Annotated in this window: 105 protein-coding genes, 1 tRNA gene and 2 pseudogenes (1 of these 108 only partly in view); 65 read left to right on the top strand and 43 right to left on the bottom strand. The window is 67.5% G+C overall.

Annotated features, from left to right (window positions below; all coding sequences use genetic code 11):
• The 4 genes from WDLP6_RS25980 to WDLP6_RS25965 form a co-directional block, all read left to right on the top strand.
• Window positions 1-266, top strand: partial view of an alpha/beta fold hydrolase gene (locus tag WDLP6_RS25980; protein ID WP_162594682.1) — the 3' end only. It extends 526 nt beyond the left edge of the window; only the last 266 of its 792 coding nucleotides appear in the window; the start codon falls outside the window, past its left edge; it ends in the stop codon at window positions 264-266.
• On the top strand, window positions 263-1057 hold the full coding sequence (locus WDLP6_RS25975; RefSeq protein ID WP_162594681.1) for an ABC transporter ATP-binding protein: 795 nt from the start codon (window positions 263-265) through the stop codon (window positions 1055-1057). The genes WDLP6_RS25980 and WDLP6_RS25975 overlap by 4 nt, the downstream gene beginning before the upstream one ends.
• Before the next feature lie 15 nt (window positions 1058-1072).
• Window positions 1073-1960, top strand: a complete 888-nt coding sequence (locus WDLP6_RS25970) for an ABC transporter permease (RefSeq protein WP_162594680.1) — start codon at window positions 1073-1075, stop codon at window positions 1958-1960.
• Between the two features lie 85 nt (window positions 1961-2045).
• Window positions 2046-3143, top strand: a complete 1098-nt coding sequence (locus WDLP6_RS25965) for an ABC transporter substrate-binding protein (protein ID WP_162594679.1) — start codon at window positions 2046-2048, stop codon at window positions 3141-3143.
• Here the strand turns inward: WDLP6_RS25965 and WDLP6_RS25960 are convergent.
• Window positions 3133-3451 (bottom strand): annotated as a pseudogene (locus WDLP6_RS25960) (VOC family protein). The gene WDLP6_RS25965 and the pseudogene WDLP6_RS25960 sit on opposite strands and share 11 nt — an antisense overlap.
• A gap of 541 nt (window positions 3452-3992) precedes the next feature.
• On the opposite strand from WDLP6_RS25960, the gene WDLP6_RS25955 reads away from it, so the two are divergent.
• Genes WDLP6_RS25955 through WDLP6_RS25945 form a run of 3 tightly spaced genes read left to right on the top strand, consistent with a single transcriptional unit; the run spans window position 3993 to window position 5581 of the window.
• Entirely contained in the window at window positions 3993-4595 is a 603-nt protein-coding gene (locus WDLP6_RS25955; RefSeq protein ID WP_162594678.1) for a DUF1326 domain-containing protein, read from the top strand.
• A gap of 10 nt (window positions 4596-4605) precedes the next feature.
• Window positions 4606-5424 carry a DUF2182 domain-containing protein gene (locus WDLP6_RS25950; RefSeq protein ID WP_162594677.1) on the top strand — a complete coding sequence of 273 codons (819 nt, stop codon included), beginning with the start codon at window positions 4606-4608 and terminating at the stop codon, window positions 5422-5424.
• On the top strand, window positions 5417-5581 hold the full coding sequence (locus tag WDLP6_RS25945) for a hypothetical protein (protein ID WP_197910256.1): 165 nt from the start codon (window positions 5417-5419) through the stop codon (window positions 5579-5581). The genes WDLP6_RS25950 and WDLP6_RS25945 overlap by 8 nt, the downstream gene beginning before the upstream one ends.
• Before the next feature lie 47 nt (window positions 5582-5628).
• Here WDLP6_RS25945 and WDLP6_RS25940 read toward each other — a convergent pair whose 3' ends face one another.
• Window positions 5629-5829, bottom strand: a complete 201-nt coding sequence (locus WDLP6_RS25940) for a hypothetical protein (protein ID WP_162590692.1) — start codon at window positions 5827-5829, stop codon at window positions 5629-5631.
• A 188-nt stretch (window positions 5830-6017) separates the two neighbouring features.
• On the opposite strand from WDLP6_RS25940, the gene WDLP6_RS25935 reads away from it, so the two are divergent.
• Both WDLP6_RS25935 and WDLP6_RS25930 read left to right on the top strand, forming a co-directional pair.
• On the top strand, window positions 6018-6503 hold the full coding sequence (locus WDLP6_RS25935) for a DinB family protein (protein WP_162594676.1): 486 nt from the start codon (window positions 6018-6020) through the stop codon (window positions 6501-6503).
• Window positions 6504-6540: 37 nt separating this feature from the next.
• On the top strand, window positions 6541-6948 hold the full coding sequence (locus WDLP6_RS25930; protein WP_162594675.1) for a hypothetical protein: 408 nt from the start codon (window positions 6541-6543) through the stop codon (window positions 6946-6948).
• A 235-nt stretch (window positions 6949-7183) separates the two neighbouring features.
• On the opposite strand, the gene WDLP6_RS25925 is transcribed toward WDLP6_RS25930, so the two are convergent.
• Window positions 7184-7807, bottom strand: coding sequence for a TetR/AcrR family transcriptional regulator (locus WDLP6_RS25925; protein WP_162594674.1), 624 nt, complete (start codon window positions 7805-7807; stop codon window positions 7184-7186).
• A 143-nt stretch (window positions 7808-7950) separates the two neighbouring features.
• On the opposite strand from WDLP6_RS25925, the gene WDLP6_RS25920 reads away from it, so the two are divergent.
• Window positions 7951-9063: an NADH:flavin oxidoreductase/NADH oxidase gene (locus tag WDLP6_RS25920; RefSeq protein WP_162594673.1), complete on the top strand. Its 1113-nt coding sequence runs from the start codon at window positions 7951-7953 to the stop codon at window positions 9061-9063.
• A gap of 42 nt (window positions 9064-9105) precedes the next feature.
• On the opposite strand, the gene atpE is transcribed toward WDLP6_RS25920, so the two are convergent.
• Window positions 9106-9351, bottom strand: a complete 246-nt coding sequence (atpE, locus tag WDLP6_RS25915) for a F0F1 ATP synthase subunit C (protein ID WP_162594672.1) — start codon at window positions 9349-9351, stop codon at window positions 9106-9108.
• 155 nt (window positions 9352-9506) lie between these two features.
• Between atpE and WDLP6_RS25910 the strand changes: the two genes are divergently transcribed.
• The 3 genes from WDLP6_RS25910 to WDLP6_RS25900 all read left to right on the top strand — a co-directional run bounded on the left by WDLP6_RS25910 (window position 9507) and on the right by WDLP6_RS25900 (window position 12308).
• Window positions 9507-10124: a TetR/AcrR family transcriptional regulator gene (locus tag WDLP6_RS25910; protein ID WP_162594671.1), complete on the top strand. Its 618-nt coding sequence runs from the start codon at window positions 9507-9509 to the stop codon at window positions 10122-10124.
• Window positions 10125-10299: 175 nt separating this feature from the next.
• The gene (locus WDLP6_RS25905; protein WP_162594670.1) at window positions 10300-11046 is read left to right on the top strand and encodes an SDR family NAD(P)-dependent oxidoreductase; all 747 of its coding nucleotides are present in this window, start codon (window positions 10300-10302) and stop codon (window positions 11044-11046) included.
• Between the two features lie 23 nt (window positions 11047-11069).
• Complete coding sequence (locus WDLP6_RS25900) at window positions 11070-12308, top strand: MFS transporter (RefSeq protein ID WP_162594669.1); 1239 nt, start codon at window positions 11070-11072, stop codon at window positions 12306-12308.
• A gap of 19 nt (window positions 12309-12327) precedes the next feature.
• On the opposite strand, the gene WDLP6_RS25895 is transcribed toward WDLP6_RS25900, so the two are convergent.
• The 3 genes from WDLP6_RS25895 to WDLP6_RS25885 are packed head-to-tail and all read right to left on the bottom strand — an operon-like array spanning window position 12328 to window position 16339.
• Complete coding sequence (locus tag WDLP6_RS25895) at window positions 12328-14652, bottom strand: hybrid sensor histidine kinase/response regulator (RefSeq protein ID WP_162594668.1); 2325 nt, start codon at window positions 14650-14652, stop codon at window positions 12328-12330.
• Window positions 14649-15623, bottom strand: a complete 975-nt coding sequence (locus WDLP6_RS25890) for an ABC transporter substrate-binding protein (protein WP_162594667.1) — start codon at window positions 15621-15623, stop codon at window positions 14649-14651. Before WDLP6_RS25890 ends, WDLP6_RS25895 begins: the two co-directional genes overlap by 4 nt.
• Window positions 15624-15628: 5 nt before the next feature.
• A complete protein-coding gene (locus WDLP6_RS25885; protein ID WP_162594666.1) occupies window positions 15629-16339 on the bottom strand; it encodes a response regulator in 711 nt (236 codons plus the stop codon).
• Window positions 16340-16528: 189 nt separating this feature from the next.
• Between WDLP6_RS25885 and WDLP6_RS25880 the strand changes: the two genes are divergently transcribed.
• The 4 genes from WDLP6_RS25880 to WDLP6_RS25865 are packed head-to-tail and all read left to right on the top strand — an operon-like array spanning window position 16529 to window position 19791.
• Window positions 16529-17977 carry an FAD-binding oxidoreductase gene (locus tag WDLP6_RS25880; protein WP_162594665.1) on the top strand — a complete coding sequence of 483 codons (1449 nt, stop codon included), beginning with the start codon at window positions 16529-16531 and terminating at the stop codon, window positions 17975-17977.
• A complete protein-coding gene (locus WDLP6_RS25875; protein ID WP_162594664.1) occupies window positions 17974-19320 on the top strand; it encodes a tetratricopeptide repeat protein in 1347 nt (448 codons plus the stop codon). The genes WDLP6_RS25880 and WDLP6_RS25875 overlap by 4 nt, the downstream gene beginning before the upstream one ends.
• Window position 19321: 1 nt before the next feature.
• Window positions 19322-19543 carry a hypothetical protein gene (locus tag WDLP6_RS25870; RefSeq protein ID WP_162569991.1) on the top strand — a complete coding sequence of 74 codons (222 nt, stop codon included), beginning with the start codon at window positions 19322-19324 and terminating at the stop codon, window positions 19541-19543.
• 14 nt (window positions 19544-19557) lie between these two features.
• The gene (locus tag WDLP6_RS25865) at window positions 19558-19791 is read left to right on the top strand and encodes a hypothetical protein (protein WP_162594663.1); all 234 of its coding nucleotides are present in this window, start codon (window positions 19558-19560) and stop codon (window positions 19789-19791) included.
• Here the strand turns inward: WDLP6_RS25865 and uvrA are convergent.
• Window positions 19764-22787 carry an excinuclease ABC subunit UvrA gene (gene uvrA / locus WDLP6_RS25860; protein ID WP_162594662.1) on the bottom strand — a complete coding sequence of 1008 codons (3024 nt, stop codon included), beginning with the start codon at window positions 22785-22787 and terminating at the stop codon, window positions 19764-19766. The two genes, WDLP6_RS25865 and uvrA, sit on opposite strands and share 28 nt — an antisense overlap.
• Before the next feature lie 465 nt (window positions 22788-23252).
• Here uvrA and WDLP6_RS25855 point away from each other — a divergent pair, with 465 nt between their 5' ends.
• Entirely contained in the window at window positions 23253-24107 is an 855-nt protein-coding gene (locus WDLP6_RS25855; RefSeq protein ID WP_232077325.1) for a DNA methyltransferase, read from the top strand.
• On the opposite strand, the gene WDLP6_RS25850 is transcribed toward WDLP6_RS25855, so the two are convergent.
• On the bottom strand, window positions 24095-24697 hold the full coding sequence (locus tag WDLP6_RS25850) for a hypothetical protein (protein ID WP_162594660.1): 603 nt from the start codon (window positions 24695-24697) through the stop codon (window positions 24095-24097). The genes WDLP6_RS25855 and WDLP6_RS25850 overlap by 13 nt on opposite strands.
• Window positions 24651-26069, bottom strand: coding sequence for a chloride channel protein (locus WDLP6_RS25845; protein ID WP_162594659.1), 1419 nt, complete (start codon window positions 26067-26069; stop codon window positions 24651-24653). The genes WDLP6_RS25850 and WDLP6_RS25845 overlap by 47 nt, the downstream gene beginning before the upstream one ends.
• 86 nt (window positions 26070-26155) lie before the next feature.
• Here WDLP6_RS25845 and ssb point away from each other — a divergent pair, with 86 nt between their 5' ends.
• The gene (ssb, locus tag WDLP6_RS25840; protein WP_162594658.1) at window positions 26156-26677 is read left to right on the top strand and encodes a single-stranded DNA-binding protein; all 522 of its coding nucleotides are present in this window, start codon (window positions 26156-26158) and stop codon (window positions 26675-26677) included.
• A 7-nt stretch (window positions 26678-26684) separates the two neighbouring features.
• Here ssb and WDLP6_RS25835 read toward each other — a convergent pair whose 3' ends face one another.
• The 3 genes from WDLP6_RS25835 to WDLP6_RS25825 form a co-directional block, all read right to left on the bottom strand.
• Complete coding sequence (locus tag WDLP6_RS25835) at window positions 26685-28007, bottom strand: NTP/NDP exchange transporter (protein WP_162594657.1); 1323 nt, start codon at window positions 28005-28007, stop codon at window positions 26685-26687.
• The gene (locus tag WDLP6_RS25830) at window positions 28004-28750 is read right to left on the bottom strand and encodes an NADPH-dependent F420 reductase (RefSeq protein ID WP_197910202.1); all 747 of its coding nucleotides are present in this window, start codon (window positions 28748-28750) and stop codon (window positions 28004-28006) included. The genes WDLP6_RS25835 and WDLP6_RS25830 overlap by 4 nt, the downstream gene beginning before the upstream one ends.
• A gap of 162 nt (window positions 28751-28912) precedes the next feature.
• The gene (locus tag WDLP6_RS25825; RefSeq protein ID WP_162594655.1) at window positions 28913-29683 is read right to left on the bottom strand and encodes a GntR family transcriptional regulator; all 771 of its coding nucleotides are present in this window, start codon (window positions 29681-29683) and stop codon (window positions 28913-28915) included.
• Between the two features lie 122 nt (window positions 29684-29805).
• Here WDLP6_RS25825 and WDLP6_RS25820 point away from each other — a divergent pair, with 122 nt between their 5' ends.
• The 7 genes from WDLP6_RS25820 (at window position 29806) to WDLP6_RS25790 (ending at window position 36229) form a co-directional block, all read left to right on the top strand.
• A complete protein-coding gene (locus WDLP6_RS25820; protein ID WP_162594654.1) occupies window positions 29806-30087 on the top strand; it encodes a flagellar biosynthesis protein FlgA in 282 nt (93 codons plus the stop codon).
• A 45-nt stretch (window positions 30088-30132) separates the two neighbouring features.
• Window positions 30133-31308 carry a UxaA family hydrolase gene (locus tag WDLP6_RS25815; protein WP_162594653.1) on the top strand — a complete coding sequence of 392 codons (1176 nt, stop codon included), beginning with the start codon at window positions 30133-30135 and terminating at the stop codon, window positions 31306-31308.
• A 10-nt stretch (window positions 31309-31318) separates the two neighbouring features.
• A complete protein-coding gene (locus tag WDLP6_RS25810) occupies window positions 31319-32248 on the top strand; it encodes a hydroxyacid dehydrogenase (protein WP_162594652.1) in 930 nt (309 codons plus the stop codon).
• Entirely contained in the window at window positions 32245-33252 is a 1008-nt protein-coding gene (locus WDLP6_RS25805) for an Ldh family oxidoreductase (RefSeq protein WP_162594651.1), read from the top strand. Before WDLP6_RS25810 ends, WDLP6_RS25805 begins: the two co-directional genes overlap by 4 nt.
• A 34-nt stretch (window positions 33253-33286) precedes the next feature.
• The gene (locus tag WDLP6_RS25800; RefSeq protein WP_162595260.1) at window positions 33287-34270 is read left to right on the top strand and encodes a Bug family tripartite tricarboxylate transporter substrate binding protein; all 984 of its coding nucleotides are present in this window, start codon (window positions 33287-33289) and stop codon (window positions 34268-34270) included.
• Between the two features lie 134 nt (window positions 34271-34404).
• Window positions 34405-35205 carry a DUF1266 domain-containing protein gene (locus tag WDLP6_RS25795; protein WP_162594650.1) on the top strand — a complete coding sequence of 267 codons (801 nt, stop codon included), beginning with the start codon at window positions 34405-34407 and terminating at the stop codon, window positions 35203-35205.
• A gap of 43 nt (window positions 35206-35248) precedes the next feature.
• Window positions 35249-36229 (top strand): LLM class flavin-dependent oxidoreductase, encoded by a 981-nt coding sequence (locus WDLP6_RS25790; protein ID WP_162594649.1) that lies wholly within the window; start codon window positions 35249-35251, stop codon window positions 36227-36229.
• A 13-nt stretch (window positions 36230-36242) separates the two neighbouring features.
• Here the strand turns inward: WDLP6_RS25790 and WDLP6_RS25785 are convergent, their stop codons facing one another.
• The gene (locus WDLP6_RS25785; RefSeq protein ID WP_162594648.1) at window positions 36243-37880 is read right to left on the bottom strand and encodes a WS/DGAT/MGAT family O-acyltransferase; all 1638 of its coding nucleotides are present in this window, start codon (window positions 37878-37880) and stop codon (window positions 36243-36245) included.
• Window positions 37877-39616: a long-chain-fatty-acid--CoA ligase gene (locus tag WDLP6_RS25780; RefSeq protein ID WP_162594647.1), complete on the bottom strand. Its 1740-nt coding sequence runs from the start codon at window positions 39614-39616 to the stop codon at window positions 37877-37879. Before WDLP6_RS25780 ends, WDLP6_RS25785 begins: the two co-directional genes overlap by 4 nt.
• Window positions 39617-39738: 122 nt before the next feature.
• On the opposite strand from WDLP6_RS25780, the gene mnmA reads away from it, so the two are divergent.
• Complete coding sequence (mnmA, locus tag WDLP6_RS25775; protein WP_162594646.1) at window positions 39739-40863, top strand: tRNA 2-thiouridine(34) synthase MnmA; 1125 nt, start codon at window positions 39739-39741, stop codon at window positions 40861-40863.
• Here mnmA and WDLP6_RS25770 read toward each other — a convergent pair.
• From WDLP6_RS25770 to WDLP6_RS25760, 3 genes are all read right to left on the bottom strand, one after another.
• Window positions 40860-41342: an NUDIX hydrolase gene (locus WDLP6_RS25770; protein ID WP_162569972.1), complete on the bottom strand. Its 483-nt coding sequence runs from the start codon at window positions 41340-41342 to the stop codon at window positions 40860-40862. The two genes, mnmA and WDLP6_RS25770, sit on opposite strands and share 4 nt — an antisense overlap.
• Before the next feature lie 16 nt (window positions 41343-41358).
• The gene (locus WDLP6_RS25765; protein WP_232077323.1) at window positions 41359-41793 is read right to left on the bottom strand and encodes a DUF4019 domain-containing protein; all 435 of its coding nucleotides are present in this window, start codon (window positions 41791-41793) and stop codon (window positions 41359-41361) included.
• A gap of 86 nt (window positions 41794-41879) precedes the next feature.
• On the bottom strand, window positions 41880-42608 hold the full coding sequence (locus WDLP6_RS25760) for a response regulator transcription factor (protein ID WP_162595259.1): 729 nt from the start codon (window positions 42606-42608) through the stop codon (window positions 41880-41882).
• Between the two features lie 201 nt (window positions 42609-42809).
• On the opposite strand from WDLP6_RS25760, the gene WDLP6_RS25755 reads away from it, so the two are divergent.
• From WDLP6_RS25755 to WDLP6_RS25710, 10 genes are all read left to right on the top strand, one after another.
• Window positions 42810-43940: a Re/Si-specific NAD(P)(+) transhydrogenase subunit alpha gene (locus WDLP6_RS25755; RefSeq protein WP_162594644.1), complete on the top strand. Its 1131-nt coding sequence runs from the start codon at window positions 42810-42812 to the stop codon at window positions 43938-43940.
• A 13-nt stretch (window positions 43941-43953) separates the two neighbouring features.
• Window positions 43954-44280, top strand: a complete 327-nt coding sequence (locus tag WDLP6_RS25750; RefSeq protein WP_162594643.1) for an NAD(P) transhydrogenase subunit alpha — start codon at window positions 43954-43956, stop codon at window positions 44278-44280.
• Complete coding sequence (locus WDLP6_RS25745; RefSeq protein ID WP_162594642.1) at window positions 44277-45764, top strand: NAD(P)(+) transhydrogenase (Re/Si-specific) subunit beta; 1488 nt, start codon at window positions 44277-44279, stop codon at window positions 45762-45764. Before WDLP6_RS25750 ends, WDLP6_RS25745 begins: the two co-directional genes overlap by 4 nt.
• Window positions 45764-47446, top strand: coding sequence for a long-chain-fatty-acid--CoA ligase (locus tag WDLP6_RS25740; protein ID WP_162594641.1), 1683 nt, complete (start codon window positions 45764-45766; stop codon window positions 47444-47446). Before WDLP6_RS25745 ends, WDLP6_RS25740 begins: the two co-directional genes overlap by 1 nt.
• A gap of 53 nt (window positions 47447-47499) precedes the next feature.
• On the top strand, window positions 47500-48510 hold the full coding sequence (locus tag WDLP6_RS25735) for an ABC transporter permease subunit (RefSeq protein WP_162569966.1): 1011 nt from the start codon (window positions 47500-47502) through the stop codon (window positions 48508-48510).
• A complete protein-coding gene (locus WDLP6_RS25730) occupies window positions 48507-49415 on the top strand; it encodes an ABC transporter permease subunit (protein ID WP_162569965.1) in 909 nt (302 codons plus the stop codon). The genes WDLP6_RS25735 and WDLP6_RS25730 overlap by 4 nt, the downstream gene beginning before the upstream one ends.
• The gene (locus tag WDLP6_RS25725) at window positions 49412-50422 is read left to right on the top strand and encodes an ABC transporter ATP-binding protein (protein WP_162569964.1); all 1011 of its coding nucleotides are present in this window, start codon (window positions 49412-49414) and stop codon (window positions 50420-50422) included. The genes WDLP6_RS25730 and WDLP6_RS25725 overlap by 4 nt, the downstream gene beginning before the upstream one ends.
• On the top strand, window positions 50419-51456 hold the full coding sequence (locus WDLP6_RS25720; RefSeq protein ID WP_162594640.1) for a dipeptide ABC transporter ATP-binding protein: 1038 nt from the start codon (window positions 50419-50421) through the stop codon (window positions 51454-51456). Before WDLP6_RS25725 ends, WDLP6_RS25720 begins: the two co-directional genes overlap by 4 nt.
• 14 nt (window positions 51457-51470) lie before the next feature.
• Window positions 51471-53096, top strand: coding sequence for an ABC transporter substrate-binding protein (locus WDLP6_RS25715; RefSeq protein WP_162594639.1), 1626 nt, complete (start codon window positions 51471-51473; stop codon window positions 53094-53096).
• A 137-nt stretch (window positions 53097-53233) separates the two neighbouring features.
• Window positions 53234-53998: a 5'-methylthioadenosine/adenosylhomocysteine nucleosidase gene (locus WDLP6_RS25710; protein ID WP_162594638.1), complete on the top strand. Its 765-nt coding sequence runs from the start codon at window positions 53234-53236 to the stop codon at window positions 53996-53998.
• Between the two features lie 97 nt (window positions 53999-54095).
• Here WDLP6_RS25710 and WDLP6_RS25705 read toward each other — a convergent pair whose 3' ends face one another.
• Together WDLP6_RS25705 and WDLP6_RS25700 are read right to left on the bottom strand one after the other, a co-directional pair.
• Window positions 54096-55634, bottom strand: a complete 1539-nt coding sequence (locus tag WDLP6_RS25705; RefSeq protein WP_162595258.1) for an acetolactate synthase large subunit — start codon at window positions 55632-55634, stop codon at window positions 54096-54098.
• 158 nt (window positions 55635-55792) lie between these two features.
• Window positions 55793-56908 (bottom strand): porin, encoded by a 1116-nt coding sequence (locus WDLP6_RS25700; RefSeq protein ID WP_162594637.1) that lies wholly within the window; start codon window positions 56906-56908, stop codon window positions 55793-55795.
• 378 nt (window positions 56909-57286) lie between these two features.
• Between WDLP6_RS25700 and WDLP6_RS25695 the strand changes: the two genes are divergently transcribed.
• The 5 genes from WDLP6_RS25695 (at window position 57287) to WDLP6_RS25675 (ending at window position 61967) form a co-directional block, all read left to right on the top strand.
• Entirely contained in the window at window positions 57287-58150 is an 864-nt protein-coding gene (locus tag WDLP6_RS25695) for a fumarylacetoacetate hydrolase family protein (RefSeq protein WP_162594636.1), read from the top strand.
• Window positions 58151-59341 (top strand): Rieske 2Fe-2S domain-containing protein, encoded by a 1191-nt coding sequence (locus WDLP6_RS25690; protein WP_232077319.1) that lies wholly within the window; start codon window positions 58151-58153, stop codon window positions 59339-59341. It abuts the gene before it with no gap.
• Between the two features lie 161 nt (window positions 59342-59502).
• Complete coding sequence (locus tag WDLP6_RS25685) at window positions 59503-60447, top strand: Bug family tripartite tricarboxylate transporter substrate binding protein (protein WP_232077316.1); 945 nt, start codon at window positions 59503-59505, stop codon at window positions 60445-60447.
• A gap of 57 nt (window positions 60448-60504) precedes the next feature.
• Window positions 60505-61002, top strand: a complete 498-nt coding sequence (locus tag WDLP6_RS25680) for a bacteriohemerythrin (protein ID WP_232077315.1) — start codon at window positions 60505-60507, stop codon at window positions 61000-61002.
• Window positions 61003-61268: 266 nt separating this feature from the next.
• Window positions 61269-61967 (top strand): Crp/Fnr family transcriptional regulator, encoded by a 699-nt coding sequence (locus tag WDLP6_RS25675; protein WP_162594633.1) that lies wholly within the window; start codon window positions 61269-61271, stop codon window positions 61965-61967.
• A gap of 118 nt (window positions 61968-62085) precedes the next feature.
• Here the strand turns inward: WDLP6_RS25675 and WDLP6_RS25670 are convergent, their stop codons facing one another.
• Together WDLP6_RS25670 and corA are read right to left on the bottom strand one after the other, a co-directional pair.
• The gene (locus WDLP6_RS25670; RefSeq protein WP_162594632.1) at window positions 62086-63057 is read right to left on the bottom strand and encodes a PDR/VanB family oxidoreductase; all 972 of its coding nucleotides are present in this window, start codon (window positions 63055-63057) and stop codon (window positions 62086-62088) included.
• A gap of 207 nt (window positions 63058-63264) precedes the next feature.
• Window positions 63265-64251, bottom strand: a complete 987-nt coding sequence (gene corA / locus WDLP6_RS25665; RefSeq protein WP_162569954.1) for a magnesium/cobalt transporter CorA — start codon at window positions 64249-64251, stop codon at window positions 63265-63267.
• A gap of 180 nt (window positions 64252-64431) precedes the next feature.
• Between corA and WDLP6_RS25660 the strand changes: the two genes are divergently transcribed.
• The 4 genes from WDLP6_RS25660 to hprK all read left to right on the top strand — a co-directional run bounded on the left by WDLP6_RS25660 (window position 64432) and on the right by hprK (window position 68643).
• Entirely contained in the window at window positions 64432-66540 is a 2109-nt protein-coding gene (locus WDLP6_RS25660; protein WP_162594631.1) for an ATP-dependent helicase, read from the top strand.
• A 223-nt stretch (window positions 66541-66763) separates the two neighbouring features.
• Window positions 66764-67093 carry a ribosome hibernation-promoting factor, HPF/YfiA family gene (gene hpf, locus WDLP6_RS25655; protein ID WP_162569952.1) on the top strand — a complete coding sequence of 110 codons (330 nt, stop codon included), beginning with the start codon at window positions 66764-66766 and terminating at the stop codon, window positions 67091-67093.
• A gap of 94 nt (window positions 67094-67187) precedes the next feature.
• Window positions 67188-67655, top strand: a complete 468-nt coding sequence (locus tag WDLP6_RS25650) for a PTS sugar transporter subunit IIA (RefSeq protein WP_162569951.1) — start codon at window positions 67188-67190, stop codon at window positions 67653-67655.
• Between the two features lie 28 nt (window positions 67656-67683).
• Window positions 67684-68643 (top strand): HPr(Ser) kinase/phosphatase, encoded by a 960-nt coding sequence (gene hprK, locus WDLP6_RS25645; protein ID WP_162569950.1) that lies wholly within the window; start codon window positions 67684-67686, stop codon window positions 68641-68643.
• Here the strand turns inward: hprK and fur are convergent.
• Window positions 68640-69059, bottom strand: coding sequence for a ferric iron uptake transcriptional regulator (fur, locus tag WDLP6_RS25640; RefSeq protein ID WP_162569949.1), 420 nt, complete (start codon window positions 69057-69059; stop codon window positions 68640-68642). The two genes, hprK and fur, sit on opposite strands and share 4 nt — an antisense overlap.
• Before the next feature lie 85 nt (window positions 69060-69144).
• Here fur and WDLP6_RS25635 point away from each other — a divergent pair, with 85 nt between their 5' ends.
• From WDLP6_RS25635 to WDLP6_RS25615, 5 genes are all read left to right on the top strand, one after another.
• A complete protein-coding gene (locus WDLP6_RS25635; protein WP_162594630.1) occupies window positions 69145-69699 on the top strand; it encodes an outer membrane protein assembly factor BamE in 555 nt (184 codons plus the stop codon).
• Between the two features lie 96 nt (window positions 69700-69795).
• Window positions 69796-70596 (top strand): 4-hydroxy-tetrahydrodipicolinate reductase, encoded by an 801-nt coding sequence (dapB, locus tag WDLP6_RS25630; RefSeq protein ID WP_443083465.1) that lies wholly within the window; start codon window positions 69796-69798, stop codon window positions 70594-70596.
• Window position 70597: 1 nt separating this feature from the next.
• Window positions 70598-71293 carry a MotA/TolQ/ExbB proton channel family protein gene (locus WDLP6_RS25625; protein ID WP_162594628.1) on the top strand — a complete coding sequence of 232 codons (696 nt, stop codon included), beginning with the start codon at window positions 70598-70600 and terminating at the stop codon, window positions 71291-71293.
• A 23-nt stretch (window positions 71294-71316) separates the two neighbouring features.
• On the top strand, window positions 71317-71763 hold the full coding sequence (locus tag WDLP6_RS25620) for an ExbD/TolR family protein (protein ID WP_162569945.1): 447 nt from the start codon (window positions 71317-71319) through the stop codon (window positions 71761-71763).
• A gap of 172 nt (window positions 71764-71935) precedes the next feature.
• Entirely contained in the window at window positions 71936-72853 is a 918-nt protein-coding gene (locus WDLP6_RS25615) for a LysR family transcriptional regulator (RefSeq protein WP_162594627.1), read from the top strand.
• 22 nt (window positions 72854-72875) lie between these two features.
• Here WDLP6_RS25615 and WDLP6_RS25610 read toward each other — a convergent pair whose 3' ends face one another.
• The gene (locus WDLP6_RS25610) at window positions 72876-73985 is read right to left on the bottom strand and encodes a transglutaminase-like domain-containing protein (RefSeq protein WP_162594626.1); all 1110 of its coding nucleotides are present in this window, start codon (window positions 73983-73985) and stop codon (window positions 72876-72878) included.
• A gap of 147 nt (window positions 73986-74132) precedes the next feature.
• On the opposite strand from WDLP6_RS25610, the gene WDLP6_RS25605 reads away from it, so the two are divergent.
• Together WDLP6_RS25605 and WDLP6_RS25600 are read left to right on the top strand one after the other, a co-directional pair.
• Complete coding sequence (locus tag WDLP6_RS25605) at window positions 74133-74912, top strand: SDR family NAD(P)-dependent oxidoreductase (protein ID WP_162594625.1); 780 nt, start codon at window positions 74133-74135, stop codon at window positions 74910-74912.
• A gap of 7 nt (window positions 74913-74919) precedes the next feature.
• Window positions 74920-75705, top strand: a complete 786-nt coding sequence (locus WDLP6_RS25600) for an SDR family NAD(P)-dependent oxidoreductase (RefSeq protein ID WP_162594624.1) — start codon at window positions 74920-74922, stop codon at window positions 75703-75705.
• A 23-nt stretch (window positions 75706-75728) separates the two neighbouring features.
• On the opposite strand, the gene WDLP6_RS25595 is transcribed toward WDLP6_RS25600, so the two are convergent.
• From WDLP6_RS25595 to glgX, 12 genes and pseudogenes are all read right to left on the bottom strand, one after another.
• A complete protein-coding gene (locus WDLP6_RS25595) occupies window positions 75729-76706 on the bottom strand; it encodes a Bug family tripartite tricarboxylate transporter substrate binding protein (protein WP_162569940.1) in 978 nt (325 codons plus the stop codon).
• Between the two features lie 30 nt (window positions 76707-76736).
• Window positions 76737-78119 (bottom strand): annotated as a pseudogene (locus tag WDLP6_RS25590) (hypothetical protein); the annotation flags it as partial.
• A gap of 12 nt (window positions 78120-78131) precedes the next feature.
• Entirely contained in the window at window positions 78132-78449 is a 318-nt protein-coding gene (locus WDLP6_RS25585; protein ID WP_162569938.1) for a UGSC family (seleno)protein, read from the bottom strand.
• Between the two features lie 98 nt (window positions 78450-78547).
• Complete coding sequence (locus WDLP6_RS25580) at window positions 78548-79528, bottom strand: Bug family tripartite tricarboxylate transporter substrate binding protein (protein WP_162594622.1); 981 nt, start codon at window positions 79526-79528, stop codon at window positions 78548-78550.
• Between the two features lie 99 nt (window positions 79529-79627).
• On the bottom strand, window positions 79628-80533 hold the full coding sequence (locus WDLP6_RS25575; protein ID WP_162594621.1) for an NAD(P)/FAD-dependent oxidoreductase: 906 nt from the start codon (window positions 80531-80533) through the stop codon (window positions 79628-79630).
• Window positions 80530-82296, bottom strand: coding sequence for a selenocysteine-specific translation elongation factor (selB, locus tag WDLP6_RS25570; RefSeq protein ID WP_162594620.1), 1767 nt, complete (start codon window positions 82294-82296; stop codon window positions 80530-80532). The genes WDLP6_RS25575 and selB overlap by 4 nt, the downstream gene beginning before the upstream one ends.
• A complete protein-coding gene (gene selA / locus WDLP6_RS25565; RefSeq protein ID WP_162594619.1) occupies window positions 82293-83717 on the bottom strand; it encodes an L-seryl-tRNA(Sec) selenium transferase in 1425 nt (474 codons plus the stop codon). The genes selB and selA overlap by 4 nt, the downstream gene beginning before the upstream one ends.
• A gap of 46 nt (window positions 83718-83763) precedes the next feature.
• Window positions 83764-83855 (bottom strand) — tRNA-Sec (locus tag WDLP6_RS25560).
• Window positions 83856-83980: 125 nt separating this feature from the next.
• Window positions 83981-86461: a glycogen/starch/alpha-glucan phosphorylase gene (locus tag WDLP6_RS25555; protein WP_162595256.1), complete on the bottom strand. Its 2481-nt coding sequence runs from the start codon at window positions 86459-86461 to the stop codon at window positions 83981-83983.
• Between the two features lie 32 nt (window positions 86462-86493).
• Complete coding sequence (glgA, locus tag WDLP6_RS25550; RefSeq protein ID WP_162594618.1) at window positions 86494-87957, bottom strand: glycogen synthase GlgA; 1464 nt, start codon at window positions 87955-87957, stop codon at window positions 86494-86496.
• Between the two features lie 4 nt (window positions 87958-87961).
• Entirely contained in the window at window positions 87962-89257 is a 1296-nt protein-coding gene (gene glgC, locus WDLP6_RS25545) for a glucose-1-phosphate adenylyltransferase (RefSeq protein WP_232077313.1), read from the bottom strand.
• 68 nt (window positions 89258-89325) lie between these two features.
• The gene (gene glgX / locus WDLP6_RS25540) at window positions 89326-91362 is read right to left on the bottom strand and encodes a glycogen debranching protein GlgX (RefSeq protein ID WP_162594616.1); all 2037 of its coding nucleotides are present in this window, start codon (window positions 91360-91362) and stop codon (window positions 89326-89328) included.
• Between the two features lie 141 nt (window positions 91363-91503).
• Between glgX and leuS the strand changes: the two genes are divergently transcribed.
• The 8 genes from leuS (at window position 91504) to gshB (ending at window position 102829) form a co-directional block, all read left to right on the top strand.
• Window positions 91504-94158: a leucine--tRNA ligase gene (leuS, locus tag WDLP6_RS25535; RefSeq protein WP_162594615.1), complete on the top strand. Its 2655-nt coding sequence runs from the start codon at window positions 91504-91506 to the stop codon at window positions 94156-94158.
• 5 nt (window positions 94159-94163) lie between these two features.
• Window positions 94164-94673 carry an LPS-assembly lipoprotein LptE gene (locus tag WDLP6_RS25530; protein WP_162594614.1) on the top strand — a complete coding sequence of 170 codons (510 nt, stop codon included), beginning with the start codon at window positions 94164-94166 and terminating at the stop codon, window positions 94671-94673.
• Complete coding sequence (gene holA / locus WDLP6_RS25525; protein WP_162594613.1) at window positions 94673-95734, top strand: DNA polymerase III subunit delta; 1062 nt, start codon at window positions 94673-94675, stop codon at window positions 95732-95734. Before WDLP6_RS25530 ends, holA begins: the two co-directional genes overlap by 1 nt.
• A gap of 91 nt (window positions 95735-95825) precedes the next feature.
• Window positions 95826-97118 (top strand): glutamate-5-semialdehyde dehydrogenase, encoded by a 1293-nt coding sequence (locus WDLP6_RS25520; protein ID WP_162594612.1) that lies wholly within the window; start codon window positions 95826-95828, stop codon window positions 97116-97118.
• A 137-nt stretch (window positions 97119-97255) separates the two neighbouring features.
• Window positions 97256-98551 carry a glutamate--cysteine ligase gene (gshA, locus tag WDLP6_RS25515; RefSeq protein WP_162594611.1) on the top strand — a complete coding sequence of 432 codons (1296 nt, stop codon included), beginning with the start codon at window positions 97256-97258 and terminating at the stop codon, window positions 98549-98551.
• A 156-nt stretch (window positions 98552-98707) separates the two neighbouring features.
• The gene (locus WDLP6_RS25510) at window positions 98708-100576 is read left to right on the top strand and encodes a potassium transporter Kup (protein WP_162569925.1); all 1869 of its coding nucleotides are present in this window, start codon (window positions 98708-98710) and stop codon (window positions 100574-100576) included.
• 31 nt (window positions 100577-100607) lie between these two features.
• Window positions 100608-101876 (top strand): benzoate/H(+) symporter BenE family transporter, encoded by a 1269-nt coding sequence (locus WDLP6_RS25505; protein ID WP_162569924.1) that lies wholly within the window; start codon window positions 100608-100610, stop codon window positions 101874-101876.
• Window positions 101876-102829 (top strand): glutathione synthase, encoded by a 954-nt coding sequence (gene gshB / locus WDLP6_RS25500; protein WP_174259904.1) that lies wholly within the window; start codon window positions 101876-101878, stop codon window positions 102827-102829. The genes WDLP6_RS25505 and gshB overlap by 1 nt, the downstream gene beginning before the upstream one ends.
• 4 nt (window positions 102830-102833) lie before the next feature.
• Here the strand turns inward: gshB and WDLP6_RS25495 are convergent, their stop codons facing one another.
• Together WDLP6_RS25495 and WDLP6_RS25490 are read right to left on the bottom strand one after the other, a co-directional pair.
• Window positions 102834-103598 (bottom strand): class II glutamine amidotransferase, encoded by a 765-nt coding sequence (locus tag WDLP6_RS25495; protein WP_162594610.1) that lies wholly within the window; start codon window positions 103596-103598, stop codon window positions 102834-102836.
• A gap of 114 nt (window positions 103599-103712) precedes the next feature.
• The gene (locus WDLP6_RS25490; RefSeq protein ID WP_162594609.1) at window positions 103713-105182 is read right to left on the bottom strand and encodes an MFS transporter; all 1470 of its coding nucleotides are present in this window, start codon (window positions 105180-105182) and stop codon (window positions 103713-103715) included.
• Between the two features lie 88 nt (window positions 105183-105270).
• On the opposite strand from WDLP6_RS25490, the gene WDLP6_RS25485 reads away from it, so the two are divergent.
• The gene (locus tag WDLP6_RS25485; RefSeq protein ID WP_162594608.1) at window positions 105271-106548 is read left to right on the top strand and encodes a zinc-binding metallopeptidase family protein; all 1278 of its coding nucleotides are present in this window, start codon (window positions 105271-105273) and stop codon (window positions 106546-106548) included.
• Here the strand turns inward: WDLP6_RS25485 and WDLP6_RS25480 are convergent.
• The 3 genes from WDLP6_RS25480 to WDLP6_RS25470 form a co-directional block, all read right to left on the bottom strand.
• Window positions 106539-106760, bottom strand: a complete 222-nt coding sequence (locus WDLP6_RS25480; protein WP_162594607.1) for a cysteine-rich CWC family protein — start codon at window positions 106758-106760, stop codon at window positions 106539-106541. The two genes, WDLP6_RS25485 and WDLP6_RS25480, sit on opposite strands and share 10 nt — an antisense overlap.
• Window positions 106761-108020 carry a 6-phosphofructokinase gene (locus tag WDLP6_RS25475; RefSeq protein WP_162594606.1) on the bottom strand — a complete coding sequence of 420 codons (1260 nt, stop codon included), beginning with the start codon at window positions 108018-108020 and terminating at the stop codon, window positions 106761-106763. It lies immediately after the preceding gene.
• A gap of 62 nt (window positions 108021-108082) precedes the next feature.
• The gene (locus WDLP6_RS25470) at window positions 108083-108322 is read right to left on the bottom strand and encodes a DUF2917 domain-containing protein (protein WP_162594605.1); all 240 of its coding nucleotides are present in this window, start codon (window positions 108320-108322) and stop codon (window positions 108083-108085) included.
• An 82-nt stretch (window positions 108323-108404) separates the two neighbouring features.
• Between WDLP6_RS25470 and WDLP6_RS25465 the strand changes: the two genes are divergently transcribed.
• Window positions 108405-109328, top strand: a complete 924-nt coding sequence (locus WDLP6_RS25465) for a LysR substrate-binding domain-containing protein (RefSeq protein ID WP_162594604.1) — start codon at window positions 108405-108407, stop codon at window positions 109326-109328.
• Between the two features lie 12 nt (window positions 109329-109340).
• On the opposite strand, the gene WDLP6_RS25460 is transcribed toward WDLP6_RS25465, so the two are convergent.
• Window positions 109341-109919 carry a fasciclin domain-containing protein gene (locus tag WDLP6_RS25460; RefSeq protein WP_174259903.1) on the bottom strand — a complete coding sequence of 193 codons (579 nt, stop codon included), beginning with the start codon at window positions 109917-109919 and terminating at the stop codon, window positions 109341-109343.
• Window positions 109920-110163: 244 nt separating this feature from the next.
• On the opposite strand from WDLP6_RS25460, the gene WDLP6_RS25455 reads away from it, so the two are divergent.
• Window positions 110164-110862: a ProQ/FINO family protein gene (locus WDLP6_RS25455; RefSeq protein ID WP_162594603.1), complete on the top strand. Its 699-nt coding sequence runs from the start codon at window positions 110164-110166 to the stop codon at window positions 110860-110862.
• Here the strand turns inward: WDLP6_RS25455 and WDLP6_RS35400 are convergent, their stop codons facing one another.
• Complete coding sequence (locus tag WDLP6_RS35400; protein ID WP_269475589.1) at window positions 110863-110988, bottom strand: hypothetical protein; 126 nt, start codon at window positions 110986-110988, stop codon at window positions 110863-110865.
• 191 nt (window positions 110989-111179) lie between these two features.
• On the opposite strand from WDLP6_RS35400, the gene WDLP6_RS25450 reads away from it, so the two are divergent.
• Window positions 111180-111455: a hypothetical protein gene (locus WDLP6_RS25450; protein ID WP_162594602.1), complete on the top strand. Its 276-nt coding sequence runs from the start codon at window positions 111180-111182 to the stop codon at window positions 111453-111455.
• Window positions 111456-111939: the final 484 nt, after the last annotated feature.

Raw genomic sequence — 111939 nt, 5'->3', positions numbered from 1 at the left:
AGTCGGCGCGCTCCCTCCGCCGCGCGGCGACCGTGGCGACCACGCTCGACAAGGGCGTGGCCGACATCGTCGCACCGACGCTGGTGCTGGCCGGCGAGCTGGACCGCTTGGTGCCGCCGACCGTGACGCTGGCGATGGCAGGACGCATCCGCGGCGCCGATGCGGTGCTGCTGCCGGCCACCGGGCATGTGACGGCGATGCAGTCACCCGAAGCGCTTGCCCATCACATGATTCGTTTCCTGAATCCCGCAGGAGTCAAGGCATGAACACGACATCCGCCACGGCAAGGCCCGACTACATCCGCATCGAGGGGCTGTCGAAGATCTTCGGCGGCGGCAGCGACGGCGTGCTCGCGCTCAAGGAGATCGACTGCACCATCCAGCAGGGCAGCTTCGTCACGATCGTCGGCCCCAGCGGTTGCGGCAAGAGCACGCTGCTGCGCATCCTGGCCGGGCTGCTCGACTACCAGATCGGCCACGTGATGCTCGACGGCCAGCCGATCCACGGCACGCGGCGCGACATCGGCGTCGTGTTCCAGAGTTCCATCCTGCTGCCCTGGCGCACCATCCTCGACAACGTGATGCTGCCGGCCGAAGTGCTCGGGCTGGAGCCGAAGAAGGCACGCGAACGCGCCATGCAACTGCTGCACATGGTTCGCCTCGACGGCTTCGAGCACAAGCTGCCGCGCCAGCTGAGCGGCGGCATGCAGCAGCGCGCCTCGATCGCGCGCGCGCTGCTGCACGACCCCAAGATCCTGCTGATGGACGAGCCCTTCGGCGCGCTCGATGCGATGACGCGCGAGCGCATGAACCTCGAGCTGCAGCGCATCTGGATGGAAAGCGGCAAGACCGTGGTGCTGATCACGCACTCCATCCCCGAGGCCGTGTTCCTCGGCGACCGCGTGTTCGTGATGTCGCCGCGCCCCGGCACGCTGGAGCGCGTGCTGCCCATCGACCTGCCGCGGCCGCGGACGATGGAAGCGATGTCGCATCCGGCCTTCGCGTCGGCGACCGCATCGATCCGCGAGCGCTTCTCGCATGCCGCTTCGTTCGACTGAAGAAAGGGCACCACCATGACCACCGCCATGATGAACTCCGGTTCCACCCCGCAGACCCACGATGCCGCTGCCAGGCCGGTGCAGGCGCCGCGCCCGCGACGCGCCAACCCGCTGGCATCGACGCGCGTGCAATCCATCCTGTTGTTGATCACGCTGCTCGGCGCGTGGGAAGCGGCGACGCGGCTGTTCAAGGCATCGAAGTACCTGATCCCGCCGGTCAGCGACATCGTCGTCGCGCTGTGGCGCGGTCTGGCCACCGGACCGATGGCCAAGGACGGCTTCTGGTACCACGGCGGCGTCACCCTCGGCGAGATCCTGCTGGGCTTCTTCATCGGCGGCGGCGTCGGCCTGGCGATCGGCATCGTGGTCTCGCAGATGCCGAAGCTGGAGACGCTGCTGGGCCCCTACGTGGCCGCGCTGCAGAGCGTGCCCAAGGTGGCGGTGGCGCCGATCATCGTGGTCTGGCTCGGCTTCGGCATCAGCTCCAAGGTGATGATCATCTGCCTGCTCACTTTCTTCCCCGTGCTGGTGACCAGCATCGCGGGCTTCAAGGCGGTGGACCCCGACCGCATCGATCTGCTGCGCTCGCTGTCCGCCACACGCTGGCAGATCTTTCGCAAGGCCAAGTTCCCGAGCGCCTTGCCCTACATCTTCGCGGGCCTGAACATGGCCGCCGCCTTCAGCGTGGTCGGCGCCGTGGTGGGCGAGTTCGTCGGTGCGCAGGCCGGGCTGGGCGTGCTGATCCTGCAGATGGAAGCGCAGGCCGACACCGCCGGCAGCTTCGCGGTGTGCGTCGTGCTGTCGGTGATCGGCATCCTGCTGACGGGCCTGTTGCGCCGCGTGCAGCGGCGGGTGCTGCACTGGATGCCGGCCGACAGCTCGCAGCCCGCCGTGAACGTTTGAATGCGCCCTTGTGCGGCGGGCGCTTCCAGCCGCGCGATGCTTGTTTCTTGCAATGTGCCGGCGCAGTGCCGGCGAGGAGTGGACCATGTGGACGCGACGCGATTTCGGCCTGGGCCTCGGTGCCCTCGGTCTCGCCGGCAGCTTGCCGGCACTGGCGCAGAAGCTGCGAGTCATGAGAGTGGCGAACACGGCCGCGGTCAATGATCCGCAGCAGTGCTTCGTGACCGCGGGCCAGGACCCGCGGCTCAACTTCTACAAGCCCCATGGCGTGGACGTCGAGTACGTCAACATGTCGAGCATGACGCAGGCGATGCAGATGCTGCGCGCCGGCCACGTCGATTTCGGCCCCGCGGTGCCCGGCATCCTGCTGCCGGCGATGGCCAAGGACCCGAGCCTCGACTTCGTGAGCGTCTACAAGTGGCTGCCGCGCAATGCCAACGTGATCGTGGTCAAGCCGGGCAGTCCGATCAAGACGGCGGCGGATCTGGCCGGAAAGCGCATCGGCGTGCGCAACCAGGGCGACGCCGGCATCGTGGTCACCAAGACCATGCTGGCCGAGCTGGGACTCAGCGACGACAAGTGCGAATACATCGCCATCGGCGACGGCGCGCCGGCCGGTGCGGCGATCGACAACGACCGCGTCGATGCATTGGTGGCCTTCGACACCGCGGCCGCGCGCATCGAGCTGGTGGGCACCCAGCTGCGCTATGTGCCGTTGACGCCGAAGTTCGCGCAGGTGGGATCGGGCTGGCTGTGCGTGACGCGCGACCTTCTCAAGAAGGAGCGCAAGGCGCTGGTGGCGCTGTTCCAGGGCATCGCCAAGTCCACCCTCTTCTCCTACAACAACCTCAACGCGGGCATCGACCTGCATTGGGCGGTGTATCCCGAAAGCAAGCCCAAGGGCCGCAGCGAGGACGATGCGCGCAAGGAACTCGCCTTCATCCTCAAGGACCGCAGGAACAGCTGGATGCGCCGCCCCGACGACCCCGATCAGCGCATCGGCGCGTCGTCGCTCTCCGAGTGGAAGACCAACATCGAGATGACCGCCGAAAGCAGCAAGGACCCCAAGCTCGCCGACCAACTGGGTGACCCGAACCGCCTCTTCACCAACGAGCTGATCGACGATATCAATGCCTTCGACAAGCAGGCCATCGTCGACATGGCGAAGTCGTTCAAGTCGTAGACCCCGTGCCGCCGCAGCGGCGCGGCTCGGTCATCTTCCAGCCGTTGCCCGACGGGTCGCGAAAGCCCGCGTCCACGGCGCCGTAGCGGTCCGTGGGTTCCTGCGTGAACTCCACGCCCGCGGCGCGCATGCGCTCGTACGCGGTGCGGCAGTGGTCCACGGTCAGCACCAGCGGCGGCATCGCGCCCTTGGCGATAGTCGCCGTTGCGCACATCGGTGTGGACGCGAAAGCCGAGCTTGTCGACGTAGAACGCGAGCGCCTCGCCCTGATCGAGGGTTGTCCCATACCTGCCCGTGCGCCACGACAGCGCCGAGCGCGACAACAGCCTGAAGGCAGGTGTTGGACAAGCCTCCGTGGAGGGAACCGGCGGAATGCGCTACCAAGGCCGGAGAAGGCTACGAAGCGATGGGATTCGGGCAACGTGAATCGAGACATCAGCACCATCGACGGCTACTCATGCCGCGTGATCACTACCGCGCCTCGTGCCATCACCGTGCGGGTCATCTTCTGCATGTCCGAGGCCAGCTCGGTGGCGGAAAACGACGGCAGGTCGCGCGTCCCGCGCTCGGTCTCGGCGGGTCGGACAGAGGCAGTGCACAGGCGGTCATTGCAAATCCTTGAATTCAATGGTTTGCCCATTTCTCGCCGCCTGCCGCCGCGCCCGTCCCCTCGGACGGCCAGGTCGAACGGTCCGTGCCGCCGGTTCGCAGCAGGCCCCGGGGGCCTCGGCCATCTGGCACATGGACGCGCCCCGCGCGGCGGCGTAGCATTTTTCTCCTTGCCGCCTCAGCCGCGGCGACAAGTTCCGAGTCAGTGAGGCTGGCCATTCAACGCACAAGGAGCTTGCTATGAGCTATCACCTGGAAGGTCGTCTGCTGGAGGTCTGCAACTGCAATGTCCTGTGTCCGTGCTGGATCGGAGAGGATCCGGACAACGGGACCTGCGACACCATCGTCGCCTGGCGCATCGACAAGGGCACGGTCGATGGCCTCGACGTCGGCGGCAACACCATCGCCGCCGTGGCCCATGTGCCCGGCAACATCCTGCAGGGCAACTGGACGGCCGCGATCTTCGTGGACGACAACGCCTCCAAGGAGCAGGAAGAGATGCTGCTCAAGGTCTACACCGGCCAGGCCGGCGGGCCGATCGCCGATCTCGCCAAGCTGATCGGCACCGTGGTGTCGGTGGAGCGCGCCAAGATCGACTTTCACGTGAACGAGGGCAGCGGCAAGCTGTCGATCGGCAGCGACTACTACGCCGAACTGGAGCCCTACCGCGGCGCGACCGGCGGCCAGACCGTGCTGTCCGACACCGTGTTCTCGACCGTGCCGGGCGCGCCGGTCTTCGTCGGCAAGGCGCCGACCTACCGCTCGAAGAACGCCGCCCTGGGCATCGACCTGGACATCAAGAACCACAACGCGCTGCAAAGCACCTTCGTGTTCGACGCTTGAGCGCCCCGCCATGCCCGCCGCCGCGCGTGCGGTACCGCTGGCCGGCCCCGCGCGCCACCGCCGAGTGTTTCTGCCGCTGCTGGCTGCGCTGGTCGTGCTGGCGTGGGTGGTGCTGTGGGCCTGGGCGCGCAGCCCCTGGGGACGCTACCTCGAGCACGGGGACTGGATGGCCTCAGGCCCGGCCGCCTTCCTGTGCCGCGCCCTGCCCGCCGGCGAATGGTGGCTGCCCGGATTGCTCTATGCCCTTGCCTGGGTACTGATGACCGCTGCCATGATGCTGCCCACCACCTTGCCCCTGTTCGACGTGTTCGACCGGATGACCGCGCGGCGCGCGGACCATCGCCGCCTGATGCTGCTGCTCGGTCTCGGCTACATGGCGGCGTGGGGCGCCTTCGGGCTGCTGGCCCATGGGCTGCACACGGCGCTGCTGTCCGTGCTCGCGAAATCACCCACGCTGGCCTGGCATGGCTGGCTGATCGGCGCGGCCGTCATCGCGCTGGCCGGCGCCTTCCAGTTCAGCCGGCTCAAGTACCGGTGCCTCGACAAATGCCGCACGCCTCTGGGCTTCGTGATCGCCCGCTGGCACGGCCCGGCGCCCGCGCGCCAGGCCTTCCTGCTGGGCGCGCACCATGGCCTGTATTGCGTGGGATGCTGCTGGGCGCTGATGCTGCTGATGTTCGCCTTCGGCACCGGCAGCCTGGGCTGGATGCTGGTGCTGGCCGCCGTGATGGCGATCGAGAAGAACATGCCCTGGGGCCGGCGCCTGAGCGCGCCGCTGGGCGTCGCGCTGCTGGGCTGGGCGCTGGTCGTGGTGGCGGCCCATGCCTGAGGTTCGCAACGCATCCGACAACCAGCCCGGAGGGCAGGTCATCCTGCTCACCGCTGCCGCCATGCTCGCCTTCGCGACCAACTCGCTGCTGTGCCGGCTGGCGCCGCAGCAGCGCGGTATCGACCCGGCAAGGGGGTGTGCGGGACTGCGGCGGTGAGACCGCGTCGAGTCGACTCTTCAAGATCCTCATGATCGTTGGCCAGGTCAGCCCATGTCCGACCACTCCACCTGCAACTGCTTCAATTGCGCTCGCACGCGCTCGATCAGTGGCGTTGCCCATCGCGAAGAGGGCCCGAGCCACAGCGTGGCGCGGTTCATCGCGACATCGAGCAGGCGTGTTTCCTCGAACTGTTCAATCGCGCCGATGATCGTCTTGCAGACCGAAATGCGAGCTGTGAGAGGCATGCTTGCGTGTCTCGTCAGGTGGCTCGCGCGCCATGCCGGTGTTCCGAATGCGAGTAGAAAATACGAGCGGTCGCTCGTATTATTTCTACACACAACGCACTTGAACGGGAGTAGCTATGAGCGTCGGGAAAATTTCATCGACAGGACAGATCCGTGGAGCGGGACCCCATCACGCAGGAGCACCTCTCGTGCTCCGTCAACCTTACGCACAGCTTGTTGCCATGAAGCGATGGGCCGACAGCGGCCTCTATGAAGCGGCGAACCGGAATTTCGGTCAACTGAGCCCGGAGGATGCTTCCATCATGTTTCGCATCCTGGACCATATCCACGTGGTCGACAGAATCTTCCAGCATCACCTGCAAGGACTGCCTCATGCGTTTCGCGCGGCGCGGTCTGAAGAGATGCCGGAACTTCAGACACTCGCGAATAGCACGCGGGAAGTCGACGACTGGTACGTCTCTTATGTGAGTAGCCTTGAAGAGAACGATTTTGAGCAGCCGATCGACTTCGTCTTCACCAGCGGAAAGCCCGCCCGCATGACGCGAGGTGAAATCATTCTGCATGTATGCCTGCACGGAAACTATCACCGAGGCAATGCCGGCGCCGTTCTTCAATTGAAAGGCATCACCCCGAGCCGGGATGGAATCACGGACTTTCTCGAAGCCTCGACCTGAATGCGATGCGCAGATTCATACGCAAAGACAATCAACCATGCCGTCCACACTTTCAATCATCGTCTTCTTCATGGGCATATCCGCCTATGTGGCTGTACGCACAGCGTTCAAGCTCAGGTTGCCGTCGAGTGAAAGGTCGATAAGCAATGCCACCATCGTGGATGAGTCGCTGGTGGTGTTCGTCGGCTTGTGCCAGGTCGGGATCCCGCTGGTGGTCGCCGCTTCGCCCGCTTTCAGCTCGGCGAACTACCACCTCCCGGCATTCTCGATCTGGCCCGGCACCGCTCTCATGGCAGCGGGCATATGGCTTTTCTGGCGTTCGCATGCGGACCTCGGGAAGAATGGGTCCGTGACCCTGGAATTGACGCAGGATCACCAGTTGATCGCTCAGGGCGTCTACAGAAAGATTACTGGGTGCGAAAGCCTCGAGAGGAAGCAAGTCTGATCACCGCGCAGCTTGATGATGTGATCTCGCAACAGGCCGGCACATCATGCATCTCGGTACCGACGACATCGAGAAAGTGCGCGAAGCCTATATCGCCCAAGGTCAGCCCATATCCGAAGTCTTGCACTGGCAACGGATGATCGATACGCCGGATGGAAAGCTGATCGTCTCTCCAGAGGAAGCCTGTGGCAGCGCAGTGATATTTGAAGCAGCGTGGTTCTTCCGGGGAGCACGACTATTGCAGATAACCGACCACGAGGCGCGCAGTCTCGTCGCCAAGCGTTCTCAACGCCTTATCCGAGAGCATTTCAGCGCGGTGCAGCACGGCAGTATGGGCCAGCGCTTCGATGGCCGTCACACACACAAAGGCCGCAAGTTCGAAGTCGGTCACGCGGAGTTCGGCACGGTGAGTCTTGAGATAGGTCACGAAAAAGGAATGGCTTTCACGATTGAAGCCTGCTGCATTCTCAAGGCGTCCCGTGCGCGGGATCTGCTCTGCAAGGACGCGATGCAGCTTGGGGTCGATGCGATGCGCCTCGATGGCCACGGCGACAAGCCTGCGCACCGCCTTCTCGACCGGCTGCGAGGCGACTTCCTCCATGGCGGCACGGACGATTCGCGCAATGTCCTGATTGTGGCGATCGATGACGGCCGCAACGAGTGCCTCTTTGCTGGGGTAGTACTGGTAGAGCGAGCCAATGCTCACGCCCGCTTCCGCGGCGATCCGATTGGTACTGGCCTTGTCGTAGCCCTCCTTGACCAAAATGCGACTTGTCGCTTCAACCAGCGCGTCGACCGTCGCGCGCGATCTCTCTTGAGAGGCGTGCTTCCTGGGTTTTGTCAGTGCCCTGCGTGTCATGTCGACGTTCCAAAAGGGAATGAGCAATGCGAGTTATCACTCGGATTTTATCGTGGAATCGGTGCTTACCGCCCCCATGCCCCTTCGCAAGCACACCCCACGAACCCTCGATATAAATCCTCCTTCCCCACCAAGCCCACTCCATGAGCGCCCTCTTCACCCCGCATCGCCTCGGCCCGCTGCCCCTCCGCAACCGCATCATGGTCTCCCCCATGTGCCAATACTCCGCCGAGGAGGGCAGCGCCACCGACTGGCACATGATCCATTTGGGCCAGCTCGCGCTCTCCGGCGCAGGCCTGCTGGTCATCGAAGCCACCGCCGTCGAAGCCATCGGCCGCATCACCCTCGGCGACCTCGGCCTCTATTCGGACGACAACGAAGCCGCGCTGGCCCGCGTGCTGGCAGCGATCCGCCGCCATTCGCACATCCCCGTCGCGCTCCAACTCGGCCACGCAGGCCGCAAGGCCTCCAGCCACACGCCCTGGGATGGCGGCCAGTGCCTCGCGCCCGATGAAGGTGCATGGCAGACGGTCGCGTCATCCGCGCTGCCGCATGCGCCGGGCGAGCCCGTACCGCTCGCGCTCGATGCGGCCGGCCTCGCGCGCATCAAGGCGGCCTTCGCGCGCGCAGCGCAGCGCGCGGTGGCGCTCGGTATCGACGCGATCGAACTGCATGGGGCGCACGGCTATCTGCTGCACGAGTTCCTGTCGCCGATCGCCAACCAGCGCGCCGATGCCTATGGCGGTTCGCTGGAGAACCGCATGCGCTTTCCGTTGGAAGTGTTCGACGCGGTGCGCGCGGTCGTGCCGGAGCGCATCCCGGTCGGCGTGCGCATCTCGGGCACCGACTGGGTCGAGGGTGGATGGGACATCGAGCAGACGGTGGCCTTCGGGCGCGCGCTGGCCGCGCGCGGCTGTGCTTTCATCGATGCGTCCTCGGGCGGCGTGTCGCCGCTGCAGAAGATTCCGCTCGGACCGGGCTACCAGGTGGCGCTGGCCGAGCGCATCAAGGCCGAGGTGGGGCTGCCGACCATCGCGGTCGGGCTCATCACCGAGCCGAAGCAGGCCGAGGCGATCGTGGCCGAAGGGCGCGCCGACATGGTGGCGCTCGGCCGCGCGATCCTGTTCGAGCCGCACTGGCCCTGGCGCGCGGCGGCCGAGCTCGGCGGGCAGGTCGAGGCGCCGCCCCAGTACTGGCGCTCGCAGCCGCGCGAGCTGAAGGCGCTGTTCGGCGATGCGCGCATCGGCATGCGCTGATCGTTCCATCGATGTGAGCTGACGTGACGCGCCTGCGGCTCGTCAGCCCTTGAAGGGGTTGGCCGTCGCGAACCACAGGCCGATGCCGGTCGCGATGATGAAGGCGCCGTCGGTCACGCCGGCGATCAGGAAGAACAGCGTCTGCAGCGTGTCCTTGAGCTCCGGCTGCCGCGCGGTGCCTTCGAGCAGCCGCGAACCGACGATGCCGATGCCGATGCAGGAACCCAAGGCGGCGATGCCGATCAGGAGGCCGACGGCGAGGGGGAGGATGTCGAAACCGTTCGTCATGAGGGTGCTTTTTCTGGTTGCCGCCGGAACCCCTGCGGTGCCGGCTTGGGTCCACTGTCGCCCAGAGGCCGCGCGGGGTCGATGACCTGTGGGGTCATGGTCTGATGGCGCCAGGCCCCGCTTGACAATCCAATACGGACGGCTATATTGATTTCATGCCCAAGCATTCCCACCGAGAAAAGATCCTCACGGAAGGCCTCAAGGTCGTCCATGCGCATGGCTTTGCCAATGCCAGCGTGCGCGACATCGTGCGGGCGGCCGGGGTGCCGCAGGGCTCGTTCACCAACCACTTCGAGTCGAAGGAGGCCTTCGGCCTCGAGGTGATCGAGCTCTACCGCTCCCGCAACGCCGAGACGATTCAGCAGACGCTGCGCAACGACGCCCTGCCGCCGCTGCAGCGCCTGCGCGCCTACATCGACGCCGCCAAGGACCGGCTGAACCGCGACCAGATGCGCAACGGCTGCCTGTACGGCAACTTCACCGCCGAGGCCTCCGACCACAGCGAGCGGATCCGGCAGCGCCTGCTCGAGGTGTTCGGCGAGGTGAGGTTGGCGCTCGCTTACTGTTTGCGCGCGGCTGTCAAGGCTGGTGAGCTTTCGCCCGGCCTCGACTGCGACGAGGTGGCGGCCTTCATCGTGTCGTCGATGCAGGGCGCCAACCTGCTCTCCAAGGCCGAGCGCAGCACGGTGCCGCTGGAGCGCTTCAAGGAAATCCTGTTCACGATGGTGCTGCGCCGCACCGGCTCGGCCGAGCCGTTGGCCGACTGCGGCTGATCCGGGAAGCCGACCGCCGCTGCCGGATCGTTCGACCGGCGCTGCCGGTCTTGCCCCCAGCCGAATCCGTTCCGTAAAAGTCTGTGATTCGAGCTTGACTTATTTAATACGGTCGTCCATATTAAGAGCCCAAACCGGCAGCCCAAGCCGCAACGATCCCGCGAAGGAAATCACCATGTCCGCTCCCGTCGTCCTCATCACCGGCGCTCTCACGGGCATCGGCCGTGCCACCGCACTGGCCTTTGCGCGCGAGGGCGCCCGCCTCGTCGTCTCGGGCCGCCGCGAGGGAGCCGGCGAGGCGCTCGCCGCCGAGTTGCGCGCGCTCGGCAACGAGGCCGAGTTCGTGCGCGTCGACGTGCGCTTGGAGGCTGAAGTCCAGCAGCTCGTCGACCGCACGGTGGCGCGCTTCGGCCGGCTCGACGTGGCGATCAACAACGCCGGCACCGAAGGCACTCCCGGCGCGCTGACGGCGCAATCCGCCGAGACCTATGCCGCCACCTTCGACACCAACGTGCTCGGCACGCTGCTGAGCCTCAAGCACGAGCTGCGTGTGATGCTGGCGCAGCAGAGCGGCAGCATCATCAACCTCTCGTCGACCATGGGCAGCCGTGGTGTCGCGGGCGCGTCGCTCTACGTCGCCAGCAAGCACGCGGTCGAGGGCCTGACCAAGTCCGCGGCGCTCGAAGGCGCGGCCGCGGGCGTGCGCGTGAATGCGGTCGCGCCCGGCCCGGTGGACACCGACATGCTGAACCGCTTCACCGGCAATGCCGACCGGTTGGCGAACCTGATCGCGGGCGTGCCCGCCAAGCGCGCCGGCAAGCCCGAGGAAATCGCGCAGACCATCGTTTTCCTCGCCTCCGACAAGGCAGGTTTCATCACCGGCCAGATCGTCGGCGTCAACGGCGGCAAGACGGCGCTGTGAGCGCCGACCAAGGAACCCAGACCATGACAACCCTCGCCACTGCCGGCGCCTCGTTCACCCTCGGCCGCCGGGCCAGCTTCTGGGTCTCGGCCGCCGTCGTCGGCCACACCCTCTGGACCAGCGCTGCGCCCGCGTGCACCTATCCGCTCTACGCCGCGCAATGGCATCTGACGCCGACGGTGATCACCTCGATCTTCGCCGTCTATCCGATCACGGTGGTGGCGGCGTTGCTGCTGTTCGGCAACCTGTCGGACCAGATCGGGCGCCGCGCGACGATGCTGCTCGGCCTCGCCGCTTCGCTGCTGGGCGTGTTGCTGTTCGCTGCCGCGCCGAGCGTGGCGTGGATCTTCGTCGGGCGCTTCTTCATGGGCGTCGGCGTCGGCCTGTCGACCAGTCCGGCCACCGCGGCGCTGGTGGAGTTCAGCGCGGCCGGTCAGTCGGAACGAGCCAATGCGGTCGCGACCATCGCGACCGCGGTCGGGCTCGCGGCCGCAACGCTGATCGGCGGCGGGCTGATCCAGTACGCGCCGTTCCCGACCCATCTGAATTTCTGGGTGCTCTTCGCGGTGCTTGCCGCGCTGTTCGGCGCCACCTGGTTCCTGCCGCGGCATGCCGCGACCGACGGTGCCGCGCGCTGGCGGCCGGGCGCCGTGAGCGTGCCCAAGAGCATCCGCTGGCCCTTCGCGATTTCCGCGGTCGCCGTGACGGGCGGCTATGCGTTGGGCGCGCTGTTCCTGTCGCTCGGTACGCAGGTCGCGCACGACCTCATCGGCTCCGCCAACGCGCTCGTCAACGGCGCGGCCATCGCGCTCTTCGCAACCGTCACCGGCGCGGTGACGCTTGCAGCGAAGCGCCTCTCGGCCAACACGAGCATCGTGCTCGGTGGGCTTTCATCCGCGGCCGGCATGGGGCTGCTCGCACTGTCGGCCAACGACCATTCGCTGCCGGTCTTCCTGGTCGGCCTCGCGTTCGGCGGCGCAGCCTACAGCCTGCAGTTCCGCGGCGGCCTGACGATGATCAATGCCAGTGCGTCGCCCGCCCACCGCGCCGGCACGCTGTCGGCGATCTTCCTGATCGGCTATTTGCTGATGGGCGCGATCGCCATGGCGCTCGGCATCTCGGCCACCGCGTGGGGGCTGCGCGCCGCGATCGACGTGGGCGCGCCCGGCATCGGGCTGATCGGCCTGCTGGGCGTGGTGCTCGTGGCCTGGAACGTCAGGCTGCCTGTGCGCGCGCCGGTCGCTGCACCGCGCTTGCGATAGCTGCAACGCGACGATTCGATCAACAATTCTCGACAGCCGCCACTTCGGCCACAACGCGACGCACGTCGCTCGGCAGGAAGGGCTTCTCGATCACCGGCCGGCCGCTGTCCTGGACGAAGTCGTTCAGTGCCGCGGACAAGGTGTCGCCGGTCACGAACACGACACGCTCGGCCTGCCGCGGCCAGCGGCGCTCGATCTCCCTGTACAGGCCGCGCCCATCGAGATCGGGCATGCGCATGTCGGTGAGGATCACGTCGTAGTGCTCGTGCGCCATGCGTTCCAGCGCGTCGTGCGCGGATTCGACGGCGACAACGCAGTGCTGCGCGCCGATCAGAATCTGGGCCAGCGTCTCGCGGATCTCCGTCTCGTCATCGACGATCAGGATCCTGCGCAATTTCGCTTTCGCGGTGGGTGAGGGCACAGCACCGATGCCGCTCGCGTGCGCAGGGCCGACGGGCAGCGCCATGGTGAACACGGCGCCGCCGCCCGGCGGACACTCGACCGTGAGTTCGCCCCCATGCGCCTCGACGATGCCGAGGCTGACGGCCAGTCCCACGCCGGTGCCGATGCCCGTGGGCTTGGTGGTGAAGTAAGGTTCGAACACGCGGACACGCAGCGGCTCCGGAATGCCGGGCCCGTTGTCCGAGACCGTGACGCAGACCCGCCCGGCCGCTCGATCGTGGCGCGTGCGCAGCAGGACGCGGCGCGGCCCGGGCTGGTTCTGCAAGGCCTGCTGCGCGTTGATGAGCAGGTTGAGCAGCACCTGGTGCAGCTGGTCGGCATCGGCGAGGATCGGCGGAAGGTCGTCGCACGGATCGAGCACCACCTCGACGCCGCTCGTGCGCATCGCATACGCGGCCATGTCCAGGGCCGCGCTCACCACGTCGTTCATCGCCACCGGCCCGCGTTCGGGCGGTTGCTGGCGGGCCATGCCGAGGAAGGTGCGCACGATGCGGGCGCATCGCTCCGCCGCGACGCGGATCTTGGTCGCCATCGCCCGCGCGCCGGCATCGCCCTGTTCCTCCAGCAGCACCGCGCGCGCCACCACCACCGCCAGCGGGTTGTTGAGCTCGTGCGCCACGCCGGCCAGCAGTGAACCGAGCGCGGCCAGCTTCTCGCGTTGATAGAGGGCTTCGCGCTGCCGTGCCAGCTCCTCCGCGGATCGCTTCTTCTCGGTGATGTCGGTGGAGATGGCGCACACCGCGTAGGCCGTGCCGCCGGCGTCGTGCAGCGGGAACTTGATCGAGATGTAGGTGTGCAGGCCGTCGTCGAGCGGCGCGGTCTCCTCGAACTCGATCGGGCCGTTCCGCTCCAGCACCGCCAGGTCGTTCGTTCGCAGGGCCTGGGCGCTGATCTCCGGCAGCACCTCGTCGACGGTGCGGCCGAGCACCTCGGCCTGCCGCAGATGGAACAGATGTTCCCATTGCCGATTGACGAACAGGAACCGACCCCGCGTGTCCTTGACCGAGACGACCGAGGTCGTGTTGTTGAGGATCTGCTGCAGCCGGGCTTCGCTGTTCTGCAGCGCCTGCTGCACGCGCGCCCTCGCGGCGATGTCGTGGTGCAATCGGGTCTGCGTGTCGGCGACTTTCTCTGCCATCGCATCGAAGGCGCGACTCAGCCGGCCCAGTTCGTCGTTGCCACGCAGGCGGCTGCGTGCCGACAGGTTGCCGGCGGCGAGCTGCTCTGCGGCATGCACCAGCCGCGCGGTGCGGCGGGTCAGCAGGAAGTGAAACACGAGCCACATGGTCAAGGCCAATGCGGTCACGCATCCTCCCCAATAGAGCGACTGCTGAATGACCTGCGCGCGCGCCTCGGCCCTGGGCCCCGCGAGGTCGGAGGCCAGGAACAGGCTGCCGCGTTGCGAAGGACGCAACTCCGCGCGCCCGGGGCTTCCCATCAGGATGCCGGCGTAGGCGAGCAGCTCGGTGCCGGTCGGGTCCTGCGTCACTCGCGCGCGATGCTCGCGGATGGCGCCCGCGGCCTGGCCGAAATCGAAGGCCGGCAGGACCTCCGCGACCGGCCTGCCGAGCCATGCTCTTCGCGTCGCGGCGACGACGATGTTGTGTTCGTTCGTCAGCACCGCGAAGACGATGTCATGGTTGTGCGCCAGCACCGCGATCTCGTGCTGCGCGGTGACCAGGTCGCCCTTGAGCGAGAGGTACTCCAGCGTGCTCTGCAGGCGCGACATCTCCTGCGTGATCCGCTCGCGGCTGCGATCCTCGGTGGCGCGCTCGGCCTGGGGGACGTGGTAGAGAAGAATGAAAGTGCTCAGTGCCGCGGCGAAGCCGAGCAGGATCAGCGGCACCGTGAACTTGAGCGAGGTCGACACGCGCAGCTTCACGGCGGCAGGCCTTCCAGCGGCGCGGGTGCCAGCACTTCCTCGATCTTCAAACCGACGGGCAGCAGCTTCGCCTGCAGCATCAGGTCCATGAGCCGGCGTCCGGCCGGTACCAGCTCCGGTGCCGCGCCGCCGATCATCTTCAGGTTCTCCTCGCGCGACGGGATGTGCAGGCCACGCAGGCCCGCGAGATACTGCTCGCCCGTGGTCTGCTGCCGGATGCCCATCCGCCGGGCCGCGTCGGCGGGCTCACGCTGCAGGTAGTCGATGGCCTTGAACCAGCCGACCAGCAGCGTCTGCACGGTCTTGGATTGCTTGTCGAGCACGCTCTGCCGCACCACCACCATGTCGACGATCTCGCCCGGGATCCGGGTGCTGTCGAAGAGCGTCGCGCCGCCGTTCTGAAGCAATTGGGCGCGGTACGGATCGAAGGTCACCGCGCCATCCACCTGCCCTTTCCCGAAGGCGCTGGGCTGCTCGTTCGATTCCATCTGCACGACCGTGATATCGCTCGCCTGCATGCCGTTGAGCGCCAGCGCCCGGCTCAGCACGAACGCGCCGAGCGCGCCGCTCTCCACCGCGACGCGCTTGCCCTGCAGGTCCTTCATCGTTTTCATGCCGGCGCGGCCCACGATCGCATCGGCACCGTTCGACACATCGACCACCAGAATCGCGCGCGGCATCATGCCTTCCACCGCGAGCCCGAACAGCTCGTCCAGGCTGATCACCATGCCGTCGATGGCCTGGTTGCGAAACGCGCGCAGGACTTCGCTGGCCGACGGGTACTCCAGCAGCTGGACCGTCTTGGGCGGCAGGTACCCGAGCTCTCGCGCCAGGTAGAGCGGTTCGCTGCCGATCCATACGTTGGTGCCGATGCGCAGCGCGGGTTCGGGCTCGCGCACGCAGCCCGCCAACATGAGCGCGATGCCTGCGAGTGCGCACGAAAGCAGTGTGCGGCGCAGCCAGGTCTTCATGGTGTTCACTCCCCGTTCGGCAGGAAGACATAGCCGGCGTTGCGCATCGTGCGGATGTACTTCGGATGCTCGGGATCCGGCTCGACCTTCTTGCGCAGACGCATGATGCGCAGGTCCACGCTGCGGTCGAACGGTGCCCATTCGCGCTGCCCGGTCGAATCCAGGATCCGTTCGCGCGAGAGCGGGCGGTTCGGATGTTCGGCCAGCGCCTTCAGCAGGTCGAACTCGAGCGGCGACATCGGCACTTCGGCCCCTTCCGGGTCCGTGAGGCGATGCGCTGCCAGATCGAGCACGCAGCGGCCGATCCGCACGCGCTCGGCGCCCAGCTCGGCGCGGCGTGACAGTGAAGTGCGGCGCAGCACGCTGCGGACGCGCGCGAGCAACTCGCGCGGATCGAAGGGCTTGGACACGTAATCGTCGGCGCCCATCTCCAGGCCCACGATGCGGTCCACCACCGTGTCGGCCGAGGTCAGCATCACGATCGCGACCTGCGCGTAGCGCTCGCGCAGATGGCGCGCCAGGCTCAGGCCGTCCTCGCCGGGCATGTGGATGTCCACCAGCGCCAGATCGATCAGATGCTCGGCCGCGAGCGATCGCGCGGCGTCGGCGCTGGCGGCACCGATGGCGTCATAGCCATGCGATACGAAGTACTCGACGATGACTTCGCGGATCTCCTGCTCGTCGTCCACGACCAGGATCTGGGCCTTCGGGTTCATGAACCCTCCTCTTCCTCGCTCACTCTCCCTGGTGACTTGAAAGGGTAGATCGATACGGGGCCGTCGTGCACGGCGCAGGCAGCGCGTGAAACAAACGAAACAAGAAAGGCGCGCCGCTGATGCAAGGCGAACGCACGTGCTTTTCAGAATCGATTCCGTCCCGAAACCACTTTCACCGAGGAGCACACCATGCAATCGCTGTCTTACCTTACGCTGGAAAAGAAGGCCCAGCAAGTCCCGCAATCCGTCGTCGACACCTTCGCGCTGAAGATCAGCGGCGGCCTGCTGCGCCGCGGCGACCTGGCCTACGACGAAGCGCGCCGGGTCTGGAACGCCACCGTCGACCGCCATCCCGCATTGATCGCGCGCTGCCTGAGCACCGGCGATGTCCAGGCCGGCGTGCGCTTCGCCGCGACCCATCGCATGCTCCTGAGCGTGCGCGGCGGGGGCCATCACATCGCCGGGAATGCGGTGGCGGAGGGTGGCCTGATGCTGGACCTGTCGGGCATGTCCGCCGTCAGCATCGACGCCGCGGCCCATACCGCGCGTGTCGGCCCGGGCGCCCTGCTGCGCGATGTCGATCGCGAAGCGCAGGCCCATGGTCTGGCCACGCCGCTGGGCATCAACTCGACCACCGGCGCGGCCGGCCTCACGCTCGGCGGCGGCTTCGGCTGGCTGAGCCGCCGCCACGGCATGACCATCGACAACCTGCTGAGCGCCACGGTGGTGACGGCCGATGGCGCCGAGCACGCGGTCTCGCCGAGCGCGCAGCCCGATCTGTTCTGGGCCTTGCGCGGCGGCGGCGGCAACTTCGGTGTCGTCACCTCGTTCGAGCTGCAACTGCATCCGGTCGGGCCCGAGGTCTACGCCGGTCTGGTGGTCTATCCGTTCGCACAGGCGCGGCAGGTGCTGCGCGCATGGCGCGACTTCAGCGCCGGCGCGCCCGAGGAACTGAGCGTGTGGACGGTGATGCGCAAGGCGCCGCCACTGCCCTTCATTCCGGCGTCGGCGCATGGCACCGAGGTCGTGATCTTCCCGCTGGTCTACAGCGGCGACATCGCGCAAGGCGAACGCGCCGCGGCGCCGGTGCTGCAGTTCGGCACGCCGCTGGCATCGCATCTCGGGCCGACACCGTATGCGGCTTTCCAGGGCGCTTTCGATCCGCTGCTCACGCCGGGCGGCCGCAACTACTGGAAGTCCAACAACTTCAGCGCACTGAGCGATGCGGCGCTCGACGTCATCATGGCCGCCGCGGCGCATCTGCCCGGACCCGAGTGCGAGGTCTTCGTGGCCCAACTGGGCGGTGCGATGTCGCGCGTCGATCCGGCGGCCACGGCCTTCGTCGGCCGCGACGTGCGCTTCATCATGAACGTGCACGGCCGCTGGTCCGATGCACGGGACGACGAGCGGGTGCGCGCCTGGGCGCGCCAGGCCTTCGAGGACGCCGCGCCGCACGCGACCGGCAGCGGCTACGTCAACTTCCTGACCGAGGACGAGGCCGAGCGCGTGGCCGCGAGCTACGGCAGCAACTACCCGCGCCTGCAGGCGCTCAAGCAGCGCTACGACCCGGGCAACCTGTTCCGCATGAACCTGAACATCGTGCCGGCGGGTGGCGCGCAGCGGGAGGTCGCGTCATGAGCGAACTCGATTCGCGTGGCCTCGCCATCACGGGCGCCACGCCGGCCGCACTGGCGTTGTACGAAAGCGCGCTGGCCGCGACGCTGGCCTGGCGCAGCGGCGCCAGCACGCCGCTCGAGCAGGCGATGGCGCAGGCGCCGGCGTTCGTGATGCCGCACATCCTGCAGGCCTACACGCTGTTGTGCAGCCGCGATCCGAAGCGTGTGCGCTCGGCACAGGCGGTGCTGGAGCACGCGGCCGTCCTTCCGGCCAACGAGCGCGAGGCCACCCACCTGGCGGCGATCGCCGGTGTGCTGGCGGACGACTACGACTTCGCGCGCGAGACGCTGGCGGAGCTGTTGCGCCAGCATCCGCACGATGCGTTGGCGCTGCATGCGGCGCATGCCTTCGACTACCTGACCGGCGACACCGAGCGCCTGAGCCGCCGCCTCGCGGAGGTGCTGCCGGCCTGGTCGGACGGCATGCCCGGCCACCACGCGGTGCTGTCGATGCACGCCTTCGGTCTCGTGGAGTGCGGAGACTGCGAAGGTGCCGAAAGCGTCGCCCGTGCGGCGCTGGCATCGAACCCGCTCGACGCGCGGGCGCACCACGTGATGGCGCATGTCTTCGAGATGACCGGCCGTGCCGCTGCGGGCGTGCGCTGGATGGACGCGCACCGGGCCTGCTGGTCCGAGGACAGCGTCGTCGCCACGCATTGCTGGTGGCACCTGGCGTTGTTCCTGATCGAGGTGGGCCGCGTCGACGATGCGCTGGCGATCTACGACCAGCGCGTGAGGCCCGGCCGGCCCGGCGGGGTCGCCGATCTCATCGATGCGTCCGCGCTGCTGTGGCGTCTGCAGCTTCGCGGCCACGACGTGGGTGTGCGCTGGGAAGAACTCGCGCAGGCCTGGTCGCCGCGCATCGACGATGCGTTCTGCAGCTTCACCGATCTGCACGCGATGCTGGCCTTCGTCGGCGCGGGTGACGAGGCCAGCGCACGGCGCATGGAGCGTTTCCTGGCGGTCCGCGAATCGTTGCCGACGCGTCACGGCAAGACCACGCGCCTGCTGGGCTTGCCGGCCTGCCGCGCGCTGATGGCCTTCGGCCGCGGCGACCACGCGCGCGCGATCAACCTGCTCGCCGGCCTGCCGGCCTGGGTCCATCGCCTGGGCGGCAGCCATGCGCAGCGCGACGTGCTGCACCTGACTTTGCTCCATGCCATCGAACAGGTTCGCCGTCCGATCCGGCTGCCCGGCCGCGTGGATTCGAACCCAAGACCCGGAGTGCGCCGCCTGCCCGCGATCCCTATCGTGATCGCATCGAAGCCCATCCATGTTGCGGCCCGGTCCGCGTCAGGAGAATGAAATGTCCTCTTCATTGAACCGTATCGCTCGCACCCTTCCATCGGCACTCGAATTCGAATGGCCTGCGCGCGCATGGCGTCGCCTCTCGGACGCGTGGGTTGCGCTGCATCGGCGTGCCCTTGCCCGGCGCGACCTGCGTTCGATCGATGAACGCACGCTGCGCGACATCGGCCTTTCGCATCGCGCTGCCGCCGAGTGGCCGCGCATCCGTGACGAGTGGTGAGGCAGGAGACGCTCATGACATCCATTCATCCGGAAGCGCCGCGGACCGATGCGGCCGAGCCGTCGCATCCCGACGCCCGCACCGAGCTGCGCGATGCGCTGGTGGCGATCGCGATCACCGTTGCCGGTGTGGCGAGCGCGGTGGCGATGGTCGTCATCCCGCAGCGCCTTCCTTCTCCGGAGCAGGCGCCGATCGTGTGCAAGAGCAGCGCCGGCGAGTCTCAGGCCGGCAGCAGCCGCTTCAGATAGCGCCCCGTGTGGCTCGCCTCGGTGGCCGCGATGGCTTCCGGCGTGCCGACGCCCACCACCGTGCCGCCGCCGGCGCCGCCTTCGGGGCCCATGTCGATGACCCAGTCGGCGGTCTTGATGACGTCGAGGTTGTGCTCGATCACCACGATGGTGTTGCCCGCATCGCGCAGCTGGTGCAGCACCTTCAGCAGCAGCTCGATGTCAGCGAAGTGCAGGCCGGTGGTCGGCTCGTCGAGGATGTAGAGCGTGCGGCCGGTGTCGCGCTTGCTGAGTTCCAGCGCGAGCTTGACGCGCTGCGCCTCGCCGCCCGACAGCGTGGTCGCGGCCTGGCCCAGCTTGATGTAGCTCAGGCCGACATCCAGCAGCGTGCGCAGCTTGCGCTCGATGGTCGGCACGGCCTTCAGGAAATCGTGCGCGGTCTCGACCGTCATGTCGAGGATCTGCGCGATGTTGCGGCCCTTGTACTGGACCTCCAGCGTCTCGCGGTTGTAGCGCTGGCCGTGGCACACCTCGCAGGGCACGTAGACGTCGGGCAGGAAATGCATCTCGACCTTCACCACGCCGTCGCCCTGGCAGGCCTCGCAGCGGCCGCCGGCCACGTTGAAGCTGAAGCGCCCCGGCCCGTAGCCGCGTTCACGCGCGGTGTGGGTCTCGGCCATCAGCTCGCGGATCGGCGTGAACAGGCCGGTGTAGGTGGCCGGGTTGCTGCGCGGCGTGCGGCCGATCGGCGACTGGTCGACGTTGATGACCTTGTCGAAATACTCGATGCCTTCGATCGCCTCGTGCGCGGCCGGCTCCTCGTGCGCGCGGTAGAGCGTGCGCGCGACCGCGCTGTAGAGCGTGTCGTTGACCAGCGTCGACTTGCCCGAGCCCGAGACGCCGGTCACGCAGGTCAGCAGGCCGACCGGGAACGCGACGTTGACGTCCTTGAGGTTGTTGCCGCTGGCACCGATGACGCGGATCTCCTGCAGGTCGGTCTGCGAGGCCAGGTGCGCGGCCTCGCGCGCGGCGCGCCGCTCGGCCGCGGGGCTCTGCGGAAAGCGCGAGGCCTTCTTGCCCTCGTTGAACGCGGGTTTCGCGACCACCGGCAGCCAGGGCGTGCGGCGCGCCGGCACCGCGATCTTCTTCGCGCCCGAGAGGTATTGGCCGGTCAGCGAATCGGGATGGGCTGCGACCTCGGCATAGCTGCCCTGCGCCATCACCTGGCCGCCGTGCACGCCGGCGCCCGGACCCATGTCGATCACGTGGTCGGCCGCATGGATCATGTCCTCGTCGTGCTCGACCACGATCACGCTGTTGCCGATGTCGCGCAGATGCCGCAGCGTGCCGATCAGCCGGTCGTTGTCGCGCTGGTGCAGCCCGATGCTCGGCTCGTCGAGCACGTACATCACGCCGGTGAGGCCGGAGCCGATCTGCGAAGCCAGCCGGATGCGCTGCGCTTCGCCGCCCGAGAGCGTCTCGGCGCTGCGGTCCAGGCTCAGGTAATTGAGGCCGACGTCGTTGAGGAACTTGAGCCGAAGGCCGATCTCGCGCACCACCTTGTCGGCGATCTCGGCCTTGGCGCCGCGCAGCTTGAGGCCCTGGAAATAGGCCAGGCTCTCGCGCAGCGTCACGCGGCTGATCTCGTAGATCGCCATGCGCTGCGGCTCGGGGCCGGACTCGTCGACCAGGAACACGTTGCGGGCTTCGGGCTTGAGGCGCGTGCCGTCGCAGTCGGGGCAGGGCTGCATGTTGCGAAAGCGCGAGAGATCTTCGCGCACCATCGCCGAATCGGTCTCGCGGTAACGCCGCGCCATGTTCGGGATGATCCCTTCGAAGGGATGCTTGCGGATCAGCTTCTTGCCGGCCTGCTGGCCGCTGTCCATCACGTAGCTGAACTTGATCTCTTCCGCCGCCGAGCCATGCAGCACGGTCTGCTGCGCCGAGGCGGGCAGTTCCTCGAAGGGCGTGTCGAGGTCGAACTTGTAGTGCTTGGCCAGGCTCTCCAGCATGCTGAAGTAATAGCCGTTGCGCCGGTCCCAGCCCTTGATCGCGCCGCTCGCGAGGCTCAGCGTCGGAAAGGCCACCACGCGCGTTGGATCGAAGAACTCGCGATGCCCGAGGCCGTCGCAGCTCGGGCAGGCGCCGACCGGCGAATTGAAGGAGAACAGCCGCGGCTCGAGCTCGGCGATCGCGTAGTGGCAGATCGGGCAGGCGAACTTGGCGTTGAAGAGATGCTCCTTCGTGCTGCCGTCCTCGTGCATCTCGAGCGCGATCGCGCGGCCCTCGGCCAGGCGCAGCGCGTTCTCGAAGCTCTCGGCCAGCCGCTGCTGCATGTCGGGACGCGCGCGCAGGCGGTCGATCACCACGTCGATGTCGTGCTTCTCGGTCTTCTTGAGCTTGGGCAGGTCGTTGTATTCGAAGGTCTCGCCGTCGACGCGGAAGCGCACATAGCCGGCGGCCTGCATCTCGGCGAAGAGCTCGAGGAACTCGCCTTTCTTCTCGCGCGCGACCGGCGCCAGGATCAAGAGGCGCGGCTCGTCGGACAGTGCGATCGTGGCATCGACCATCTGGCTCACCGTCTGCGCCTGCAGCGGCAGGTGGTGGATCGGGCAGTAGGGCGTGCCGGCGCGCGCATACAGGAGGCGCAGGTAGTCGTGGATCTCGGTCACCGTGCCCACGGTGGAGCGCGGGTTGTGGCTGGTCGCCTTCTGCTCGATGCTGATCGCGGGCGACAGACCCTCGATCACGTCGACGTCGGGCTTGTCCATCAACTGCAGGAACTGGCGCGCGTAGGCCGACAGGCTCTCGACGTAGCGGCGCTGGCCCTCGGCATAGAGCGTGTCGAAGGCCAGGCTCGACTTGCCCGAGCCCGACAGGCCGGTGATCACCACCAGCTTGTTGCGCGGAATGTCGAGGTCGACGTTCTTGAGGTTGTGCGTGCGTGCGCCGCGGATGCTGATGCGCTGCTGCGCGAGCACGGCGCCGAGGTAGGCATCGTCGGTGGGGGAATTCACGGGGCGGTCGATTCTGGGCAACCGAGCATGATAAGTCCCCGGGGATTTCAGGGCATGGCGAGGGTTGGGGGCCGTAGTGATTGTTCGTGCCCCTCGAAAGAGCGGCCTTGCACTTCTAGCTAGACGTCTGGACGTCTACAATCCACATTTCATCAAATGCATGGAGTTCCACAAGTGCGCAGACGACCGGGCGAAGTGAGGGATGCGATTGTCAGCGCATTGGAGGGCCGAAACGGCGGGGCAAGCGTTCAACAGATCACCCGGGACGTGAGCGCATTGATCGGGGAGGTCGCACCGTCCTCGATTCGCTCATACCTTCAGCTGAATACGCCGGCATTGTTTGCTCGCATGGAGCGGGCGCAGTATGCCCTTGCGGGGTTCAATGCCGCACCGCGTGACGCTGCGCCGTCTCCCCCGCCGACTTGCTTCCAATTCGGGGGCGCGACACTTCATCTGAACGACTGCATGACGTGGCTCGGCGTCCAGCCTCCCAACTCGGTTCACGCTGTGGTGACGGATCCCCCCTATGGGCTCCTGGAATACACGCCGACTGAACAAGCCAAGCTGAGGGAAGGCAGAGGCGGCGTCTGGCGGATTCCTCCGAGCTTTGACGGTTCCCAGCGCGCGCCCTTGCCTCGCTTCACCGTTCTGAAGCCATCGGAACTCCTGGAACTCGAGAGATTCTTCCTGGCCTGGGGCCGAGACTTGATGCGTGTGCTCGTTCCAGGCGCCAACGTCGTCGTCGCCAGCAATCCGTTGCTTTCTTATCTGGTGTCCGGGGCATTGAGCCGTTCAGGACTGGAGCGCCGTGGCGAAATCGTCCGTTTGGTGATGACCATGCGAGGCGGTGATCGGCCCAAGGCGGCGCATGTCGAATTCGATGGTGTGAGCGTCATGCCTCGGTCCATGTGGGAACCCTGGCTGATGTTTCGCAAGCCGCTGGACGGGCGAGTTCAGGACAACTTGCGCAAGTGGGGAACGGGCGGATTCCGCCGCATTTCTTCCGGCAGGCCATTTGGTGACGTGATCGAATCCGCACCTACGCGTGCCTCCGAGAGAAAGCATGCGCCCCACCCAAGCCTCAAGCCGCAAGCTTTTCTTCGAAAACTCGTCCGTGGGGTCTTGCCCCTGGGTCAGGGTGTCGTCCTGGATCCCTTTGCCGGCGCTGCATCGACCTTGGCTGCCGCCGAGGCCGTTGGCTATGAAAGTATCGGTATCGAACGGGATCCAAGCTACTTCAAGATCGCAACCGCAGCGCTACCGAAACTCGCTGCATTGACCATCGCGGAAGACAGCGAGCGACGCGGTCAGGCGCGATAGATCCATTTTTTTCGAAGATTGGCGATGCCTTCTGCGTGCAGTGTTGCAGTGCGCGTACCCAACTCGCCTCGAGCGTTCTTTCTGAAGTCCTCAATGCGCACTTCGCCGAGATAAATCTCAGTAAAGGCAAGTGGCGATCGATCGATCGCCGGTTCGGTCTTGTCGTCGACCGCATACACGAAGACGCACATCCATTGATTTCGTGCCCCATGTGTGTCGACCGCTCCACCACGTTTTCTTGTGGTCTTGATCTCGACGCCATGCTCTCCTGCCTTGGCCGCATTGCCAGCGTAGTGCCCACGCACCACGAGGTCCGGATGGCCGTTGAAGTATTCATTCACCGTCAGCGTGCGTGAGTGCTTGGCCAGACTTGCGGTCAGCATGTCGGACAAGAGTCCCGACATGATCGCCGGCCGCAGCATGTCGTCGAGTCGATCGAGACCTTTCGCAGCCAGATTGGAGTTCACGTCAAAGAAGAAGTCGTAGACGTCCTGCGTTGCCGACAGAAAATCCTGGATCCGCAATTGAAATGGAAGCGCCAGCTCATGGTTGAGCTTCGTTGGATCGAGGCGGTTGCGCGTGACCGGCATGAGCTGAGTCGTGTGAAGTTGACGCGCCGGATTCTGGCACGCTGATGGATTCTGTCGCGGGCTTTGAAATCGCATTCGCCACCAGGTACTGCGACAGCGTTTCGTACAGCGGCCGCCCGATCATGCGCGACACCAGGCTGGCCAGCATCGCGCAGGCCATCAGGCTCAGCACCATCGAATGGCCGTCGACCATTTCCATCACGATGATGAAGGCGGTCAGCGGCGCCTGCGTCACGGCGGCCAGGAAGCCGGCCATGCCGAGCGCGATCAGTGCCGGGCCGAGCGCGGGGCCGGCGAGCTGCGCGATGGCGTCGCCGATGCCCGCGCCGATCGACAGCGCCGGCGCGAACAGGCCGCCGGGCACGCCGCACCAGGCCGTGATCCAGGTGGCGATGAACTTGAGCAGCGTGTAGAGCGGCGTCAGCTCGTCATGGCCCGCGAGCATGCGCTTGACGGCTTCCGAGCCGGCGCCGAAGGTCACGCCGCCGGTGGCCAGGCCGATGATCGCGACCACGAGCCCGCCGGCCGCGGCGAAGCGGATCGGCCAGCGCGCGCGCCAGCGGTTCAGCCGCCCCGGCGCGCCGGTCAGCGAGGCGACGAAGAGCCGCGAGAAGATCCCGCCCGCGGCGCCGCTCGCCAGCGCCACCAGCAGCCCCGGCGCGAGCAGTTCCCAGCCGGTGCGCGGCACCTTGATCACGCCGAAATAGCTCACGTTGCCGAACACCGAGACGGCGACCAGGCCGGCCAGCACGATGGCCGTGATGATCAAGCCGCTGGCGCGCGACTCGAGCTGGCCCGCCAGTTCCTCGATCGCGAACAGCACGCCGGCCAGCGGCGCGTTGAAGGCCGCCGCGATGCCGGCCGCGCCGCCCGCCAGCAGCAGCGCGCGCGCATCGATCGTCGTGGCCGGCGAGAGCCAGCGGCGCGCGTGCTGCATCACGCCGGCCGCGACCTGCACCGCCGGCCCTTCGCGGCCGATCGAGAGTCCCGCCGCGAAGCCGGCCACCGCCAGGCCGATCTTGGCCACCGTGAGCCGCAGCGAGACCATCAGCCAGCGCCGCTCGGGCGGCATGGCCGGGTCCAGCGCCGCCTTGACCTGCGGGATGCCCGAGCCGCTGGCGCCCGGAAACCAGCGCCGCGTGGCCCAGGCGATGCCGGCCGTCACGGCCGGGGTCCAGACCAGCACGGCCCAGGGCCAGCGCTCGAAGCCCTGCTGGAAGCGATCGAAGACCCAGGTGGTCGACAGGCTGAGCGCGACCACGAACAGGCCCGCGGCCGCCGCGTAGGCCAGCACGATGGCGCGGTCGAGCCAGATGCGGCCGCTCGACAGTTCGGCACGGAGGTTCTCGAGGAAGTCGGGTTCGCGGTTCATGGTCACAGGGGCCAGATTCTCGCCGCTCGGCATGCGGCACAATCTTCGCTTTCCTCCTCTTCAACCATTCATCAGGGGCAGTGCACATGGCATCGGTCAACAAAGTCATCCTCGTCGGCAATCTCGGGCGCGACCCGGAAACACGCACCTTCCCCAGCGGCGACCAGGTCTGCAACGCGACCCTTGCCACCACCGACAAGTGGAAGGACAAGCAGAGCGGCGAAATGCGCGAGGCCACCGAGTGGCACCGCCTGGTGTTCAACGGCCGGCTGGCCGAGATCGCCGCGCAGTACCTGCGCAAGGGCTCGCAGGTCTACATCGAAGGCCAGATCCGTACGCGCAAGTACACCGACAAGGACGGCGTCGAGAAGTACGCGACCGACATCCGTGTCGACCAGATGCAGATGCTGGGCAGCCGGCAAGGGCAGGGCGGGCCGTCGGGCGGGGACGACGACGGTGGCTATTCGCAAGGCGGTGGTGGTGGGGGTGGCGGCGGCTATTCGCGCCCGCCCGCGGCAGCGCCCCGTGCGCCTGCAGCGGCGCCGCGCCAGGCGCCTGCGAAGTCGTCGTCGGGGTTCGACGACATGGATGACGATATTCCGTTCTGAGCCGTCCCTAGCTTTGATTGCGCGCCGGCAATGGCCCGTCGCGCTCGGCGTCGCCGGCCAACCGGGCCGCGCGCCGCTCCTGCACCCTTCCCAGCGCAGCCGACAGCACCAGCCATCCGGCCGCTACCGGCAGCGCGCACAGCGCGATCGCGCCGAGCTTCAACCCGAGCGCCTGCGCGCTGTCGAACACCCAGCCGTAGAGCGCATCCGATCCGCGATAGACGACGACGTCGATCAGGTTCTTCGCCTTGTATTTCTCTTCGCGGTCCACCACGGTGAAGAACACCTGCCGCGCCGGATTGGCCAGCGCGAAGTTCATCCAGCGCTGCGCCACCTGCACGACCACGACGACGGAAAGCACTGGCATCAGCGCCAGCGCCGCGAAGCCGGCCACATACACCGCCGGCAACGCGCCGGCCGCCGCGCCCGTGCCGAAGCGCTTGAGCAGCCGGCCGGTCGCGAAGACCTGCGTCGCCAGCGACAGCAGCCCGACCGCGAGGTCGATGCTCGCAAAGATGCGCGTCTGCGCGCCGGCACCATGGACCTCCGCGGCGACCACATGGGCCTGCGCGAAATACAGCGTGGTCGCGCCGAAGGACAACAGGCTGACCCATGCCGCGACACCGAGCAGATAGGGCGATCGCATCAGCTCGGGCAAGGCGGCGAACGCACTGCCGCCGACCTTGCGCGCGTCCGGCTGCAGCGCGCGATCCTCGGGCCGCGCCGTCGCGCTGCGCTCGAGCCGATGCACGCACAGCACCGCCAGTTCGAGGAACACGATGGCGACGATCAGCAGGTTGGCCGGACCGAGCGGCACCGACAGCGCGATCGTGATGACCGGTCCGAGCAGCGCACCCGCCGTGCCGCCCGCACCGATGAAGCCGAACAGGCGCTTGCCCTGCTCGCTGGTGAAGAGGTCCGCCATGAACGACCAGAACACCGCGACCGCAAAGAGGTTGAACACGCTGACCCAGACGAAGAACACGCGCGCCACGATGGCCGGCGCGATGCCGAAGATCAGCAGCAGCCAGAACACGGCGAGGTTCAGTGCGAAGAAGTGGTAGACCACCGGAATGAAGTGCGCGCGCGGCAGCCTCGCCACCAGCGCGCCGTAGAGCGGCTGCGCCACCAGCAGGGTCACGAAGGTTGCGGTGAACAGCCACGGCAGGTTCCTCACGCCGCCCGCGATGCCCATCTGGTCGCGCAGCGGCCGCAGCACGTAATAGCCGGCCAGCAGCGCGAAGAAATACGCGAAGGACCACAACGCCGCCGCGAGCTCCTGAGGGGTGGCCGGGACCGCCCCACGCAGCGCGCGATGCAGCAGGGTCATGAAGGCAGCGACAGCTTCTGCCTGAGTTCGGATGCGGTCACCGATTGGCCGTAGCCCGGGTTGCCGCGCTGGAAGCGGCGCGCATCCGCCAGCTTGCCGACGATCACCGGATCGAAGCCGGCATCGCGCACCAGCGCCGCCGCCGTCTGCACCGCGGCGGCATCGTCGCCGGCGATCGGGATCGCGAGCTTCGGATCGGGCCGGTTCGCCTCGCGCGCGAAGATCATGTAGGACATCGTGTTGAACGCGCGCACCACGCGCGAGCCGGGCAGGTACTTCTGCGAAGTGACGCCGATGCCGTCGCGTTCCACCTCTTCCGCGATCGCGCCGTCGCGGCCGCTCACGGCGTTGCAGGCATCGAGCGCGACCTTGCCCTTGAACGCGTTGCCGTAGTCCTTCCCGAGTTGCGGCAATGCGCCGTACGGGAGGGCGACGAACAGCACGTCGCCGAAGTCGACCGCCTGCGCCACGGTGCCGGCGCTGGCCAGCGGACCGAGGCCGGCCACGAGGTCCTTGAGTTCCTCCGGATGGCGCGACGAGAACAGCACCGGATGGCCGGCCTTGACCCACAGCCTGCCGATGGTGCCGCCGATGTGGCCCGAGCCGATGACGCCGATGCGCGGCTTCGCGCCGCCTGCCGGCTGTGCGAACGTGCGACGTGCATATGGCACCGTGGCCAGTACCAGGGCGCCGCCTGCAAGCAGCAGGGCGCGGCGGCGGTCGAGGGCTTCGAGTTCGAACATCGACATCTCCCTGAGCCCGGTGCGTCGGGCTCGACAGCGGCCTGCGTCGGGGCGGCGGGACGTGGATCGCGGCAGGTGACGCGGCCCGCTCGCCGACGCATCATCGTCCGACGCGGCGGGGCATGCAAGCGGCGCGGCGAATGGCCGCCGCGGCGCACAAGGCTATGCGGGCCTCGACAGCAGGTGCACGTATTCGTGGTGCGCCGTGTCGATGGTCGACACGCGGTACTCCACCGGCTTGTCGCCGAAGGTCAGTGCCGTGCGCCGCACCTCCATCACCGGCGCGCCGGACGCGATGCCGAGCATGCGCATCGCGCTGCGGTCGGCCGCCACCGCGCGCGCTCTTTCGCGCGCCCGCGTCACGGTGATGCCGAACTCGGTCTGATAGAGGTGGTAGATCGTATTCGTGCGTTCGCGAAAGCGCTTTTCTGTGAGGCCCTTGAACAGCAGTACCGGCAGCGTGAGGCGGTCGTGGATCACGGCGCGGCCTTGCAGCAGCAGCCGGTTGTCGATCTGGAAGGCCGGCTCGCCGGGCTTGCGGCCCAGCGCCTGCGCGGGTTCTTCGTCCATGCGCACGCGCTCGAACGCGACCAGTTCGAGCTGCGGCACGTGGCGCACGCCGTCGCTGCGCTCGACGTGGAAGAACTGGAACATGAAGCGGTCGGAATCATGCAGCGCGACGAAGGTGCCGCGGCCCTGTCGGCGCACCAGGATGTGCTCGGCGACCAGGTCGTCCACCGCATGGCGCAGCGTGCCGACCGAGACGCGCAGCGCGGCCGACAGTTCGGCTTCGCTCGGCAGCACCGCGCCGGCCGGGTAGCGCCCCGATTCGATCGCGCGCAACAGCGAGCGCTTGACCACGCGGTACAGCGGCGCATCGGCCGTACCGGGGGAGATCGGCCTGAAGATGGTCGCGGCGCTCGGTGGGCTCATGCGGTCGATTGTCGTTGCCTACCCAAGACTCCTTCAAGTCATATGAATGACCTGTTTGACACTCGGAAATGGCAGCGCGGACACTCCGTGCACTGCAACTTTCAGTGAAACAGGAGACAACGATGATTCATTTCGTTTTGCACGACGCCAAGGACACGGTGGCCGTCGTCGTGGTCGAGGGCGTCAAGGCCGGCATGTCGCTCAACGGCTGGATCATGGACGAGGACAAGATGATCAGCGTCGACGCCACGCAGGACATCCCGATCGGCCACAAGGTCGCGCTGAAGGACATGAACCCTGGCGACACGGTGTGGAAATACGGCATCGACATGGGCCGTGTGGTCGCACCGATCAAGGCCGGCGGCCATGCCCATGTGCAGAACATCAAGACCAAGCGCTGGTAAGCGCGCGCGTTCACTCCTTCATCCCCATCCACGAAGAGATCCACCATGTCCGTCATTTCCAAAGACACCACCTTCCTCGGCTATCGGCGCGAGAACGGCCGCGTCGGCGTGCGCAACCACGTCATCATCCTGCCGCTGGACGACCTGTCCAATGCCGCCGCCGAAGCGGTCGCGCACAACATCAAGGGCGCGCTCGCGATCCCGCATCCCTACGGCCGGCTGCAGTTCGGCGCCGACCTCGACCTGCATTTCCGCACGCTGATCGGCGCCGGCTGCAACCCGAACGTGGCCGCGGTGGTCGTGATCGGCATCGAGGACAGCTGGACGCAGAAGGTGGTCGACGGCATCGCCGCCACCGGCAAGCCGGTCGCCGGCTTCGGCATCGAGGGCCATGGCGACCACGACACCATCCTGCGCGCCAGCAAGGTGGCGCGCGAATTCGTGCAGACGGCCAGCGAGAAGCAGCGCGAGCCCTGCGCCATCCACGAGCTCTGGGTCTCGACCAAGTGCGGCGAGAGCGACACCACCTCCGGCTGCGGCTCCAACCCGACCGTCGGCAACGCCTTCGACAAGCTCTACGAAACCGGCAACACGCTGGTGTTCGGCGAGACCTCCGAGATCACCGGCGGCGAGAGCATCGTGGCCGCACGCTGCCGCACGCCCGAGGTCAAGGAACGTTTCATGTTCATGTTCGACCGCTACCAGGACATGATCAACCGCCACAAGACCAGCGACCTCTCCGACTCGCAACCCACCAAGGGCAACATCGCGGGCGGCCTGACGACGATCGAGGAAAAGGCGCTCGGCAACATCCAGAAGATCGGCAAGAAATGCAGGGTCGACGGCGTGCTCGACAAGGCCGAGATGCCGACCGGTCCCGGCCTCTGGTTCATGGATTCGTCGAGCGCCGCGGCCGAGATGGTCACGCTGTGCGCGGCCTCGGGCTATGCGGTGCATTTCTTCCCCACCGGCCAGGGCAACGTGATCGGCAATCCGATCCTGCCGGTGATCAAGATCTGCGCCAACCCGCGCACCGTGCGTCTCATGAGCGAGCACGTCGACGTCGACACCGCGGGCCTCTTGCAGCGCGAGATGACGCTCGACCAGGCCGGCGACCAGCTGCTCGAATGCATGCTGCGCACCGCCAACGGGCGGCTCACCGCGGCGGAGGCGCTGGGCCATCGCGAGTTCGTGCTGACGCGCCTGTACGAATCGGCCTGAGCGGCGACGCATGACAAGGATCGTCATCGCCGAATTCATGGACGAGGCCGCGGTCGCGCAACTGCGCGCGCAGCACGACGTGCTGTACGACCCGACGCTGGTCGACGACGGCGCGCGCCTGCATCGCGAGGCGGCCGATGCCGATGCGCTGATCGTGCGCAACCGCACGCAGGTGCGCGGCGAGCTGCTCGCTGCGCTGGCGCGCTGCCGCGTGGTCGGGCGTCTCGGCGTCGGGCTCGACAACATCGACGTGGCCGGCTGCGAGGCGCGCGGGATGCGGGTGATCCCGGCCACCGGCGCCAATGCGCTCAGCGTGGCCGAGTATGTGATCGCGAGTGCGATGCTGCTGCTGCGCGGCGCCTACGCATCGACCGCGGCCGTGGCGGCCGGCCAGTGGCCGCGCCATGCGTTGTCGAACGGCCGCGAGCTCTCGGGCAAGACGCTGGGGCTGATCGGCTTCGGCTCGATCGGCCAGCTGACGGCGGGCATGGCGCGCGCGCTCGGCATGCGGGTGATCGCCTTCGACGCGATGATGGACGGCGCGCATCCGACCTTCGCCGAGAGCGGCGCGCGCTGCGTCGGGCTCGACGCGCTGGTGGCCGAGGCCGATGTCGTCAGCCTGCATGTGCCGCTGGTCGATTCGACGCGCCAGCTGTTCGATGCGGCGCGCATCGCGGCGATGAAGCCCGGCGCGGTGCTGATCAACAGCTCGCGCGGCGGCATCGTCGATGAAGCCGCGCTGGCCGAGGCGCTGCGTGCGGGCCGTCTCGGCGGTGCCGCGCTCGACGTGTTCGATGCCGAGCCGTTGGCCGCATCGCCGCACTTCGCGGACTGCCCCCATCTGCTGCTGACGCCGCACATCGCCGGCGTGACGGTCGAATCGAACGAGCGCGTGAGCAGCCTGGTCGCGCGCAAGGTGCTGGAGGCTTTGCACGCATGACGAAACTCACGCTGAACGAGGCGCGCGATGCGGTTGCCCGGGCCTTGCGCCTGGCCGGCGCCAACGAGACGATGGCGGCCGCGACGGCGCGCGCATTGGTGCTGGCCGAGGCCCAGGGCCTGGGCTCGCACGGGCTCGGCCGCGTCGCGCAGTACGCCACGCACCTGCGCAACGGGCGCGTGAATGGCGAGGCGCTGCCGACGCTGCGCCATGCCAAGGGCGGTGCCGCATTGATCGATGCGCACGAAGGCCTCGCCTTCGCGGCCTGCGAGATGGCGGTGACCGAGGCGATCGCGCGTGCGCGCACGTCGGGCATCAGCATCGCGGGCGTGGCCGACAGCCATCACTGCGGCGTGGTGGTCGACCATCTGCGCGCGGTCGCCGAGGCCGGCATGGTCGGGCTGGGCTTCGCCAATTCGCCAGCGGCGATGCCGGCCGCCGGCGGGCGGCATCCGATCTTCGGCACCAACCCGGTGGCGGCGGTGTTCCCGCGCCGCGCGGGCGAGCCGCTGATGATCGACCTCAGCCTGTCGGAGGTCGCGCGCGGCAAGCTGATGGTCGCGGCCAAGCAGGGCCAGCCGATTCCCTCGGGTTGGGCGCTCGACCGCGACGGCCAGCCGACCACCGATCCGAAGGCCGGCCTCGAAGGCTCGATGCTGCCGATCGGCGCCGCCAGCAGTCCCAAGGGCGCGATGCTGGCGCTGGTGGTCGAACTGCTGGTCACCGCGCTGATCGGCGCGCAGTTCGGCTTCGAGGCGTCGAGCTTCTTCAAGGACGAGGGCAACCGGCCGCGCATCGGCCAAGCCTTCATCGTCATCGATCCGGGCGCGCTGGCCGGCTCGGCGAGCTACCTCGACCGCATCGAGGTGCTGGTCGCCGAGATGTTGCGCGACGAGGGCGTGCGCCTGCCGGGCGCGCGGCGCGAGGCGCTGCGCCGGCGGGCCGAGCAGGACGGGCTCGATGTGCCCGACGCGTTGCTCGCGCAATGGCGCGCGCCGCGCTGAACCGCAGAACACCACAAGAAGGAGACAAGCCATGATGAAACGAAGAGACCTGTTGCAAGGCGCGGCCGCGCTGACCGCAACCGGCACGCTGGCGTGCGCGCCGGCATGGGCGCAGGGCAGCGACTACCCGCGGCCTGACGCGACGATCCGCTATGTGGTGCCTTTCCCGCCCGGCGGCCTGACGGACGTGATGGCGCGCCAGATCGGCCAGCAGCTCGGCGAGCACTGGAAGGTCAGCGTGGTCGTCGACAACAAGCCCGGCGGCAATGGCCAGATCGGCGCCGACCTGGTGGCCAAGGCCGCGCCCGACGGCAACACGCTGCTGGCGATCACGCTCACGCACGCGGCGAACGTGACGCTGTTTCCGAAGTCGCCGTTCAGCTTCCAGAAGGACCTGCGCCCGGTCGCGTTGCTGGCGGGCAGCCCGATGCTGATCGTGGTGCCCGAGGCCAGCCCGATCAGGACGCTGAAGGACCTGATGGAGCAGTCCAGGATGCGCCAGCTCAATGCCGGCTCCAGCGGCAACGGCACGCCGCCGCACCTGACGCTCGCGCTCTTCAACGACCTCAACAAGTCGAGCATCCAGCATGTGCCCTACAAGGGCGGCGCGCCGTCGATGACCGACCTGATCGGCGGCCAGCTCGACGTGATCTTCTCGAACTTCCCGGAATCGATTCCGCACGTGAAGGGCGGCAAGCTGCGCGCGCTGGCGATCGCGAGCAAGGCGCGCTATCCGTCCCTGCCCGAGGTGCCGACCACGGCCGAGGCCGGCATGCCGGAGCTGCAGGTCGAGAACTGGACCGGGATGATGGCGCCGGCCGGCATGCCCGAGGCCGCGGTGCGCAAGCTCGGCGCCGAGGTGCTGAAGATCGTGAGCGCCTCCGACTTCGAAGCGCGCGCCAGGCAGCAGGGCTTCGTGGTCGATGCGCGCGGGCCGGACCGCTTCGCCGCCTTCCTGACCGAGGAAATCGCGCGCTGGGCCCGCGTCATCCAGACCGCCAACATCCAGCCGAGCTGAGCTCTGCCCGTTGCTGCGGCGCAGCAGCGGCGCTTCATCGTTTCCCGCGCACTCCCCGGTATCATTTGCCGCAAGGCACGGGTCGACCTCGGCGCATCCAAGCGGCGGCGCGGCACCGGGTCAGGGAGTGGAAGATGGAATTCTTGTGGACGATGCTCGTCGGTGCGTTGCTGCTGCTTGCCTATTTCGGCTGGCGGCATTTCGAATGGACGACCCTGCGTCGCAGCGTGCCGCCGCCATGGATGCCGGCCGAGCAGGCCTCGGCGGACCAGTTGTTCGGTTGCCTGCTGAGCGCCAATCTCGCCGTGCTGGCCGATGACGACTTCAAGCAACTGTCGAGCGCGCTGTCGGCGTCGCGCAGCCGGCGCATGCTGGCCCAGCAGTGGAAGCTCAACATCGCCATCGAGTGCCGCCGCAAGATCGAGTCCTGGCTGGGTTCGCCCGGGGCGGCCGAAGCCGAGGAGCGCGAGGCCTGGGCCGCATGGCGTGAAGGGCGGCAGGTCGACTCCGACGCCTACCGCGCGCTGAGCAACGGCGTGGCCTTCCTGGCCGATGCCGGCATCGTCTCGGCCGAGAGCGTCGATGCGCGGCATCTCTCGATGGTGGCGTGGGACGTGCAGCAGGCCGCCTACGTGGTGCGCCTCGGCCGTGCGGCCGGCTACCTGTCGCGCTCGATGGCCGAAAGCGCGCTGGCCCGCCTGCAGCACGCCGCCCGGTCGCACTACATGTCGTGGACCGACTATTCGCTGTCGGCGATCCTGGGCATGGGCGTGCGTGGCCGCTTCGACCTTGTCGAGTGGCACCGTGTCGCGCAGAGCCACGAGCTGCTGCTGACGACGCATGCCGAACTGCTGCGGCGCGCCAGCTTTCGCAGGCGCCTGCCGGAGGCCGGCGCGATGGCGCCCGACGCCCGACGCACGGCAAGGCCCGAATAGCCCTGTGCGGGCCGGCTGCGCCGATTCGCGCCAAGATCGCGGGATGGTTCCGCTTTCCATCCTCGACCTTTCCCCGATCACCGAAGGCAGCGACGCCGCGCAGTCGTTCCGCAATTCGCTCAGCCTCGCGCAGCATGGCGAGCGGCTGGGCTACCGGCGCTACTGGCTGGCCGAGCACCACGGCATGCCGGGCATCGCGAGCGCGGCCACGGCCGTGCTGCTGGCCTACATCGGCGCCGGCACCTCGACGCTGCGCATCGGTGCCGGCGGCGTCATGCTGCCCAACCATTCGCCGCTGGTGATCGCCGAGCAGTTCGGCACGCTCGCCTCGCTGTACCCGGGGCGCGTCGACCTCGGCCTCGGGCGCGCGCCCGGTTCCGACCAGCGCACCGCGCGCGCGCTGCGGCGCGACCTGCAATCCGATGCCGACCAGTTTCCGCAGGACGTGGTCGAGCTGATGGACTTCATGTCGAAGGAACCGAGGCAGGCGGTGCGCGCGGTGCCGGGCATGGGGCTCGAGGTGCCGGTCTGGATCCTCGGCTCGAGCACCTTCGGCGCGCAGCTGGCGGCGCACCTGGGCCTGCCCTATGCCTTCGCCTCGCACTTCGCGCCGCAGCAGCTGATGCAGGCGATCCGGATCTACCGCGAGACCTTCAAGCCCTCGGCACAGCTCGACAGGCCCTACGTGATGCTCGGCTTCAACGTGTTCGCGGCCGACACCGAGGAGGAGGCCGCGTTCCGCGCGACCTCCTGGCAGCAGGCCTTCGTGAACCTGCGCAGCGGCCGGCCCGGCCGGCTGCCGCCGCCGGTGGCCGGCTACCGGGACAAGGTCGGCCCGGCGGAGAACGCACTGCTGGATTCGGTGCTGTCGTGCTCCGCGGTCGGCGCGCCGGCGACGGTGAAGGCGAGGCTGCAAGAGTTCGTCGCCCAGACCGGCGCGGACGAACTGATGATCACCTCGCAGGTGTTCGACCACCAGGCGCGGCTGAAGTCCTACGAGATCGTGGCCGGGCTGGGCGCCTGAGGCCGGCCTTCGATCAGTTCAAGCTCGCGGCGCGCTTCGCGGAAGGCGTCGCCGTCTTGTGCGGCGCGGGCCTCGTCGCATTGCCGCGAACCGCCTTGGCCGCGACCTTCTTCGCACCTGCCGCCTTGCCGGCCACCGTCTTTTTTCTCGCGGGCTTGCGTGCCGCTGCGGGTGCCGGTTCTGCTGCGGGCGCAACGGCGGCAGCCGCGGGCGAAGCTTTTGCCGCCGCGTCGCCATGCCTGGCCGTCACCAGCCCCAGCAGCTTCTTGTGCTCGGCCACCACGTAGTCCGCAAGGTCGGCGATGTCCGGCACCGCGCGCCGGCAGGCCGTGAGGCCGAACTCGAGCGAGCCGTTGTAGCTCTGCACCGTCATGTTCAGCGCCATGCCGTGGCCCGGGATCGACACCGGGTAGTAGGTCGCGAGCTTGGCGCCCGCGAAGTAGAGCGGGAACGAGGGCCCGGGCACGTTGGAGATCGCGACGTTGGCCATCGGCGGCAGTTTGTCCGGCAGCCCCGAGCGGCCGTAGAGCGCCGCCAGCCCGGCCATCAGCGAAGGCACCCCGAGCGAGGGGAAGTCGGTCGGTATCGCGGCCTTGACGTTGCCGGTGAGCTTCTTGCCTTCGCTGGACGAGTCGTGGATCGCGGCCAGCCGCTCCAGCGGGTCGCTGATGTCGGTCGCCAGGCTCACCAGCATCATCGACACCTGGTTGTTGAGGTCGGTGTTGCCTTCGCTGCGCAGCGACACCGGCACCGCGGCCATCAGCGGCTTGGCGGGCCGGCAGTCGTAGTCGGCCAGGTAGCGCTTGAGCGCGCCGGCGCAGATGGCCAGCACGATGTCGTTGAGGCTGGTGCCGGTGGCCTTGGCCATCTGCTTGATCTCGGCCAGCGGCACCGAGCGGCCGGCGAAGGAGCGCTGGTTGGTGATCGAGACATTGAGCGGCGTGCGCGGCGCGGCCTTGAAGCTCTTGGGCAGTTCGAAGCTGCGCTGGCCCGTCGTCTCCGACACCGGCATCAGCACGCTCGAGATCGCCTTGGCGGTGGCCGGGATCGACTTGATCAGCTTCACGTACTGCTGCATGGTGTTGGTCAGCGCGGCGCTCGCGAGTTCGGCCACGCCGAGCTGCGATGAGTTGGCGCGGCGGTTGGCGCGCGGCACCTTGATCGGCGCCGGGTTCTCCGAGATGTCGAACAGCGCCTTCGCCACCGCGACGCCGGCCTGGCCGTCGATCGCCGCGTGGTGCATCTTGCTGTAGAGCGCGACCTGGCCCGACTGCAGGCCTTCGATGATGTGGATCTCCCACAGCGGACGGCTGCGGTCCAGCAGCGACGAGTGCAGCCGCCCGACGAGCCGCTCGAGCTGCGCCAGCGTGCCGGGCCGCGGCATGATCACGTGATGGATGTGGTGGTCGAGGTCGAGATCGTCGTCGTCCACCCAGACCGGGTTGGCGAGGTCGAAGGGCATCATCGCCAGCTTGCGCACGAACACCGAGGCCAGGTGCAGCCGCCCGCTCAGGTATTTCTTCGCGTCCTCGGCGAAGTCGCCCTGGTAGCCGGGCGGCAGGTCGATCAGCTGCAGGCTGCCCACGTGCATGGGCGACTCCGGGGTTTCGAGGTGCAGGAACGATGCGTCCATGCCGCTGAGATGAATCATGTCGTGCTCCTTGGCGATGCCGCCTGTGCGCGCTTGCGCTCTTCCTCGTCGACCAGATCCTTCTTCGACAGCTTGCCGACCGCGGTCTTGGGCAGCTCGTCGCGGATCTCCATCGCGCCCACCATCTCGTGCTTGCCCAGGCGGTCCTTCAGGAACAGCTTGAACTCGTCGAGTGTGAACGCGGGCGCGCCTTCCTTCAACTTGATGAAGGCCTTGGGCGACTGGCCGCGGTATTCGTCGGGGATGCCGATCACGCAGACCTCGGCGATGCTCGGGTGTTCGTACATCGCTTCCTCGAGCACGCGCGGGTAGACGTTGTAGCCGCCGCACAGCAGCATGTCCTTGGTGCGGTCGACGATGAAGAAGAAGCCGTCGGCATCCATCTTCGCGACGTCGCCGCTGCGGAAGTAGCCGTCGGGCGTCATCGCCGCGGCGGTCGCGGCCTCGCTCTTCCAGTAGCCCTTCATCACGTTCGGGCCGCGGATGCAGAGCTCGCCGGGCTCGCCGAGCGCGACCTCCTTCGACGGGTCGTCCAGGCTCATGAGCTTCAGGCGGATGCCCGGCAGCGGCATGCCGCAGGAGCCGGCCTTGCGCATGCCGCGCGCGGGCGTGAAGGTGCCGGTGGGCGAGGTCTCGGTCATGCCCCAGCCCTCGTTCAGATGGCAGCCGGTGAGCTCGAAGAAGCGGTGTTCGATCTCGACCGGCAGCGGCGCGCCGCCCGAGCCGCAGAACCTGAGCGAACGCAGGTTCATCGTCGCCGCCTTCGGATGGTTGACGATCGCCGTGAACATCGTCGGCACGCCGGGGAAGAGCGTGATCTGCTTGTCCGCGAGGTCCTTCATCACCGCGTCGAGGTCGAAGCGGGTGTGCAGCACCAGGTGCGCGCCCAGGCGCAGGCCGAGCAGCATGTTGACGCTCAGCGAGTAGATGTGAAAGAGCGGCAGCACGACCAGGATGCGCTCGACGCCTTCCTGCAGGATCGGCGGGTCGCCCTGCGTCGATTCGAAGTACTGCGCGCAGGCCGACGACAGGTTGGCATGCGTGAGCATCGCGCCCTTCGGCAGCCCGGTCGTGCCGCCGGTGTACTGCAGCACCACGATGGCGTCTTCCAGCGGGCCGAGCGGATGCGGCTGGTAGCGGCCGTCGTTCTGCAGCAGCTGCGTGAACGGCAGGTGCCGGTCGTCCTGCGGCACGGCCGCCAGCTGGCCCGAGGCCTGCAGGTGCGCACGCACTGCATCGGGCGCCGCGCCGTAGTCGGTGAGACTGCCGACGATCAGCTTCTTCAGGCGCGAATGGTCGAGCAGCCGGGCCATCTGCGGATAGAGCGAGGCCAGGTCGAGCGTGACCAGGATGTCGGTCTCGCTGTCCTCGACCTTGTGCGCCAGCACGCGCTCGACGTCGAGCGGCGAGTAGTTCACCACTGTGCCGCCGGCCTTCAGCACCGCGAAGAAGGCGATCGGATAGTGCGGCGTGTTCGGCAGGAACAGGCCGACATGGACGCCGGGCCCGACGCCCAGCGCCTGCAGGCCCTTGGCTGCGCGGTCGACGGCCTCGCCCAGCGTGCGGTAGTCGAGGACCTGGCCCATGAATTCGATCGCCGGCCGCTCGGGCCAGCGCGCCACCGCCTCGTCGAAGATCTGCTGCACCGGCTTTTGCGGCAGCTCGGCATCCCAGCGCATGCCGGCGGGATAGGAGCGGGTCCAGGGCGTCGTGCTGGAAGGCGAGGTCGTGACCATGGTTTGTCTCCAGGTTTGGCCGTCCATTGTGGGTGGGTGCGTCCCGCGCGCGTGTCACCTTCGGGTCGGTGATTTCCCGGATGCCGGCACCGGCTTGGCCGGCCTGGGACAATCGCCGGCCTATGAAGAAGCAGCGCATCGTGGTGGGTCTGAGCGGCGGAGTGGATTCCGCGGTCACCGCGCACCTGCTGAAACAGCAGGGTCACGAGGTCATCGGCATCTTCATGAAGAACTGGGAAGACGACGACGACAGCGAATACTGCTCGTCGAACATCGACTTCATCGATGCGGCGAGCGTGGCCGACGTGCTGGGCATCGAGATCGAGCATGTCAATTTCGCGGCCGACTACAAGGACCGCGTGTTCGCCGAGTTCCTGCGCGAATACCAGGCCGGCCGCACGCCCAATCCCGACGTGCTGTGCAATGCCGAGATCAAGTTCAAGGCCTTCCTCGACCATGCGATGCGGCTGGGTGCCGAGAAGATCGCCACCGGCCACTACGCGCGCGTGCGGCTGAACGAGGCCAGCGGCCGGCACGAGTTGCTCAAGGGGCTGGACCCGGCCAAGGATCAGAGCTATTTCCTGCACCGGCTCGACCAGCAGCAGCTTGCGAAGACGCTGTTCCCGGTGGGCGAGCTGCACAAGACCGAGGTGCGCCGCATCGCCGCCGAGATCGGCCTGCCAAACGCGAAGAAGAAGGACTCGACCGGCATCTGCTTCATCGGCGAGCGCCCGTTTCGCGAGTTCCTCAACCGCTACATCTCGAAGGAGCCCGGGCCGATCAAGGACGAGCGCGGCCGGCGCATCGGCGAGCACCAGGGCCTGAGCTTCTACACGCTGGGCCAGCGCCAGGGGCTGGGCATCGGCGGCATCAAGGCCAAGGGCGCGCAGCGCGGCGCGGGCGAGCACGCGCCGTGGTTCGTCGCGCGCAAGGACGTGGCCAGCAACACGCTCTGGGTGGTGCAGGGCCATGGCCATCCGTGGCTGCTGTCGCCGGCGCTGGTGGCGGACGATGCGAGCTGGGTCGCAGGCCACGCGCCGGCGGCGGGCGCCTACGCGGCCAAGTCGCGCTATCGCCAGGCCGATGCGGGCTGTGCGCTGGGCGAAGGCGCCAACGGCGCGTTCCGGCTCGCGTTCGCCGAGCCGCAATGGGCGGTGACGCCGGGCCAGTCGGCGGTGCTGTATCAGGGCGAGGTCTGCCTGGGCGGCGGAGTGATCGCGAGCGCGGACGGAGCTGTCGCCAGCTAACGATCCCGCTCGGGCGCCGTCACCGAGGCGTGCACATGGATCAGTTCCAGCGGGTAGCGCTGACCCGCCAGATAGTCCTCCACGCATTGCAGCAGCAGCGGGCTGCGGTGCCGCGCCGTGCTGGCGCGGATTTCTTCGGCCGTCATCCACAGGGTGCGCACGATGCCGTGGTCGAGCGCGCGGCCCGGATCGCGCGCGCCCAGCGTGCCGGCGAAAGCGAAACGCAGGTAGGTGATGTCTTCGGATTGCCGCGCGCGGGCCATGTAGATGCCGAGCAGCGCCGTGGGCGTGAAGTGGTGGGCCGTCTCTTCCAGCGTTTCGCGGGCGCAGCCTTCGGCCGGCGACTCGCCGCGGTCGAGATGGCCGGCGGGCGTGTTGAGCCGCAGGCCGTCGGCGGTTTCTTCCTCGACCAGGAGGAAGCGGCCGTCCTGCTCGATCACCGCGGCCACGGTGGCGTTCGGCTTCCAGCGCTCGTCCATGGGGGTGTCAGTGGGCCTAGCGGAGGACATAGCCCGAGAAGCGCCAGACCCCGTCGTTGTCCAGGTGGAAGCTCACGAGCTCGTGCCTGGTCCCCGGCGCCTTGCCGGCGAAGCGGGTTTCGTATTCGACGCTGACGTACTGGCCGGCCAGCTCGGCATCGCCGTTGCCGACGACCTGGCGGTTGATGGCGACCCAGGTGCGCTGCAGCGCGCCGCCCAGCGGCGTGCGCACCTTGGCGATCTGGGAGATGAAATCGGCGCGGTTGACATGCGTCTTGGCGCCTGCGGCGGCGCCGTCCCAGAGTTCGCCGGCCTTGTTCTGGTCGATCATCTGGACCACCTGCAATCCGCCGCGCACCATGTCGCTGGGCTCCACGTCCTGCGCGGCTGCGACGTGCAGCCAACTGCACAGCAGCAAGGCAAGCGCCCATGGTTTCATCATTCGGCTCATCGTCGTCATTCCTCTCGGTTGCCATTTGCTTCGGCGTTCGCGCCGCAGCGGCTGAAAAGGCAGGAGCAACTGCCACTGTATATCGTTCATTCGTCTGCGTTCGACCAGCGGCCGAGCGGCATGAGCGCGTCGCCGTCGATCGCTTCGAAGCGATAGCCCAGGCCATAGACGGCCGACAGGAGAAAGCCGTTGGAGGGGGTCAGTTCGAGCTTGCTGCGAAGGCGCGAGATGTGCGTATCGAGCGAGCGCGAGAACGGCTCCAGGCTGTCGCCCCAGACGGCTTGCCGCAGGTGGTCGCGCGGCAGCAGGCGGCCGAGGTTCTGGAACAGGAAGCGCGCCAGCTCGTACTCGCGATGGCTCAGTTCGACCGCTTTGCCCCGGACCTTCAGGGTGCGCGTCGCGGCGCAGAAGCGGTAGGCGCCGAACAGTTGCTCGGGCTCGTGCGGGCCGGGGTAGGTGCGTCGAAGCAGCGCGCCGACCCGCGCCTGGAGCTCGCCGACGCGAATCGGCTTGACGGTGAAATCGTCCGCGCCGGCCGCCATGCCGTCGATCATGTCCTTCTCGTCGTGGCGGTCGACCAGGAACAGGATGGGCAGGCGGCTGTCGAGCTGTTCGCGGATCCAGCTGACGAGGCCCAGCCCCCGGGTATCGGCGAGATTCCATTCGAGGATCAGAAGGTCGAAGCCCCGCTCGGGCAATTCGCGCAGCAGCGATTTGCCATCGCGAAAGCCACGGCACACGTGGCCAACGCTCTCCATCGCGTGCTGGATGAGGTCGCGCTGGCGCGCCTCGCCGTCGAGCGCTGCAATTCGCATGTCCATTCCCTGTATCTCGTTGTGTCGCGTCGCCGGCCTTCCGGGTGCCGTTTGCGTGCGAAGGCTCAGTGTACATATGGATGCAATTGCGAGCCAGCCTGTGGCGGCCCGACTGCAGATCCGGTGCCGCGCGGCGGCAGAAGTGCCCGCTTCTTCATGTAAGCTCTGCCGCGAATTACAACGCTGCCCGAGGAGAATCCCATGCTGATAGGCGTGCCGAGCGAGACTTGGCCAGGAGAAACCCGCGTCGCCGCCACGGCGGAGACGGTGAAGAAGCTGGTGGCGCAAGGCCATGCGCTGCGCGTGCAGGGCGGCGCCGGCGTGGCTGCGAGCCTGACCGATGCGGCCTACGAAGCGGCCGGTGCGCAGATCACCGATGCGGCAGGCGCGCTCGGCTGCGACGTCGTGCTCAAGGTGCGCAGCCCCTCGGAGGCCGAACTCCGGGCCATGAAGCGCGGCGCCGTGCTCGTGGGCATGCTCAACCCCTTCGATGCGCCCGGCCTGCAACGCCTGGCCTCGGCGGGCCTGAGCGCCTTCGCCCTCGAAGCCGCCCCGCGCACCACCCGCGCGCAGAGCATGGACGTGCTCTCATCGCAGGCCAACATCGCCGGCTACAAGGCCGTCATCCTCGCGGCGCACCACTACCAGCGCTTCTTCCCCATGCTCATGACAGCGGCCGGCACGGTGAAGGCCGCCCGCGTCGTCATCCTGGGCGTCGGCGTCGCCGGCCTGCAGGCGATTGCCACCGCCAAGCGCCTTGGGGCAGTGATCGAAGCCAGCGACGTGCGCCCCAGCGTCAAGGAACAGATCGAGTCCCTCGGCGGCAAGTTCATCGAAGTCTCCTACGACACCGACGAAGAGAAGGAAGCCGCCGTCGGCGTCGGCGGCTACGCCAAGCCCATGCCCGCCAGCTGGCTGGCGCGCCAGCAGGTCGAAGTCGCCAAGCGCGTGGCCCTGGCCGACATCGTCATCAGCACCGCCCTCATCCCCGGGCGCGCCGCGCCCACCCTCGTCACCGAGGACATGGTCAAGTCCATGAAGCCCGGATCGGTCATCGTCGACATCGCCGCCGGCAAGGGCCCCGACGGCGTGGGCGGCAACTGCCCGCTGTCCGAAGCCGACAAGACGGTGGTCAAGCACGGCATCACCATCGTCGGCGAGACCAACCTCGCCGCCATGGTCGCCGCCGACGCCTCCGCCCTCTACGCGCGCAACGTCCTCGACTTCCTCAAGCTCATCCTGCCCAAGGACGGCGGCCTGAAGATCGACCTCGAAGACGACATCGTCGCCGCCTGCCGCATGGCGCAGGACGGCCAAGTGACCCGGAAGTGACCAAGGAACAGCCATGGACCCCGTCTCCCACACCGTCATCAACCTGATCATCTTCGTGCTGGCCATCTACGTGGGCTACCACGTCGTCTGGACCGTCACCCCGGCCCTGCACACCCCGCTGATGGCCGTCACCAACGCCATCTCGGCCATCGTCATCGTCGGCGCCATGCTGGCCGCTGCCCTCACCGAAACCGGCCTTGGCAAGACCATGGGCGTGCTGGCCGTGGCGCTGGCCGCGGTCAATGTCTTCGGCGGCTTCCTGGTCACCCGGCGCATGCTGGAGATGTTCAAGAAGAAGGAACGCAAGGCGCCGGCCGCGGGCAAGGAGTCCGCGCCATGAGCATGAACGTCGTCACGCTGCTGTACCTCATTGCGAGCGTCTGCTTCATCCAGGCTCTGAAGGGGCTGAGCCATCCCACGACATCGATCCGCGGCAACCTCTTCGGCATGGTCGGCATGACCATCGCCATCCTGACCACGGCCGCCCTGATCGTGCAGCTGGCCGGTGGCCGGCTCGCCGGCATGGCCTGGGTGCTCTTGGGCCTGGTGGTGGGCGGCGGCTACGGCGCCTGGCGCGCCAAGACCGTCGAGATGACCCAGATGCCCGAGCTGGTGGCCTTCTTCCACAGCATGATCGGCCTCGCAGCCGTCTTCATCGCCGTGGCCGCCGTCGCCGAGCCCTGGGCCTTCGCCATCACCCCGCTGCCCGTGGCCGCCAGCGTCGGCGTGCCCACGCCCGACGGCGCCGTGGTCATCGACGGCTTCCTGCGCTATGCGATCCCCGGCGGCAACCGGCTGGAGCTGTTCCTGGGGGCGGCCATCGGCGCCATCACCTTCAGCGGCTCCGTCATCGCCTTCGGCAAGCTCTCGGGCAAGTACAAGTTCCGCCTGTTCCAGGGTGCGCCGGTCCAGTTCAAGGGGCAGCATCTGCTCAACCTCGTGCTGGGCCTGCTGACCATCGCGCTCGGCCTGGTCTTCGTCGCCACCGAGAGCTGGGGCGCCTTCTTCGCCATGCTGATCCTGGCCTTCGTGATGGGCGTGCTGATCATCATCCCGATCGGCGGCGCCGACATGCCGGTGGTCGTCTCGATGCTCAACAGCTACTCGGGCTGGGCGGCCGCGGGCATCGGCTTCAGCCTGAACAACGCGATGCTGATCGTGGCGGGCAGTCTGGTGGGCAGCTCGGGTGCGATCCTGAGCTACATCATGTGCAAGGCCATGAACCGGTCTTTCTTCAACGTGATCCTGGGCGGCTTCGGCGGCGAAGCGGCCACGGCCTCGACCGGCGCCAAGGAGCAGCGTCCCGTCAAGAGCGGCAGCGCCGACGATGCGGCCTTCGTTCTCGGCAATGCGGAGACGGTGGTGATCGTGCCGGGCTATGGGCTCGCGGTCGCGAGAGCGCAGCATGCGGTGAAGGAACTGGCCCAGAAGCTCACCGACAAGGGCATCACGGTCAAGTACGCGATCCATCCGGTGGCCGGTCGCATGCCGGGGCACATGAACGTGCTGCTGGCCGAGGCCGAGGTCCCTTACGACCAGGTCTTCGAGATGGAAGACATCAACGGCGAGTTCGGCCAGGTGGACGTGGCGATCATCCTGGGGGCCAACGACGTGGTGAACCCGGCCGCGCACGTGAAGGGCAGCCCGATCTACGGCATGCCGATCCTGGAGGCGTACAAGGCCAAGACGGTGATCGTGAACAAGCGCTCCATGGCCGCGGGCTATGCGGGGCTGGACAACGAACTCTTCTACATGGACAAGACCATGATGGTGTTCGGCGATGCCAAGAAGGTGGTCGAGGACATGGGCAAGGCGATCGAGTGATGCAGGCGCGCCCCTGGCTCGGCAGCTATCCGCCCGGCGTGCCGGCGGACATCGATGCGTCGCGCTATGCGTCGCTGGTCGCGCTCATGGAGGAGAGCTTCTCCAAGTACGCCGACCGCGTCGCCTACAGCTTCATGGGCCGTGACCTGCGCTACGGCGAAATCGACAAGCTGAGCCGGGCCTTCGGCGCCTGCCTGCAGGGCCTCGGCCTCGCCAAGGGCGACCGGGTCGCGGTGATGATGCCCAACTGCCCGCAGTACCCGATCGCGGTGGCCGGCATCCTGCGCGCCGGGCTGATCCTGGTCAACGTCAACCCGCTCTACACGCCGCGCGAGCTGGAGCATCAGCTCAAGGACTCGGGCGCCAAGGCGATCGTGATCATGGAGAACTTCGGCGTCACGCTGCAGCAGTGCATCGAGGCGACGCCGGTCAAGCACGTGGTGCTGGCCTCGATGGGCGACCGCCTCGGCCTCCTGAAGGGCACGCTGGTCAACTACGTGGTGCGCCACGTCAAGAAGCTGGTGCCGGCCTTCAGCCTGCCGGGCGCGCTGCGCTTCAACCACGCGCTCGAAAAGGGCGCGGCCCGCACGCTGCAGCCGCCCGCGGTCGGGCCCGACGATGTCGCGGTGCTGCAGTACACCGGCGGCACGACCGGCGTCTCGAAGGGCGCGGTGCTGCTGCACCGCAACGTGATCGCCAACGTGCTGCAGTCCGAGGCCTGGAACGAGCCGGTCATGCAGAAGGTGCCGGCCGGCGAGCAGCCGACCAGCGTCTGTGCGCTGCCGCTCTATCACATCTTCGCATTCACCGTGGGCATGATGCTCACCATGCGCACCGGCGGCAAGCTGATCCTGATCCCCAATCCGCGCGACCTCGCGGCCGTGCTGAAGGAACTCTCGCAGCACACCTTCCACAGCTTCCCGGCGGTCAACACGCTGTTCAACGGCCTCGCGAACCATCCCGATTTCGGCACCGTCAACTGGAAGAACCTCAAGGTCTCGGTCGGCGGCGGCATGGCGGTGCAGGGCGCGGTGGCCAAGCTCTGGCTCGAGAAGACGGGCTGCCCGATCTGCGAGGGCTACGGCCTGTCCGAGACCTCGCCTTCGGCCACCTGCAACCCGACCACCAGCACCGCCTACACCGGCACCATCGGCGTGCCGCTGCCCAGCACCTGGATCACGCTGCTCGACGACGACGGCCATGAGGTGCCGACCGGCCAGCCCGGCGAGATCGCCATCAAGGGCCCGCAGGTGATGGCCGGCTACTGGCAGCGCCCCGACGAGACCGCCAAGGTCATGACGGCCGACGGCTACTTCAAGTCCGGCGACATCGGCGTGGTCGATGAGCGCGGCTACTTCAAGATCGTCGACCGCAAGAAGGACATGATCCTGGTCTCGGGCTTCAACGTCTACCCGAACGAGATCGAGGATGTGGTGGCCCAGATCCCCGGCGTGCTCGAATGCGCCGCCGTCGGCATCCCCGACGAGAAGACCGGCGAGGCGGTGAAGCTGGTGATCGTCAAGAAGGACCCCGCGCTCACCGAAGCCCAGGTGCGCGAGTTCTGCCGCGCGAACCTCACCGGCTACAAGCAGCCGCGCGTGATCGAGTTCCGCACCGACCTGCCGAAGACGCCGGTCGGCAAGATCCTGCGCCGCGAACTGCGCGACAACAACAGGAAGTAGTAAGGGTTCGGCCGGGGACCGGCCTCGGCATCGGTCTTGCATATTGAGGCCCGATGCTCCGCTTCATCCTGACCCGCGCCAGCCTGCTCGTGCCGACCTTCATCGGCATGACGCTGCTCGCGTTCTTCCTGATCCGGCTGGTGCCCGGCGATCCGATCGAAACGCTGGCCGGCGAGCGCGGCATCGACCCGGTGCGCCATGCGCAGCTGCTCAAGGACTACGGCCTGGACAAGCCGGTGCTCACGCAGTACGGCATCTACATCGGCCGCGTGCTGCACGGCGACCTCGGCAAGTCGGTCATCACGCAGGAGCCGGTGATGAACGAGTTCAAGGCGCTGTTCCCGGCCACGGTCGAGCTGGCGCTGTGCGCGATCGGGTTCGCGCTGCTGGTCGGCATCCCGGCCGGCATCCTCGCGGCGGTCAAGCGCAACTCGGTGTTCGACCACGGCGTGATGGCGGTCTCGCTCACCGGCTACTCGATGCCGATCTTCTGGTGGGGGCTGCTGCTGATCCTGCTGTTCTCGGTGCAGCTGGGGTGGACGCCGGTCTCGGGCCGCATCGCGGTCGAGTACTACATCGAGCCGGTGACCGGCTTCCTGCTGATCGACTCGCTGCTCTCGGGCGACAAGGGCGCCTTCCTGTCGGCGGCTTCGCACATCGTGCTGCCGGCCATCGTGCTCGGCACCAACACGCTGGCAGTGATCGCGCGCATGACGCGCTCGGCCATGCTCGAGGTGCTGGGCGAGGACTACATCCGCACCGCGCGCGCCAAGGGCCTCGCGCCGCTGCGCGTGGTCGCGGTGCACGCGCTGCGCAACGCGATGATCCCGGTGATCACCGTGATCGGGCTGCAGGTCGGCGTGCTCTTCACCGGCGCGATCCTGACCGAGACCATCTTCTCGTGGCCCGGTGTCGGCAAGTGGCTGATCGAGGCCATCGGCCGGCGCGACTACCCGGTGCTGCAGGGCGGCATGCTGCTGCTCGGCGGCATCGTGATGCTGGTCAACGTCGGTGTCGATCTCGCTTACGGCTTCATCAACCCGCGCATCCGGCAGGCCCGATGAACAGCATCGCCACCCCTTCGAAGATCGTCGAGGCCAGCAGCGCGCCGCCCGGGCCGTGGCGCGAGTTCTGGACCTCGTTCTCGGCCAATCGCGGTGCGGTGATCGGGCTCGGCGTGATCGTGGCGCTGTTCCTCATTGCGCTGCTGGCGCCGTGGATCGCGCCGCATACGCCCAACACCACCGACAGCACGGCCTTCCTGCTGCCGCCGGCCTGGCAGAAGGGCGGCTCGGTCGCGCACCTGCTGGGCACCGACGCGATCGGCCGCGACATCGCCTCGCGCCTGATGTACGGCGCGCGGCTGTCGCTGTCGATCGGCGTCGCGGTGGTGGCGATCTCGGTGGTGGTCGGCATCGCGCTGGGCCTGATCGCCGGCTTCGCGCGCGGTGTGCTCGAGATCGCGATCATGCGGCTGATGGACGTCGTCCTCACGCTGCCGAGCCTGCTGCTGGCGATCGTGATCGTCGCCATCCTCGGGCCGGGCCTGATCAACGCGATGCTCGCGGTCGCGATCGTGGTGCTGCCGCATTACGTGCGCATCACGCGCGCGGCGGTCATCGGCGAGATCGCGCGCGACTACGTCACCGCCGCGCGCGTCAGCGGCGCCGGCACCTTGCGCCTGATGTTCAGCGAGGTGCTGCCCAACTGCGCCGCACCGCTGATCGTCCAGGCCTCGCTGGGCGTCTCGACCGCCATCCTCGATGCCGCGGCGCTCGGCTTTCTCGGCCTTGGCGCGCAGCCGCCGTCGCCCGAATGGGGCACCATGCTGGCCGACGCGCGCGAGTTCGTGCTGCGCGCCTGGTGGGTCGTGACCTTTCCGGGGCTGGCGATCCTGGCCGCGGTGCTCGCGTTCAACCTGCTGGGCGACGGCTTGCGCGATGCCCTCGATCCGAAGCTCAAGCGATGAGCCTTCTCGACATCCGCGATCTCCACGTGGAGTTCCCCACGCAAGGCGGCACGCTGCACGCCGTCGACGGCGTGAGCCTGCGCCTGGAGCAGGGCGAGGTACTCGGCATCGTCGGCGAATCGGGCTCGGGCAAGAGCGTCACGATGATGGCGCTGATGGGCCTGATCGGCTGGCCCGGCCGCGTGCGCGCGGCGCACCTGCGCTTCGGCGGCCACGACCTGCTCGGCATTTCCGACACGGCGCGGCGCGGGCTGATCGGCAAGGACGTGGCGATGATCTTCCAGGAGCCGACCACCAGCCTCAACCCCTGCTTCACCATCGGCTGGCAGCTGATGGAAACGCTGCGCCTGCATCTGCATCTCGGCAAGCGCGAGGCGAGGATGCGTGCCACCGAGCTGCTCGAACAGGTCGGCATCCCGGCCGCGTCCTCGCGCCTGGGCAGCTATCCGCACCAGCTGTCCGGCGGCATGAACCAGCGCGTGATGATCGCGATGGCGATCGCCTGCAATCCGCGCCTCCTGATCGCCGACGAGCCGACCACCGCGCTCGACGTCACGATCCAGGCCCAGATCCTCGACCTGCTGCGCAGCCTGCAGAAGGAGCGCGACATGGGCCTGGTGCTGATCACGCACAACATGGGCGTGGTCAGCGAGATGGCGCAGCGCGTGGTCGTGATGTATGCGGGCCAGGTGGTGGAGCAGCAGCGCGTCGACCGCCTGTTCGCGGCGCCCCAGCATCCCTACACCGAGGCCTTGCTGGCCGCGCTGCCCGAGCGCGCGGCCGAAGGCCGGCTGGCCACCATCCCCGGCATGGTGCCGGGCGTGCACGACCGACCCGGCGGCTGCCTGTTCGCGCCGCGCTGCGCCTACGCCACCGCGCACTCGCGCGCCGTGCGGCCCGAGCTGCGCGAGTGGCAGGGCGGCGCGGTGCGTTGCCACTATCCGCTCGGCGATCCGCAGCGCGACGCGGCCATGGCGCTGGACAACGCGATGGAGCGCGACGCATGACGGACATCGCCGTCGTGGCCACCCCCGCCGCCGCCGAGCGCCCGCGCGCGGTCGTGGCCGAGGCGCACGAACTCCAGCGCGTCTACAGCATCCGCCGCGGCTTCCTGCGCGAGCCCGCACGGCTGCAGGCGGTGGGCGGCGTGTCCTTCGCGCTGGAAGCCGGCCGGACGCTGGCGGTGGTCGGCGAATCCGGCTGCGGCAAATCGACGCTGGCGCGCATGGTCGCGCTGATCGAGGCGCCCACGGCCGGCCGCTTCGCGCTCGACGGCATCGACGTCGCCACCATGAACACCGGCCAGCGCCAGCAGTTGCGCCGCACCGTGCAGCTGGTGTTCCAGAACCCGTACGGCTCGCTCAATCCGCGCAAGAAGGTCGGCGACATCCTGGCCGCGCCGCTGGCCATCCACATGCCCTTCGACAAGGCCGAGCGCACGCGCCGCGTGCGCGACATGCTGGCGCGCGTCGGCCTGCGGCCCGAGTACGCCAACCGCTATCCGCACATGTTCTCGGGCGGCCAGCGACAGCGCATCGCGATCGCGCGCGCGCTGATGCTCAGCCCCAAGCTGGTGGTGGCCGACGAGCCGGTGTCGGCGCTCGACGTGTCGATCCAGGCGCAGGTGCTGAACCTGCTGGCCGATCTGCAGGCCGAGCTCGGCCTGGCCTATCTCTTCATCTCGCACGACCTCGGCGTGGTGCGCCACATCGCGCACGAGGTGCTGGTGATGTACCTCGGCCATGCGGTCGAGCAGGGGCCCAAGGCGCAGATCTTCGCGCGGCCGCTGCATCCCTACACGCAGGCGCTGCTGGCCTCGACGCCGGGTCTGACGACCGGGCGCATCGTGCTGAAGGGCGAGCTGCCCTCGCCGCTGGCGCCGCCGCCCGGCTGCGTGTTCAACACGCGCTGCGCGCATGCCACCGAGCGCTGCCGCATCGAACGGCCGCTCGCGCGCCTGCTCGATGCGCGGCAGGTCGCCTGCCACCATGCCGAACAGTTTCTCGAAGCCCCGCCCGCGTCCGCGCGGCCACAACCCTGAAGGAGTCGACCGACATGCAACAAGCTTCCCTCTCCTCGCGCCCCGCGCGCCCGCGCGCCACGGCCCTGGCCGCATTGGCTGCACTCGCATTGGCCTGCGGCGCCGCCTCCGCCAAGACGCTGGTCTTCTGCTCCGAGGGCAGTCCCGAGAACTTCTATGCGGCGGTCAACACCACCGGCACGTCCTTCGACGTCACCACGCAGGTCTACAACGGCCTGGTCGAATTCGAGCGCGGCGGCACCAAGGTCGTGCCGGGCCTGGCCGAGAGCTGGACCATCTCGCCCGACGGCCTGGAGTACACCTTCAAGCTGCGCCACGGCGTGAAGTGGCACAACACCTCGAAGAGCTTCAAGCCGACGCGCGACTTCAATGCCGACGACGTGATCTTCATGATGGAGCGGCAGTGGAAGGAGAGCGACCCGTACTACAAGGTCACGAGCACCAACCACTCGTACTTCAACGACATGGGCATGCCCAAGCTCCTGAAGTCCATCGACCGCCTCGACGACTACACGGTGCGCTTCGTGCTGAACAAGCCCGAGGCGCCCTTCCTCGCCAACCTCGCGATGCCCTATGCCGGCATCCAGTCGAAGGAATACGCGATCGCGATGCTCAAGGCCGGCACGCCCGAGAAGATCGACCAGGACCCGATCGGCACCGGCCCGTTCTACCTCGTGCAGTACCAGAAGGACGCGATCGTGCGCTTCAAGGCCTTCCCGCAGTACTGGGGCGGCAAGGCCAAGATCGACGACCTGATCTTCGCCATCACGCCCGACGCCTCGGTGCGCTGGGCCAAGCTGCAGAAGAACGAATGCCAGGTGATGCCATACCCCAATCCGGCCGACCTCGACGCCATCCGCAAGGACCCCAACGTGCAGGTGCTCGAACAGCCCGGCCTCAACGTCGGCTACCTGGCCTACAACACGACCAAGAAGCCCTTCGACGACGTGCGCGTGCGCAAGGCCATCAACATGGCGATCAACAAGAAGGCCATCATCGACGGCGTCTACCTCAGCACCGGCGTCGCGGCCAAGAACCCGATCCCGCCGACCATGTGGTCGTACAACGATGCGGTCAAGGACGATCCCTACGATCCCGAGGCCGCGAAGAAACTGCTCGCGCAGGCCGGCCTTGCCGACGGCTTCACCACCGACCTGTGGGCAATGCCGGTGCAGCGGCCCTACAACCCGAATGCCAAGCGCATCGCCGAGCTGATGCAGGCCGACCTCGCGAAGATCGGCGTCAAGGCCGAGATCAAGACCTTCGAATGGGGCGAATACCGCAAGCGCATGCAGGCCGGCGAGCACCAGATGGGCATGCTGGGCTGGACCGGCGACAACGGCGACCCGGACAACTTCCTCTACACGCTGCTGGGCTGCGCCTCGGCGCAATCGAACGGCAGCAACGTCGCGAAGTTCTGCTACCAGCCCTACGAAGACCTCGTGGTGAAGGCCAAGAACGTGTCCAAGCAATCCGAGCGCGAAGCCCTCTACAAGAAGGCCCAGGTGATCTTCAAGGAGCAGGCGCCGTGGTTCACGATCGCCCATGCGGTGCAGCTCAAGCCGGTGCGCAAGGAAGTGGTCGACTTCAAGCTGAGCCCGTTCGGGCGCCACACCTTCTATGGCGTAGACATCAAGTAACCCCCCAGCCTCGCCCACTTCGTGTGGCTCGGGCACCCCCTGCCGGGGGCGCCGCCTGCGGCCCGGCGAAGCCGGATCCGCGGCGGCCCGCGAAGAAGACAGTGACGGATGCGAGCAGTGATGGAAGGCACGGTGAGATGAATCCGATCGCGATCGTTGCGGCGATGCACGAAGAACTGGCGGCATTGCTCGCCGCGATGCCCGACGAGCACCGCGTCCGCGTGGCAGGCCGCGAGTTCTGGCTCGGCCACCTGCACGGGCAGCCGGTGGTCGCGGTGCTCTCGCGCATCGGCAAGGTCGCCGCGGCCACCACCGCCACGGTGCTGCTGGAGCGCTTTCGCGCGCGCGCGATCGTGTTCACCGGCGTCGCCGGCGGGCTTGCGCCGAATGTGGCGGTGGGCGACGTGGTGGTGGCCACCCGGCTGCTGCAGCACGACCTCGATGCCTCGCCGATCTTCCCGAAATACGAAGTGCCGCTGACGGGCCACGCGCGCTTCGCGACCGACACCGCGATCAGCGATGCGCTCGCGGCCGTGACGGCCACGCTGCTGCGCAAGCCCGCGGCGCTGCTCGGCCAGACGGTGGTCGACGAGTTCGGCCTTGCCGCGCCGAAGCTCCATCGCGGGCTGCTGGTGAGCGGCGACCGCTTCGTGTCGACCGCCGCCGAGAGCGCTGCGCTGCGCCGTGACCTGCCCGACGCGCTGGCGGTCGAGATGGAAGGCGCGGCCGTCGCCCAAGTGTGCCACGACTACGGCGTGCCCTTCGCCGCGGTGCGGACCATCTCGGACCGCGCCGACGACGCGGCGCATGCGGACTTCACGCGTTTCGTCGCCGCGGTCGCGAGCCGCTACAGCCTGGCGCTGATCGATGCGTGGCTGCGCACGCTGGCTGTGCCGGCTTGACGAGGGCCTGTTCACACATAAATGCCCGCCGGTTTGGCAAGAGTGCAGGATCGCTCTACCCCAAGCACCTTGCTGCAAGCTTTGATGCACGGCGCCTTCATATCAGCAATTCAATCAGAAACGGCCCTGGCCGCGCGTTTGCCATCCGGAACAACTCCGCCAACTGCTCCATATCCTCGGCGCGGGAAGCTTCCACCCCCATGCCATGGGCCAGTTGCACCCAATTGAGATTCGGATTTCCGATGTCGAGCATGTCAAGCGCTGTCTTCCCCGCATTGGCACCGACGCCGGCAAGCTCACCCAGCAAGATGGCGTACTTCCTGTTGGCCAGGACCACCACTGTGACATCAAGCTTCTCGCGTGCCATGGTCCAGAGCGATTGCAGCGTATACATGCCGGAGCCGTCTGCCTGCAGCGCCACCACTCGGCGGCCTGGCGCGGCTACCGCGGCGCCAGTAGCGAGCGGAAGCCCGCCACCGATCGCTCCCCCGGTGAGGGGCAGCCAGTCGTGTGGCGCGGCGTTCTCGGTAGCAGGGTAGAAGGCGCGACCGAAGCTCACACTTTCGTCGACAACGATGGCCTGCTCGGGCAACAGCACCGTCAGCATCTGCGCCACGGCAGCAGGAGTCACCGCGCCCCTGGGCAACTCGTGAGACGAGTTCGAATACGGCACGCTCACGGCCGGCGCGTCCAACTCGTCCGCCAGGCGCTCCAGCGCATCAGAGAGATCTTGCTCCGGACGGGCGAGCGTATGTACGTCGGCATCCATTGGATACGGACGCGGCGACTGCCCTGGATAGGCGAAGAAGGTCACTGGCGTCGAGGCCCCGACCAATATGACGTTGCAGATTCCAGCCATCTCTGATCGAGCTTGGTCGCCGGAATATGGCATGCGATCAACGCCAAAGCGGCCGCGCCCTCTCGCCACTCGCCCATTGGTGCGCTCCATGACAAGGCGGCCACCAGTGGCAGCAGAGATGCGGTGCGCCGTGGCCAGCGCCGCTTCACCTACCGCCGCGCCAGTCAACACGATCAGCGTGGGCCGCTGCGAGCGCAGCATGCGCGCGGCCTGTTGGATCGCATGGGGTGAGACCTTGGGCGCCGGCGTATTCGCGATAGGCATCGCCACGTCTCCACCCGATTCCCAGCAGACATCGGAGGGCAGAATCAAGCTGGCCACACCGCCGGGAGCAGCGCACGCAGCAGCCACGGCGCGGGCCGCATCGGCGCCCACCAACCCCGCTTTCGTGGCGGTTCGGACCCACGTCGAAACGGGACGTGCCCAGCCTTCGGTATCGGTGGTGAGGGGCGCATCCAGCGGGCGGTGATGCGTGGCCTGATCTCCAACGATATTCACCACGGGTGTTTGCGCGCGGCGCGCGTTATGCAGGTTGGCCAGCCCGTTTGCCAGGCCCGGACCGCAGTGCAGCAACGTGGCTGCAGGCTTGCCAGCCATTCGACCGTAGCCGTCGGCGGCACCCGTGACGACGCCTTCAAACAAACCGAGAACGCAACGCATCCCAGGGATTTGATCGAGTGCGGCAACGAACTGCATCTCGCTCGTCCCAGGGTTGGCGAAGCAGGTGTCCACGCCGCAGGCCAACAGCGTTTTGACCAGACTCTCCGCGCCGTTCATTTCGCCCTCACCGCTGCGCTCGCAGTTCCATCGGCCGTTCGCAGTAATTTCCATCTCGATTTCTTCCTTCAGGACAGGCGCAAATATTGACGCGCACATAAAACACCGCGCCGCACATCGCAATAGAGCGTCGACCGGCTCGCGCCAGCGGCAGCGAACTAGAAACTGGTCCTGATGCCGAAGTCGTAGCCCGTGCCGCTGCCATAGGCAAAGCCGGGGGCCGTCGCGAAGCCTGGGTTGTCACCGCCGTTGGAGCCGCTGAACGTCCAGGTGCCCTTGTTCTTGTTCCTGATATGCGAGACCGTGGCATAAGCGGCCGTGCGCTTGGAAAAGAAATACACATAACCCGCGGCCAACTGATCGGCGCCTGCGCCGGTGGCACCGCTCTGTCTGATGCTGTTGTAAGAGACTGGGATGTATCCCGCGCCGGCGTAGATCCGACCGCCGATCCCCCAGTGCGTGTACTTGGTTCCAGGGACATCCGATGTGTTGGTGCCGACGTGTGCCATCAGCTTGCCCACTCCAAAGTCATACGCAGCGCCCAGACTGAATTCCTTGAACGAGCTGAAGCCGGCAACCGCATCGGCTGCGTAGGGGGTGCCCTCGGACCGCGAGTAGGCAATGGCCGCGTTGATGGGGCCCTCAGCGTACCCCAGACGCCCACCCGCGTACCGGCCCAGCGCAGGCCGGCCATGGGTGTTTTCCGGGAGCGCATACATCAGCTGAGCGTACACACCGCGACCGGTGTTCGCTGGGCGATTCGGGCCGTAGCCCCATAGATACGAGATCGAATTGTTGGCACGAATCAACGTCATCGGGTTTGATCCCCGCGTTGTGATGTTGGATCCGGCGCCTGCACCGCTGGTGTTGAACGGATCGAATGCGTTGTGATTGCTCCAGGTTGGCGTGTAATCGCGACCGAATCGAATCTCGCCAAATGGACCCGCCAGACTGACCGTGCTGCGACGCGCGAAGTATGTGGAACTAAAGATCTCGCCGGTGTCGTTCAACAAACCGGATTCAAGCCAAAAATTGGCAGACATTCCTCCGCCAAGGTCTTCGGTGCCACGGAATCCAAGCTGACTGCCTGCGTTCCCGCTTGTACTGAGTAGCGTTTTGCTCAAGCCGCCCTGGCTGAAATGACTCACGTCTGCATCCAGGAGGCCCCAAATGACCACAGACGAAGTTGATTGAGCGAACGCCGAGCCGGCAGAAGCTGCGACAACCAGAGAAAACAGTGGTATCTCCAAAAAAAATCTCCGACTTGCACCCATCGCTTGGCTCCTGATTTTGTATGAATGAAGCCGCCGATTGTGTGCAGTCGAGGAGCGCCGATCGATCGGAAATATCGGCCGATTGTCCTGTTTGTTGCGAACCGCCTGTCGGCCACTCAAGGAGAGCATCCGCGCAAGCAGAAAATGGAGAGCGGCCGTTGAACTCGCTTCTCACGGCGTCGTCACGTTGGCGATGACAAACCGCGAACTGGCAGAGACGAAGGGATCGGAAGGCGGACCGTCTCATTGCTGAGGACAATGCCGCGTTCGAAATTTGAGCATTGCAACAAACGGGACATTTGCATCACATTCTCGATTGCTTGGAGCGTTAGCCCTGCAGACACTTGATTCGTTCAAGTTTGAAATGCAAGGATTCAGATGACGAGAAAAAACTTCAACCTCGGCCGATTTCGATTCGATGGCCAAATCCTGATCGGACGAATCGATGGAGGCGATGTCGAGGTCGTGTGTGACGGCGATGAGCTTCCGCTCGCGCTATCGCCCGAGGGCCAAGAATTGCCTACGAAAAGACGGATCCCTGTGGATGCTGTGGAGATGTTGCCGCCACTCCATCCGGCCGGCCGCGTTTTCGCGATCGCCATCAACTATTCGGCCCACGGTGCCGAAGCAAAGGCCGCTCCGCCCGAGCGCCCCCTGATTTTCTACAAGGCGCCTTCCAATTTCGTTGCCCATGGCGGGACGCTCAATCCGAACAAGGCCATCACTTCGAAGCTTGACTACGAAGGGGAGATTGCTGTTGTCATCGGCAAGCCTTGCAAAGATGCCTCACTTGATACCGCCTTGAGTTTTGTCGCTGGCGTATGCGCTCTGAACGACGGGTCCGCCCGAGACCTCGGCAAGATCGCGATCGGCGCGCCCGGGCCCGACGCCACGTATTGGCCGGACTGGACTGCGAACAAGGGCCTGGACGGCGCCTCGGCACTCGGACCCACCATCACCTGCGGCCCCGAGGTACTGGGTGCGTTGCGTGAGCGGGAACTGACGATCACCACGCGGCTGAATGGAGCGGTGGTGCAAAGCGCAAGCATGAAAGAGATGATTTTCTCGACAGAGCAGATCATCGCGACGCTGTCCTCCTACATGACGCTGCTGCCCGGTGACGTCATCGCAACGGGAACGCCAGCCGGCGTCGGCATGGCGCGGAGCCGCTTTCTCAGAACCGGCGACGAGCTCGAGATCCAGGTCGGCACGCTCGAAGCTTTGTCCGTGAAGGTGGGGTAAATGGAACAGGCAATCGACAACAAACTGGTTCAACAAGCGTCTCGGATGAGGCAATTGACCGAAACGTCCGCCGGCACTCCGATGGGGACGTTGCTGCGCAAGTTCTGGCATCCTTTCGCGCTTTCGAGTAGCGTGACCGCGGGAAAATCAAAGGCCGTGCGACTGCTGGGTGAAGATCTGGCCCTTTATCGGGGGGAGTCGGGTCGTGCTTATCTCGTTGCCAATCGCTGCGCACATCGCTTGACGAAGCTTCACACGGGCTGGATCGAGGGCGAGCAACTGCGCTGCATGTATCACGGCTGGAAGTACGACGGTAGCGGGCAATGCGTCGAGCGGCCGGCAGAGCGACCTGGCAGTGAAACTGGCATTCGGATCGATGCCTATCCCGTTCATGAGTACTGCGGGCTGATTTTCGCGTACATGGGACAGGGAGAGCCCCCGATCTTCGATCTTCCTCGCAAGCCGAGATTCGAAGAGCCGAACGTTCTGCTATTTCAGCGCCAGGAGATCTGGCCTTGCAGCTGGCTTCAGCACGCAGAGAACTCGCTCGACGCGGTACACGTCAGTTTTGCACACCAGATCGGGAAGGTCGGTGCGTTTGGCCATGCGATCACTACCGGCATTCCCGAACTCGACTATGAGGAGACGTCAGCCGGAATTCGCCAAACCGCGGTGCGCACGATGGACGGGAAGTCTCAAGTGCGGATCAGTGACTGGACATTTCCCTACGGAAATCACGTGACCATCCCTAACGTGAAAGAGGGCCTGCCATGGGCCGAGAGTGCGAACTGGATGGTTCCGATCGACGACTTCCGCACGATTCGGATGTCCCTGCGTGCAGTGCCTTCCACCACGCCGGAGGCGGACGAGGAGCAGCAACGCTATTCGGACGAGTGCGCGAGCTACAACTCGGCCGACTATCACGACGAACTTTTCGCAGGGCAGTATCCCGACGATCCGTTGGTGCGACTGACCAGCGCCCAGGACTATGTGGCCCTTGTCGGGCAAGGTGCAATCGTCGATCGGGTGAGTGAACGCCTTGGGTCCTCTGATCGTGGCATCGCGCTGCTGCGCCGCATAATCTTCCGGGAGATCGATGCGCTGCAAGCCGGCACTCCGACCAAGGAGTGGCGGCGGCTGGAGAAGCCGTCCAAGCTGTTCGAGTACAAGAAGGCCGAAACCGAAGCTTAGGGTATCGACCGGAATTTGAGTGAACAGCCTGTTGAAGAGATCGATCGTATTTCCCGCGGTCTCGCGGGGTCGCGATCGACTCTCTTTGTGAACCAAATCAACACTGCGGCATAAAGATGATTAGCAAGAGACAAATACTAAAGGCAGCCGGCGCATTGCCGTTGGCATGGACCATCAGCGGGCCTCGTGTCGGATATGCGCAGAGCCAAGCCTATCCCAGCAGGCCGGTGACGCTCGTTGTGCCATTCAGCGCGGGAAATGCCTCTGACACCACGGCTCGTGCTCTTGCGCAACAGTTGAGCAGCACACTGGGTCAGCAGGTTGTCGTCGACAATCGTCCAGGCGCGGGAGGCGTGACGGCTGTCAAGCTGCTTGCCAGATCGGCAGCAGATGGGCACACGCTTCTATTTGTCGGCGCTGGCGTGGCGATCTCTCAGTCCCTCTTGAAGCCCGCTCCATACGACATGCTCAAGGATTCCGTCCAGGTTTCGACGGTCAGCAGCGATGAGCTTCTTGTCCTTGTGCCGAGCAATTCGAAGTTCAAGACATTTCAAGATTTCCTCCGTGAAGCGAAGGAGCGTGGATCCGCCATGACAGTGGGTGTCAACACGCTTGGAAGTCTCCAGCATTTGAGTGCGGAGCTGCTCAAGTCACGCGCGCAGCTTGAATACGTCATCGCCCCCTTTGGGGCGGCCAGTCGACTTGTCAACGGGCTGGTGGCCGGGGATGTGGACCTCGCGCTCGAGTACGCGGCCCCAATGCGCAGCCTGATTTCGAGCGGCATGGTCAAACCCCTGGCGATCTGCAGCGCAAAGCGATCCAAGCTCTGGCCCGAGGTGCCCACGATGAAGGAACTCGGGATCCCTGACTACGAGATTACATCGTGGTCAATGATTGTCGCGCCCGCGCAGACACCGGAATCGATCGTCCATCGGCTCAACCAAGGAATTCGAAGCGCCCTGGCGGCTCCCGCGTTTGTGACTCAAATGAAGGCCAATGGAACGAGGATTCTGGGTAGCACGGCTTTGCAGGCATCGGCTCTGATGGCCAGCGAAATCAAGAGGTGGGCGGGTGTCATCAACGCGTCGAAGATCGAGCTGAAATGACATGCTACGCGCAGTCGGAGCGGTGGCGGAGCCGCGCGAACCCTGGTGTCACGTGCAATGCATGAGTCCACGCAAAATTTGAACAACGGCGATCCGATGGGGACGCCGTTGTTCCTGAATCTGGGAGACGAAGGCCTCGATCGTGACCATGCCCATCTGCAAGACCTCATTCTCGCGTTGCTTGACAGCAAGCCGGAGGAGGCGGCTGACAAACTGGATCGGCTGCGCGTCCACGCCCGCGCGCATTTTGATCGTGAGGATGCCGACCTTCGGCACTTGGGTGGCAGCAATGCGATTTGCCATCTCGATGAGCATGCCGCAGTCATGAAGTCGCTGGACGAGGTATGGACCATCATTCGCAGCGATGAAGCCGCTTCAGCGGTGGTGGAGCGCCTTGCGAAGAGTCTCTCGCTTGAATTGCTGCGCTGGCTGCCAGAGCATGTGGGCGAGATGGACGCTGGCTTGGCTGCCGAGCGCACTCAATCGCGTTTCGGGGGCGCGCCGGTGCGGATCGCACGGAGTTTCCCGGGTGGGTCAGGTCGAAGCCCGTCCTGACAAGTCCGCGCACAGCCTCTCTGACCTGTTCGCATCCAGGGATCCAATCGCAAGGACGTGGTGGCATCGAGGCGAAGATGTGCGGCGTGCTCATCTATGCCATCGCAAACCGGCGCCGGTGGCTGTGAGTGCGCAGTATGATGCCCCACGAACGTTCATGGAGCGCCGGTGGCGATCTCGAAGTTTCCGCATCGACAAGGCGCTGCGCTGCCGTGCAGGCTCAGCATGGACCGAAACCACATGGCGAGCACGCTGGACGGCGAGGCATGGCGGTGACGACGAATGTCCTCGTGCGCTTGACGATTGCCCAATCGGAACTCTTCTCCACGTGGCCGGAAGAATCCCTGGATCGCCTCATTGAGGCCGCCGATCTGCTTGTCGCCGAGCCCGGTACATGCATCCATCAATCGGGTGACCCGGCAAACTACCTCTACCTTCTTGTCAACGGATGGATGAATCTCTCGCGAGCGATACCAGAAGAGCGAGATTTCACGGCAGGTTTGCATCTTGCGGGTGCGTTCCAAGGACTGGGGCCGGTGATCACACAAACGCCCCACATGCACACGGCCACTTGCAAAGAAAAGACAGTGCTTGTTCGCATCCCCGGGGCGTTGCTGCGCGAGATGGTTGCTCGAGACGGACGTTTGTCGTTTTCACTCTTTGCCGCGCTGCAGACAAGACATCGTGGAGCATTGACGCTCTACGCAAGCGCTGCAGTCCATAGCATTCAGGCAAAGATTGCAGGTCTACTGACGTCAATCAATGCACGCAGCGCTGGAGGTCGAAATTCTGCAATGATCAATTTATCTCAGGATGAAATTGCGACCATGCTGGGAACCCGACGGCAAGTGGTAAACCGCGCGTTGCGAGACATGGCTGCGGAGGGCGTGGTTGATGTTCAGTACGGAAAAATATCGATCACCGATATGGAGAAGCTTCAAAAGATGTCGCAAAAAATCGACTAGCGATGCTGGACAGGATGGCCGCCTTGCCCGGATGGGCTGCCATCCTGTCCGGGAAGTCTGGGACAAATACCTGGACGCATGGGCTCGCACTTCTCCACTGCGTCGACTTCCAGCATGGCTAGAGGTCCAGTATGAGCTCTCGCGATTTGGCGCCTGAGCAGCAGACAATCATCGTCGTGCCACTTGCTCGTTCGGAATCAGATAGAACGTAATCGCGGTGATCTGGAACCCCTGCAAGGACCTTCGTCTCGCAAGCGCGGCATATCCCGCTCATGCACGAGTGAGGAACGTCGATATTCGCGTTCAGCAGTGCGTCAAGGATCGTACTTCCGGGCCCTACTGGCACGATCTTGTTTGATCTCGCCAGCCGCACGTTGAACCGTTGATCTTGCGCACTTTCAGTGCTTGTGGCATTGGCGGGCGCAGCAAAATATTCACGGTGTATCAGACGCGCTTCACGATCTGCAGTGGCGGCGTCAAAAGCTCTGAGCAATGGAAGGGGGCCGCAGCAGTACACGTCGGCGTCGCTCTGGGTGGCTTCGATGATTGCGCGAATGTTCAACATCCTGTTCGCATCGCCGCCATCGAAATTGAGATAGACCTGGCCGCCCGAGGTCGTTGCCATCGACAGAATTTGATCTACGTACGACGCGTTTTCGCGCGTGCGTGCCGAGTAGTAAAGAGTCCAGGATGCTTTGAGTTGCGCCAGGCGCTGGATCATGCTCCAGAGCGGGGTAATGCCGATTCCACCCGCAATAAGAACCGTGTGCGAAGCGTCCTCGCGGAGCGTGAAGTTGTTTCGTGGTTCGGAGATAGTAAGAACATCACCGACTTGAAGTCGGTCGTGCATGAAGCGAGATCCACCCTGACCGAACGCTTCGCGATTGACAGCAATCACATATCGATGGCTTCCCCCAGGCTCATTGACCAGTGAGTAGCTGCGAACAATTCCGATCGGAAGATGGACATCGATGTGTGCGCCTGCGGTAGCGATAGGCCATCTTTCGTCATCGATGGGCCGAAAATCAAAGCTGAGAATCTGATTCGCGAGACTCTTGATGGCGTGCAGTCTGGCCTTGTGTGTCCTCATGCATCAATTCTGTGATGATGCTGAGTTTTTTGCGAACGGACCCTGTGCGCAATTGTGTTGAAAGTTGCAATCTCAACTGTGACAACGCCATCGGCACTGACGGCAGGCCGAACTCGGTGCAAGGGCCTGATGCTCCCTTGCGTCACACGACCCATGTCCTCTCGAAGCCGGCAACGACACCGGCGGCGATGGATGTGCGAACAGGCCCTACTTGAGCCAGCCGCGCCGCCGGAAATACCACATTGGCCCGAGCGCGCTGGCGATCATGAGCAGGATCGCATAGGCATAGCCATAGGCCCAGTCGAGCTCCGGGATGAGCTTGAAGTTCATGCCGTAGACGCTGGCGATCAGCGTCGGCGGCAGCAGCGCCACGCTGGCCACCGAGAAGATCTTGATGGTCTTGTTCTGGTTGATGTTGATGAAGCCGACGGTCGCATCCATCAGGAAGTTGATCTTGTCGAACAGGAAGGCGGTGTGGTTGTCGAGCGATTCGATGTCGCGCAGGATCTGGCGCGCTTCCTCGAACTGCTCGGCGTTGAGCATGCGGCTGCGCATCATGAAGCTGACCGCGCGCCGCGTGTCCATCACGTTGCGGCGGATGCGGCCGTTCAAGTCTTCCTGCCGTGCGATCGCGGCCAGCACTTCGCCGGCCAGCTCGTCGCTCACGTTGCCTTCGAGCACCTTCTTGCCGGCGATCTCGAGTTCGTCGTAGATGTTCTCCAGCGTGTCGGCCGAGTATTCGGCGTCGGCATCGAAGAGCTTGAGCAGCACTTCCTTGGCGTCCTCGATCAGGCCCGGCGCGCGCCGCGCGCGCATGCGCAGGAGGCGGAACACCGGCACGTCCTCGTCATGGATCGAGAACAGCACGCCGCGGCTGCGCAGTTCGGTGTTGTGCTGGTTGAGGATGAAGGCCACGCGCACCGAGCGCGGGTTCTCGTCGTCGTCGATCAGGAAGTCGCTGCGGATGTGCAGCTCGCCGTTGTCTTCTTCGTAGAAGCGGGCCGACTCCTCGATGTCCTCGTCCATCGCATCCTCGGGGATGGACAGGCCGTAGTACTGCTTGATCCAGCGCTTTTCCTCGACGGTGGGCGATTCGAGATCGACCCAGATCGGCTGGAACTGCGACAGCTCTTCGAGCGCCTCGATCTCTTCCTGGACGAGGCGGCCGTTGGCCAGCGTGAAGATGTTGAGCAAGGTTCACTCCCGTGAATGTCTGGGCGAAGAGGATGGGGAATGGGGCGCTCACCGGGGATTTGAAAGCTGCCGGGATCGGTGCCCATGCGTAGTCTCCGTGCGCAGCGAGGCGCGATTATGTCACCGCACCCGGTGCATTCGCGCTGCGGATCTGGATGGGCATCCAGTAAAGTCGCAGTGATGCAGAGCGTCGCGCCACCCGCACCGATGTCCCAGAGCGAACGGCTCGCGGCCGCGCTCGCGCAGCTCAACGAGGCGCAGCGCGCCGCGGTCGATCATGGCCTGGATGCCGCGCTGGGCGCGGCACAGGATGAACGCCCGCTGCTCGTGATCGCCGGCGCCGGCTCGGGCAAGACCAGCACGCTCGCGCACCGCGTGGCGCACCTGATCGCGCGCGGCATCGATCCGCAGCGCATCCTGCTTTTGACCTTCTCGCGCCGGGCCGCGCAGGAGATGGAGCGCCGCGCCGGCCAGGTGCTGGCGCGCGTGCTCGGGTTGCGCGCCGAGGCGCCGCCGGCGCTGCCGTGGGCCGGCACCTTCCACGGCATCGGCGCGCGGCTCCTGCGCGAATACGCGGCGCTGATCGGGCTCGGCGAGAACTTCACCATCCACGACCGCGGCGATGCCGAGGACCTGATGGGCCTGGTGCGCCACGACATCGGCCTGTCGGCGATGCAGCGGCGCTTTCCGCGCAAGGGCACCTGCCTCTCGATCTATTCGCGCACCGTCAACACCTGCGCGCCGCTGGCCGAGGTGCTCAAGCAGGCCTTTCCGTGGTGTGCCGAGTGGGAGGCCGAACTCAAGCGGCTGTTCGGCGCGTATGTCGATGCCAAGCAGCAGCAGAACGTACTCGACTACGACGACCTGCTGCTCTACTGGGCCGGCATGGTGGCCGAGCCGTCGCTGGCGGCGCAGATCGGCGCGCGCTTCGACCATGTGCTGGTCGACGAGTACCAGGACACGAACCTGTTGCAGGCCAGCATCCTGCGCGCCCTCAAGCCGGAGGGCCGCGGCGTCACCGTGGTCGGCGACGATGCGCAGTCGATCTATTCGTTCCGCGGCGCCACCGTGCGCAACATCCTCGACTTTCCGCAACAGTTCGGGCAGCCCGCGCGCATCGTCACGCTGGAGCGCAACTACCGCTCGACGCAGCCGATCCTCGATGTGTCCAACGCGATGATCGCCGCAGCCGCCGAGCGCCATGCCAAGACGCTGTGGACCGACAAGCCCTCGGCCGGCCGGCCGCAGCTGGTGCTGGTGGCCGACGAGGCGCAGCAGGCGCGCTTCGTGGCCGATCGCGTGCTCGCGCACCGCGAGGGCGGCCTGGCGCTCAAGTCGCAGGCGGTGCTGTTCCGCACCTCGGCGCACAGCGCGGCGCTCGAGCTCGAGCTGGTGCGGCGCAACATCCCCTTCGTCAAGTACGGCGGGCTCAAGTTCCTCGAAGCCGCGCACGTCAAGGACTTGCTCGCGGTGCTGCGCTTCGCGCAGAACCCGCGCGGACGCATGGCGGGTTTTCGCGTGACGCAGCTGATCCCGGGCATCGGCCCGGTCACGTCGACGCGGCTGCTCGATGCGATGGCCGAAGCCGCCGATCCGGCCGAAGCCGTGCGGGCCTTCGTGCCGCCCTCGGCCGCGCAGGCGGAGTGGGCGCGCTTCGCCGCCATCTATGCGGCCCTGCGCGCGCCCACGCTCGCATGGCCGGCCGACATGGACCTGGCCTTGCAGTGGTACCTGCCGCACCTGGAGCGCCTGCACGACGACGCGGTACTGCGGCGCGGCGATGTCGAGCAGCTCGCGCGGCTGGCCTCGGGTTATGCCTCGCGCGAGCGCTTCCTGACCGAGCTCACGCTGGACCCGCCCGAGGCGACGAGCGACCGGCCGGGGCCGCCGCTGCTCGACGAGGACTACCTGATCCTCTCGACCATCCATTCGGCCAAGGGGCAGGAATGGACCTCGGTGCACGTGCTCAACGTGGTCGACGGCTGCATCCCCGCCGATGTCGCGCAGGGCGCGCAGGAGCTCGAAGAAGAGCGGCGCCTGCTCTATGTCGCGATGACCCGGGCGCGCGACCACCTGCACCTGCTGGTGCCGCAGCGCTTCTACGTCACGCAGCAGGCGGCACGCGGCGACCGCCATCTCTATGCCGGCCGCACGCGCTTCATTTCCGCCGCCGATGCCGAGGGCTTCGACCAGCGGACCTGGCCGCCACCGCCCGAGCGCGCACCGCATGTGCCGGCACCGGCTGCGGCCATCGACCTGCTCGGCCGCATGCGCGCGGCCTGGCGCTGAGGCGGGGCGTCACTCTCATTTCGATAGCAACGAATGCCTGTCCAGCATGCATCTGGCGGCATCGAAAAAAGGGGATTGCAATTCGATGACAGCATGGGCATAGTGAACCGACCTTCCCCTCTTCCTTCTCCTTCCCCCGCTCTCTCCATCCCCCGTTTCGCCGGCCAGGCCCCCTTCCAGGGGCGTGGTCATTTCCCCAACCGTCAATTCCAGGAGGTCATTCATGAATTTGACGATCAGCGGTCATCACCTCGACGTCACCCCCGCTCTGCGCAATTACGTTACAGGCAAGCTGGACCGGATCACCCGCCATTTCGACCAGGTGGTCGATGTGAAGGTGATCCTCACGGTGGAAAAGCAAAAGGAAAAGGAACGCCGGCAACGAGCCGAGTGCAACATCCACGTCAAGGGCAATGACATGTTCGCGGAGTCGAGCCACGCTGATCTCTATGCCGCGGTCGATGAGCTGGTCGACAAGCTCGACCGGCAGGTCGTGCGGCACAAGGACCGCCTGCAGGACCATCATCACGAAGCACCCAAACGTGTGATGTAGTCCCCTTCTCCGGGCAAATACTCTTGCGGGCCGCTTCAAGCGGCCCTTTGCTTTTTTTGGGGCAGGTGCATAATCGCCCCCGCCCCGCCCCAACATGAACCGACTCGCGTCCATCCTGCCGCCCGCTCAAGTGCTCGTGAGCGTCGACGCCACCAGCAAGAAACGTGCTTTCGAAGAAGCCGGCTTGCTGTTCGAGAATCTCCACGGCCTGGGCCGCGCCCTCATCACCGACAGCCTTTTTGCCCGCGAGCGCCTGGGCTCCACCGGCCTCGGCCATGGCGTGGCCATTCCGCACGGCCGCATCAAGGGGCTCAAGTCGCCGATGGCCGCGGTGTTCCAGCTCGCCAACCCGATCGGCTTCGACGCCCCGGACGAGCAGCCCGTGGTGCTGCTGATCTTCCTGCTGGTGCCCGAGGCGGCCACCCAGAAACACCTTGAAATCCTTTCCGAGATTGCCGAACTCCTGAGCGACGCCAATCTGCGCGAGCAGATCAAGTCCAGCTCGGACGCCGCGAAGCTGCACGCACTGATCGCAGGATGGCAATCCGCCCAGGTCGCGTGAAGCGCGGCCCACCGGGACGGTCCGGCGCATGAAGCCCACCGTCATCAGCGCCGATGCGATGTTCGAGGAATTCCGCGGCTCGCTGCGGTGGGAATGGCTCGCGGGACTGGGCGCCTCGGAGCGTCATTTCGATGCCGAGGTCATCAGCCGCGCCCAGTCGGCCGCCGACCTGGTGGGCTACCTCAACTACATCCATCCGTACCGCGTGCAGATCCTCGGCGCGCGCGAGGTCGCCTACCTGACGCGCGGCACGGCCGCCGACTGCGAACGGCGCATCGCGCGCATCGTCACGCTCGAGCCGCCGATGCTGGTGCTGGCCGACGGGCAGCCCGCGCCGGACCAGCTGCTGTCGATCTGCGAGCGCGCCCAGCTGCCGCTGTTCGCCACGCGCGAATCCTCGGCCTTCGTGATCGATCTGCTGCGCGCCTATCTGTCCAAGCATTTTGCCGAGCGCACCTCGATGCACGGCGTGTTCATGGACATCCTGGGCCTGGGCGTGATGATCACCGGCGAGTCGGGCCTCGGCAAGAGCGAGCTCGGGCTGGAGCTGATCTCGCGCGGCAACGGCCTCGTGGCCGACGACGCGGTCGATCTCTACCGCATCAACCAGAACACGCTCGAAGGCCGCTGCCCCGAACTCCTGCAGAACCTGCTCGAGGTGCGCGGCATCGGCCTGCTCGACATCCGCGCGATCTTCGGCGAGACCGCGGTGCGCCGGAAGATGCGGCTCAAGCTCATCGTGCACCTGGTGCGGCGCGACAGCTTCGAGCGCGACTACGAGCGCATGCCCTCGGCGCCGCTCACGCAGGACGTGCTGGGCATCCCGGTGCGCAAGGTGATCATCCAGGTGGTCGCCGGCCGCAACATCGCCGTGCTGGTCGAGGCGGCGGTGCGCAACTCCATCCTGCAGCTGCGCGGCATCGACACCTATGCAGACTTCGTGGCGCGCCACCACAAGGCGATGGAAAGCGCCAGGGATCTCGATTAGCGTTTGTTTACACAATCGGCGCAGAGGCCGTAGAGCGACATCGCGTGGTCCTGCAGGATCCAGCCCTTGTCCTTTGCCACCGATTGCTGCCGGTTTTCGATCTCGGGGTCGTAGAACTCCTCGACCTTGCCGCACGAAGTGCAGATCAGGTGGTCGTGGTGCTTGCCCTCGTTGAGTTCGTACACCGCCTTGCCGCTCTCGAAATGGCTGCGCTCCAGGATGCCGGCCTGCTCGAACTGCGTCAGCACGCGGTAGACGGTGGCGAGGCCGACGTCGGAGTGCTCGTTGAGCAGCACGCGAAACACATCCTCGGCCGTCATGTGGCGCTGGCCGCCGTTCTGGAAGATCTCGAGAATCTTGAGGCGCGGCAGGGTGGCCTTCAGGCCCGTGTTCTTGAGTTCGTCGATGTTGGCCATGGTGGTTCCTCTCCTGCGGTGCGCGGGGCGCTCGCCAGGGGCCAACCGCTACAATGAGCCGATCATATCGCCTACCCTTCTTGCCATGCCTGCCATTCCCCAACGCCGCCTCTGGCTGCTGATCGGCGCCGTCGCGGCGAGCCTGAGTCTTGGCGCCTGCAGCAGCTTCACCGACCGCACCCGCAGCGCGCTGACCACCATCACGCCCTACAAGGTCGAAGTGGTGCAGGGCAATTTCGTCTCGAAGGAGCAGGTCGAGGCGCTCAGGCCCGGCATGTCCCGCCAGCAGGTGCGCGAGATCCTCGGCACCTCGCTGCTGAACGACATCTTCCATTCCAACCGCTGGGACTACGTGTTCACGATCCGGCGCCAGGGCGTGGAGCCGCAGGAGCGCCGGCTGACGCTGTTCTTCAAGGACGAGGCGCTCGACCATTTCTCGGGCGACCCGATGCCGAGCGAGCAGGAGTTCGTCGCCACGCTCGACGTGCGCAAGCACGGCGGCAAGGTGCCGGACCTGGAAGCGAAGCCGGACGAGCTCAAGAAATACGAGCCGTCCAAGGAGAAGCAGGCCGCCGAGGCATCGCCCGCGTCCCTGCCGCCGCTGCCGCCGAGCTATCCCCCGCTCGAAACGGCGCGCTGAGCGCGCGCCGGGCCGCGCCGGCCGGTCCGCATCCGTATTCCGCATCCCCGAGGGCTGAAACGCGTGACTGACTCTTCTTCATCCAATCCCCCGCCGCTGCGGCGCGTGGCGATCGCGGGCGCTTCCGGCCGCATGGGCCACATGCTGATCGAGGCCGTGCGCGAGGCGCCCGACTGCCGGCTGGCCGGTGCGCTCGACATCGCGGGCAGCCCGGCCATCGGCAGCGACGCGGCCGCGTTTCTCGGCTTCGCGAGCGGCGTGCCGATCGTGGCCGACCTGCGCCAGGGCCTGAAGGATGCCCAGGTGCTGATCGACTTCACGCGGCCCGAGGGCACGATGGCGCATCTGGCCATGTGCCGCGAACTCGGCGTGCAGCTCGTCATCGGCACCACCGGCTTCAGCGACGCGCAGAAGGCCGAGATCGCCGAGGCCGCCAAGGAGGTCGCGATCATGATGGCGCCCAACATGAGCGTCGGCGTCAACGTCACCTTCAAGCTGCTCGAGATGGCGGCCAAGGCGCTCTCCATCGGCTACGACATCGAGATCATCGAGGCGCATCATCGGCACAAGGTCGATGCGCCCTCGGGCACCGCGCTCAAGATGGGCGAGGTGATCGCCGAGGCGCTCGGCCGCGACCTCAAGGAATGCGCCGTCTACGCGCGCGAAGGCATCACCGGCGAACGCGATCCTTCCACCATCGGCTTTTCCGCCATCCGCGGCGGCGACATCGTCGGCGACCACACGGTGCTGTTCGCCGGCACCGGCGAACGCATCGAGATCACGCACAAGTCGGCCAGCCGCACGACCTATGCGCAGGGCAGCCTGCGGGCCGTGCGCTTCCTGGCCGGCCAGCGAGCCGGGCTGTTCGACATGGCCGACGTGCTGGGGCTCCGCTGAGATGAGCGTCCTCGAGCTGCTGGCCCACGGCGACGCCGTCAGCCGCTCGGTGGCAGCGCTGCTGCTCGCGATGTCGGTGTCGAGCTGGGTCGTGATCCTCTGGAAGGCCTGGCTGCTGCGCGGCGGCACGCGCGACGTGCTGCGCAGCATCGCCGCCTTCTGGCAGTCGCCCTCGCTCGGCGATGCCGAGGCCAGCCTGCGCGCCTTCGATCGCGCGGCGCTGGTCTGGCCCGCGGTCAGCGCCGTCAAGAACCTCTCCGCGCGCTCCGATGCGGGCACGCTCGGTGGTGCGGGCGACCGCAGCCAGCGCCTCACGCGCGCGCTGCGCGATGCGCTGCATGCGGCGCTGCGGCGCCTGCAGGCCGGGCAGATCCTGTTGGCGACGGTGGGCGCCACGGCGCCCTTCGTCGGCCTGCTCGGCACGGTCTGGGGCATCTACCTCGCGCTGACCGGCATTGCCGGCGAGACGGGCGGCTTCACCATCGACAAGGTCGCCGGACCGGTCGGCCAGGCGCTGATCATGACGGCCTTCGGCCTGGCCGTCGCGATCCCGGCCGTGCTCGCCTACAACGTGTTCGGCCGCGTGGTCGGGCGGATCGAGGCCGAGCTCGAAGGCTTCGCGCACGACCTGCTCGGCATGCTCGGCGAGCCGCCGCGCGAAGTGCCGCTGCCGCCCGCGCGGGCAATGCCGGCCTAGCCGCCCGAACGGAACGCGCGCCCATGGCCTTCGGTCGCACCTCGCTCGGCAGCGCAGCCACCGGCGGCCGCGCCACCGGCGCCGGCGGCCAGCGCCCGTTGTCCGACATCAACGTGACGCCGCTGGTCGATGTGATGCTGGTGCTGCTGGTGATCTTCATCATCACGGCGCCGCTGATGGCCAGCTCCATCAAGCTCGACCTGCCGCGCACCGATGCCGGCGACGCGACCGATGCGCCCAGGTTCGTGAGCCTGGTGGTCGATGCGGCCGGCAAGGTGTACCTGAACGACAAGCCGGTGACCGATGAACAGCTCGCGCAGCAACTCGAGAAGGCTGCCGCCGACAGCCGCGACACCGAGGTGCAGCTGCGCGCCGATCAGACCGTGCCCTACGGCAAGGTGGTCGAGCTGATGGGCATCGCCAACAAGGCCGGCCTGAGCAGGATCGGCTTCGTAACGGAAAAGAAATGACCCCCAGGCTTGCTCGCTTCGCGTAGCCGCCCACCCCCTTTCCGGGGGCCATGCCAGCGGCCCGGCGAAGCCGGTTCCGCGGTATTCCTGGAACAAGTCATCGGGCTCGAGAGACGGGGCGGCCTAGAATGGATCTTCGCTGCAGGAGCTGAAGATCGATCGTCTCTGGGGCATGGAAGTTTTCGTGCGCGTTGCCGAATGCGGCAGCTTCTCGCGTGCGGCCGAGTCGCTGGATCTGGCGAATGCGACGGTCACCACCTGTGTGCGCAACCTGGAGCGGCATCTCGACGTCACGCTGATCGATCGCGACACCCGCCGCCTGCGCGTCACCGAAGAAGGCCAGACCCTGCTGCTGCGTGCGCGCGAACTGCTCGGCAGCGTCGCGCGCATCGAGGACGAGATCCGCAGCCAGGTCGGCGGCTTGCGCGGCCGGCTGCACATCGAGACGCCGATCTCCCTCGGCCATACCCTGTTGTGCCCCGCGCTGCCGGCGTTCGCCGCGCGCTACCCGGACATCGCCACGGCGGTCACGCTGACCAACCAGCCGCACCACCTGATCGAGCGCGGCATCGACGTGGCGATCCGCATGGACCAGGTGGAAGATGCCGACCTGGTGGCCCGCCCGATCTACGAGAGCCGCTACGTGGTGTGCTGCGCGCCGCAGATCGTCGCCACGCTGCCGGAACATCCCGGCGACCTGGACCGCCGAGGCTGCATCGGCATCCTGCCGGAAGAACGCCGCTCGGTGAATCCGTGGCGGCTCCGCAAGGACGCGCAAGACATCGAGATCCGTCCCGAGGGCCCGCTTCACTTCAACAGCAGCGACGCGCTCGTGATGGCGACGCAGCAGGGCGCGGGCGTGTCGTACGTGCTGGACGTGTTCGTGAACGGTTCGCTCGCCGAAGGCACGCTGGTGCAGGTCTACCCCGAGTGGACGACCGACATGCGGACCTTCCACGTCGTGATGGCGAAGTCGCGCGTCGGCTCGGCGAAGGTGAAGGCCTTCACCGACTTTCTCTTCGAGGTGTTCGATGCGCAGCGCAGACCGAGCGCGAACGCCGTGATCGGCGTGCGCGCCCAGCGCGCCTGAAGAAGACAGCGCGCGCCGCGGCTCAGGCGACTTCGCGCGCGGAGATGCTGTAGCGGAATTGCTCCGGCGCGTACGGGTCCACGCGGCCCGCGGAGGTCTCCGCCACCGGGTACATCAGGAAGCCCATCGGCTTGCCGCTGGCGCCCGGCAGCACGACGTCGTGTGCGTCGTTGTAGGCCATCCAGTTGCCTTCGCAGCAGCCGAACAGCTTCTTGTTCACGGGCGCGACGACCGGGTCCGAGACGTCCCGGATCCAGACCGCCGTTTCCTGGCGCATGACCTTGGTGACGTCGGCAGGATCCATGGCGACCCAGCCGTGCCCCTTCACGTACGCTTCCGCGCGGCAGTGCTGCGCGGCCGCGAGCTGCGCGGAGTTGCCGCCGAGTTCCTTGTAGCCGAAGGCCGAGGGCGCGAGGCGCACGCCGTAGAGGTCGCGCGCGGGAATGCCGACCGAGCGGCACATGCCGACGAACAGCGCATTGATGTCGGCGCATTTGCCCGAGGGGCTGCCGAGCTTCAGCATGGCGTTCACGTCGCCTTCGCCGCAGCCGCGCACGGAGGGCTCGCGGTACACGTTGCTCGCGATCCAGTCGTAGATCGCATGCAGCTTCGCGACATCGCCCTCTGCACCCCGCGTGGCATGCAGCGCGGCCGTGCGCACCAGGCCGTCGGTGGGGATCAGCGCGGTCGGCTGCGTCCATGCGGCATGCGTGGCCGCGTCGTCCGCGACCTGGCCGCGGACATTCCAGTCGACCGCGCGATCGCGCGTGCTCACGCGGCTGGTCACCTCGAGCATCGCCTTCGCGGTGCCCGGTTCGAAGCGGGCATGGACCATCTGCACGCCCTGCGCGCCATCCCAGGCGATGGCGGCCTGGCCATTGCTCGAGAAGCGGGTCGACAGCGATTTCTGCCAGTCGGTATCGATCGAAGGCACCGGCACCCAGACCTGCGCGGCGCCGGGCGGCAGCGCCAGCTCGACCTGCGTCGTCACGTCGAAGGTGCGCCAGCGCTGCGAGCCGGGCTCGAAGCTGCGCTGCGGCGCCGCGAAGGCGAACTCCGGCAGCGCCAGCGGCAAGGCCGCCGCGGCGGAAGCGGCAGAGGCCTGGCGAAGGAAATGGCGGCGTGTGTGCATGAAGGTCTCCTCTTGAGATGCTCGCGATCATGGTCCCGCGCCGCCCGAAGCGGGAGGCGCAAAAACCGAAAACTGGTTTCGCCGAATCGCGCTTTCGCGCGGCGACCTGCGATCCTACAGTGGCGCGACTTCAACGAGGAGATCAGCATGCGCATGGCCGACCGGTTCGGTATCGTCACGGCAGCCGCTTCCGGCATGGGCCGTGCAGGCGCCCTTCGCTTCGCCGCCGAAGGCGCGGCGGTGGCGGTGGTGGACCTCGATGAGGCAAAGGCCGGCGAAGTCGCCGCCGTGATCGAGGCCGCAGGCGGCCGGGCCTTCGCGCTCGCCGGCAACCTGATGGACGAGGACTTCGCGCGCGGCATGGTCCACGAGGCGAAGAAGCGTTTCGGCCGGCTGGATTTCCTGTGGGCCCATGCCGGCCACCCGTCGGTGTCGCGCGTCGAGGGGCTGGACCTGCACGAGTTCGACGTCGCGATGAACCTCAACGTGCGCGCTGCGCTGGCCAGCGTCATCGAGGCGATCCCGATGATGCGCGAATGCGGCGGCGGCAGCGTGCTGTTCACCTCGTCGACCTCCGGCGTGATCGGTTCGCCCTTCAGTCCGCTCTATTCGGTCGCCAAGTGGGGGCTGATCGGCCTGGCCCGTTCGCTCGCCAAGCGCTACGGGCCGGACAACATCCGCTTCAACGTGGTCTGCCCCGGCACCACCGACACGCCGATGTTGCGCGTGCTGGTGTCGCGTCCCGACGAGGAGGAGACCAAGGGCAAGGACATCGACGAGCTCATGCGCGTGCGCAGCGCCGGCAACCCGCTGGGCCGCGCCGCGCGGCCGGAGGAGGTGGCGAACGCGGCGCTGTTCCTGCTGTCGCACGAGGCCTCTTTCGTCAGTGGCGCCTCGCTGCTGGTCGACGGCGGCAAGACCGCCTGAGCGCGCCATGCAGCTGCAGGGCTATCACGCCGTCGTGACCGGCGCGGCGCGCGGGCTGGGCGCCGCGGCCGCGAAGCGCTTCGTCGCCGAGGGCGCGCGCGTGGTCGTGGCGGACATCGACGGCGAGGCCGCGCGCGCCTGTGCCCAGGCCATCGATGCGAGCGGCGAGCGCGCGACGGCGCGGGTGTGCGACATCGCCGACCCCGCGGCCTGCGCGGCGCTGGTGGCGCAGGCCGAATCCTTCTTCGGCGCGCCGATCGATGTGTTCCTCGCGCACGCGGGCCTGGGCTACGCGGGACCGCTCACCGAGGCCGACCCCGAACGCATCCGGCGCATCGTCGAGGTGAACGTGCTCGGCACGATCTACTGCGCGCAGGCCGCGCTGCGCAGCCTCGTGCGCAGCCCGCGCGCCAGCCTGATCTTCACCAGCTCGCTGCAGAGCGTCACCGCGCGGGCGCAGCGCAGCGTGTACACCGCATCCAAGCATGCGATCGTCGGGCTGACGAAGGCGCTGGCGCTCGAGTATTCGCCGCAGGGCGTGCGCGTGAACGCCATTGCGCCGGCGTCGAGCGACACGCCCTTCCTGCGCACGCAGCTGGAAGCGGTCGGCGCCAGGGACGTTGATCAGGCGGTGCGCGAGGTCGCGGCATCGATGCCGCTCGGCTGGCTGCCGACGCCGGAGGATTTCGCCGATGCGGCCGTGTTCCTCGCGTCCACCTCGGCGCGCTCGATCACGGGCCACAACCTGCTGCTGGACAGCGGCGCGGCGGCCGGGTTCTTTCGCCGCGGCTAGCGCGCCGCGCGCTCACTCGGCCTTCACTCGGCCTTGATGCCCGCCCGATCGATGACGGCCTTCCAGCGCTTCGATTCCACGGCAAAGAACTTCGCCGCATCGGCGGGCGATCCGCCGACGACGATGCCTTGCAACTGGCGCAGCTTCTCCTGCACGTCGGGCGTGTCGAGCGCGGCCTGCGCCGCGGCATGGACCTTGCGGATGATCGCCTGCGGCGTGGCCTTCGGCGCCGCGATGGCGTACCACACCGACGACTCGTAGCCCTTGACGCCGGCTTCGTCCAGCGTGGGCACGTCCGGGTAGGTGGGCAAGCGCGTTCGGGTGCCGACGGCCAGCATCCGCACGCTGCCCGACTGCAGCTCGCTCAGGTAGCCGGGCACGTTGTCCAGCACGACCTGGATGCGGCCCGCGGACAGGTCGACCTTGGTCGGCGCGGCGCCCTTGTAGAACACGTTCTGGATCGGCGCGCCGGTCATGGCCTTGAACATCTCCAGCGACAGATGGCCCGAACTCCCGGTGCCAGAGGAGCCGCCGTTGAGGCTCGCGGGATGCTTCTTCGCATAGGCGATCAGCTCCTCGGCCGACTTCACCGGCAGGTCCTTGTTCACGATCAGCGCGTTCGGAAAAGTCGCGAGCACGATGATCGGCGCGAAGTCTTCCGGCCTGTACGGCATGTCCTTGTAGAGGTACTGGTTGGTCGTGAAGGCGCCCGGGTTCGTGAGCAGCAGCGTGTAGCCGTCCGCCGGCGCCTTGGCCACCATCTCGGCGCCGATGTTGCCGGCGGCGCCGCCGCGGTTGTCGATCACGAACTGCTGCCCGAGCTGCGCCGACATCCTGGCGGCGACCAGCCGCGCGAGGATGTCGGTGATGCCGCCCGGCGCCCACGGCACGATGACGCGCACCGGTTTGTCGGGCCAGGCGGCCTCGGCGGTGGCCAGCGCGGGCAGCAGCAGCGCGCCGGCCACCGCCGCCAGCGCCATCTTGCGGCGAGAGGGGTTCATGTCTTGTCTCCGGCTTCGGGTTCTTCGACCTCAGTTCTTCGGCAGGCTGGCCCAGTTGGCGGGCAACTTGATCTCCTTCGTGGTGACGCGCGTGTAGCCGGAGTCGAGCGTCTTGATCCGGTTGCGGCCGGGGTCGCCGGCCACCAGGATCTCGATGTACTCGGGTCCGGGCATGACCTTGATCGGGTCGTCCGGCCCCACGGCGAATTCCGGCGGGAAGGTCCCGAGCTGGATCTTCTCCTCGATGGTGTGGACTTCCGCCATCGTGTACTTCAGCTCGAAGTCCATGTAGCGGCGCGGCACGGTGGTGTGCTCGCAGATGTAGCGGCGGATGTCGTCCTTCGAGTAGCCGGCTTCGGCCAGCACCTTGGCCACCGGCGGCGCGAGGACGAACACGATGTCGTTCACGAAGCCGGTCGGGCCGCGTTCGGAGAACAGCGCGAGCGCCGGCTTGCGCAGCGCGTCGCGGCACATCTGCATCAGCGCGCACTCCGCGCCGCCCTGGTCGTCGCGCGTGTAGGGCGAGGGCTGGAAGCCCCAGTTCATCGTCGTGCTCACGGAGACCGTGCTCGCGTGGCGGTCGAAGCCCTTCTCGACGTGGTACGGCTCCCACGGGTTGAGATCCTCGTTCTCGGCGAAGGCGAAGTTGATCGGGTAGCCGAAGGTCCCCATCTGGTTCTTCGCCGGGCGGTAGCCGCCGATGTTGCGGATGATGAGCCCCAGCGCGCGCCCGAGCGAGGGATTCGCGCCGCGCGAGATCAGGCCCGCCGCATCGTTGAAGCCCAGCTCCTTGACGATCGGCCCGTTGAGGAAGACATAGGGCATGACGCCCCAGGTGGTGCCGATGTTGTCGAGGTTGTACTGGTCCTCCTGCAGGGCTTCCACCAGCGCGATGAGCACGGGCATGGTCTGCGGCTTGCATCCCGCCATCACGCCGTTGGCCGCGATGTTCCAGACGGTGGCGCGCAGGTTCATCTGCGGCAGCACCGCGATCACCTCTTCAGGCGAACGGTCGGTGTAGCGCAGGAATTCCCGCACGCGCTCGAGCGTCGGCGGCACGATCGGCAGGCCGTCGCTCCACTCCATCTCGTGGAAGTGCGCATTGATCTGTTCGAAGCTGCCCTCGAACACCACCCGCTTCGAATCCCACTCGCTCGCCTTGCCCGGCGTGCGCGGCTTGATCGGCCTGGTGAGCGCGTTGACGATGCGCTCGAACAGCACGTTCCTGATCTTGTCGCGGATCTCCGCATGGTCGACCCCGACCGCGCCCGGGTACTCGACCACCGGCACGTCCGGCACGCCGGCCGCCTTCGCGGCGAGCTGGCCCACCATGTTGAACCCCGGCATCGACACCACGGCCGACGGGATGCCCAGGATCTTCTCTGCTTCTGCTGCCGGCCGCACCGCGGCCGGTGTGCAGGTGCCTCAGCCCCCGTTGCCGGTGATGACGGCGTCGGCCCCCCTGGCCTTCAGCGCGGCCGTGATCTGGTTGAGCACCTCGCGCTGGTAGGACGGAGTGCCCTTCAGCGACGCATACGGGATCTCGGTGTAGGGAACGATCTTCACGTCGGGGAAGCGCTCCTTGAGCAGCTCGCGATAGATCGGGAACATGATGTCGCCCTTGAAGTCCTCGTTCCAGACTTCGGCGACCACCTTGCCGTTGAGGGTGTCCAGGCGCTTGGCGAGGTTCTTCTGCTCGACGGCTTCGGCGCCGATCGGGCTGATGACGGACATCGTTTCCATGGGGTGCGATCCTTTCGGTGGGCTGCTGCGGTCGATGTTAGGCACGGCCCCTCGGGGTGCCAATGCGCGCGGTGGAAAACAGCATTCGCTTTTTCCTTCTACTTCGCGTGTTCCGGCTTCAGGCCCGCCTTCGATGCCACGCCGTTCCACTTGACCAGTTGAGTGCGCACGTAAGCGGTCGCTTCCTGCGGTGTGCTGAAGGCGGCCTCGGTCTTGGCCGAGCGATCCAGCCGCTGCACGGTGTCGGGCTGGGTCAGCGCCTGGCGGAACGCGGCGTTGAGCCGTGCGATCACTTCCGGCGGCGTGCCCGCGGGCGCCAACACCGCATACCAGACCGAGTCGCTCATGCTCGGGAAGCCCGCCTCGGCCAGGGTCGGCACGTCGGGCAGGCCGGGGTAGCGCTTGCGGCCCGTCACGCCGAGCGCCTTGACCTTGCCGGCCTTGATCTGCGGTTCGACGGTCGGCATCGCGATCAGGCCCATCTGCACGTCGTCGGTCATGATCGCCGTCATCGCTTCGGGCGTGCCCTTGAACGGCACATGCACGATGTCGAGCGCGCGTTCGTTCTTGAGCAGCTCGCCCGTCAGGTGGCCGATGCTGCCGATGCCGGCCGACGCGTAGTTGAGCTTGCCCGGCCTGGCTTTCGCCAGCGCCACGAGTTCCGCCATCGAGTTCGCGGGCAGCGAGGGCGGCACGACGAAGGCCATGCTCTGCTCGCCCATCAGCGTCACCGCTTCGAAGTCCCTGGCCGGATCGAAGCCGAGTTCCATCAGGCTCGGCAGCACCGAGAAGCTCAGGCTGGCGAGGAACAGCGTGTAGCCGTCCGGCTTCGACTTGGCGACGTACTGCGCGCCGATCGAGCCGCCCGCGCCCGCCCTGTTCTCCACCACCACCGACTGGCCCAGCGCGTCCGACAGGCCGGGCGCCACGGCGCGTGCGGCGAGGTCGCTGCCGCTGCCCGCGGGGAAGGGCGATACCAGCGTGACGGGCCGGGCACTGGGAAAACCTTGCGCGGCCGCGCCGCCGCAGAGGGCGAACGCAGCCGTTGCGAGCGCGGCAAGAAAGAGTTTGCGGTGCATGGTGCGGCCCAGTGTAGAGAGCAGCCTCGGCGCGCACCAGACCGGGGCGCAAAGGGTCTTTTCGCAATATCCGAATGACGCCGGCCCGCGCGCGGCCGATCAGGCCTTCGTGCGCGCCGCCAGTTGCGCGACGACCGCGCGCGCCGCGGCTTCACCGTCGGCCACGGCCTCGGCCAGCGAACCCCCGCAGCCCGCGCGCACGGCACCGGCGGCGAACACGCCCGGCATCGCCGTCTCCAGGTTCTGCGCGGTGACGACCGCGCCTCGCCCATCGCGCGCGATGGCTGCGGGCAGGAAGCCGCTCGCCGGCTGCAACCCCACGAAGGCGAAGAAGCCGCTGCACGGAATCGCCTCGCCGTTCACGCGCACGCCTTCGACGCCATCGGTGCCGAGCACTTCGGTGACTTCGCTGTGCCAGTGGACCTCGATGTTGGCCGCTGTGCCGACGGCCTCGATCCAATGCGGCTGCGCGCGGAAGGCGCCGCCCCGATGCACCAGGTGCACCGTGCTGCAGAAGCCGGACAGCACCATCGCCGACTGCAGCGCCGAATCGCCGCCGCCGGCCACCGTGACCGCCTGACCCTGGAACAAGGGCCCGTCGCAGTCGGCGCAATGGGACACGCCCTTGTGCTCGAGTTCCGCTTCGCCCGGCACGCCGAGCTTCTTCAGCGCTGCGCCGGAAGCGACGATGACGGCGCGCGCGCGATGGCGCCCCGCATCGCTGACGACCACCAGCGCATCGCCGTCGCGCTCGATGCCGCTCGCGACCGCCTCGAGGTTCTCGCCGCCGAGCTCGATGACGTCGCCCGCCCAGGTGGACGAGAGTTCGGCGCCGCTGCCCCGGATGGCGCCGTCCAGTTCGTTCACGTTGAGCACGAGGCCGCCGAACATCTGCGCTTCGAGCCATGCGGTGCCGAGCCCGGCGCGCAGGGTCGCGAGCGCGGCATTCAAGCCGGCCGCGCCGGCGCCGATCACGACGACGTCGTGCGATGAGGTGTCGCTCATGGGGATCTTTCTCCTTGGACGGATGATGCAGAGGACGGGTCCGCGCGCAGCATGCGCACGTCGCCCACGCGCCGGGTGATGCCGAGGCGGTCGAGCGCCTCGAGCACCTGCACCGCGAGCGCACGGCCGATGCCGGCGCTGTCGCGAAACTGGCCCGCGGTGAAGCGGCCCTCGGGCATGGCCTGCGCGACGCCGCGCGCGACCTCGATGAATTCGTCCGTCGTCGCGCGCAGGTAGAAGCGCTCGTCGTTGACGCGCACCGCGTCGCCGGCCTGTGCCTTGCGATGCAGCATGTCGCGCAGCACGGAGTCGCGAACCCCCAGTGCCTGCGCCAGCTGCACCACGCTCAGGCCCGTGCGCGCGGCCTGCTTCAGTGCGGGTTGCGCGAGTTGCCACAGGCGCAGGTGCTCGGGGTTGTCGGCCGGCATCTCCTGCGGCTTGCGCGCCAGCCTTGCGTCGGCGGCTGCCGGCGTGAGCACCAGCGCCTGCGTGCCCGTGCCGATGCTCGCGAGTCCGGCCTGCTTCAACAGCCGCGCGAAGGCCTCCGGATCGAGATTGACATTGCGCGCAAAGGCCGCCGCGTTCACCCCGGCCGGCGCGCCGGCCACCAGCGCCTGCAAGGTTTCGAGCGCCGAGGGCAGAGCCAGCGCCCGCAGTTGCCGCCGGCGTGCCTCGGCAGGCAGGCGGCGCGGCACCGGGAACGCATCGAGCACCCGGCCGCCGCCGACCGTGCGCTGCGCGGACTGGTCGCGCACGATGAAGCGGTCGCCATGCAGCGCGGAGATCGGTTGATCGACGACGAGGCGGGCGAAGGCGCGACCGCCGGGCTCCACCGATTCGCCGCGCCGCAGCGAGACGCGCGCGGTCACGTCGCGCGTGCCCAGATGCAGATGCACCGGCGTCCAGTGGCGCAGCGCATGCGCCTCGGCGGCCAGCACCTGCAGCTCGACGTCCAGCCGCGTCGTCGGCGCGTGCAGTTCGGGATGCAGCACCCAGTCGCCGCGCTGCACCTGCGACAGCTCGACGCGCGCGAGGTTGAGCGCGCAGCGTTCGCCGGCCTCGGCGCGCTCTGCCGCCGCGCCGTCCTTCTGGATGCCGCGCACGCGCACCTCGCGCCCGCCCGGCGACAGCAGCAGCCGGTCGCCGGCGCGCACCATGCCGTCGAAGACCGTGCCGGTGACCACCGTGCCGGCACCGGCGACGGTAAACGCGCGATCGATCGCGTAGCGCAGGCGCCGTCCCTGGACCGCGCTGCGCCGGCAACCCGATGCCGCACTGGCCAATTCGTCACGCAGCGCGGCGATGCCTTGGCCGCCGATGGCCGAGACCGACCGCAGCGGCGCGCCCTCGAGCGAGGTGCCCGCCAGCAGCGCGCGCACCTCGCGCTCGACGGCCTGAAGCCGCGCGCCATCGACGCGGTCCGCCTTGGTGATCACCGCGATGCCGCGGCCGATACCGAGCAGGTCGACGATGTGCAGGTGCTCGCGCGTCTGCGGCATCACGCCGTCGTCGGCGGCGACCACCACCATCGCGTAGTCGACGCCGCAGACGCCGGCCAGCATGTTGCGCACGAAGCGCTCGTGGCCCGGCACGTCGACGAAGCCGAGCAGCGCGCCGCCGGGCGTGCGCCAGTAGGCGAAGCCGATGTCGATCGAGATGCCGCGCGCTTTCTCCTGCGGCAGCCGGTCGGTGTCGACGCCGGTGAGCGCCTTCACCAGCGTCGTCTTGCCGTGGTCGATGTGGCCCGCGGTGGCGACGATCACGCTTCGTCCCGCAGGCGCTGCAGGTGCACGAGCTGGCCGGTGAACTCCGCTTCCTGCGCCGCGTCCAGGCAGCGCAGGTCCAGCCACAGCGCGTTGTTGCGGATGCGGCCGATCACTGGCACGGGGAGTTGGCGGAATGCCGTTGCCAGCGCTTCCACGCCGGCGCCGCGCGGATGCACCGGCGTCAGACGCAGGCCCGCGCTCGGCAAGGTGTCGACCGGCAGTGCGCCGCTGCCGATCTGGCTCGCGCAGTCGGCGACCTCCGCCTCGGCGTCCGAGCCCACGGCGTCCTGCACGAGAGCGCAAAGGCGCGTCGCCTGCGCGGCGATCTCGTCATGGCCGCGCGTGAGCAGGCGCATCGTCGGCAGCCGCGCGCGCAGGCGCTGCGGATCGTCGTAGAGCGCGAGCACGGCTTCCAGTGCCGCGAGGCGGACCTTGTCCAGCCGCAGCGCGCGTTTCATCGGATTGCGGCGGATGCGCGCGACCAGCTCCTTGCGGCCGACGATGACGCCGCATTGCGGACCGCCGAGCAGCTTGTCGCCGCTGAAGCTGAGGAGGTCGACGCCGGCCGCGAGCGCCTCGCGCGGCGTCGGCTCGTGCGGCAGGCCGAAGTCCTCGAGGGCCACCAGCATGCCGCAGCCGAGGTCCTCGATCATCGGCAGGCCGCCTGCGTGGGCGATGCGTGCCATGGCCGCCGCATCGACCTCGGCCGTGAAGCCGCGGATCTCGTAGTTGCTCGCGTGCACCTTCATCAGCGCCGCGGTGTGCTCGCCGAGGGCCGATTCGAAATCGCGCGGATGGGTGCGGTTCGTCGTGCCCACTTCGCGCAGCACGCAGCCGGCGCTGGCCATGATCTCGGGCACGCGGAATGCGCCGCCGATCTCGACCAGCTCGCCGCGCGACACCACCACTTCGCGGCCGGCCGCCACGGTGTTGAGCATGAGGTAGACCGCGGCGGCATTGTTGTTGACGACCACGGCCGCCTCGGCGCCGGTCAGGCGCAGCAGGCGCTCCTCGACGTGGCTGTCGCGCTCGCCGCGGCCGGCGCCGTCGACGTCGTACTCGAGGTTGACGGGCCGCAGCATCGCCTGCGTCGCTGCGGCCACCGCTTCGGCCGGGTAGAGCGCGCGCCCGAGGTTGGTGTGCAGCACGGTGCCGGTCAGGTTGAACACCGGCCGCAGCGAAGGCCGCGCGGCAGCCGCGAGCCGCTCGCCGCATTCGGCCGCCAGCGATTCTTCGTCGGGCGCCGTGGCCGCGCGCTCGGCCGCCAGCCGGCGGCGCTGTTCGGCCAGCAGCTGGCGCAGGCAGGCCAGGACCGATGGCCGGCCGAAGTCCCGCGCCAGCGCCTCGAAGGCCGGCGCCTTCAGCAGCGCATCGACCGCGGGAATGGCGCGGCGCGCCGGGCTGGTCGAAGTCAGCATGATGGAAGGGTGGCGGTGGCGCGCGCGTTCATGGCAAGTGACTCGGCGGAAGAGAGTGGGAGTCGAACCCACACAGGATCGCCAGCGACCCACTCCGGGTTTGAAGTCCGGCCACTCCACCGGGAGTGTGTCCCTTCCAGGATGCGGACCATCCTAGGGACTGCGCGGGCCGTCGCCAATGCGCGAATACCAAAAACACCCTTTGGTTTTTCGAACCGAAGGCGCGGGCCGCCCGCCCGCCGGCGGCCCTTCGGGCGGCGCGGCTACAGCACCACCGGCTTGGTGTGCCAGATCTCGTGCGCGTACTCGGCGATGGTGCGGTCCGACGAGAAGGCGCCCATGCCGGCCACGTTGAGGATGGCCTTGCGCGTCCAGGCATCGGCATCGCGGTAGAGCGCATCGACCCTGGCCTGCGTCTCGATGTAGCTCGCGTAGTCGGCCAGCAGCAGGTAGTGGTCGCCCCAATCGACCAGCGCATCGTAGATGCCGTGGTAGCGCGCCGGCTCGGCGGGCGAGAAGGCGCCGTCGCGGATCGCGTCGAGCGCGCGCTGCAGGTCGGGGTTGGCGGCGTAGATGTCGCGCGGCTGATAGCCGCTGGCGCGGATCGCCGCCACCTGCGGCGTGGTGTTGCCGAAGATGAAGATGTTGTCGTCGCCGACGTTGTCCTTCATCTCGACGTTGGCGCCGTCGAGCGTGCCGATGGTGAGCGCGCCGTTGAGCGCGAACTTCATGTTGCCGGTGCCCGAGGCCTCGGTGCCGGCGGTCGAGATCTGCTCCGACAGGTCGGCCGCCGGCATGATGATCTCGGCCAGGCTCACGCTGTAGTTGGGTAGGAACACGACCTTGAGCAGCTTGCCGACGCGGCCGTCGTTGTTGATGGTCGCCGCGACGTCGTTGATGAGCCGGATCACCTGCTTGGCCACCACGTAGGCCGAGGCCGCCTTGCCCGCGAACACGACCACGCGCGGCACCACGTCGGCCACCCGGCCGGCCTCGTGCGCGGCGACGATGTGCTGGTAGCGCGTGACCACGTGCAGCACGTTGAGCAGCTGGCGCTTGTATTCGTGGATGCGCTTGACCTGGACGTCGAACATGGCGTCGGTGTCGAGGTCGATGTGCAGATGCTGCTCGACCCAGTTGGCCAGGCGCAGCTTGTTCTCGCGCTTGGCATGGCGAAAGGCGCGCGCGAAGGCCGGCTGCTCGGCCATCGGCCGCAGCGCCGACAGCTGCGTCAGGTCGCGCCGCCAGCCGCGGCCGATGCGGCGATCGAGCAGCGCCGCCAGCGGCGGATTGGCCTGCGCCAGCCAGCGCCGCGGCGTCACGCCGTTGGTCTTGTTGTTGAAGCGCTCGGGGAAGAGCTTGGCGAAGTCCGCGAAGATCGATTGCTTCATCAGCTCCGAATGCAGGCCCGACACGCCGTTGATCGAATGGCTCGCCAGCACCGCCACGTAGGCCATGCGCACGCGCCGCTCGCCCGACTCGTCGACCAGCGAGAGCCGGCGCAGCAGCTCGACGTCGTTGCCGAGCTTCTGCGTCACCGTCGCGAGGAAGCGCGCGTTCATGTCGTAGATGATCTGCAGGTGGCGCGGCAGGATGCGGCCCAGCATCTCGACCGGCCAGGTCTCGAGCGCCTCGTGCATCAGCGTGTGGTTGGTGTAGCTGAAGACCTTCTGCGTGTGCGACCAGGCGGTGTCCCAATTGAGCCCGTGCTCGTCGATCAGGAGGCGCATCAGCTCGGGCACGGCCAGCACCGGGTGCGTGTCGTTGAGGTGGATGCTGACCTTGTCGGGCAGGTCGTCGAAGCTCGTGTGGTTGCGCAGGTGGCGGCGCAGCAGATCCTGCACGCTGGCGCTGACGAAGAAGTACTCCTGGTGCAGCCGCAGCTCTCGGCCCGAGGGCGTCGAGTCGTCGGGGTAGAGCACGCGCGAGACGTTCTCCGAATGGTTCTTGCTTTCCACCGCCGCCATGTAGTTGCCGCGGTTGAAGGCCGACAGGTCGATCTCCTCGGTGGCGCGCGCGGACCACAGGCGCAGCGTGTTGGTGGCCTGCGTGCCGTAGCCGGGGATGATGGTGTCGTAGGCGACGGCCAGCACGTCGTAGGTGTCGACCCAGTCGGCCGCGCCGTCGCGCGCGGACGTGCCTTCGCGCCGCTGCACGTGGCCGCCGAAGCGCACCCGGTAGTTGACCTCCGGCCGCGCGAACTCCCACGGGTTGCCGCGCGTGAGCCAGTAGTCGGGCGTCTCGACCTGCTGGCCGTCGACGATCTTCTGCCGGAACATGCCGTACTCGTAGCGGATGCCGTAGCCGAAGCCCGGCACGCCGAGCGTGGCCATCGAATCGAGGAAGCACGCGGCCAGCCGGCCGAGGCCGCCGTTGCCGAGCGCGGCATCGGGCTCGCGCTCGGTGATCGCCTCCATGTCGACGCCGAAGTCGGCCAGCGCCTCGCGCACCGTGTCGTAGAGGTCGACCGCAAGCAGCGCGTTGGTGAAGGTACGGCCGATGAGGAATTCCATCGACATGTAATAGACGCGCTTGAGGTCCTGCGCGTAGTTGGCGCGCGTGGTGGTCATCCAGCGCTCGACCAGTTGGTCGCGCACGGCGGCGGCGGTCGCATGCAGCCAGTCGTCCTGGCTGGCCGCGACCGGGTCCTTGCCGACCGCGTAGATGAGCTTGTTGGCGACGGCGCGCTTGAAGGCGGCGACATCGCGATCGGGATGATCGTAGGCGAAGTCCTTGAGGGTCATCGGGGACTCGGCCAGCTGAATGGTTTGTGCGCTCAAGAGAGAGACTCCTCGTAGACGGTGATGTAGCGCGCCGCCGCGGCGGCCCAGTCGGCCGGACGGCGCATGGCATGGGCGCGCACGCGGCGCCAGTCGGCGGGCCGCGCATGCAGCGCGAAAGCCCGGCGCATGGCGCGCGTGCAGCCTTCGATGTCGAAGGGGTCGAACACGAAGCCGGTGGCCGTGCCATCGGCCATGTCTTCGAGCGTGCAATCGACCACCGTGTCGGCCAGGCCGCCGACGCGGTGCACCAGCGGAAGACTACCGTACTTCAGTCCATACATCTGTGTCAGACCGCACGGTTCGAACAACGATGGCACCAGGGTCACGTCGCCGGCGCCGAACAGGCGGTGCGCGAGCGGCTCGCTGTAGCCCAGCGTGGCGCTGACCGATCGCGGCGTGCGGGCCGCGCGCTCGCGGAACGCGGCTTCGAGCGGCGCATCGCCGCTGCCCAGCAGCGCGAGCTGCCCGCCCTGCGCGAGCAGCACGTCGAGGGCGCCGAGCACGAGGTGCAGGCCCTTCTGCTCGGTCAGCCGGCTGACCACGATGAAGAGCGGCGCATCGGGCTCGGCAGCGAGGCCCAGCTCTTCCTGCAGCGCGGCCTTGCAGCGCGCCTTGCCGGCCGGGCGCCGCACATCGAAGCGGTGCGGGATCAGCGTGTCGGTGGCCGGATTCCAGACCGCATCGTCGACCGCGTTGAGGATGCCGCTGAGCACGCTGGCGCGGCTGTGCAGCAGGCCGTCGAGGCCGAAGCCCTGCTCGGGCGTCTGGATCTCGCGCGCATACGTCGGGCTCACGGTGGTGATGCGGTCGGCGAAGCACAGGCCGCCCTTCATGAACGAGAGCTGGCCGTAGAACTCGAGGCCGTTGACGCCGAAGGCCGCGGGCGGCAGGCCGAGCTCGGCGAAATGCCAGGCCGCGAACAGGCCCTGGTAGGCCAGGTTGTGCACGGTGAACACGCTGCCCACGCGCGGACGGCCGTTCGGCGGCGCGAAGGCCAGGTAGGCCGGCGCCAGGGCGGCATGCCAGTCGTGCGCGTGCACGACCTCGGGCTGCCAGCCGGCATCGAGCCCCTGCGCGAGCTGCGCGCCGGCCCAGCCCAGCAGGGCGAAGCGCCGGTGGTTGTCGGCATAGGCCTGGCGCTTCGCATCCTCGTAGGGATTGCCGGGCCGGTCGTAGAGGGCCGGTGCATCGATCACGTAGGCGCGGATGGCCGGCACCGCGCCGGCGCCCGGCACGTAGCCCGTGCGCAGCTGCACGCTGTCGCCCCACGGCGTCGTGAGTTCGGCCAGCGGCGCGATGTCGTCGAGGCCGGCCAGGATCGCCGGGAAGCCCGGCAGCAGCACCCGCACGTCCTGGCCCGCGGCCGCCAGCGCGATCGGCAGCGCGCCGGCGACGTCCGCCAGCCCGCCGGTCTTGAGCAAGGGGAAGAGTTCGGCGCTGACCTGCAGGATCCGCATCGAGCTATTGCGCTGCCAGGCGCGCGAGCATCTCGCGCGTGATCAGCACCACGCCGTTGTCGGTGCGCTCGAAGCGGGCGGCGTCGGCCTCGGCATCGACGCCCACGACCATGCCTTCCGGGATGACGCAGGCGCGGTCGACGACCACCTTGCTCAGCTTGGCGCGGCGCCCGACCTCGACGTCGGGCAGCAGCACGGCCTCCAGGATCTCGCAGAAGGAATGCACGCGCACGCCCGAAAAAAGCACCGAATCCTTGACCTGCGAGCCCGAGACGATGCAGCCGCCGGAGACGATGGTGTTGACCGTCATGCCGTTGTTGCCGTCGATGTCGACCACGAACTTGGCCGGCGGCAGCTGGCGCTGGTAGGTCCAGATGGGCCAGTCGGTGTCATAGATGTCGAGCTCCGGGGTGACCGACGCGAGGTCGAGGTTGGCCGCCCAGAATGCATCAATCGTGCCCACGTCGCGCCAGTAGGCCTTGGTGTCGGGCCCGATCGGGCCGCGCGTCACGCAGGACATGCCGAAGGGATGCGCCGCCGCGCGGCCCTGGGCCACGGCGCGCGGAATGATGTCCTTGCCGAAGTCGTGCTCGGAGTCGGGATTGGCGGCGTCTTCCTCGAGCAGCTGGTAGAGGTATTCGGAATCGAACACGTAGATGCCCATGCTGGCCAGCGCGATGTCGGGGTGCCCGGGCATGGCCGGCGGGTCGGCCGGCTTCTCGAGGAAGTCGGTGATGCGGCGATCGGCATCGACCGCCATCACGCCGAAGGCGGTGGCCTCCATGCGCGGCACCTCGATGCAGCCGACGGTGCAGCCCAGGCCGTGCGCGACGTGGTCGGAGAGCATGATCGAGTAGTCCATCTTGTAGATGTGGTCGCCGGCCAGCACCACCACGTAGTCGTGCGGCGTGGAGCGGGTCTGGATGATGTCGAGGTTCTGGAACACGGCATCGGCCGTGCCGCGGTACCAGTGCTCGTCGCTGGTGCGCTGCTGGGCCGGCAGCACGTCGACCATCTCGTTGAGCTCGGCGCGCAGGAAGCTCCAGCCGCGCTGCAGGTGGCGCATCAGCGAATGCGACTTGTACTGCGTCACCACCGCCATGCGGCGGATGCCGGAGTTCAGGCAGTTGGAGAGCGCGAAGTCGATGATGCGGAACTTGCCGCCGAAGTACACCGCCGGCTTGGCGCGCCGGTCGGTCAGCTGCTTGAGACGCGAGCCGCGGCCGCCGGCCAGCACCAGGGCGATGGTGCGGCGAACGAGCTGGTGGGCCTGCAGTGGGGGTTGCGCGGTGGTTCCCATCATGTGCCTCCGGTGGTGGTGATGTTCTTCGGCCGGCCCAGCCTAGCACCCCGGCGGGCGCTTGGCTTCTACGTTCTTGCGACCCAGAGGCTGGTGGGCAGCAGCAGCTGGGGGCCTTGCAGCGGCAAGGCGCCGTCGTCGTCGGCATCGCTGGCCAGCCGGCGCGTCCAGTTGCCGGGCGGCAGCTCGAATTCGACCAGATGCTCTTCGGCATTCACCAGCAGCAGCCAGCCCGGCGCGGGCGCCACGGCGTCGAACACGATCGCGAGCGCATGGCGGTCGGCGCGTTCCCAATCGGCCGGCGTCATCGCGCGGCCCTCGGGCGTCAGCCAGCGCAGCGCGGCGGCGCCGGTCCGCGGCGTGCCGGGCCACCAGGCGTTGCTGCGCAGCGGCTCGGCCTCGCGGCGCAGCGCCAGCACGCGGGCGACGAAGGCGGCGAGGCCGGCGTCGGCCCGGTCCCAGGCCAGCCAGGTGGTTTCGTTGTCCTGGCAGTAGGCATTGTTGTTGCCGCGCTGGGTGTGGTCGATCTCGTCGCCGGCCAGCAGCATGGGCGTGCCCTGCGCGAGCAGCAGCGCCGCCAGCAGCACGCGCTGCAGGCGGCGGCGCTCGGCCCGCACGGCCGGATCGTCGGTGTCGCCTTCGACGCCGAAGTTGCGGCTCAGGTTGCGGTCGCTGCCGTCGCGGTTGTTCTCGCCATTGGCGAGGTTGTGGCGCTCGTCGTAGCTCACCAGGTCGCGCAGCGTGAAGCCGTCGTGCGCGGTGATGAAATTGACGCTCGCGGTCGGTGCACGTGCGTCATGCGCGAACTCCGCGCTGGAGCCGGTGAAGCGCTGCGCGAAGTCGCCCAGGCCGGTACCGCGGTGCAGCCAGAAGGCGCGCTGCGTGTCGCGAAAGCGGTCGTTCCATTCGAGCCAGCCGGTCGGGAATTCGCCCAGCCGGTAGCCGCCGGGGCCGAGGTCCCAGGGCTCGGCGATCATGAGTGTGCCGGCCAGCACCGGGTCCTGGGCGATGGCCGCCAGCAGCGGCGCGCGCGGGTCGAACTCGCCGCCCGTGCGGCGCGCCAGCACGGGCGCGAGGTCGAAGCGGAAGCCGTCGACGCCGAGCTCGCTCACCCAATGGCGCAGGCTGTCCATCACGAGCTGCAGCACGCGCGGCTCGGCCAGGTTCAGGCAGTTGCCGCAGCCGGTCCAGTTCTCGTAGAGCGCACGGTCGTCCGGTCGCAGGTGGTAGTAGAGCGCGTTGTCGATGCCGCGCAGGCTCAGCGTCGGCCCGAGCTCGTCGGTCTCGGCGCTGTGGTTGTAGACCACGTCGATCACCAGCTCCATGCCGCGCGCATGCACCGCATCGGCCAGGGCGCGGAATTCGGTCGCCGGCGTGGTGCCGGGCCGGCCGCTCCAGTAGCGCGCCTCGGGCGCGAACCAGCCGATCGGGCTGTAGCCCCAGTAGTTGCTGAGGCCCATTGCCAGCAGGCGTTCCTCGTCGGCGCGCTGCTGCACCGGCATCAGGCTCAGCGTGGTGATGCCGAGCTGCTGCAGGGGGTCGAGCACGGCCGGCTCGGCCAGGCCGGCGTAGGTGCCGCGCAGGGCCTCGGGCACGGCGGGATGCAGGCGCGTTTGGCCGCGCACGTGCAGCTCGTACAGCACGCGCAGGCCGGGGTCGATGCGCGGGCGCGCCGGGCCGCCGGCAGGCAGCGGCGCCGCGACGCGGGCCTTGAGCGCGATGCCCGCGTTGTCGCGCGGATCGCGGCGCTCGGGTTGCGCCGGATCGTGGCCGAGGAACAGCGCCTCGCCGCCATAGCGGCCGACCACCTCGCGCGCATACGGATCGAGCAGCAGCTTCGCCGGGTTGAAGCGCTGTCCCTCGTGCGGCGCCCAGGGCCCGTCGACGCGCCAGCCGTAGACCAGCCCCGGCCGGCCGCTGGGCAGCCGGCCGTGCCAGACGCCGTCGGTGCAGGCCGGCAGCGGCAGGCGCTGCTGCTCGTGCTGGCCCGTGCCGTCGAACAGGCACAGCCAGACGCCGGTGGCGTTCGGGGCGGCGAGCGCGAAGTTGATGCCTTCGGAAGTGGGGGTGGCGCCCAGCGGCCAAGGGGTGCCTGTGCTCAGCATGTTGTTGCGGGGAGGTTGTCCTTGACCATGCGTGCCCTTGGGATTCGAAAATCATTGTGGCACGCGCCAAGTGCGCCATCGCCGTACCCGCGATAATCCGCCTTCCCCGGCCGCCCGGCGCCGGGGCCTGTCCCAAGCCCAATGAATCCCAGCTACAAACCCAGCGACGTCGAATCGGCCGCCCAGGCCCACTGGACCGCGGCCGACGCCTACCGCGTGACCGAGGACACGCGAAAGAAGAAGTACTACGCCTGTTCGATGCTGCCGTACCCCAGCGGCAAGCTGCACATGGGCCACGTGCGCAACTACACCATCAACGACATGCTCACGCGCTACCTGCGCATGAGCGGCTACAACGTGCTGATGCCGATGGGCTGGGATGCCTTCGGCCTGCCGGCCGAGAACGCGGCGCTCAAGAACGGCGTGCCGCCGGCGAAGTGGACCTACGAGAACATCGGCTACATGAAGAGCCAGCTCCAGGCCATGGGGCTGGCGATCGACTGGAGCCGCGAGATCGCGACCTGCGATCCGTCCTACTACAAGTGGAACCAGTGGCTGTTCCTCAAGATGCTCGAGAAGGGCATCGCCTACCGCAAGACGCAGGTCGTCAACTGGGACCCTGTCGACCAGACCGTGCTGGCCAACGAGCAGGTGATCGACGGCAAGGGCTGGCGCACCGGCGCCACCGTCGAGCGGCGCGAGATCCCCGGCTACTACCTCAAGATCAGCGACTACGCCGAGGAACTGCTCGAGCACACGCAGCACAAGCTGCCAGGCTGGCCCGAGCGCGTCAAGCTGATGCAGGAGAACTGGATCGGCAAGAGCGAGGGCGTGCGCTTCGCCTTCACCCATCGCATCAAGGACGCGCAGGGCGCGCTGATCCAGGGCGGGCGCATGTACGTCTTCACGACGCGCGCCGACACCATCATGGGCGTGACCTTCTGCGCCGTGGCGCCCGAGCATCCGCTGGCGCTGCATGCCGCGAAGACGAATCCGAAGGTCGCCGCCTTCATCGAGGAATGCCGCAACGGCGGCACCACCGAGGCCGAGCTTGCCACGCAGGAAAAGAAGGGCGTGCCCACCGGCCTGACGGTGATGCACCCGATCACCGAGGAGCAGGTGCCGGTGTGGGTCGGCAACTACGTGCTGATCGGCTACGGCGACGGCGCCGTGATGGGCGTGCCCGCGCACGACGAACGCGACTTCGCCTTCGCCAACAAGTACGGCATCGAGATCATCCAGGTCGTGCTGGTCGACGACGAGCCGCATTTCGACTACCACCGCTGGCAGGACTGGTACGCCGACAAGCAGCGCGGCGTGACCATCAACTCCGACAACTTCAGCGGCATGTCCTATGCCGAGGCCGTCAAGGCCGTCGCGCATGCGCTCGGCCAGAAGGGCCTGGGCGAGATGCAGACCACCTGGCGCCTGCGCGACTGGGGCGTGAGCCGCCAGCGCTACTGGGGCACGCCGATCCCGATCATCCATTGCGACACGCACGGCGCGGTGCCGGTGCCCGAGAAGGACCTGCCGGTCGTGCTGCCGACCGACTGCGTGCCGGACGGCTCGGGCAATCCGCTGGTCAGGCACGAGGGCTTCCATGCCGGCGTGGTCTGCCCCGTCTGCGGCCAGCCCGCGCGGCGCGAGACCGACACCATGGACACCTTCGTCGACAGCTCGTGGTACTTCATGCGCTACTGCGACCCGAAGAACGAAGAGGCCATGGTCGGCGAGGGCGCGAAGTACTGGATGCCGATGGACCAGTACATCGGCGGCATCGAGCACGCGATCCTGCACCTGCTGTATGCGCGCTTCTGGACCAAGGTGATGCGCGACCTCGGCCTGGTGAAGGTCGACGAGCCCTTCGCCAAGCTGTTGACGCAGGGCATGGTGCTCAACCATATCTTCTACAGGCGCAACGAGAAGGGCGGCAAGGATTACTTCCCGCCGTCCGAAGTCACGCCCGTGCTCGATGCCCAGGGCCGCATCGTCGGCGGCACCGCGGCCGACGGCACGCAGGTCGACTACGGCGGCGTCGGCAAGATGGGCAAGAGCGAACGCAACGGCGTCGACCCGCAGGACCTGATCGAGAAATACGGCGCCGACACCGCGCGCCTGTACACCATGTTCACCGCGCCGCCCGAGGCCACGCTCGAATGGAACGACGCCGCGGTGGAGGGCAGCTCGCGCTTCCTGCGCCGGCTCTGGAACTTCGGCGTCGCGCTGCATGCCGGCGGCAGCGCCGGTGGCACCCGCGTCAAGGCCGCTGCGAAGCTCAGCGGCTACGGCGAGGAGGCCAAGGCGCTGCGGCGCGAAGTGCACACCGTGCTGCGCCAGATCGACTACGACTACCAGCGCATGCAATACAACACGGTGGTGTCGGGTGCGATGAAGCTGCTCAACGCGCTCGAAGGCTTCAAGCCCGCGGCGCCGCACGCCGGCGACCGCGCCGCCGTGCATGAAGGCTTCGGCATCCTGCTGCGCTGCCTCTATCCGGCCACGCCGCACATCACGCACCAGCTCTGGCAGCAGCTCGGCTACGACGGCGAATGGGGCGATCTGCTCGATGCGCCCTGGCCCACAGTCGACGTTGATGCACTGGCGCAGGACGAGATCGAGCTGATGCTGCAGGTCAACGGCAAGCTGCGCGGTTCGGTGCGCGTGCCGGCGGGTGCGTCCAAGCAGGAGATCGAGAAGATCGCGCTGGCCAGCGAGGCCTTCACCAAGCATTCCGACGGCGCCGCGGTCAAGCGCGTCATCGTCGTGCCCGGGCGGCTGGTCAACGTGGTGGTATGAAAAGCATGAACACACGCCATCCGCTGCCGCGCCGCGGCTTCCTGCTCGCCGCAGCGCTTTCCGTCACGGTGGCGGGCTGCGGCTTCGAACTGCGCAAGGCACCCGTCTTCCCGTTCAAGACCCTGGTCGTGCAGGGCAGCTCGGCCTTCACGAACAGCGTGCGGCGCAATCTGCGCGCGGCCGGCAACGTGGAGCTGCTGCCTGCCGACCAGGCCGCCAAGGCCGATGCGGTGCTCGAGATCCTGGCCGAGAACCGCGAGCAGCTCGTCACCTCGACCAACTCCGCCGGCCAGGTGCGCGAAATCCAGTTGCGCCTGACGGTGCGCTTCCGGCTGCGCGGCCAGGCCGGCAAGGAACTGCTCGCGCCGACCGCCATCACGCAGACGCGCGACATCACCTACAACGAGACCGCTGCGCTCGCGAAGGCCAGCGAGACCGAGCTGCTGTACGTCGACATGCAGAACGACATCGCCCAGCAGATGATGCGCCGTCTCGCGGCGGTCAAGGCCAGCTGATGCAACTGGGCGCCGCACAGCTGGAAGCCCATTTGCAGCGCGGCCTCCAGCCGCTCTACGTGATCCATGGCGACGAGCCGCTGCTCGCGCAGGAGGCGGCCGATGCGATCCGCGCCGCAGCGCGCCTGCAGGGTTACACCGAACGCAGTTCGTACACCGTGGCCGGCGCGCATTTCGACTGGAGCGCGGTGCTCGCGGCGGGCGGCTCGCTGAGCCTGTTCGCCGACCGGCAGATCGTCGAGATCCGCATCCCCTCGGGCAAGCCGGGCAAGGACGGCAGTGTCGCGCTGCAGCAGATCGCCGAGTCGGCGCCGGGCAACGACAGCACCCTCACGCTGGTCATGCTGCCGCGCCTGGACAAGGCGACCCGCACCGGCGCCTGGTTCTCGGCGCTCGAGAGCCGCGGCGTCAGCCTGCAGGTCGAGACCGTCGAGCGCGCCGCGCTGCCGCCATGGATCGCGCAGCGGCTCGCGCAACAGGGCCAGCGGGTGAAGGGCGGCGAGGAGGGCCAGCGCACGCTGCAGTTCTTCGCCGACCGGGTCGAAGGCAACCTGCTGGCCGCGCACCAGGAGATCCAGAAGCTCGCGCTGCTGCATCCGCCGGGCGAATTGAGCTGGGAGCAGGTCGAAGGCGCGGTCAACAACGTCGCGCGCTACGACGTGTTCAAGCTGTCCGAGGCGGTGCTCGCCGGCCAGCCGCAGCGCGTCGCGCGCATGCTCGACGGCCTGCAGGCCGAAGGCGAGGCCGAGGTGCTGGTGCACTACACCCTGGCCGAGGACATCCGCGCGCTCAAGCGCGTGAAGGACGCCATGGCCGCCGGCCGGCCGTTGCCGATGGCGCTGCGCGAGAACCGCATCTGGGGCCCGCGCGAGCGCGCCTTCGAGCGCGTGCTGCCGCGGCTGGACGACCGCCTGCTCGTGCGGCTGCTGCGCGCCGCGCACGTGGTGGACGGCATCGTCAAGGGCCTGAAGCAGCCGGACTGGCCGGCCAGCGGCTGGCAGGCGCTGCAGCGGCTGGCGCTGATGCTGTGCCGTGCCTGCGCGGCGCCCGCGCGCGGCTGATCGCGCCACCGGCGGCGCCGGTTCTTGTTTTGCGAACGCAGCGTTTCCGCGCGTTCTTCGCGTGCGGACCTTCGCATGGGAAAATGCGGCCATGAACGCGTTCAACGTCAGCGAACACATGCAGACCCTCGGCCTGCAGGCCAAGGCGGCCTCGGCCCTCATGGCACGGGCCGACGCCGCCACCAAGAGCAAGGCCCTGCGCGCGCTCGCGCGTCGCCTGCGCGACAACGCCGCCGCGCTGGCGCCGGCCAATGCGCGCGATGTCGAGCGTGCCACCGCCGCCGGCCTGTCGGCGCCGATGGTCGATCGCCTCAAGCTCACGCCCAAGGCCATCGAGACGGTCGCCCTCGGCTGCGAGCAGTTGGCCGCCATGCCCGACGTGATCGGCGAAATCATCGGCATGCGCCAGCAGCCCAGCGGCATCCGGGTCGGCCAGATGCGGGTGCCGATCGGCGTCTTCGGCATGATCTACGAGAGCCGGCCCAACGTGACCATCGAGGCCGCGAGCCTGGCCATCAAGAGCGGCAACGCGGCCATCCTGCGCGGCGGCTCGGAAGCGATCGAGTCGAACAAGGCGCTGGCCCGGCTGGTGTCCGAATCGCTGGCCGAGGCAGGCCTGCCGGTCGAGGCGGTGCAGCTGGTGCAGACCACCGACCGCGAAGCCGTCGGCCAGCTGATCGCGATGCCCCAGTTCGTCGACGTGATCATCCCGCGCGGCGGCAAGGGGTTGATCGAACGCATCAGCCGCGATGCCAAGGTGCCGGTCATCAAGCACCTGGACGGCAACTGCCACGTCTACGTGGACGACACGGCCGAGCTCGGCATGGCGGTGAACATCGTCGACAACGCCAAGACACAGAAATACAGCCCCTGCAACGCGGCCGAAGGGCTGCTGGTCGCGGCCTCGATCGCCGACCGCTTCCTGCCGGAGATCGGCGCGATCTTCGCGGCCAAGGGCGTGGAGATGCGCTGCGATCCTGCCGCCGCGCGGATCCTGCGCGCTGCCGGCGCGCTGCCGGCGGGCGCGGCGGTCGTCGACGCGGTGGCGTCCGACTGGTCGGAGGAATACCTGGCCGCGGTCATCAGCATCAAGGTGGTGGCGGATGTCGACGAGGCGATCGCGCACATCAACGGCTACTCGAGCCATCACACCGATGCCATCGTCACGCGCGATCATGTGAACGCCCAGCGCTTCCTGCGCGAGGTCGACTCGGCGAGCGTGATGGTCAATGCGAGCACGCGCTTTGCCGACGGCTTCGAGTTCGGGCTCGGCGCGGAGATCGGCATCAGCACCGACAAATTCCATGCGCGCGGGCCGGTGGGTATCGAAGGGCTGACCTCGCTCAAATACATCGTGCTGGGCCAGGGCAACACGAGAAGCTGACCCCCACCCAGGGTTGCTCGCTTCGCGGCGTTTCCCGAAGGGGATGGAAGATGACGCGGTTGTCATCTTCGAGGTCGCCCCCAAATCCTACAATTCCAGTCCACCTTTCGCCGCAGAACGCACAACAAGGCCGCCGCATGGTCCCCCATCTCGTCACCGCCCTGACCGGCCCCATCAACGAACTCGAGCAGCGCGTTCTCGACTCCATGCCGGCCATCGAGCGCTGGTTCCGTCTCGAGTGGATGGAGCACACGCCGCCGTTCTACAGTTCGGTGGACATCCGCAACGCGGGCTTCAAGCTGGCGCCGGTCGACACCAACCTCTACCCGGGCGGCTGGAACAACCTGACCCGCGAGATGCTGCCGCTGGCGGTGCAGGCCGCCCAGGCCGCGATCGAGAAGATCTGCCCGGAGGCGCGCAATCTGCTGGTGATTCCGGAAAACCATTCGCGCAACACCTTCTACCTGGCCAACGTGGCACAGCTGGTGCGTATTTTTCACATGGCAGGGCTCAACGTGCGCGTGGGCTCGATCGATCCCGCGATCAAGTCGCCCAAGAAGATCGAGCTGCCGAACGGCGACACCGTGTGCCTGGAGCCGGTGGTGCGCGGCAAGCGGCGCCTCGGCCTCAAGCATTTCGACCCCTGCACCATCCTGCTCAACAACGACCTGGCGGCCGGCACCCCGGGCATCCTCGAGGATCTGCACGAGCAGTACCTGCTGCCGCCGCTGCACGCCGGCTGGTCGGTGCGCCACAAGAGCAACCATCTGCACAGCTACGAAGAGCTCTCCAAGCGCTTCGGCAAGCTGCTGGGCATCGACCCATGGCTGATCAACCCGATGTACGCCAAGGCCGGCGAGGTCAGCTTCGCGGATGGCACCGGCATGGACGTGCTGACCAGCCATGTGGACGCGATGCTCACCAAGATCCGCCGCAAGTACAAGGAATACGGCATCAACGAGAAGCCCTTCGTCGTCGTCAAGGCCGACAACGGCGCCGGTGCCATGGGCGTGATGACGGTGCGCGACGTCAAGGATCTCGAGACCCTCGGCCGCCGCTCGCGCGGCAAGGCCGGTGCCGCCGGCGTGGGCGCGGAGCGCAGCGAGGTGATCGTCCAGGAGGGCGTGCTGACCAACGAGCGCGTGCACGATGCCGTGGCCGAGCCGGTGGTCTACATGATGGACCGCTACGTGGTCGGCGGCTTCTACCGCGTGAACGCCGAGCGCAGCCCGGACGAAAACCTCAACATGCCGGGCGCCAGCTTCGTGCCCTTGGCCTTTTCGGAGAGTGCGCACTTACCGCAACCCGGCGCCAAGCCCGGTGCCAGCGCGCCGAACCGGTTCTACATGTACGGCGTGATCGCCCGGCTGGCGATGGTGGCGGCCAGTTACGAGCTCGAAGCCACCAACCCGGACGCCGAAATCTACGAATGATTTCCGGCCGCGTCTTGCGAGGCCGGCCGGCGGCTGCAAAATAGCGACCCCACAGCAACGCAAACGAGGGGGCGGAGGGCGAAGCGGCAACCTTGCGAGGCGGCCGGCGCGCCCGGGCGAGCATCACGGCGCCGGACGACCCTTTGCACCGACTTCGTGTCCCGTTCCAAATCTTCCTCCGCCGCGCTGATCCTCGCGGCCATCGGCGTTGTCTACGGCGACATCGGCACCAGCGTGCTGTATGCGGTCAAGGAGGTGTTCGGTCACGGCCATGTTCCCTTCACGATCGAGAACGTCTACGGCATCCTGTCGATGTTCTTCTGGACGCTGACGGTGATCGTGTCCCTGAAGTACGTGGTGCTGGTGCTGCGGGCCGACAACGAAGGCGAGGGCGGCCTGGTCGCGATGCTGGCGCTGGCCTCGCGCGCGGTCGCCGACAAGCCGCGGCTGCGCCGGGTGCTGCTGGTGGTGGGCATCTTCGGCACCTCGCTGTTCTATGGCGACGGCGTCATCACGCCGGCCATCTCGGTGCTGTCGGCGGTCGAGGGCCTGGAGGTGGTGTCGCCGCACTTCGGGCACTACGTGATCCCGGTCACCCTGGTCGTGCTGTTCTGCCTGTTCGCGGTGCAAAAGAGCGGCACCGCGGGCATCGGCCGCTTCTTCGGCCCCATCACGCTGTCCTGGTTCTGCGCCATCGCGCTGCTCGGCGTGTCGCAGATCGTCGTGCATCCGGAAATCCTCAAGGCGCTGAGCCCGCACTATGCGCTGCGCTTCATCTGGGGCAACCCGGTCACCAGCTTCATCATCCTGGGCGCGACGGTGCTGTGCGTGACCGGCGCCGAGGCGCTCTATGCCGACCTCGGGCACTTCGGCAAGGGGCCGATCCGCATCGCCTGGTTCTCGGTCGTGATGCCGGCGCTGACGCTCAACTACTTCGGCCAGGGCGCGCTGCTGCTGGAGAACCCGCTGGCGGTCAAGAACCCGTTCTTCATGATGGCGCCCGAGTGGGCGCTGGTGCCGCTGGTGTTCCTGGCCACGGCGGCCACGGTGATCGCGTCGCAGGCCCTCATCACGGGCGCCTTCAGCGTCACCCGCCAGGTGATCCAGCTCGGCTACCTGCCGCGCCTGAACATCGAGCACACCAGCGTGCGCACCGCGGGGCAGATCTACATCCCGTTCGTCAACTGGGGGCTGTTCGTCGCCATCGTGCTGGCGGTGGTCATGTTCCGCTCGTCGAGCAACCTGGCCGCGGCCTACGGCATCGCCGTCACCACCGACATGCTGATCACCACCGTGCTGACCTTCTTCGTGATCCGCTACGCCTGGAAGTACCCGCTGGCGCTGTGCATCGCGGCGACCGGTGCCTTCTTCGTGGTCGACTTCCTGTTCTTCGCTTCCAACCTGCTCAAGCTGTTCGAGGGCGGCTGGTTCCCGCTCATGATCGGCGGCGGCATCTTCACGCTCATGATCACCTGGAAGGAGGGCCGCCGCCTGATGGGCGAAACGCAGCTCGCCGAGGCCATCGATCTGCGCAGCTTCCTCGATTCGGTGTTCGTCACGCCGCCGGCGCGCGTCGACGGCACGGCCGTGTTCATGACCGCGGAGCCCGGCGTGGTGCCGAATGCGCTGCTGCACAACCTCAAGCACAACAAGGTGCTGCACGAGCAGAACCTGTTCGTCACAGTGCGCAACCACGAGGTGCCGTGGATTCCGATGGACAAGCGCATCGAGATGGAGCCGCTCGGCCACCATTGCTGGCAGGTGATCGTGCACTACGGCTTCAAGAACGACGTCGAGCTGCCGCGCGCGCTCGAACACGCGCGCCTGCGCGGCTGCCAGCTCGAGCCGATGTCGACCAGCTACTTCCTGTCGCGCGACGTCGTGATCCCGACGCTGGGCAGCGGCATGGCGCCGTGGCGCGAGAAGCTGTTCGCGCAGATGCATCACAACGCGAGCGGCGTGGCGGATTTCCTGGGCTTGCCGAACAATGCCGTCGTCGAGCTGGGCTCCAAGATCGAAATCTAGGCTCGCCCGCGACCCCGGCACAATTCCGCGCATGCGATTTTTCAAGGATCTGAGCCTGTCGGCTTTCACCGCAGGCTTCGTCGCGGTGCTCGTGGGCTTCACGAGCTCGGTGGCGATTGTGTTCCAGGCCGCGCTGGCCTTCGGCGCCACGCCCGAGATGATCAGCTCCTGGATGTGGGCGCTGGGCCTCGGCATGGGGCTGGCCTCGGCGCTGCCCTCGCTGTGGCTGCGCAAGCCCGTGATGATCGCCTGGAGCACGCCCGGCGCCGCGGTGCTCGCGAGCGCCGGTGCCGGCTACACGATGAACGAGGCGGTGGGCGCCTTCATCGTGTGCGCCGTGCTGATGGCGCTGGCGGGCGCCACCGGCTGGTTCGAGCGCGTGATGAACCGGATCCCGATGGCCATCGCCTCCGCGCTGCTTGCCGGCGTGCTGGCGCGCTTCGGCCTCGACGCCTTCATCGCCGCCAGGACGGCGCTGCCGCTAGTGCTGCTGATGCTCGGCACCTACCTCGTCGCCAAGCGCTGGCTGCCGCGCTACGCGGTGCCGCTCACGCTCGCGGTGGCGGTCGCCTTCGCCGCCGCGCGTGGCCAGCTGGCCTGGAGCGCGGTGCACTTCAGCATCGCCAAGCCCGTGTTCACGATGCCGGTCTTCAGCTGGCAGGCGGCGGTCAGCCTGGCGCTGCCGCTGTTCGTGGTGACGATGGCCTCGCAGAACCTGCCGGGTGTCGCCGCCGTCCGCGCCGCGGGCTACGAGATGCCGGTCTCCAGGCTCATCACGCTCAGCGGGCTGGTCACGCTGGTGCTCGCGCCCTTCGGCGCCTTCGCGCTCAATCTCAGCGCCATCACCGCGGCCATCTGCATGGGCCGCGAGGCGCACGAAGATCCGGCGCGGCGCTACACCGCGGCGGTCAGCTGCGGTGCGATCTACGTGGTGATCGGGCTGTTCGGCGCCGCGGTCACGGGCATCCTGACCGCGTTCCCGAAGGAACTGGTCATCGCCATCGCGGGGCTGGCGCTGCTCGGCACCATCGGCAGCGGCCTGGCAGCGGCGGTGCGCGACGAATCGCATCGCGAAGCCGCGCTGATCACCTTCCTCGTCACGCTGTCGGGCATCACCATCGCGGGCGTCGGCTCCGCGTTCTGGGGCGTGGTGGCGGGCGCCGTCGCGCTCGGCATCCAGCAGCTCGGCCGCAGACCCTTTGCCAGCAGGGAAATCGCCATCGGCGGCAAGATCGAGCCCGACGCCCGCGCCGCTGCCGACGCGACGCCCTCCACGCCGACCGGCGGAAAGACCTTCTGATGCACATCCTCTTCGTGGCCGACCCGCTCGACCTGTTCAAGATCTACAAGGACAGCACCTTCGCGATGATGCGCGAGGCGCAGCGCCGCGGCCATCGCATCGCGGCCTGCGTGCCGCAGGACCTGCAATGGTCCTCGGGCAAGCCGGTGAGCGCGACGGTGCAGCAGATCACCCTGACCGGCGATCCGCACGACTGGTACCACGAGGACCTGCGCGAATCGATGGCGCTGAAGGATTTCGACGTCGTCGTGATGCGCAAGGACCCGCCCTTCGATGCCGAGTACATCTACGCCACCCACCTGCTCGAACAGGCCGAGCGCGAAGGCGCGCACGTCGTCAACAAGCCGCGCGCGCTGCGCGACCATCCCGAGAAGCTGGCGATCATGGAGTTCGCGCAGTTCACGACGCCGACCCTGGTCACGCGCAGCGCCTCGGCGGTGCGCGATTTCCACGCCGAGCACGGCGACGTCATCCTCAAGCCGCTGGACGGCATGGGCGGCATGGGCATCTTCCGCGTCAAGGCCGATGCGCTGAACCTGGGCTCGATCGTCGAGACGCTCAACAAGGACGGCGCGGAGACGATCATGGTGCAGCGCTTCGTGCCCGAGATCACCGAGGGCGACAAGCGGGTGCTGGTGATCGGCGGCAAGCCCGTGCCCTTCAGCCTCGCGCGCATTCCGCAGGGCACCGAGGTGCGCGGCAATCTGGCGGCCGGCGGCAAGGGCGTGGCGCAGCCGCTGAGCGCGCAGGACCTGCGCATCGCCGAGGCGATCGGGCCGGTGCTGCACGCGCGCGGCTTGCTGCTGATCGGGCTGGACGTGATCGGCGGCTCGCTGACCGAGATCAACGTCACCAGCCCGACCTGCTTCCAGGAGATCACGGAACAGACCGGCTTCGACGTGCCGGCGATGTTCATCGACGCGCTCGAGGCGACCCTACCCTCGAAAAGCTAGTGGGTTAGCCGGCGCGCTGCCCGTCGACGAACACGGCGAGCTCCTGCGGCGCGAATGCGGTCCAGGTCTCGTTGGTCGTGAGCGGCGCGGTCACCACCACGGCGACGCGATCGTCCGGCGTGGTGTGCTGCGCGAAGTCGATGCTGAGGTCTTCGTCGGACAGCTCGGCGGTCACGAAGGGATGCTTGCGTTCGACATACCAGAGGTTCGTCGACGCATGGGCCCAGAGCGCCTGGCCGTTCGAGAGCATGAAGTTGAAGGTGCCGTGGCGCGCGAAGCGCGGCGCCAGTTCGCGCAGCGTGAGGGTCAGCTCCGCGATGCTCGGCACGCCCGCATGCGACTTGGCCAGTTCCTGCATGAGCCAGCAGAACGCATGCTCGCTGTCGGTGCTGCCGACCGGGCGGAAGCTGCCGTGCAGGCGCGGGCGGAAGTCCTTCAGGTCGCCGTTGTGGGCGAACACCCAGTAGCGGCCCCATAGCTCGCGAACGAAGGGGTGGCAGTTCTGCAGGTTCACCGCGCCCTGCGTGGCCTTGCGGATGTGGGCGACGACGTTGCGGCTCTGGATCGGGTAGCGCCGGATCAGCTCGGCCACCGGCGACTCGCAGGCCGGCTGATGGTCGACGAAGTGCCGGAGGCCGCGGTCCTCGAAGAAGGCGATGCCCCAGCCATCGGCGTGATGGTCGGTGCGCCCGCCGCGCTGCGCGAAGCCCGTGAAGCTGAAGGTCACGTCGGTGGGCGTGTTGCAGTTCATTCCAAGCAGCTGACACATGGGGTAGAGCTTACCCCCAGGCTTGCCCACTTCGTGTGGCCGCCCACCCCCTTTCAGGGGGCGCAGCCCGCGAACGCGGCGCGCTGCGCGGCCGACGAGAGAGCGATGGCGCTGCTACCTGGCTGGCAGGGCATCGGGGTTGCGCGGGGTCTTTTCTCGCAGCTGCCACGCGGCGCAGATCGCGAGCGCGCACAGGGCGGCCAGCAGGCCGAAGACTTCGTCGAAGGCCGCCAGGCGCTCGGCGCTGGAGTCGGCGTTGGCGAACGAGTCGCCGTGCGCCGCGAGCCGCCATTCGAGGACGACCGCGCACAGGCTCACGCCCGCGGCGCCGCCCAGCATGCGCAGGAAGTTGATCGCGCTCGCGCCCTGCGGAATCAGAGCCTTCTCGAGCGGGCGCATCGCGCCGAGGTTGAGCGACGGCAGGATGAAGCCGAGCCCGATGCGGCCGACGGTGGCGAAGAGCGCCAGCAGCCACACGCCGCTGCCCAGGTGCAGCACCGTCATCAGCGCGAACGAGGCGGCCAGCAGCGCGAGGCCGATGCTCACCAGCGCCCACGTCGGCTGCCGGTCGGCCAGCCGGCCGACCCCGGCGATCGTCAGTGCCAGCACGATGCCGGCCGGCAGCAGGATGGTGCCGACCAGCGAGGCCGAGAGCTGCAGCCCGACCTGCATGTAGACCGGCAGCAGGTAGGTCGATCCGAACAGCGCGGTGCCGTAGATGAAGGCGACCAGGCTGCCCATCGCGAACTGCCGGTGCTGGAACAGCGCGAGGTTCATCAGCGGCGTGCCGCCCGCGGCGGCGAAGCGCTTCTGCCAGGCCAGGAAGGCGGCGAAGGCCACCAGCGCGCCGGCCAGCAGCAGCGCCGCGCCGAGCGGTGCATCGCCGCGCAGCTGCACGAGGCCGTTGAGCAGGCACAGCGTGCCGACGGTGCCGAGCGTGAGGCCGCGCCAGTCGAGCCCGTCGCTGGGCGCTGCCACCACGCCGCCCGGCGCGGTGGTCGGCACGAACTTGTAGGCCAGCCAGATCGAGACCAGGCAGAAGGGCACGACCATGAAGAAGATCGAGCGCCAGCCGAACAGATCGACCAGCACGCCGCCGATGCTCGGCCCGATCGCCGGTGCCAGCACCACGCCCATGCCGAACAGGCCGCTCGCGCGGCCCTGCTCGTGCGGCTCGAAGGCGCGCAGGATGATGATGGCCGGGATCGGCTGCACCACGCCGGCCGCGAGCCCTTCGGCCACCCGCGCGATCAGCACCAGCGGGAAGGCGTTCGCCAGCCCGCCCGTCATGCCGCCCACCAGCAGCATCACCATCGTGCCGACGTAGGTGCGCCGATAGCCGTAGCGCGCCAGCAGCCAGGGCGTGGTCAGCATCGACACCGTCATCGCGACCATGAAGCCCGAACTCACCCATTGCGCACGTGCCTGCCCGAGCGAGAAGTGATGACTCATGCCGGGGATCGCGACGTTGACGATGGTCGAGGACATGATCGATGCCATCACCCCCACCATGACGGAGATCAGCAGCAGCCAGCGATAGCGCGCGCCGTAGCGGGCGCTCAGGGTTTGCAGGGGATTGTTCATGGAGGGCTGCCGGCTCGGGCCGTCCTACAAGGATATCGGCCTTTGGGCATGAAAACGGCGCGCCGCGTGCGCGGACAATGGGATCTCCATGCAGTCCCCCTCTTCATCCCCATCCCCCGTTCGAGCGGCGGACGAGGCCGCTGTCGACGCCGCCGAGTCGCCGCCCTCGCTCGCATCGGAGCTGCAGGCGCCGACGGTCAGCCGCGCCTACCAATGCCAGTGCGGCCGGCCGGTGTTCCTCGGCAACAGCCAGTGCCTCGCGTGCAAGACGCCGCTGGGCTACGTGATCGAGCGCCTCGGCGTGGTGCCGCTCGCGCCGGTCGTGCAGGAGGGCGCCGAGCCCGACACCTTCACCGTCTTTGGCGACGCGCAGGGCTTGCAGTACCGCCGTTGCGCGAACCTGATGACCGCGGCCGGCTGCAACTGGATGGTGCCGGCGCCGCGCGAGGGCGACGATCCCGCGTTCAACACCGAGGGCCTGTCGCCCGGCTTCTGCCTGTCGTGCAGCGTCACGCGCACCATTCCCGATCTGTCGGTCGAGAGCAATGGCGTGCTGTGGCGCAAGCTGGAGCGAGCCAAGCGTACGCTCGTATCCCAACTGCTGGCGTTGGGCCTGCCGGTGCGCACGCGCCTGAGCGATCCGGCGCACGGCCTGGCCTTCGATTTCCTCGGCAACATGCCGGGCGGTCCGCACGTGTTGACCGGCCACGAGGAGGGCGTCATCACCCTCAATGCCGAGGAGGCCGAGGATGCGGTGCGCGAGCGCATCCGGGCCGAGATGCGCGAGCCCTACCGTACGCTGCTGGGCCACTTCCGCCACGAGATCGGCCACTACTACTGGGACCTGCTGGTGTTCCCGACGCCGTGGCTCGAAGGTTATCGCCAGCTCTTCGGCGACGAGCGTGCCGACTATGCGACCGCCTTGCGCCAGCATTACGAGAACGGCCCGCCGCCCGACTGGCGCGACCGCTACGTGACCAGCTATGCGAGCTCGCACCCCTGGGAGGACTGGGCCGAGACCTGGGCCCACTACCTGCACATGGCCGACACCGCCGACACCGCGATGAGCTTCGGCGTCGATGCACAGAACGTCGAGCTGGCGAGCGACTTGTTCACTGCCGCCGACCTGTGGCAGCCCGAGCATCCCGGCGCGCAGAATTTCCTCGACTTCCTCAACGGCTGGGTGCGCCTGACCAATGTGCTCAACGAGCTTTCGCGCAGCATGGGCCAGCCCGACTACTACCCCTTCGTGCTGCCGCGCACGGCGGTGGGCAAGCTGCAGTTCATCCACCAGGTGATCACCGAGCAGCGCGAACACGCGCACTCGTCCGAGCCGACCGCGCCCGCCCCCGCGGTTCAGTCCTGAACCATCGCCTCGGCCGCGCAGCGCGCGCAGATGCAGGCCAGCCCGCGCGTGGCCGTGGGTACGCGCGCCAGCAAGGCCTTGCTGAAGTCGGCCTGCATGCACCAGCAGGGCGGCTGCGGGTGGCCTGTCTCGCGTTCGATCTCCATCGCGCAGCGGTTCGCCTCGCCGCACAGCGGGCAGCGTGAAGGATCGGGCTGCGCCGTCGCGTCCATCTAGGCGATTTCGAAGGCGGGCAGCTTCCTTGCGACCGAGGTGTTCTGCAGCGTCACGTACACCGGCAGCCCGTCGCGATAGGCCGGATAGTCCTCGCCCTGGATCAGCGGCAGCAGATAGCGCCGGCATGCGTCCGTGATGCCGTAGCCGTCATCGGAGATGAAGTCGCGCGGCATGAACTTCTCGGCATTGGCCACGGCGTCGAGCGGTGCGCTGCCGATGCGGTAGGCGTAGGGCGCATCGGAGGTCCGCTCGATGGTCGGCATCACCGCGTTGCGGCCTTCGAGCGCGAGTTCGACGGCGCGCTGGCCGAGTTCGTAGGCCTGCTTCACGTCGGTGGCCGAGGCGATGTGGCGCGCCGAGCGCTGCAGGTAGTCGGCCACGGCCCAATGGAACTTGTGGCCCAGCGCTTCCTTGACCATCTGCGCCACCACCGGCGCCGCGCCGCCGAGCTGCGCATGGCCGAACGCATCCTTGCTGCCCTGCTCGGCGAGGAAGGTGCCGTCGGGGTGATGGCAGCCTTCCGACACCACCACCGTGCAGTAGCCGTGATACTTGACCAGCGCATCCACGCGGGCCAGGAAGGCCGGCTGATCGAACGGAATCTCGGGGAACAGGATCACCACCGGAATGCCCTGGTCCGCCGCGAGGCCGCCGGCCGCCGCGATCCAGCCGGCGTGACGGCCCATCACCTCGAGCACAAAGACCTTGGTGGAGGTGGCGGCCATCGAGCGCACGTCCATCGAGGCTTCGAGCGTCGAGACCGCGACGTATTTCGCGACCGAGCCGAAGCCGGGGCAGCAGTCGGTCAACGGCAAATCGTTGTCGATGGTCTTGGGCACGTGGATCGCCTGCAGCGGATAGCCGAGCGATTGCGACAGCTGGCTCACCTTGAAGCAGGTATCGGCCGAATCGCCACCGCCGTTGTAGAAGAAGTAGCCGATGCCGTGCGCCTTGAAGACCTCGATCAGCCGCTCGTACTCGCGCCGGTTCTTCTCGAGCGACTTGAGCTTGTAGCGGCACGAGCCGAAGGCACCGGAGGGCGTGGAACGCAAGGCCGCGATCGCCTCGGCGGATTCGAGGCCGGTGTCGATCAGGTCCTCGGCCAGCGCGCCGAGGATGCCGTTGCGGCCGGCATAGACCGTGCCGATGCGGTCGGCGTGCCGGCGCGCGGTCTCGATCACGCCGCAGGCCGAGGCGTTGATCACGGAGGTCACGCCGCCGGACTGGGCATAGAAGGCATTGAGGAGAGTGCTCATGGGCGCATTCTCCGACAGGGACGCGCCTCAGCTCAATCTCATTGCTTGCGTGAGCACTTCTTTCACGACGTCGCGTCCGACACCGCGATGCACGCAGGCTCCAGCGCCGACACCAGCGCGCGCCGATGCTCGCCGCCCGTGAAGCGCTCGCCGGCCGCCAGCACGATGTCGCGCGGATCGTCGTCGAGCGTGACCCACACGCTGCCGCTGCGGCATTCGATGCCGACGCCGGCCGCATCGGGCAGCGTGAAGATGGCGCGCTTGGACAGGCTGATCTGGAAACGGTCCAGGTCGATGATCATGGCGGACTCCTTTGCATTCTCCATGCGAATGAATATAGTGAGCCGACTCCTCCGTCTCAAACGGTCATTCGGAACTCGTTGCATGCGCCGAGAGAATGCGAAGCCCGCGGCCGAGCTGCCGCCCCTGGAACTGCTGCGCAGCTTCGAGGCGGCTGCGCGCACGCTCAGCTTCACGCGCGCGGCGACCGAGCTGTCCCTCACCCAGTCGGCCGTGAGCCGCCAGATCCAGCAACTGGAAGCCAGCATCGGCGTGCCGTTGTTCGAGCGCCGTCATCGCGCGCTCGCGCTCACCGAGGCGGGCGGCGTCATGCAGCGCGCCGTGATCGAGAGCCTGGAGCGCTTGCGCGACGCCACCGCGCGGGTGCGTGTCGCATCGACGCCGCGGCAGGTCGCGATCACCACCACGCCGGGCTTTGCTTCCTTCTGGCTGATCCCCCGGCTGGCGCGCTTCACGGCGGATCATCCGCTGGTCGATGTGCGCGTCTCGGCCACGCTCGAGGTGCAGGAGCTCGAGCGCAGCCGTCTCGATATCGCGGTGCGCTTCGTGCCGATCGACCGTGGCATCGGCACCGCCCTGTTCGAGGAGTCGCTGGTGCCGTTGTGCGCGCCGCAGCTCGCCGCGGCGCTGCGCACGCCGGCCGACCTGGCGGAGCAGACGCTGCTCACGGTCGACGCACCGCCGCAGCATGGCGCGCCCACCGCGGACTGGGAGCCCTGGCTCCAGGTCATGGGCCTCAGCGATCTGCGCATGAAGAACACGATGCGCTTCACGCTCTATACGGATGCCGTGGCGGCGGCCGTGGCCGGCCAGGGCGTGGTGATCGGCCGCCTGCCGCTCCTGCGCGAGCTGCTGCAGACGGGCCGCCTGGTCGGCCTCTTCGGCGAAGGCGCGAGCTCGCGCCGCGGCTACTTCATCGAAAGCTCGCGCCGCGCGGCCGGCAACGCGGACGCTCAGGATTTCATGCGCTGGCTGCGGGCCGAAGCCGAGGCCGCCGAGCGCACCTGATGCGCTGGCGGATCAACCCGGCAGCAGCACCTTGTCGACGACGTGGATCACGCCATTCGACTGGTAGACGTTGGCGATCGTCACCATCGCGGTGCCGCCCTTCGCATCGGTCACCATCACGTGGCCGCCGCTCATGGTCGCGGTCAGCGTGCCGCCGCTGGCCGTCTTCAGCATCGCCCTGCCGCCGCCGGCGTTGATCATGCTCATCAGCGCCGGGCCATCGAGCCGGCCGGGTACCACGTGGTAGGTCAGCACCTTGGTCAGCGTCGCCTTGTTCTCGGGCTTGAGCAGCGTGTCGACCGTGCCGGCCGGCAGCGCGGCGAAGGCCTCGTTGGTCGGTGCGAAGACAGTGAAGGGGCCGGGGCTCTTGAGCGTGTCCACCAGGCCCGCGGCCTTCACGGCAGCGACGAGCGTGGTGTGGTCCTTCGAATTGACGGCGTTGTCGACGATATCCTTGTTGGCATACATCGGCGCGCCGCCGACCATCGGATTCGACATGTTGCTGCCCGACATGCCGTCCTTCATGCCCATGCCGCCCGCGCACGCGCTGAGGAGAACCGAGACACCGACTGCGATCATGAGTTTTTTCATGGAGATACCTTTTGGCTGGAGTTGAAGATCGAGTGCCCGTGAACTCCACCGCAGGAAGCAGCGGCACGAGAGCGCCCGACGGATGTACGCGGCCGCAGCGCGAACGGTTTGTAGGAGGAAACCCCTGAATCCGATTCGGGATCGGTTGCGAACCCGCGCCGAAGGTGTCGGCGCGGCATTACAGTTCGGGGCTACCCTTCCTGCCGGCATGTGCCGGCCGCAGACAAAGAATCCCGATCGCTCGATGACCACCGATACCGCCGCAGAACCCGTTGCCACCCGCAAGGAAGGCGCCCGCGCGCGCCGCAACAACCCGCCGCCGAAGGGGCCGCAGCAGCGGCCGCGCAAGGTCCACCCCGTGCTCCAGCGCCTGTTCGAGCTCTATCCGAAGATGTTCGGCGCCCGCTTCCTGCCGCTCAAGCTCGGCGTGTACCAGGAACTGCTCGCGCTGCACGGCGAGGAATTCAAGCGCGAGGACCTCAAGCTCGCGCTCGGGCTGCATGCGCGCTCGACGCGCTACCTCGAGGCCGTGGCTGCGGGCTACAAGCGTCATGATCTGCAAGGGGTGCCGGTGGAAGACGTCGCGCCCGAGCACGTCCACCACGCGATCCTCGAAGTGTTCCGCCGCCGGCAGGGCCGCACCCAGGAAGACCTGCGGCCGCAGCTGCGCGATCGACTGATCGCGGCCATCGAGGCCTCGGGCCTCTCGCGGGAAGACTACATGGGGGTCGTGCGCACGCAGGATGAGGCATCGGCCGCCGCGCTCGACGAGGCCTTCGCCGAACTGGGCGCGCGCACCGCGAAGCGCGAGGCGCTGCTGCGGGCCTTCGAGGCCAGCGGCAGGACGGTGGCGGAGTTTGCGGAGATGTATGGCATGGACCCGAAGGAGGTTGGGAAGACCCTGGATCGGGCCCGTGCGGCGAAGGCCCCCGTATCGCCGTGATCAGAAGCTCGCGTTGAGCTTGAGGCCCAGCGCGAGCTTCACCGTGCGAAACCCCTCGGCCCCGGAGAGCGGTGTGCCGGCGAAGAAGTCGTCACTCAGCTCATAGACGCATCGCACAAGCGCCATCCACCGAGCGTGATGTCGACCCCAAGTCCATCACCGCCGCTGCGCAATTCAAATGTCGCAAATTGCCGTGCAGTGCTCTGCGCGCTCAAAAACGTTCCTACTATCTGCGCCGGGCATGGACGTTGGGTAGGTCTGCACTCAGCGTCTGTCGCTCGAAACCGAAAAACTATCCAAAAAAGAAGAGGTTGCGTATGAAGAAAAACGAAGGCAGAGAGGCGATCGTCTGCGTCCCGGAGACCATCAGGGAGTCGTTCCCCTGTACCAAGACCGGCGCCATGACCAATGGCTACGAGCATTGCCCGGAGTGTCCTGCCGCGAAACTGTTCGCCAAGGCCAAAGGTCGTTTTCCAAAGAAAGATGCAGAGGGTAACCCGATCAAGCATCCAACCGTTCTCCAAGCAATGCTCATGGGTGCGTCGAAGCGCAATGCCAAAGCCAGTCGGGCGAAGCGACCGAAGAAAGCGTGATCCATAGGCGATCGCTTCTGACTTTCGTCGCATTGAGTGCCTCGACGCAAATCGAGAACTCTGCGATTGCAACGGCACATCTCAGATGCTGTGCCTATTGCCCCACACAACCGCGCGAGGCAGCGTCACGTTTGACGTCCAGATGGCGGGATTGTTGTTAATCCTGCGCGATTCTTTGGTGTCGCATTTTCTTGTTAACCCTGATGATTGCCAACCCGCGCTGCCATCCAAAGTCAAGAGACTTGACGAGGGAGGCAGCTGCGGTGAGGGTTCGTGTCTGAGTGTCGGAAAGAGCGCGCGCCCCTCGTCTTGTCAATGCGCTACCAGCGATGGCGCGTCCAGGGAGTCACAGTGAACCACAGAGAATCACCGCCAGCTGCAACGCTGCATCTGGTCTGGTCGCGGCCTACCGACGTCGGCAACAAAAATCAACAGCGCCGTTTGTCGCTCGTGCCTCCCAGCGGGAATTGCGCGACCCAAGTCT

This window comes from Variovorax sp. PBL-E5, from assembly GCF_901827185.1.
Classification (GTDB): Bacteria; Pseudomonadota; Gammaproteobacteria; order Burkholderiales; family Burkholderiaceae_C; genus Variovorax.
The sequence above is the reverse complement of the archived record's forward strand: the minus strand, read 5'-3'. Positions and strand labels throughout refer to the sequence as shown.

Coding starts and splice junctions, on each gene's coding strand:
- WDLP6_RS25975 (WP_162594681.1), top strand. CDS start 263: ATGAACACGACATCCGCCACGGCAAGGCCCGACTACATCCGCATCGAG.
- WDLP6_RS25970 (WP_162594680.1), top strand. CDS start 1,073: ATGACCACCGCCATGATGAACTCCGGTTCCACCCCGCAGACCCACGAT.
- WDLP6_RS25965 (WP_162594679.1), top strand. CDS start 2,046: ATGTGGACGCGACGCGATTTCGGCCTGGGCCTCGGTGCCCTCGGTCTC.
- WDLP6_RS25955 (WP_162594678.1), top strand. CDS start 3,993: ATGAGCTATCACCTGGAAGGTCGTCTGCTGGAGGTCTGCAACTGCAAT.
- WDLP6_RS25950 (WP_162594677.1), top strand. CDS start 4,606: ATGCCCGCCGCCGCGCGTGCGGTACCGCTGGCCGGCCCCGCGCGCCAC.
- WDLP6_RS25945 (WP_197910256.1), top strand. CDS start 5,417: ATGCCTGAGGTTCGCAACGCATCCGACAACCAGCCCGGAGGGCAGGTC.
- WDLP6_RS25940 (WP_162590692.1), bottom strand. CDS start 5,829: ATGCCTCTCACAGCTCGCATTTCGGTCTGCAAGACGATCATCGGCGCG.
- WDLP6_RS25930 (WP_162594675.1), top strand. CDS start 6,541: ATGCCGTCCACACTTTCAATCATCGTCTTCTTCATGGGCATATCCGCC.
- WDLP6_RS25925 (WP_162594674.1), bottom strand. CDS start 7,807: ATGACACGCAGGGCACTGACAAAACCCAGGAAGCACGCCTCTCAAGAG.
- WDLP6_RS25920 (WP_162594673.1), top strand. CDS start 7,951: ATGAGCGCCCTCTTCACCCCGCATCGCCTCGGCCCGCTGCCCCTCCGC.
- atpE (WP_162594672.1), bottom strand. CDS start 9,351: ATGACGAACGGTTTCGACATCCTCCCCCTCGCCGTCGGCCTCCTGATC.
- WDLP6_RS25910 (WP_162594671.1), top strand. CDS start 9,507: ATGCCCAAGCATTCCCACCGAGAAAAGATCCTCACGGAAGGCCTCAAG.
- WDLP6_RS25905 (WP_162594670.1), top strand. CDS start 10,300: ATGTCCGCTCCCGTCGTCCTCATCACCGGCGCTCTCACGGGCATCGGC.
- WDLP6_RS25900 (WP_162594669.1), top strand. CDS start 11,070: ATGACAACCCTCGCCACTGCCGGCGCCTCGTTCACCCTCGGCCGCCGG.
- WDLP6_RS25890 (WP_162594667.1), bottom strand. CDS start 15,623: ATGAAGACCTGGCTGCGCCGCACACTGCTTTCGTGCGCACTCGCAGGC.
- WDLP6_RS25885 (WP_162594666.1), bottom strand. CDS start 16,339: ATGAACCCGAAGGCCCAGATCCTGGTCGTGGACGACGAGCAGGAGATC.
- WDLP6_RS25880 (WP_162594665.1), top strand. CDS start 16,529: ATGCAATCGCTGTCTTACCTTACGCTGGAAAAGAAGGCCCAGCAAGTC.
- WDLP6_RS25875 (WP_162594664.1), top strand. CDS start 17,974: ATGAGCGAACTCGATTCGCGTGGCCTCGCCATCACGGGCGCCACGCCG.
- WDLP6_RS25870 (WP_162569991.1), top strand. CDS start 19,322: ATGTCCTCTTCATTGAACCGTATCGCTCGCACCCTTCCATCGGCACTC.
- WDLP6_RS25865 (WP_162594663.1), top strand. CDS start 19,558: ATGACATCCATTCATCCGGAAGCGCCGCGGACCGATGCGGCCGAGCCG.
- WDLP6_RS25855 (WP_232077325.1), top strand. CDS start 23,253: ATGACGTGGCTCGGCGTCCAGCCTCCCAACTCGGTTCACGCTGTGGTG.
- WDLP6_RS25850 (WP_162594660.1), bottom strand. CDS start 24,697: ATGCCGGTCACGCGCAACCGCCTCGATCCAACGAAGCTCAACCATGAG.
- WDLP6_RS25845 (WP_162594659.1), bottom strand. CDS start 26,069: ATGAACCGCGAACCCGACTTCCTCGAGAACCTCCGTGCCGAACTGTCG.
- ssb (WP_162594658.1), top strand. CDS start 26,156: ATGGCATCGGTCAACAAAGTCATCCTCGTCGGCAATCTCGGGCGCGAC.
- WDLP6_RS25835 (WP_162594657.1), bottom strand. CDS start 28,007: ATGACCCTGCTGCATCGCGCGCTGCGTGGGGCGGTCCCGGCCACCCCT.
- WDLP6_RS25830 (WP_197910202.1), bottom strand. CDS start 28,750: ATGTTCGAACTCGAAGCCCTCGACCGCCGCCGCGCCCTGCTGCTTGCA.
- WDLP6_RS25825 (WP_162594655.1), bottom strand. CDS start 29,683: ATGAGCCCACCGAGCGCCGCGACCATCTTCAGGCCGATCTCCCCCGGT.
- WDLP6_RS25820 (WP_162594654.1), top strand. CDS start 29,806: ATGATTCATTTCGTTTTGCACGACGCCAAGGACACGGTGGCCGTCGTC.
- WDLP6_RS25815 (WP_162594653.1), top strand. CDS start 30,133: ATGTCCGTCATTTCCAAAGACACCACCTTCCTCGGCTATCGGCGCGAG.
- WDLP6_RS25810 (WP_162594652.1), top strand. CDS start 31,319: ATGACAAGGATCGTCATCGCCGAATTCATGGACGAGGCCGCGGTCGCG.
- WDLP6_RS25805 (WP_162594651.1), top strand. CDS start 32,245: ATGACGAAACTCACGCTGAACGAGGCGCGCGATGCGGTTGCCCGGGCC.
- WDLP6_RS25800 (WP_162595260.1), top strand. CDS start 33,287: ATGAAACGAAGAGACCTGTTGCAAGGCGCGGCCGCGCTGACCGCAACC.
- WDLP6_RS25795 (WP_162594650.1), top strand. CDS start 34,405: ATGGAATTCTTGTGGACGATGCTCGTCGGTGCGTTGCTGCTGCTTGCC.
- WDLP6_RS25790 (WP_162594649.1), top strand. CDS start 35,249: ATGGTTCCGCTTTCCATCCTCGACCTTTCCCCGATCACCGAAGGCAGC.
- WDLP6_RS25785 (WP_162594648.1), bottom strand. CDS start 37,880: ATGATTCATCTCAGCGGCATGGACGCATCGTTCCTGCACCTCGAAACC.
- WDLP6_RS25780 (WP_162594647.1), bottom strand. CDS start 39,616: ATGGTCACGACCTCGCCTTCCAGCACGACGCCCTGGACCCGCTCCTAT.
- mnmA (WP_162594646.1), top strand. CDS start 39,739: ATGAAGAAGCAGCGCATCGTGGTGGGTCTGAGCGGCGGAGTGGATTCC.
- WDLP6_RS25770 (WP_162569972.1), bottom strand. CDS start 41,342: ATGGACGAGCGCTGGAAGCCGAACGCCACCGTGGCCGCGGTGATCGAG.
- WDLP6_RS25765 (WP_232077323.1), bottom strand. CDS start 41,793: ATGAGCCGAATGATGAAACCATGGGCGCTTGCCTTGCTGCTGTGCAGT.
- WDLP6_RS25760 (WP_162595259.1), bottom strand. CDS start 42,608: ATGCGAATTGCAGCGCTCGACGGCGAGGCGCGCCAGCGCGACCTCATC.
- WDLP6_RS25755 (WP_162594644.1), top strand. CDS start 42,810: ATGCTGATAGGCGTGCCGAGCGAGACTTGGCCAGGAGAAACCCGCGTC.
- WDLP6_RS25750 (WP_162594643.1), top strand. CDS start 43,954: ATGGACCCCGTCTCCCACACCGTCATCAACCTGATCATCTTCGTGCTG.
- WDLP6_RS25745 (WP_162594642.1), top strand. CDS start 44,277: ATGAGCATGAACGTCGTCACGCTGCTGTACCTCATTGCGAGCGTCTGC.
- WDLP6_RS25740 (WP_162594641.1), top strand. CDS start 45,764: ATGCAGGCGCGCCCCTGGCTCGGCAGCTATCCGCCCGGCGTGCCGGCG.
- WDLP6_RS25735 (WP_162569966.1), top strand. CDS start 47,500: ATGCTCCGCTTCATCCTGACCCGCGCCAGCCTGCTCGTGCCGACCTTC.
- WDLP6_RS25730 (WP_162569965.1), top strand. CDS start 48,507: ATGAACAGCATCGCCACCCCTTCGAAGATCGTCGAGGCCAGCAGCGCG.
- WDLP6_RS25725 (WP_162569964.1), top strand. CDS start 49,412: ATGAGCCTTCTCGACATCCGCGATCTCCACGTGGAGTTCCCCACGCAA.
- WDLP6_RS25720 (WP_162594640.1), top strand. CDS start 50,419: ATGACGGACATCGCCGTCGTGGCCACCCCCGCCGCCGCCGAGCGCCCG.
- WDLP6_RS25715 (WP_162594639.1), top strand. CDS start 51,471: ATGCAACAAGCTTCCCTCTCCTCGCGCCCCGCGCGCCCGCGCGCCACG.
- WDLP6_RS25710 (WP_162594638.1), top strand. CDS start 53,234: ATGAATCCGATCGCGATCGTTGCGGCGATGCACGAAGAACTGGCGGCA.
- WDLP6_RS25705 (WP_162595258.1), bottom strand. CDS start 55,634: ATGAACGGCGCGGAGAGTCTGGTCAAAACGCTGTTGGCCTGCGGCGTG.
- WDLP6_RS25700 (WP_162594637.1), bottom strand. CDS start 56,908: ATGGGTGCAAGTCGGAGATTTTTTTTGGAGATACCACTGTTTTCTCTG.
- WDLP6_RS25695 (WP_162594636.1), top strand. CDS start 57,287: ATGACGAGAAAAAACTTCAACCTCGGCCGATTTCGATTCGATGGCCAA.
- WDLP6_RS25690 (WP_232077319.1), top strand. CDS start 58,151: ATGGAACAGGCAATCGACAACAAACTGGTTCAACAAGCGTCTCGGATG.
- WDLP6_RS25680 (WP_232077315.1), top strand. CDS start 60,505: ATGCATGAGTCCACGCAAAATTTGAACAACGGCGATCCGATGGGGACG.
- WDLP6_RS25675 (WP_162594633.1), top strand. CDS start 61,269: ATGGCGGTGACGACGAATGTCCTCGTGCGCTTGACGATTGCCCAATCG.
- WDLP6_RS25670 (WP_162594632.1), bottom strand. CDS start 63,057: ATGAGGACACACAAGGCCAGACTGCACGCCATCAAGAGTCTCGCGAAT.
- WDLP6_RS25660 (WP_162594631.1), top strand. CDS start 64,432: ATGCAGAGCGTCGCGCCACCCGCACCGATGTCCCAGAGCGAACGGCTC.
- hpf (WP_162569952.1), top strand. CDS start 66,764: ATGAATTTGACGATCAGCGGTCATCACCTCGACGTCACCCCCGCTCTG.
- WDLP6_RS25650 (WP_162569951.1), top strand. CDS start 67,188: ATGAACCGACTCGCGTCCATCCTGCCGCCCGCTCAAGTGCTCGTGAGC.
- hprK (WP_162569950.1), top strand. CDS start 67,684: ATGAAGCCCACCGTCATCAGCGCCGATGCGATGTTCGAGGAATTCCGC.
- fur (WP_162569949.1), bottom strand. CDS start 69,059: ATGGCCAACATCGACGAACTCAAGAACACGGGCCTGAAGGCCACCCTG.
- WDLP6_RS25635 (WP_162594630.1), top strand. CDS start 69,145: ATGCCTGCCATTCCCCAACGCCGCCTCTGGCTGCTGATCGGCGCCGTC.
- WDLP6_RS25625 (WP_162594628.1), top strand. CDS start 70,598: ATGAGCGTCCTCGAGCTGCTGGCCCACGGCGACGCCGTCAGCCGCTCG.
- WDLP6_RS25620 (WP_162569945.1), top strand. CDS start 71,317: ATGGCCTTCGGTCGCACCTCGCTCGGCAGCGCAGCCACCGGCGGCCGC.
- WDLP6_RS25615 (WP_162594627.1), top strand. CDS start 71,936: ATGGAAGTTTTCGTGCGCGTTGCCGAATGCGGCAGCTTCTCGCGTGCG.
- WDLP6_RS25610 (WP_162594626.1), bottom strand. CDS start 73,985: ATGCACACACGCCGCCATTTCCTTCGCCAGGCCTCTGCCGCTTCCGCC.
- WDLP6_RS25605 (WP_162594625.1), top strand. CDS start 74,133: ATGCGCATGGCCGACCGGTTCGGTATCGTCACGGCAGCCGCTTCCGGC.
- WDLP6_RS25600 (WP_162594624.1), top strand. CDS start 74,920: ATGCAGCTGCAGGGCTATCACGCCGTCGTGACCGGCGCGGCGCGCGGG.
- WDLP6_RS25595 (WP_162569940.1), bottom strand. CDS start 76,706: ATGAACCCCTCTCGCCGCAAGATGGCGCTGGCGGCGGTGGCCGGCGCG.
- WDLP6_RS25585 (WP_162569938.1), bottom strand. CDS start 78,449: ATGGAAACGATGTCCGTCATCAGCCCGATCGGCGCCGAAGCCGTCGAG.
- WDLP6_RS25580 (WP_162594622.1), bottom strand. CDS start 79,528: ATGCACCGCAAACTCTTTCTTGCCGCGCTCGCAACGGCTGCGTTCGCC.
- WDLP6_RS25575 (WP_162594621.1), bottom strand. CDS start 80,533: ATGAGCGACACCTCATCGCACGACGTCGTCGTGATCGGCGCCGGCGCG.
- selA (WP_162594619.1), bottom strand. CDS start 83,717: ATGCTGACTTCGACCAGCCCGGCGCGCCGCGCCATTCCCGCGGTCGAT.
- WDLP6_RS25555 (WP_162595256.1), bottom strand. CDS start 86,461: ATGACCCTCAAGGACTTCGCCTACGATCATCCCGATCGCGATGTCGCC.
- glgA (WP_162594618.1), bottom strand. CDS start 87,957: ATGCGGATCCTGCAGGTCAGCGCCGAACTCTTCCCCTTGCTCAAGACC.
- glgC (WP_232077313.1), bottom strand. CDS start 89,257: ATGGGAACCACCGCGCAACCCCCACTGCAGGCCCACCAGCTCGTTCGC.
- glgX (WP_162594616.1), bottom strand. CDS start 91,362: ATGCTGAGCACAGGCACCCCTTGGCCGCTGGGCGCCACCCCCACTTCC.
- leuS (WP_162594615.1), top strand. CDS start 91,504: ATGAATCCCAGCTACAAACCCAGCGACGTCGAATCGGCCGCCCAGGCC.
- WDLP6_RS25530 (WP_162594614.1), top strand. CDS start 94,164: ATGAACACACGCCATCCGCTGCCGCGCCGCGGCTTCCTGCTCGCCGCA.
- holA (WP_162594613.1), top strand. CDS start 94,673: ATGCAACTGGGCGCCGCACAGCTGGAAGCCCATTTGCAGCGCGGCCTC.
- WDLP6_RS25520 (WP_162594612.1), top strand. CDS start 95,826: ATGAACGCGTTCAACGTCAGCGAACACATGCAGACCCTCGGCCTGCAG.
- gshA (WP_162594611.1), top strand. CDS start 97,256: ATGGTCCCCCATCTCGTCACCGCCCTGACCGGCCCCATCAACGAACTC.
- WDLP6_RS25505 (WP_162569924.1), top strand. CDS start 100,608: ATGCGATTTTTCAAGGATCTGAGCCTGTCGGCTTTCACCGCAGGCTTC.
- gshB (WP_174259904.1), top strand. CDS start 101,876: ATGCACATCCTCTTCGTGGCCGACCCGCTCGACCTGTTCAAGATCTAC.
- WDLP6_RS25495 (WP_162594610.1), bottom strand. CDS start 103,598: ATGTGTCAGCTGCTTGGAATGAACTGCAACACGCCCACCGACGTGACC.
- WDLP6_RS25490 (WP_162594609.1), bottom strand. CDS start 105,182: ATGAACAATCCCCTGCAAACCCTGAGCGCCCGCTACGGCGCGCGCTAT.
- WDLP6_RS25485 (WP_162594608.1), top strand. CDS start 105,271: ATGCAGTCCCCCTCTTCATCCCCATCCCCCGTTCGAGCGGCGGACGAG.
- WDLP6_RS25480 (WP_162594607.1), bottom strand. CDS start 106,760: ATGGACGCGACGGCGCAGCCCGATCCTTCACGCTGCCCGCTGTGCGGC.
- WDLP6_RS25475 (WP_162594606.1), bottom strand. CDS start 108,020: ATGAGCACTCTCCTCAATGCCTTCTATGCCCAGTCCGGCGGCGTGACC.
- WDLP6_RS25470 (WP_162594605.1), bottom strand. CDS start 108,322: ATGATCATCGACCTGGACCGTTTCCAGATCAGCCTGTCCAAGCGCGCC.
- WDLP6_RS25465 (WP_162594604.1), top strand. CDS start 108,405: ATGCGCCGAGAGAATGCGAAGCCCGCGGCCGAGCTGCCGCCCCTGGAA.
- WDLP6_RS25460 (WP_174259903.1), bottom strand. CDS start 109,919: ATGAAAAAACTCATGATCGCAGTCGGTGTCTCGGTTCTCCTCAGCGCG.
- WDLP6_RS25455 (WP_162594603.1), top strand. CDS start 110,164: ATGACCACCGATACCGCCGCAGAACCCGTTGCCACCCGCAAGGAAGGC.
- WDLP6_RS35400 (WP_269475589.1), bottom strand. CDS start 110,988: ATGGCGCTTGTGCGATGCGTCTATGAGCTGAGTGACGACTTCTTCGCC.
- WDLP6_RS25450 (WP_162594602.1), top strand. CDS start 111,180: ATGAAGAAAAACGAAGGCAGAGAGGCGATCGTCTGCGTCCCGGAGACC.